The sequence below is a fragment of the Variimorphobacter sp. HTMS_6 genome (genome assembly GCF_059717775.1).
On the sequence record NZ_AP046094.1, the window covers coordinates 3560687 to 3676029 of the forward strand.

A 115343-nucleotide genomic window follows, 5' to 3' on the forward strand; every position below is an offset into this window, starting at 1 on the left:
GTGTATTTTCCTTTTTGGTCAATGGATTATAGAGATTCGGATTATTCGGTATGGAGCAGAGGAATGCGATTTGCGATAAGCTCAGCTCCGATACCCCTTTGTCAAAATATGCTCTTGACGCTGCCTGAATACCGTAATGCCCGTTCGCAAAATATATGGTATTCATATAGAACTCCATAATCTGGTCCTTATTGTAGAGCTTCTCCAACTCCTGAGCCACAAAGATTTCTTTAATCTTTCTGGTATAGGTAACATCCTGGGTAAGGAATACCCCTCTTGCCAGCTGCTGTGTTATGGTACTGGCACCCTGTGTGATATGACCTTTATTTTGAAGCAGTGTGACTGCCGCTCGGACATTTGCCAGGTAGTCAACGCCCTTATGTTCGAAGAAATTACGATCCTCTGTACACAGCATCGCATCAATTGCTTTAGTAGGTATATCATCATATTTGATGTAGTAAACATCCTTCTCCGACTTTAATCTGGAAATCAGATTTCCATCCGCATCGTAAACCATACTGGTTTGTGATGCTTTGAAGGTGTCAGCAGTGGATTCATCCACCATCTCCATTGCCTGATGCTGCATCTCCAATATTGTTTTACCATACTTTAAATAGAAGTATAGGATGCCGCTTAAGATAACAATCAACATCATTAATATAATGAATTGTATTGCAATCTTTATCTTATGTCCGGTTCTTTTTTTTCGTTTTTGATTTGTTGTTGTTGTAGTTTTGTTTTCCACGGTAATGCCTCCATAAAAATTCAGCTATTTGACAGGTCTACGAAATGAAACGGAATTCCCATCTCTTTCATAATCTCCTGTTCCCTGTTATGACAGGTAAACAATATCACCTGCTGTCTCTGTAATAGCATTTTGATTACTCCCTTCACCCTATGATTATCATATAAGGCAAAGCTATCATCTAGTAAAATCGGCAGTTCTTCCTGCGGAAGCAGTAGCTGCGATACCGCCAGACGAAGTGCGAAATATACCTGATCGATGGTTCCCGCGCTCAGGCGTTCCAGCTGAATATAGCTTTGATTCCATCCGACCTTTATCTCCAATTTTTCATTTACTTTAAGATCTGTATATTTCTCACCGGTTACCTCACTGATCACTTCCGATACAGCGTGGTTAAGTTGGTGTCCAAAGCTGTCATGAATATCGGCGGCCAGCTCCTGAATGGATTGTAGAGCGAGCTTTACTGCCTCAAGCTCTGTCATATTTTCCTTTTGCTTTTGTTTTAACTCTTTTAAGCGTTCTGTGTCTTTTAACAGTTTTTCTTCATTACCCTCTAGGGATCCAATCTCCCATCGGAGTTTTTCTAACGAAAATCTGCAGGCTTCTCTCCTTCTGTTCAGCTCTAACAGCTTGTCATTGCTCTCCTGTTTCTTGTGGCGAAGCAAATCCTGAAGCCGTTCCATTGCCAGAGGAGTGAGTTCATCCTCATGAATAAATAAATGCATGTATTTCATTATTATATCATATATTGAATCTCTGTCATCCTCCAATTCGTTCAGACGCTTATCCATCTCTTTGCACTGTTCTTTCGCACTCTCTAGAAGATACGACTTTCTCATCGCTTCCTCTTGTTTCCGAAATAGTTGCTCCGGGTGATTCACCCCATGCCTGTGCATAATTTGACGAAGTTCCTCACGAATTCGTTCCCTGTTTCTTCGATTAGATACAATTCTCTGGTCTGTGTCGTCCTTATCAGCATTATGTCCTCCGTTCAGAGCGAGTGTAGCAACCACAGCCGATATTACCAAGATAACAGCCATCACCAGTCCTGCAGGATGAAGTTTCGTAACCCCTGCTATAAATAATGCTATCAGAACAGCCGGTACTATGATCTCTAATCGGATACTTCTTCCCTTCTGTTTCAGACCATTGCTCTCCTTACCAACTTCCGACTCCTCTTCCTCCATGCTCTGACTTTGTAATAGAAGCTCCTGAAGTTTTGTGATGTCTTCCTGAGGAACCAATTCCTCTTCTAACAACAACTTCTGGCTCGATATCTTCTTCGTCAAATCATTACGTTCCTTCTTCAACATCTCCTCACGCTGAGTGAGTTCCTGATAGGAGCGATACTTTTCGAGGATGGCCGGTAGCTGCTCCATATTCTGTGCAATCGGTTCTTCCATTCGTTTGTATTCCGCCGCAATATCTAACTCTATTTGTTTTTCATCTCCGGCCAAATCTTTAAGCTGTCCGGATAATATATCCATCCTGTCCTCTTTTGCAACTCCTTCTGCAATCTCTGCTTCCAGATTCGCTATCAATTCCGGATTAATCCCGGCTTCCAGCAGCTTTCTCTGCTCATTCAACATGCTGACAGCCTTTTGCACATCTACCTCTTTGCTTTTTGTTATCGATAGATTTGTAATATAATTACGTACCTGTAATGCCAATTCACCATCCGTTGAAGCTTTCAGCTGTTCGATACTAACTGTATTCTTAAAAGTAGACTCCGTTAATCCCGGGATAACCTCACTGATATGCCCATCCTTTTGAACAACCTCCCTGCCGGTATCCAAATCGATTACTACAAATTGCTTATCATTCGCATGAAAGCTTCTTCGTATCTGATATCTCTTGTCTCCGATACAAATCTCCATACTTCCGCCAAATGCACCCGGATAGTCCCATGGAAGATACCTTGTATATTGGTCCTCTTTCGAAGAGGAACCTCTGCCCCTGAGCCGTTCTATCCCAAATAGCATTCCCTTTATAAAGGTGTGTATTGTGGATTTGCCGGCTTCGTTATCACCATATATTATATTTATTCCGGGCTTTAAATCCAGTTCCTTGTTATGAAACCGACCGAAATAACTCAACTTCAGTTTTGTAAATAGCATCTATCACCAAAACCTTTCATAAAAATTAGCGATGCATTCTATCTATTCTCTAGTTTTTTGCTCCAAGCAACGCTTCGATTCCATAATATAATGCTTTCGTCGCAATATCATCCTGTTTCGCATTCTCTCGTATCCTGCGGATGAACATACCAATCATGTTTTCCTCATTCTCGCGGTACAAAGCTTCAAAGTCATAATCCGGAACAGAACGATCCTCCACCTCAAGAACACACCCCATCTGCCGCAGTGCCTCTAGATTAAAATGAAGGTTTTCTTCCCTGATCCCTCGAATCGTAAAAGAGTAAATATGGGATGCACCATTTGAACGAATGACTTCCTTCGCCTGGTCTATAAGGGATCCATTGGTGGAATCCTTGTTAATCTCTAAAACAACTCTTTTATATTGGCGCACACTGGAAGAAATAAAAGTTGCACTAGTAACATTATTACCTTCGGTATCCTTCGTAATCTCACCGAGAATATAACCATGCTCACCAATTTCATTCTTATCCAGTGGCTCAAGAGAGCCACAATATGCCATCCTCTGATTAATCAACTCCGGTTTATGTATATGACCAAGCGCAATATAGTCTAACCCTGAATCCAGCAGTTTTTTTCGGTTAATCGGAATATTCCGCTCATCTCCACCATGAGCCAGGAGAATATGATAATAATCATTCTCCTCCGGTTTCACAGTGTCATATAGAGAGTCAGTAATATCCCTCGAACAAAAGCTCAAACCATATATCTGTGTACGGATATCCTCTAGCACCACATTCTCCATACGATCCGATAAAAACATATGCACCTTATCATTCCACTCGAAATCCCGGTAGTAGGAACGTGCCCCGATAAAGTCATGATTACCTGCCATCAAGATTACTTTTGAAGTTTCGAGCTTGGAAAACAGATAGTTTACTTCTTTTAATTCTCTCAGTAAAGGCTGTCTGTGAAATAGATCTCCTGCAATAAGCAATAGGTCAACCTTCTCTTCATTACAGCGATCAATGATATGTTCAAAGCTTCTCCAAATCTCTTTCTCCCTGTCACCACTCCAAGGCATATTCGAATCCGGTGCCGCACCCAGATGGATGTCTGCGGTATGTATAAACTTCATAAGCACCTCCGTATTATATTAACGATTTACAATGAATAAAATTTTCAAATGCAAATAAGATTATAGGCTCTCAACTTATTTTTATCTTATCATATCTCTTTGTCAAAACATGTCCAATGTGCAAATAATAATACAATAATACCACATTTTCTGAAAGTGGTCGAAATTAATTTAAAATTTTACAATAATTTCATAAATATGAAGAAAAACGGGCAATGCAAATATAGGAATATCCTTGCACGCCCGTTCCACTTATTCTGTTACTTCTTCCTTACTACTTGGTACTTCCTGATTACTCTGCGTCTCATCCCCCGGTGATATATTCCGAATCATTTCATAGGCTCCGGTGCTTGCAAGACCACTTGCCAATCCTCCAAGCAGAATTTGGGGAGAAAACGCCCAGCCACTGATCCATACATTCAATATCGTTCCGATGATCGCCATAATAAGCGGTATATATTTGTTAGGAATAAAAGCTATGCTGTGTTTTATTATGTATCCTAGGCATAAACAGATTGCTAAAACAACCACTACCACATATTTTGATAATATCTCCATTCAGCCTCTCCTTTCTATTATCCTCGTTCTCCATCCCATGCACACTAGTGCTCACTGTAAAAAGGGCTCACATAATTAATATCAGAAGTTTTGTGATTACTATAAGTTATGTTCCAAATGTCCTTCTCATTCTTATTAATGTTTTTACAAATTAGTTCGTGCGATAAAAACCCTATTTCTTAATGTAAACGCCAATATGCACTGATTAATGTTCTATATTAATTACGAAACATATTTTCCAAGCAACACGCTCTCGCTTGGATGAAGTACGTAGTGGTGCATAAGGTTGCAAACCACGCAATCTAAGCACCAACGACTTCATACAGTTGCTTACAAATATATGTTTCGTAATTCTTAAGGCATAATTAAGCTTGTGCATATTGACGACTGCAATTATTGAGAAGGGCTTTTGACCCCCTAATTAATTACTCCGCCACCGCTCTGATTAAGTTATTAATTCATAAATAAAACACAGTTTATCAATATTTTGAACACAAATCGCCTCTATAATAAGGTTATAAAGTTAAACAAATACAAACGTTACAAAAGTTAGTAGTGATTTACAGTTGAGTAAAGCCAGTTAATAACTTAATATAGATTTCATAAATTTCTCCCCTTAAAGCCAACTGCATAAGTTGGCTTTTCCTCCGTATTTATGAACAATTGTATGTAATTTTACATTATATTCCAGTATTGTGAACTGAATATTCATATAATATTCATTAATTGTATATAGTTTCTCCACATTTTCGGTATAAACTAAACTCATGATAAAAATTACACTTAAAGTGAAACCACAAATTTTTTCATAAAATCTCCCTACTTAAAGCCAACTAACTGGATAGTTGGCTTTTCCTCTATTAAAACTACATTTTCTTATTAAAGAGAATGTTTTCTATATATTTAAAATCCGGGGCAGTTGCAAATGATAAACTAATTTGCAACTGCCCCGGTACAATACTGCCGTATCTTATTTTATTAATCTCACACTTATTACATTAATTATAACTACAAAGTTTGTTTACAGGACTGTACCGTAACCTCTAAAACCCTTGAGAGAAATGGATACTTTTCTTTCATCATAGTAAAGGAATCCCCTTCTCTTAAGAATTTCGCACTTCCCTCGAGTAAAAATCCAGTTCCCATATATCGGTAACCCATTACCTCTTTAGAGCCTAATGTCAACTTAACATTGGGATTCGCATTAATATTATTTTCTGTCTTTATCATCCCTGCTGCTGGAATTAAGATTTTATTATCCTCTGTAGTTACCAGGTAGCTGTTCCAAGTATTCGCAACATGTGCTTCATTGGTAGAACATGATACAATAGATACTACTCCTTCGTGAGTTAACACCTCTAAAAACTTTTCATTAAACATATAAAATTCTCCTTTTATTGTCGACTTATATTATCGTGGATAGTTATTATCTATAATCAAAAATACAACATCCTTATGGATTTGTCAAGCATAAGGGATTAATTCATTAAAATAATCCGCTGATATAGATTAACGAAGTATCTTGAATGAGAACAAAGAATCGGTTATGATGAAATAAATATACATTTTAAAGGAGCTTATATTATGAAGTTTTCCGTTGGAGTTGAATACGCGTTACATTGCTTATTATATATGGTTAATCCGGATTCCCCGAAATCTTTAGGTATTCGGGAAATCGCAACATTCCAAGGAATATCGGAGACATATTTATCAAAAGTATTTGCAAAGCTTGGTAAGACCGGAATTATTAAATCTGTCCCCGGAGTAAAGGGGGGGTATGCGCTGGCACGAAGTGCGGAGGATATTACTTTTTGGGATGTAATAGAATCTGTGGAAGGACAAGAATCCTTCTTTCAATGTGCAGAGATCAGACAAAACAATATCTTGCTTGATAAAGAGAACCTGCCCGACACCCATACCAAATGTCCATGCTTAATTAAGGTGGTAATGACGGAAGCAGAAGCAGAAATGAAAAACTATCTCAAGAACAAAACTCTAGCCTGGTTATACAATGAGGTCTACCACAAAATCCTTCCGAACGAAGCAGAAGTGGACACTTTAGAGTGGTTTAAAAATTCCAGAAAGTAAATTTTGTACGGATAAATGTGCCTTTTTATAGGGACATGTGGGATAGTGTCATAAAACGATTAGCTTATTTCCGAGTGGGTTTTTGCATGCTAGTTCGTTTTGCGAGCTACCGACGTTTCAATCAGGTAGGAGCAAAACGTAATAAACGCATGCAGAAACTCCCGGAAATAGAGCTTGTTTTATGACTCTTCCCACATGTCCCTATAATCGGGATCAGATATTCGCAATTACTCATTGCAAAGTTCACTTACTCGCTATCGCCAATAGTGAATATTTGAATATCGCCTAGGTCGATTCCATACCATAAGTTTCCGGAGCTGTTTATATGAATTGTCTGATACCATTTATCATTTTTTAAGTTATCTTTTAGTTTATTATATTTAAACCCGGTAGTACCAAATCCCACAGCGGTAATTAATGTTCCTGCTAACAATAGGACGAAGCTTAATATTACTAATTTTTTTCGATAATTCTTAATTTTCATTGTACTTTACCCTCCTCCAAAGCATTCGTTTTAATTTTTTATTAAAATTCTTAGTCAATATAATAATTTTTCGATACAAGATGATTGTTGCGAATATGAATAAAGTTGAAATACCGATAGAGGCTATTCCTGCCCCTAATTGAATGATACCAACGGATACACTGTTTACCATAACAAAAGGGGATCCAATGATACCAACAATAGAAGCAGCGAAAAATCCTATACCACTTGCTCCGGTAGCGAATGGAATACACCAAAGAACTATATAGAAGGACAAAAGCAACAACACAGCAGATAGTAGCAAACTACCCCATAGCGGGAAACCAAGAATTAATAATACAATATTTAAAATCCTGCTACCAGTTCCCGGCATCGTTATCTTAATACTGTCATATCCCTCCATTAGTTCCTTTGCAATCGTCTTTGGATTACCGATTCTCTCAACTGCACTCTCTTCCGACATTCCGTTTTCCATATAATCACTAATCATTTCATCATAATAATTGATATGCTTTTCAATCTCTGAAGCTTTTAACTTATTTAGACTTATTTCCAGTTCCTTCAAAAATACTTGTTTATTCATAATTTTCATCTCCTTTTATAAAATAATAAATATTCATGACCTGCGCCCATTCCTTTAGGAATTCATCAATATAGTCTTTTCCTCGATCAGTGATCTTATAGTACTTTCTTAAACGGCTATTATGTTCAACCGAATATGTCTCCAGATAGGAACCTGTTTCTAATCTTTTTAATATCGGATACAGGGTTGATTCCGAAATCTCGATGCAAGTAGATATATCCTTAATAATCTGATATCCATAGGAATCTGATTTCTTCAAAACAGCTAGCACACAAAATTCCAACAAACCTTTTTTTAACTGTATATCCATGTTACACCTCCTTTTACATTATACTATACATTGCATAGTATAATGTGTCAAGTAGCATTTACCATTTTATGTATGCACCTACTTTATAATATTTTTTAGCACTTCACTGCTCACTATATATACACATAAATCGTCTAAGCCAAGGATTATACAAGCACAGAATTACGAATGAAGTGTCTTTCTCAATTATAAATTGATATTCTCTCAGCATTCATATTACTATAATTTATCATTAAATACTTCGTATTCATTCTTTCCAGATCCATTGAATAGATAAAAAAGCCCCAGAGATAAAATAATCTCCGGGGGCTATCTGTCGCATTATCAATCATATTATAACATTTCACTACATTGGACTTATATATAATTTATTCTTAAGTTTCTCTACCGTAGAGTGTGTAGCGGTAAACGTCATTAATTTCAAATCAGGACAATTTGATAACTGAAAGTTCAAATGTTCAAATTCCAACATCCCAAGTTCAGGGTCATTCTGAAGCTTTCGACAATCTGTAATCGTTTTTACATCATAGCGTGGCCACCATGTACGGAAAAATTCACTCTCTTGCTTAAATTGCTCAATCATTTCATTTAATCTCATATCCTGAGGGTAACGAGCACAATCCACCCTAAATCTTGCAATCATGCTTTTCGCCTGTTCTACCCAATCTGAATCCTCTTCTTTTCTAAGTGATCCCATTAAAAAATGATACAGCAAATTTAGTTTTGGTCTACAATCTACTGAATAGGAAGGAAACTGAAATATATATTCTGCTGAACGGTTCCAAATCAACACATCCCAATATTTACCTAATACATATGCAGGATGCGGTTCTAATGCAAAAACAGTTCTTTCTAATCCACTACTGATTTCCTTGTTTATTTCTGACTCTTCCTTCTCCTCGGCTTTCGATAACAGAAAAAGATAACGGCGTTCATCCTCGGACAATCTTAACACCGTTGCCAAACTTTCTAGCACTTGATGAGATGGGTGTACATCCTTCCCTTGCTCTATCGACGTATACCACGAGATACCTACATTAGCAAGCTGTGCAACCTCTTCACGACGAAGGCCTGGTGTGCGGCGGCGTCCGTATGAGGGCAATCCGACTTCCTCCGGTGTAAGGCGTTGTCTAGTTGCACGCAAGAATTCTCCTAATGAGTGCTGTAATGTGCTATCTTTCATTTCGTTCTTCTCCTTTTATCCTACCACTCTCAATCGTAGGATAAGCACAATGTGGTTAAGTTATTTTACCCCTGATATAATCATTACTATAACACAAAGTAACTAAGAAACATACTATTTCGATTGGAGTGAATTTAAATTATGAAAATATTTGTAACTGGTGCAACAGGTAAAGTCGGAAGTCGTTTGGTGCCATATCTATTAAAGAATGGCCATGATATACGTGTCCTTGTAAGAAACGAGGAGCAAGCTATCGCTTTAAAAGAGCAGGGAGCAGAAGTTGTCTTAGGAGACCTAATTGATAACGCGAACCTTACTGATGCCATACGCGGGGTTGATGCAATCGTGCATACAGCAGCTCAATTTAGGGGTGGTATTAGCGAAGAAGTAGCCAAAGCTATAAATTTGGATGCAACAATTACACTAGCCAATGCTGCACTGAAAGTTGGTGTTACAAGATTTGTTTTCACCAGCACCAGCAATGTATACCGTGGCTTGAACGAAAATAGACCATGCAAAGAAAATGATATTTTAATCCCTGCGAAAGAGATCTATCCTAAAACAAAAATCGCAGCAGAAGAAGCTTTGCTGAAATTATATCATGAACAAGGACTAGATATTCGTATCTTAAGATTGGCATTTGTTTATGGAGACCAAGATCCACACATCGAAGAAACTCTGCCATATATGCTTAACTGGAGCCCATTAAAGCAACTATCTTTAGCACATCATGAAGATGTCTGCCAAGCACTGATGCTGGCCGCTGTTACACCAGGTGTTGGCGGTCAAGTATACAACGTTGCAGATGATAACCCTATTACATTAGATGAACTATATAAGGTACATGGGGGATATGAGCAAGTTCCTACTCAAGATGGTTGGCTTATGACTAACCCCTGGGAACTGACCGTAGATACCTCTCGTATTAAAAAAGAACTGAACTTCCAACCAAAATATCCTTCTCTCCACAACGCAATTGATAAGGACGTACTGTAATTTCTCCATATCATACAGCTGCGTCATACGTGGTAGAAATGGTGAAATGGCGAAATAGTCGGCTTCGCTCATACAAAGGGATACAACAGTTATGGCGAAAAAACTGGTGGTTTTTGGTAAGAGCACACTTTTAATAATTATTGTTCGGTGTACTACTTGCATTTTCTCACCGTATGCGTTATAGTAGTAATCGCTGTAATCCCCTATTCAAGGGCATTCCAGCATTTACCTAGCGTCAGTTCGTAACCTTCCTGACGAAGGGATTGTCAAACATCCCTTAAACAAAACTAAAGGAGAATAAAAATGAATAAGAAAACATTATTTATCACTCAGGCAGCCGTAATTGCGGCTATCTACACGGTTCTTGTGTTGGTATTTAACTTTGCAAGCTTTGGCCCGATTCAGAGCCGAATTGCTGAGGCACTTACCATCCTTCCTTACTTTACCCCCGCTGCTATTCCCGGTGTCGCAATTGGTTGCTTCATAAGTGCTATACTTGGTGGTGCTTCTATTCCTGATATGATCTTTGGAACGCTTGCAACACTTGTCGCAGCATTTATATCCTATCGCTTAAGAGGCAATAAGTTTCTGGTTGCTATTCCGCCAATCGTATTAAATGCTCTCGTTGTTCCATGGGTGCTAAAGTATTCCTACGGCGCTCCGGATGCGGTTCCATTTATGATGCTAACTGTTGGAGTTGGTGAACTGATATCAGCAGGCATCTTAGGAATGATCTTATTATTTGCTCTGGAAAATGTAAAGAATATATTATTTCCGAACCGCTTAATCACAAAGTAGTATAAAGTCCCATAATCAGGGAAAACTTATCCTTGATTATGGGACTTTTTATGCTCATTTTCGGGTTGTTAATTCCATAATGCGGTTGGTCCCTCCCCTAGTACAAAATTGCTAATATTTTTCTTGATTTTGTAACTAGTTTTTGTTTACTTTGGTTGGTATCGGTGATAAGATACATATTGCCTATATAAAATACCCTTTTATTACTTATTTAAAACTTGTACCGCAATTTTCGGGTAAAATGGAGGTTCCGCTCAATGAATGAAAATTCAAATCAAAATGATAATAAAAAATGGGTTGAAGTGCCATCATTTGTGAATAACAAGAACATTAGAAACCAGCCAAGACCGCGCTCATCCAGCCGTCTCGGTGATTATGAAGATTCCGATACCTTAGTGAAGGATGTGAACTCTTCTTTAGCAAAGCAGGTGGAAAAAAATATGGATAGAACAAGAACTTCTCCAAACAAACGCAATCGAAAGAAAAAACGTAAGAAATCAAGAGTTTTAAAAGCTCTGTTTTATAGTTTACTCGCCATATCAGCCTTATGCTGTATATTGCTTTTTACAGACGGGGGAAATAAATTCTTAATTAATATGGCAAGCCGATATATCTACGGTAATTTCCACTATAACAAGTCTGAGGAAGCCAATGGTAATAAGGTAGATAAACCCTTTAAAGCAACCGATAAAATTGTAAATATTCTATTAATCGGTGTAGAGGAAATTGATAATGCCAGAAATACGGACTCAATGATTATTGCAACCATGAACACTGAAAAACATACGCTTAAGTTAACCTCAATTATGCGTGATTTATATGTGGACATTCCGGGTCATGATAAAAACAGATTAAATGCTGCCTATTCACTTGGTGGAATTGACTTACTCAGCTCTACCATTGAACAGAATTTAGGTGTTAAAATTGATGGTTATTGTTCGGTAAACTTTGATGCATTTGAGAAAATTGTTAATATCGTACATGGTGTTGAGATTACTTTGACTCCAGAAGAAGCAAAATACCTTAATACGACAAACTATATCTCTAACAAAAAGTATCGAAATGTGGTCCCTGGTAAACAAGTATTAAACGGTAATCAGGCTCTGGGATATTGCAGGGTACGTAAGAGATCTACTGCTACCGAAAGCAATGATTTTGGTAGAACACAGCGACATCGTATCGTGCTTAACGCAATTTTTGATAAAGTCAAGAGTAAAAACGTTGTAGAGATGGCTATTCTGATGAATAAAATCTTAAAGAGCTCGAATATTGGGACAAATATTACCCAGAAAGAATTCACCCGTTATCTTAACGAAGCGGTATCCTTAAAGGTAAAGAAGCTTGACACCTTCCGAGTACCGACAGATGATAATTATGCATTTGAAAAGGTAACCATCGGAAGCAGAAAAAACCGTGATGTTATCACCGCTAAGGATTGGGATAAACTACGACTAGATATAAAGAATTATATCGAAGGGACTCCAAGTACAGATTCTTCAACCGATAATAAAACCAGCACACAATAGAACAAACTATAAGGTAAGAGGGTCCTCTCTCTTACCTTTTTTAATTGAAAGGGCTGTTGTAAAAGAAATAATATTGTATAGGAATCGTGTTTTACTGCCATAACGCACTGTTTTCCAACTTTGCGTAAGGCAAATTACATTGTTCCTTAATCCAATTATTTCTTTTTTAACAGCCCTATTTTTATTACTATATTATCATGTTAAATTATAATATAATTCAATTATTTTATCCTATAACTCACAGTTACCTACTGTTCTAGGGAACGGAACCACATCACGGATATTGCTCATTCCTGTCAGATACATAACGCAGCGTTCAAAGCCAAGTCCGAAGCCTGCATGACGTGCAGAACCATATTTACGAAGGTCAAGATAAAAGTCATAATCCTCTTTGTTAAGCTTCATCTCATCCATTCTCTGAATCAGCTTATCATAATCGTCTTCTCTCTGGCTTCCGCCGATGATCTCACCGATACCCGGCACTAATAAATCCATTGCCGCAACTGTTTCATTGTCCTCATTCATTTTCATATAGAATGCTTTGATTTCCTTTGGATAATCTGTTACGAATACAGGCTTTTTAAATACCTGCTCTGTTAAGTAGCGCTCATGTTCCGTCTGTAGATCACAGCCCCAGCTTACCTTGTAATCAAAATTGTCATTGTTCTTCGTAAGAATATCTATTGCTTCTGTGTAAGTAACGTGACCAAAGTTTGAGCCCGCCACGTTCTGAAGTCTCTCTAATAATCCCTTGTCGATAAATTGATTAAAGAAATTCATCTCCTCGGGTGCATGTTCAAGAACATAGTTAATTACATATTTGAGCATTCCTTCTGCCAATGCCATATCATCCTTAAGATCTGCAAATGCAATCTCAGGTTCAATCATCCAAAACTCTGCAGCATGTCTAGTCGTGTTGGAATTTTCCGCACGGAAGGTTGGTCCAAAGGTATAGATATTCTTAAATGCCATCGCGTAAGTCTCACCATTAAGCTGACCACTAACGGTAAGATTAGTTCCTTTACCGAAGAAATCCTGTGACAAATCCACCTTTCCTTCCTTTGTTTTAGGGAGATTCTCAATGTCCAATGTAGTTACACGAAACATCTCTCCGGCTCCTTCACAATCGCTGCCTGTGATAATTGGAGTATGCACATATACAAAATCTCTATCTTGAAAATACTGATGAATGGCATAAGCAATCAGAGAGCGAACACGAAATACTGCCTGAAAGGTATTCGTTCTTGCTCTAAGGTGCGTCATCGTTCTTAAATATTCTAGCGTATGTCTCTTCTTTTGAAGAGGATAATCTGCAGTGGATGCACCCTCTAAAGTTACTTTATCTGCTTGAATCTCAAAAGGTTGCTTGGCCTGCGGAGTCGCTACCAATTCACCCTCAACTATAACAGCAGAACCAACATTTAATTTTGATACTGCACCAAAGTTCTCTAATGTGTCATGATATACAATTTGTAAAGGTTCAAAATAGGTTCCGTCATTCAATACAACAAATCCAAATGTCTTAGAATCTCTGACGCTCTTCACCCAACCACCAACTTGTATCTTCATACCGATATACTTCTCCTGATTGCGATATAATTCTCTTACGTCTAACATATCCATAATACTATACTCCTTAAGTTATGATTAGCATCGAAAGTATCTAGCTTATAACCGCATACTTTAACTACTTTCGATTAGATTTTTAAAAATAGTATTAACTAAAATAGTATTAACTAATATCTTTATTAGTATAACATAAGTTTATCATAATACAACTATTATCAAAGTTCTTGAGGGAATGAGATGTAAAGAATCTCATTTATTTGGTGAAAAATATACAACGGCTCATACAGACAAAACAAAGGGCTGTTGCAAATTGCTACAGCCCCATTATTGTAATGCTTTTAATACATCTTTTATCGTTCTGCTCTCACATTCAATATAGTGAATCGCCTCATTGATATCTCCCAGCATATGAGCATCTGAATCTGTTATGATATTACATTTCTTCAGATATGGATTTTTCTTACTTATCTCCTCAAGGTGGGACAAATTCGCAAGCTCCGCCGTTTTAAAATCCGCATCCGGCGAGATAAAGCCTAGATTAGATAGTAAGCTGTTCGAGTTTTTATCAATGTGAGCCGGAATATGCACTCCATGATATTGCTTCATCAGCTCACCCACTTCTTCAAATGATATCTCCGTTGCATTAATCAACAGATAAGGCTGTGTTCCGATAACATTATCCTCTTCATCCACAACCTCTTGTTTACCAAATACACGTTCCTCATTTGGTATCTTCATCAGCTTATCCGACACATATTCATCAAATCCAATCGCATCAGAAAGGTTTTCAAACAAACATAACACATGCACTTCTTCCATTGTACATAGCTCCATACCGGGAATTGCTAATATATTATACTGTTTGGCTAGCTCCAATACCGCAGGACAGTTTTTACATGAATTATGATCCGTTACTGCAATCACATCAAGATTTTTTAAGAATGCCATTCCAACGATATTGGATGGCAACATATCATCATCCCCACAGGGAGATAAACAGGAATGGATATGCAGATCATAGGATAGTTTATGCATTCAGTTGTTTGTAAACAAGTAAAGCCGCATCAAATATCGGTAATTCTGTTGCGAATACCGTTATTCCCTGCTCCTTTGCCTTGCTTAATGATGCATCATCCAGCTGGGCACTCTCTGCAAGTATGATGCATGAGGCATCCGCAAGAGTTGCGACCGCAAGAGTATTGATATTACCCATTACCGTCACCCATGCAGAGTCGGATGGCATCTTGCCCATTGCAATACTAAGTAGGTCACAACAGTAAGGGGAACAAATCTCCCTTTGAATATTCTCTCCTTCATTGACCACCTTGAACAGTTCTGCTTTAATTAAATCAGTTACTTTCATACTTTCCTCCATCTCACCAGTAGGATATAAAGCACCAAACGCTTTCCTCTCCCGTGAATTCTTTATGGTTTTATTATATCCAGTTTGGATAATTCATCCGATAATTTATGAATGTAATCCCTGAGAATATGGATACAATCTTGCTCATGAGCAACTCCTCTGACGATATCCTCGGCTAGCGCCTTACAGGTTGGTGCTCCGCAGGAGCCGCAATCCAGTCTCGGGAATTTATTACACAACTCATCCACTCTGGTCATATTCGCGATACTTTCCTTCATATCCTTACCCAGCTTAAATACAGGCTGGTACTTCACTTCATCATTCCAGAAGCTATCCGCATTGATACCGCTTGAGATATGGGAACAGGCAACCGGGAGATATTTTCGTAGACGAAGCAGTTTTACCTTTGCCAAATAAGGATTTTCCACGGTCAGAACACCACCTACACATCCTCCAGCGCAAGCATTTAATTCGATAAATTCAAGTTGATCGAACTTTTGATCCTCCAGATCCTCTAGAACCTTTATTACATTCTCTATTCCGTCCGCCGCCAGGTAATTATCGGTTAGTAAGCTTCCTGCCTCACCACCGGTACTTCCCCAACCAAGCCCAATTCGACCGGATATGCGAAGCTCCTGTGGATTATTCATACTTTTTTTCATGAGAGGAAGAAGGATTGGGTATACCTCCTTCATGGCTAATACACCGTCAATCTCACTATGATCAATTCCAATTGGTGATTTTACCGCTGTCATCTTGGCAGGACAGGGCGAGATAAAGATAATTCCAATCTTTTCTCTAGGCAACCCGGTCTCCTTCATCGCTTTTTCTCTGGCGATAGAGGCCGCCAGATCCACCGGCGCGCATATTGGTAATAAATGCTCGATCAGGTTTGGAAATCGAACCTGAATCAGTCTGACTACGGAAGGACATGCCGTACTGATAATCGGCCACTGCTCTTTATGCTCGGATACATACTTTCTTGAAATATCGGATACCAGCTCTGCAGCACCGCTAACCTCATATACATCATCAAAGCCCATCATCAGGAGTGCTGTAAGAACAATATTAATATCCTCCAAATGATTAAACTGACCATATAAGGAAGGTGCGGGCAACGCTACCGTATATTCATATTTTTTCATAATCTCCGGAGAATCATACGTAGCCTCCTTGGCGTGATGCGGACATATGCGAATACATTCCCCGCAATCAATACAAAACTCCTTCGTGATAACTGCTTTTCCGTTTCTAACTCGGATTGCTTGAGTCGGACACCTTTTAATACAATTGATACACCCCATGCAAAGATCTTCCTTCAGGTGTACTGAAGTGAAAAACTTATCCATTATCTTTCCCCCTGTAACTTTATTAATTACGGAGTTGTAACTACATACAGCTTCGTTATACCAATTATCTTTCCTTCTCTTTTAATATATTTAGGTAATGTAAAACTGAAACTTTGCATCCGATATATATCCTATGCTTCTTTCATTTTCATCCCGTAATACCTAAAACTATAATTGTATGTATGGAAGGTGCTATAAATGCAAGCATTTAAAGCACCCGTGCCTTGTGTCTATTCGTTCATTTTAACTTTCATTTTTACTGTAGTGCCAACTCCCACAGTTGACTCAATCAGGAATTCATCGGAGTATTTTTTCATATTTGGCAAGCCCATACCTGCCCCAAATCCCAATGATCTAATATTATCCGGTGCTGTTGAATATCCAGCTTGCATCGCTAATGCGATATCCTCGATTCCGGGACCACTATCTTTTAAAACCATTTCGATCTCTTCCGGTGATATAATTACCTCTATCTTACCGCCAGAAGCGTGAATAACCATATTAATTTCTCCTTCATACATCGCGATGGAGACTTTTCTGATAATATCCGGGTCAACACCCATTTTCTTTAATTTGCTCTTCACATTGCTTGAGGCTTCTCCTGCTCTCGTAAAATCGTCTGCAGGAACATGATAAGTCATAGTAATTGTATCACTCACGATAAGACGTTCCTCCCCGTAATCCTTTTTCGTAAAGTAAACCACATGCCGAAAACATTCTATGTCCGGTGGACATGATTGCAATCTCTTTCTCCTGTGCCATCTCAATCATTGCTTCGTCCGGCAGCTTACCCCTGACAAAAACGATGCAGATGATATCCATCATCTCACAAGTTCGGATAACCTGAAGGTTACATAAGCCGGTCATCAAAACTGATTGATCCTTCATAAATGCCAATACATCGCTCATCATGTCGGAGCCGCATGCCGTGTGTATTTCTCTGTCCTTCCACTCTTCGCCGACAATCATTTTTGCTCCTAAAATCTCTCTTATGTCGTCAATCGTCATTTAATTTAATTCCTCCCATTAGCTGAATTCATGCAATATTAATTAGTACCATCCTAATCAAACTCTTCTTTCGTAACTTTTTCTCTAAATGCTACCTGCAAATACTTCAAAGGAACTGGTCGGTACCTTTTTTGCCATAACCAAGGCTGCATTCGCATTATTAAGAAGCGTCTGAAATTGCTGTTCTCCACGATGAAGTGTAATTCCGATACTTACCGATACACTGTTCTTGGTATAGGAATAGGAGAATGCTTCATCAAATATCTTGCACAAATGTTCCGCTTCGGTAAATACCGCTTTATCCGATGGTATATCCTTCATATACACTATGAATTCACCCATACTTATTCTTCCGATGATATCTGAAGTACGAGTATGGTTCTTAAGTATATCTGCTATGTCCACAAGTACATTCTGTCCACCGGAGGCAGTTCTCAATTCATTAATTCCCTTGTAATTTTTAACCTCCACTAAAAACAATGCATTCAGTGACTCCACGCTTTGATTGGAGGCAGCTTCGTTGATCATCACCTCGGAGGATTCCTTGTTACATACATTAGTCAGCGAATCAAGGTGAGGCTTATATGCCTTTTTCTCTTTTACTTTCTCCTGTACTGCCGGTTTGGTAGGAGATAATTTACCCACAACCTTATACGGATTTCTATATTCATCAAATATGATGGATGCATAGCAGAGATACCACTTCGGAGTGCCATCCTTTGGCATTAGACGTACTTCAAATCTAACCTGTTTTCTTCCACTCATCATACTGTTATATATCGATACAACTGCCGGTAATTCCTCTGCATGTATCATCTTTGTTTTCTCAAGTCTATTTCTAAAGCCTGTTATATTGGGATCCTTTCCGAATATCTCACGAAAAATCTCGGAGAAGGATAATGTATCTGTTGCAATCTCATACTCAAAAAACAAGTCCTTCGACAATTCTGCAATTGCTCGGTTATAGTCGCCAGACTGCTCCAACTTTTTATATTTTGCCATTAAGGATGTAATGTCCATGGCAATACAGGAATATACCGGAACTGTTTTTGTCCCTGATTGATATGTCTCCTGCGTCCTGTTACCGGTAATCATCACCCATCTGAAGCTTCCATCTGGCTGAAGAGTACGAAAATTTATGTCAATCATGTTATCTTTACGGGCTTTTTGTACTGCGATCTGCTGAGTTATATAGATAATATCAGCTGAATATATCATACGCAAAAGAGGCGTCGGCAGATTAATAACAGACTTGTCCGTGACGCTCTTAATCAACGTGAAAAAAGTATCTGTGGCATATAAAATCGTCAGCATATCATCAAATGCTAACTTAGCTATACCACCCGGTGCAGATTGTAGCAATTTATCAAATTCTAATCCGTCTATCGCATTCATGTCGAAACCTTTCTTGTGTAAAAATAGTAATAGTAGAGATAGCATTATTATAACATACAAATTATTTGTCAGCAATTACAATATTGTTATGGCAGAAAAGGTAGTATATAATTATGCTTAAGTGCTGATTTTCTCGGCATTATAGCCTATGCATGTTGCATATTAGCAGCTATAAAAAGATCTGATAGTTGTTAATAATTTTTGTAGATTTTTTAACATACTTATGATATAATGTGACTGTTTGTGGCGACACAATTTATTTCAAGGAGGTTAAAGAATGGGATCGCAAAATAACGCAGTACCCTTTGCAGGAACAAAAGAGCAGGAAGCTGCACTTTTACAAGTCATTGCAGATAACAAAGATGACAAAGGTGCTCTGATGCCCATATTACAGAAGGCACAAGGAATATATGGCTATCTACCAATCGAAGTACAGACCATTATTTCTAACGAGCTAAACGTACCATTGGAAAAAGTATATGGTATCGTAACTTTTTATTCTCAATTCTCATTGAATCCAAAGGGCAAATACAACATTTCTGTTTGCTTAGGAACCGCTTGTTACGTAAAAGGCGCCGGAGATTTATTTGATAAGCTTAAGCTTGTCTTAGGTCTATCGGATGGCGGCTGTACCCCTGACGGAAAGTTCTCTTTAGAATCTTGCCGTTGTATCGGTGCATGCGGACTTGCGCCTGTATTAACAGTTAACGAAGATGTATACGGTAAATTAACTGTTGATGATGTAGAAGGCGTTATCGCAAAATATAACAACTAATTATGATGACAGAGCTATCTCTTAACGTATTAGACATCGCTAACAATTCAATCAGAGCAGAAGCTAAATTGATTGAAATCAGTGTACATATACAGAGAGAACTTGATCTTCTGACTATTACGATCGCTGATAATGGTTCTGGAATGACTCAGGAACAGTTACAGATGGTGGAGGATCCGTTTTTTACAACGAGAACCACGCGAAGAATCGGTCTAGGTGTTCCTTTTTTTAAAATGGCCGCTTTAAATACCGAAGGAAGTTTTAACATTGACTCCAAACCAGGGGTCGGAACTACGGTAACAGCAAGCTTTAAATTATCGCATATTGATCGTATGCCGTTAGGTGATATGAATAGCACTATTCATACGTTAATTACTTTGAATACTCAGACTGATTTCGTTTATACTTACCAGTTTGACGACAATCATTTTACACTGGATACTAGGCAATTTCGTGAAATTCTTAACGATGTACCCTTAAATTCCCCTGATGTCTCTGAATATATCAAAGAATACTTGACCGAAAACCAAAGAGAAACGGATGGTGGAGTTTCGGTTTAGAATAAACGAATTTGTTGTTTATAAACGGAGGGAATCTCTCCGACAGAACTTAGAAACTGAAAATTTATCAATGAAGGAGCATTCCTTCATACTAGGTAACATAATCTTATCGATTTAATAAGGAGGATTAAGCATGAAATCTCTAGAAGAGCTTAAAGCAATCAGAGAAAAGATGCAGGGTCAAATCGGCATTCGTAGCGAATCCAGTGATCAGACCCGTGTTGTCGTAGGTATGGCTACCTGCGGTATCGCAAGTGGTGCAAGACCAGTTCTTACTGCACTTTCCGACGCAGTTCAGACGAAAGGTCTTACTAACGTAGCTGTGACACAGACCGGTTGTATCGGTTTATGTCAATACGAACCAATTGTTGAAGTAATGGAACCAGGTAAAGATAAAGTAACTTATATAAAAATGACTCCTGAGAAAGCTCAAGAAGTTATTGAGCAGCATTTAATTCGTGGTCAGGTTGTCACAAAATATACAATTGCCGAGGTAATCGGCTAGTCCTAAGGAGGTCACACTATGTATCGTTCACACGTATTGGTTTGCGGTGGTACCGGATGTACTTCCTCAGGAAGTGTTAAAATCATCGAATCACTACAATCAGAAATTAAAAAGAATGGTCTCAGCACGGAAGTTGCTGTTGTACAGACTGGTTGTCACGGTCTTTGTGCATTAGGACCTATCGTTATTATCTACCCGGAAGCTACCTTTTATGCAATGGTAACAGATGAAGATGTTCCGGAGATCGTATCTGAGCATTTATTAAAAGGACGTATTGTAACTCGTCTCCTTTACAAGGAAATGATAGCTGAAGATGGTATCAAATCCTTAAATGATACAGATTTCTACAAGAAACAGCACAGAATTGCTCTTCGTAACTGTGGTGTTATTAATCCTGAAAACATTGATGAATATATCGGAACCAGCGGTTATGAAGCTCTTGGTAAAGTTTTAACTGAGTACTCTCCTGACCAGGTTATCCAGACAATCTTAGACAGTGGTCTTAGAGGTCGTGGCGGCGGCGGTTTCCCTACCGGTTTAAAATGGAAGCTTGCAAAAGCAAATGAAGCAGATCAAAAATATGTCTGTTGTAATGCAGACGAAGGTGACCCGGGCGCGTTCATGGATCGTTCCGTATTAGAGGGTGATCCTCACGTAGTTCTTGAGGCTATGGCTATTGCTGGTTATGCAATCGGCGCAACTCAGGGTTATGTTTATGTTCGTGCAGAGTACCCAATCGCTGTACAGCGTTTGGAAATCGCGATTAAGCAGGCTAGAGAATACGGCTTACTTGGTAAGAACATCTTTAACACCGGCTTTGATTTTGATGTTGATATCAGATTAGGTGCTGGTGCATTCGTATGTGGTGAAGAAACTGCTCTTATGACTTCTATCGAAGGAAATCGTGGTGAGCCTCGTCCTCGTCCTCCGTTCCCTGCACAGAAGGGTCTTTTCCAGAAACCTACTATCTTAAATAACGTTGAGACTTATGCGAACATTCCTCAGATTATCTTAAACGGTTCTGAATGGTTTGCTTCCATGGGTACAGAAAAATCTAAAGGTACTAAGGTATTTGCTCTTGGTGGTAAGATCAACAACACAGGTCTAGTTGAAATTCCGATGGGTACAACTCTTCGTGAAGTTATCGACGAAATCGGTGGTGGTGTTCCTAACGGCAAAAAGTTCAAAGCTGCTCAAACAGGTGGACCATCTGGCGGATGTATCCCTGCAGAACACTTTGACATTAAAATTGATTACGATAACTTAATCAGCATTGGTTCCATGATGGGATCCGGTGGTCTTATCGTTATGGATGAAGATAACTGTATGGTTGATATCGCAAAATTCTTCCTCGAGTTTACAGTAGAAGAATCCTGCGGTAAATGTACTCCTTGTCGTATCGGTACAAAACGTCTCTATGAAATGTTAGAGAAGATTACTGAAGGTCAAGGAACTATGGAAGACCTTAAGAAGATGGAAGAACTGTGCTACTACATTAAAGAGAATTCTCTTTGTGGTCTTGGCCAGACAGCTCCAAACCCTGTACTTTCCACATTACATTTCTTCAAAGATGAGTATCTTGCACACGTTGTAGACAAAAAATGTCCTGCAGGTGTTTGTAAGTCTCTTCTCTCAATCGTTATTGAAGAAGATAAATGTAAGGGATGTACATTATGTTCAAGAGTATGTCCTGTTAGCGCTATCCAGGGTAAAGTTAAAGAAGCTCACATTATCGATCAGAGCAAGTGTATCAAGTGTGGCGCTTGTATCGAAAAATGTAAGTTCGGCGCTATTGTTAAGAAATAATGTAAATGTAGGTTACTTTCGTATATATTTAGTTGCGTGATATCCACGCAGATGGAGGTTAGAAATGGAGACTGTTAATGTTAAAATAAATGGCATGTCAGTTGCAGCACCTAAGGGATCTACGATCTTAGAAGCTGCTAAACTTGCCTGCATCGACATTCCAACCCTTTGTTATTTAAAGGAAATCAATGAAATCGGTGCTTGCCGTATCTGTGTTGTTGAGGTAAAAGGTGCTAGAAGCCTTGTAGCTTCCTGTGTATACCCTATTGCAGACGGTATGGAAATTTGGACTAATACCCCTAAGGTACTTGATTCCCGTAAAAAAACTCTTGAGCTCATCTTATCAAATCATGATAGAAAATGTTTATCCTGTGTACGCAGTGGTGACTGTGAGCTTCAGAAACTTTGTAAAGATCTTAACGTAACTGCAGAAGGTCTTTATGATGGCGAACGTACTGAGTATGCAATCGATGGTTCCGCTGCTCATATGTACCGCGATAATAACAAATGTATCCTTTGCCGTCGTTGTTCCGCAGTATGTGAGCATACTCAGGGTATCGGCGTAATCGGTGCGAACGAGCGTGGTTTCAAAACCAATATTGCTTGTGCATTTGATATGGAATTAGGCGAAACAAGCTGTGTATCCTGTGGTCAGTGTATCGCTGTCTGTCCTACAGGCGCTCTTATGGAGAAGGATTTCACAGATGATGTTATCGCAGCAATTTCTGATCCTGATAAATTTGTAGTTGTTCAGACTGCTCCTGCAGTTCGTGCCGGACTTGGTGAAGATTTCGGTCTTCCTGTTGGTACCAACGTACAGGGTAAGATGGTTGCAGGTCTTCGTCGTCTTGGTTTTGACAAAGTATTTGATACTGATTGGGCTGCCGACCTTACTATCATGGAAGAAGCGACTGAGTTCCTTCACAGAGTTAAAAATGGTGGCACATTACCTTTAATCACTTCCTGTTCACCAGGCTGGGTTAAATACTGTGAGCACTACTATCCTGATATGTTAGATAATTTATCCTCATGTAAATCTCCTCAGCAGATGTTTGGTGCTATGTCCAAAACATACTTAGCAGAGAAGATGGGTGTTGATCCTGCAAAGATCGTAACTGTCAGCGTAATGCCTTGTACAGCTAAGAAATTCGAGATCGGCAGAGATGATCAGAGTGCAGCAGGAGCAGGTGTTGCCGATGTAGATATCTCCATCACAACCCGTGAGTTAGCAAGATTAATCAAACGTGTAGGTTTAGACTTCCACGCTCTTCCTGATGAGAACTTTGACGATCCTATGGGTAGCTCAACTGGCGCAGCTGTTATCTTCGGTGTAACCGGTGGTGTTATGGAAGCAGCTCTTAGAACAGCAGTTGAAACCTTAACAGGTGAAGAACTTGCAAGCCTTGACTTCAACGAAGTAAGAGGTACTCAGGGTGTTAAAGAGGCTACTTACAATGTAGCTGGTATGGATATCAATGTAGCGGTAGCTTCCGGACTTGCAAATGCAAAGATCCTTCTTGATAAGGTTCAATCCGGCGAAGCAAATTACCACTTCATCGAGATCATGGGATGTCCTGGTGGTTGTGTAAACGGTGGCGGTCAGCCTCAACAGCCGGCTTCTTTCAGAAACTTTAACGATATCAGAGAACTTCGTGCGAAAGCTATCTACGATATCGATAGAGCTTCCACCTTCAGAAAGTCTCATGAAAACCCTGCAATCAAGGCTCTCTACGATGAGTTCCTTGGCAAGCCAGGCAGCCACAAGGCACATGAACTTCTTCACACATCTTATGTTAAGAGAAGCGTAAATAAATAATAATTTATAGACAAAAGAAGCTGCAACCAACTTGCCATATGGCCAATACGGTTGCAGCTTCTTTTTTTGCTCATTTTTAATAGCGATTGATAAGTTTTTTACATATTATTACTTTCTTACTATGCATTGATTCTTCTATATGATAAAATTAGTATGTATTTTGGGTTTATATATTATTTATGGGAGGATTGGAATCTATATGAAATTATTAAAAAGGATAGTACTGCCTTTATTCATTATCTCTTTAGCCTTACTATGTATCAATCATACGCAGACCAAATTAATAGCTAATTCCACTATTTTTTTAGGTTATGTTATTGATTTCCAATACAAAGGCCAAACATTGAATTATGAGATTACGCATCTAGACCGAGTTAACGCCCCCGGAACAGTTCGCGTAGTTGGAATGAAAAGAAATGAAGCTCTGAATGATCTCTATATACCATCCACAATAACTTATTCCGGCTCAAATTATAAAGTAACAGAGATTGGTGATAATGCATTTGATTCTTGCGATTCCTTGAGCTTAATACAGCTTCCGGATTCCATCACAAGAATCGGAAATAAAGCCTTCTCTAGTGTTCCAATCACCGACATCAATACACCAAGGTCACTCACTCAAATCGGTAATTACGCATTCTCGGGTACAGCTTTAAAAATAATTAGCCTTCCAAGTGGTCTTAAAAAAATTGGAAAAGGAGCTTTTTGGGGATGCAGTTCTTTAAAATCCGTTACTATTCCAGAAGGAATCACATTAATTGATGATAGAACTTTTAGCGGTTGTAATACCTTAACCAGCGTAGAACTTCCAAATAGTATAACAGTCATTGAACGTGGTGCTTTCGGTAGTTGCAATAATCTTACCCAGATTAATGTTCCAACCGGTTTAGTACGAATTGATCAAAATTCATTCCCGGAAGATAGTAATTTACTATCGAAGTTCTCCTCCGATAAGGTTCAGATCAATCATACTTTTGATGATATTTATGATGATAATTCCACCTTTCATGGGCAATACCGAATATTAACCTCTCCAACTACCGACTCGATGGGTACAGTATCATGCAGTGGCCCCATCAATAGATATAGCAACCCTGCTACATTGACCATTCCCCGTACAATTCACGACCATAATAATACTTATCTGGTTACTGAGATAGGTGATGGAGCATTTTCAGAAATTCAAAATGTCACATCTGTAAAACTACCGGACAGCATTACCCGAATTGGCGACAATGCATTTCATATGACCGACGTGAAAACAATTAATATACCAAGTAGTGTTACATATATCGGTGCCTATGCATTTGAATATACCCCATTAAGTCTCATTACTATTCCAAATAGTGTGAATTCGATAGGCGATGGAGCATTTGCCTATAGTGGCTTGACTAAAATTACTCTTTCAAATCGTCTGACTGATTTGAGCGACTATCTATTTTACAACTGTGCACGACTAACGAATGTTCCTATTCCTAATTCGATTAAAAGGATTGGCAGATATACGTTTAGCGGAAGCAGTATAGATAGTATCAGCATACCCGAATCAGTAAACAAAATAGATGACGCTGCTTTCTCTGCATGTCATTTTTTACGCAATGTCACTATTCCTGATCATGTTACCGATTTGGCACCAGCTGTATTCTCCGTATGTGACCGTTTAGTAAGTGTCAAGCTCCCCAAATCATTACTTACTATTGAAAATGATGTATTTTCGGGGTGCTCTAGATTGCAATCAGCCCCTATTCCAGCTAAGGTAACCACAACTGGCAGATCAGCTTACAGTGACTGTACCTTATTAGAGGACGTTACTTTGCCCAGCACGCTAACTAAGATAGGCATTAAATCATTTTATAATTGTGGTAATTTAAACAAATTAGTGATTCCCAAAAACGTAACAACAATCGGGACAAAAGCTTTCAGCGGTATAAAACATATAATAACAGTTTATAAGGGATCTTATGGTGAATCTTATCTAAAGAAGAATCACCTCAATTATCAATATGTGGGTGCTAAGTCTAACAAGATACCGATAAGTAAAGTAGTGATGAAACAAAAGGATTTAACATATCATGTTGGTGATAAAGTAAAACTATCTGTATCTATATTGCCATCTAATACGACTGAAAGCAAAAAGGTGGTATGGTCAACTTCAAATCCTTACCAAGCAACTGTCGACAAGAAAGGCAATGTGACATTAAAGGAAGACGGATACGTTACAATAACCGCCACAGTCGGTAACAAGAAATGTGTTTGTGATTTCACTATTGCCCCTGCTACCCCAGTTATCAAAGCTGTTTCAAACGGATACAACAGCATTAAGCTCACATGGAAGCTTACTCCCGGTCTATCCTATCGAATATACCGGTCCACATCCCCTAGTGGATTATTTAAGCAAATTGCAGATGTGCAAAACGTGGGCTCTTATATTGATAAAAACCTTGATAATAGCTACACTTACTATTACAAGTGCAAAGCCTATACCTATCCTTCCCCTACAATCCTAACCAGCAAATATAGCAAAGTTGCGAGTGCATATCCAATCTTGTCAAAGCCTGATAAGATAGCTGCAACTGCACAACCAAATGGCGGTATCCAAATCACATGGAACAAATCAAATGGAGCAGATGGTTATATGGTATATAGATCAACCACCTCGAACGGTAAGTACACCCTGATTAAGGATGTGAAAGTATTGAAATACATTGATTCTACTACGCAAAAAGGAAAAACTTATTATTATAAAGTTGTTGCTTACAATTACATGCAAAAGAAAAAGGTGGTTTCAGCTTATACAAAATCCGTTAGTGTTAAATCAAAATAATCATGATAATTTTAATGGCACTTAATTATTAAGAAATAAGTAACCCATATAAAAAGAGGATGGAGCAACCATTGTTTTCTAACAGAATCAATCGTTGCTCCATCTTCCTTTTCTTTAAACATCATCTATGAGTTACTTTCATTTAATATTAACTTATACAACAAGAAATATTACAATAAAATAGATTACCATTAATATCAATCCTAACGGTACACCAAACTTCGCCCATTCACGGCTTTTGATATTAAGCTTCCCCGCCGATATGATATTAGGAATATTTCCCGGAATCAGCATGCCACCGCTGATTAATAACCCCATTAAAATCGCCTGTATCTGTGTTGCTGTCATATCCGGGCTGATCTCGGCTGCGGCTAAGGTAGCGTTATCAAGTACCGCAGAGGACATATTAATCCAATATAGGAATCCGCTATGTAGGTTTATTATATATTCATCAATCAATGGTTTAAACCCGGCTCCTAATAATTCCAAGGAGATAACAAAGAGAAACACCTTTCCTGCGCGAATAAATACTTCCTTTAAGGATTCAATTTGTAGAATATTCTCATCCTCTGTTAGTACATCTCCAGCTGTTTCATTTTCCATACCGCCATCTTTTCTGACAAGTAGCGCTCCAATTATGCCCAGCGCAATAATACACGGAATGGCATATACGCCTATGCTCTGTAGAAGGTAGAAGAAGTCAGCATCAAGTTTAGAAACCACTATCGTCGCTAATGGCTCACCCAGTGGAGTAAGCGCAGCTCCCAGACCTATAGAAAAGCAAGCCACTATTGTCAACTTTACCTTGTTTTCATGGCGCAGTGATAATGCATGAACAATCTCCACCAATATTAATGCAGCGATAATTGCAGTGATAACACTTGAGATTAGACCTAAAAATACAATAAGCAAGAATACAAAAAGCGATAGCGGTATTCTTACTGTTACATAATGAACCATCCTTTTTATATAACCAACTGATACTCGGAAGATCAGGCCAGCAATTAAAACTGCCGCTGTTATAAAATATAGAAGCTTATTTTCTAGTATCTCAACTCCTAACTCAGGGGATAAGGTTGCTGATATAATGGTTGCTGCAATACCCATTATAAATAAGAATAATTCAAGATTATGCTCTACCTTTTGGAAAACAAAGGGCAGAACAAAAATGCACCCTAATACTACGACCAAACCTACAATCATAACTACACCTCCAAATTTGATTAAAAGTTCTTGATTCTAAAGTAAATTAGCGTAACTCATATTACTGCTTATACAAAAAAAGGATAAGGGTATAGCTATCTCCCTCTCCTCACTGAAAGCAACATTCTTCATTCTCTTTTACTTCTTCCTCATTTTTCTAGCACTTAAATTATTGCCATTTTATCATATGACGTTAATTTATGCAAGATAGGTGCGTTTGATTAATCTACACTTATTCCCTATAAATACGTACTCAAAAAAGATTAGATTTTAATTAGAAACTATTCTTTTATTGATATAATATTAAAACTATTGTATCTTAATACATATAAATATAACGAAACACATCATAATGTTAGATAATTATAAAGAGGAATTAATCTTGCTTGCATCAAAACACCATTAATAAAGCATAAGCTATAACCAGCCTCAGAACGATATTTGTGCTTGTAATCACAACGATTATCGTATACCTGGAAGATAAAATTTTAGTTGGAGTTTCTTTCATAAAGATAGCTTTTTAAATGTCAGTTAATGATTATAACTTTATTCAGGAGGGAAAACATGGATTTATATTTAAAGAATATTACCAAAAGTTTTGATCATAAGGAGGTTCTAAAATCTGCTTCCTTTCATTTTGAAAAGGGAAAGATCTATGGTTTGCTCGGTAGAAATGGTGCAGGAAAAACCACATTATTTAATTGCTTAGCCGGTGAGCTTAAGATGGATCAAGGTGAAGTGATAATGAACATTAATGAAAACGAAAGGCCTCTTTCTACAGATGATATTGGTTATGTTTTCTCCTCAGCTATCCTGCCGGAGTTTTTAACCGGTTATGAATTTATTAAGTTCTTTATGGATATTAACAAGAATAAAATCCATTCAGATCAAACGATTAATGACTATTTTGACTTAATTAAAATCGACGACGATGACCGACATAAACTCATTAAGGACTACTCCCACGGAATGAAGAATAAGATTCAAATGTTAATGTTTATTATTGCAAAACCGCCGGTTATATTATTAGATGAACCTCTTACCTCTCTCGATGTGGTCGTAGCATTGGAGATCAAGAAGATCCTTAGAGAGATCAGAAAGGATCATATTATCATCTTCTCCACCCATATTCTTCAGCTGGCAACTGATTTATGTGATGAGATTGTAGCTTTAAGCGAAGGTGAGCTGGAGCTTTTAGATCACGAGTTATTACAATCCAGTGATTTTGAAGAAAAGCTTGTGAAACTGTTGAGTGAGGAGGGTACGCATGCTTGAGACACTAAGAAAGTCAATAATCATTAATTTTTCTATTTCCTTGAATTCCTTCATCTATTTTTTAAAAAGAGGAAAATTGACCGGATTAGTTTTTAAAAATTTACATTATGAGCATGCTGATCTGGCAGAAGTTTTAGTAGTGTTTGGTATCATATATAATATGCTAAATCAACTCTTTAAAAGTGCAGCGCTTTTATTGTTTAGTTTTGGTTTCCCATATCTTTTATTACTTGGTAGTGAGAATAAATTCGATAAGCAGTCTGTATATTGGCAATTGTTCTTTCTTTTTTACATTCTATTATCGCTATCCAAAAACTACATATTAACTCCTTCAAAGAAGAAATTTATATGTGTAAAGCTTATGAGAATGAATGCTAAGCAGTACGTTTTCGCTGACTTTTTCCCGTCTTTAATCTGGAGACAGCTTGTAGAGTTCCTTTTATTCTCCCTCGTTGCAAGCTTCTTTAATGTTAACGTATTACTTGCAATATTCTTAGTTCTCGGTAAAAACCTGTTTAGTATATTTGCAGAAGTAATCAATATTGTATTCTATGAAAAGACCGGTGATTTTCTACACAATAAGTCAGCATTAGTAATTATTTATTGTTTCGTGGTGATTGTAACCGGGTATGTCAGTGTAATCGCAAATATTATACTTGTAATTACTACACCTATGATTCTGATACTGGGATTATGCTTGTGGATCAGCGGCTTATACGCTATCTTCTTTATTGCACGCTATCCCCATTTTTCCATTGCATTAAACGATTCCAATCGTTTCGATAAACTTAATATCGATATGCAGGATATAAAAAGGAATGCGGAATTTTCCCGCGTCAAATTCAAGGATAAGGAGTTTTCTAAGGATGAGTTACAATATGATAAGGCGAATAAAAAAGAGGGCTTCCATTATATTAATGAAATCTTCTTTAAGCGACATAAGCGTATTCTAATAAAGCCAATTCAGACTCAGTCTATCATTATTGTTATTCTCTTTTTAATAGGCATTGTCTGTTCACTCTTAGTCCCTGACTTTAAATCTGCGTATGTTAAATCCGTGAAAACTATTTTTCCTGTATTTATCTTTGCTTTATATACACTATCAACAGGTCAAAAGGCTACAAAGGCGATGTTTTATAATTGTGATATCAGCCTTCTTCATTATGGATTTTATAAAACGAAGGAGGCAGTATTAGCTACCTTTACGATTCGTGCAAAACACTTAATTCTGGCTAATATTATCCCCGCTGGGATACTTGCCTCCGGGCTAGTTTTACTCGACCTGATATCCGGAGGGAATGGCAGCGAATTGATTCCGATCGGATTTATGATTATTGTACTATCAATCTTTTTTGTGGTTCATAATCTCTTTTTATACTATATCTTTCAACCCTATACTTCAGATTTAAATGTAAAAAATCCATTTTATAAATTTTTAAATTTCGTGACTTATATCCTCTGTTATCTCAGTCTTCAACTACGAAATATGTCCTCTGTCTTTTTGATCGTAGTCGTAACATTAACAATTATTTATAGCATATCTGCGTTGATAACGGTGTATAGAATTGCTCCAAAAACATTCTTAATCAAATAAAGCGATTCAATTCTACGTACAATGAGCCCTGTTGGGGAAACAGGGCTCATCAGTTGATGGGAACAATATATAAGGGAAATATATATAATGAGGGGCATTACATATATTGGTTTAGGCTAATTTTTTATTATGCGAAGTATCTGTCAAGAAGTCCCTTAAAGGCTTTACCGTGTCTAGCTTCATCCTTCGCCATCTCATGAACAGTATCATGAATCGCATCAAGATTAGCAGCTTTCGCACGAGTTGCAAGATCTTTCTTACCTGCACATGCTCCATTCTCGGCATCTACTCTTAACTGGAGATTTTTCTTGGTGCTATCTGTAACAACTTCACCTAAAAGTTCAGCAAACTTTGCTGCATGCTCTGCTTCTTCCCAAGCTGCTTTCTCATAGTAAGCGCCGATCTCAGCATATCCTTCTCTATAAGCAACTCTAGCCATTGCAAGATACATACCAACTTCTGTACACTCACCGGAGAAGTTATCTCTTAAGTCCTTAAGAATGTCTTCACTAACACCTTTTGCAACGCCAACAACATGCTCATCAGCCCAGAAGAGCCCTTCAGACTTCTCTGTAAACTTTTCCTTCGCTGCTTTACAAATTGGACATTGATCCGGTGCATTATCTCCTTCATGTACATATCCGCAAACTTGACATACAAACTTTTTCATATTATGTTCTCCTTTTAATCTCTCATTCATTCTTTTTAATAATAGTAACTATTACTGTTATTAGTATAATATAATACTTCTCAATATTTGTCAACACCATTCTTAAAATTTATTTAATTCTTGGTGAATCTTTTTTCATTTGATTTTCATATCGATACTACTTATTAGAACATTCTTGACACTGTCCATAGAAGAAGGTAACATGACCCTCGACCTTGCCAGGGAAATTTGATCCTGCAATTACATTGATATGATCAATCGGTTCCATAACAATATCCAATACTCTTTCACAGGTTCTACAGAGAAAGTGATAATGTAATTCAGCATTGCCGTCAAAGCGATCACATCCGTCCTGACAATTTATCTTAAGTATCTCGCCTTGCTCAGCTAATAGATTCAGATTACGATATACAGTACCTAAGCTGATATTAGGATAGGTCGTACGTATATTCATATAGACTGTATCCGCAGTGGGGTGCTCTTTGGTATTCATCAGGTAGTCTTTAATTGCTTCCCTTTGCCTGCTATACTTATTAACTGCCATATTAACCTCCAATTCTAATCAAAACAATTTACATAATAAACATTAATAATCATTACTATTATTATAATCACTCTTATATATTTCGTCAAGTAAATTTTTCCCTACCGAATACAACATAAAAGGCTGTAAGCATACATCCAACTTCGCGAGTATTGCTTACAGCCTAATTTATGTTAACTATTTACGATTAGCAGGCTCAATATTGATACTCTTGCCTTTAATTTTTGCTGATTTCATTACTTGTATTACTTCTGAAGCATGTTCTCTCGGCACTTCAACGAATGTATATTTGTCATACATATCGATTGAACCGATTAATTTACCAGGCATTCCTGTTTCTCCGGCTATAGCGCCCAAGATGTCACCCGGTCTTACTCTCTGATTTTTGCCCAGATTAACGAATAGTCTTACCATTCCGGCTTCAGCTCCTGTATCGCCAAAGTCCTCGTTTGACTTATCTTCATTCGCTTTCGTATTATCATCACCCATTAACATCTTTAAGAATGCAGCTGCGATATCAAGTGAAGTAAACTCTTCATCATTTACTCTCTCCTCAATAATATCAACCATCTTTCCTAAATCTTCATTTTGAATAATGTTTTTTAACTTATCTAGGATTTTATCCGCCTTAACCGCGGTCACATCATTAATGGATGGGATTGGCTGAGCTTTAATCTTCGTTTTACAATATCTCATGATATCACGTAATTTGTATGCTTCTCTACCAACTACAAGAGTAAATGCTCTACCCTCACGACCGGCACGTCCTGTACGACCAATTCGATGTACATAGTATTCATCATCCTGGGGAACATCGTAATTGAATACTGCTTCTACATCATCAACGTCGATACCTCTCGCTGCAACATCGGTTGCAACCAATATCTCTGTTCTTCCATTACGGAAAGCGTTCATTACGCGGTCTCTCTGCTGTTGTTTTAAATCACCATGAAGACCTTCCGCAAAATATCCTCTTCCCTGTAATGCAGAAGTCAGCTCATCAACCTGCTTCTTCGTATTACAGAACACCAAGGAAAGCTTCGGGTTGTACATATCGAGAAGTCTTGATAATACCTCTTCTTTATTCTTATTGGTAACTTCATAATAATATTGTTCGATCTTTGGTACAGTTAATTCTTTCTTTACCACACGAATCATCTCAGGGTTTTTCTGATATGTCCTCGCGATATCTGATATCGGTGTAGGCATGGTTGCGGAGAACATAATGGTCTGTCTTTCCTCAGGAACCTGACCAAGTATAGTCTCGATATCCTCGCGAAATCCCATGTTCAACATCTCATCCGCCTCATCAAGAATTACCATTTTTACGTTATCAAACTTAACGGTTTTTCTTCTCATATGATCCATAACACGTCCTGGTGTACCGATGATAATCTGTACTCCTGATTTCAAGGAACGGATCTGCTTGGAGATCTCCTGTCCGCCGTAAACCGGAAGTATCTTAATACCATGCATAAAGAGCGCAATCTTTCTTACTTCTTCCGCTACTTGAATTGCAAGCTCTCTGGTTGGACAAAGAACAACTGCCTGTAAATGTCTATCTTTAGTATCTATGCTCTGTAATAGTGGAATACCAAAAGCTGCAGTCTTACCGGTTCCTGTCTGAGCCTGGCCAACAACATCTTTCCCTCCTAAGATCACAGGGATTGCATTTGCCTGAATCGGTGACGGTTCCTCAAAGCCCATTTCTTCAATTGCTTTTAAAATATTCGGGTTTAACTCTAGTTCATCAAATCTTTTTAACTCCATATTTTAATTCCTTTCTTTGTATCTCTTATCTCATATATTTCCCATTCGTTATTCTTTCTATAAGCCCAACGATCTTTTATTCACGAATAAAACATCTTATCTATAATACATTCTGCAATACCTTGTCACTGCGAAAGTTCCCAAAAACAGCTCTTAGTCCGCCCGGACCAAGAGCTGAATTATCCAAATATAATGAAACAGATACTTTGCGTAGTATATCATTAGTACCATTTCTTTGTCAAGAAACATTTTTTACCCATTATAAATCTTATTTATTGTTTTTTGATCTGGAGTTCCCTGCAAACCCGGAACGTCCACCTCTTGCTCTGTCGCTCTTGCCCTTGTTCGCATGGAAGGGATCTTGCCGCATCGATGTACCCTTTTTCACTGTTTTGGTTTTACTCTTCTCAGATCTTTGTTGATCATTTTTACCGGAAGTTGGTTTTTTAAACGAAGTACTTACTTTTGGTTTGCCTTTTCCGTCAGTCTTAACCCATTGCTTCTCTTTTGCGAACTGTCTAGGTCTTATGAGACAATTCTTATCAAATCCGACCAGATCCATTCGATCCGCTTTCTTAAGTGCTTCAACGACCAAATCATAGTTCTTCGGATTACGATATTGAATCAATGCTCTTTGCATTGCTTTCTCATGAGGGGACTTCGGAACATAAACCTCTTTCATATTTCTTGGATCTAACCCTGTATAATACATACAGGTAGATATTGTGGAAGGTGTCGGATAAAAATCCTGTACCTGCTCCGGCATGTACCCAAGATCCCTAAGGTATTCCGCTAATTCTACTGCTTCCTTCAGCGAAGATCCCGGATGGGAGGAAATCAGATACGGTACTACGAACTGATTTTTTCCTACCTTTTGGTTCATCTGTTTATACTTTTGCTGAAATTGCTCAAATACTGCATTCTCGGGCTTGCCCATTAATGCTAGTACGTTATCACTGATATGCTCCGGTGCTACCTTTAACTGTCCGCTGATATGATGCTCGCAGAGCTCTTTCATAAAGGTCTCATCCTTATCTGCGATCAGATAGTCAAATCGGATACCGGATCTTATGAATACTTTTTTTACATTCGGTAAATTACGCAATTTACGCATTAGCTTAAGATAATCAGAATGATCGACCTTAAGGTTCTTACAAGGTTTTGGATATAGACACTGTTTGTTAATACACGCACCCTTCGTCAGTTGCTTCTCACAGGCAACATGACGGAAATTCGCTGTGGGTCCTCCGACATCATGAATATATCCCTTAAAGTCTTTATCCCAAATCAGATGATTTGCTTCTGCAACAATGGATTCATGACTTCTTGTCTGAAGAATTCTTCCCTGGTGGAAGGTCAATGCGCAATAATTACAACCTCCGTAACAACCTCGGTTACTTGTTAAGCTAAATTTCACTTCCTCGATGGCCGGAATTCCTCCTGCTTCCTCATAGGAAGGATGATAATCTCTCATATACGGTAAGGAGTATACTCTATCCATCTCCGTCTGAGTCAGTGGCATAGAAGGCGGGTTTTGAACTATATATTCATTCTCTTTATATGGTTCAATGAGTCGCTTTCCTGAATAGGGATCCGTGTTGCAATATTGAATATAAAAGCTTCTTGCAAATTCTTTTTTGCTATCCTGAATACTTTGAAAACTCGGGAGCTCAACTGCGTCATACACGGACTCTAAGCTTTTTGTCTTAAACACGGTTCCAGGAATAAAAGTAATATCCTTAACTTCGATTCCACTTGCCAATGCCTCCGCAATCTCTACAATGGAATGCTCGCCCATTCCATAAGATATGATATCAGCCTGAGAATCCAATAATATAGATCTCTTAACTTTATCACTCCAATAATCGTAATGGGCGAGTCTTCTTAAGCTTGCTTCTATTCCACCGATGATAATCGGTGTGTTTCTATATTGCTTCCGAATCAAATTACCGTAGACTGTTGTTGCATGATCGGGACGCTTTCCCATCACTCCACCCGGAGTATAGGCATCGGACTGACGTCTCTTCTTGGCCACACTATAGTGATTAACCATGGAATCCATGTTTCCTCCACTCACTAAAAAACCAAGTTTCGGCTCACCAAGTATGGTAATACTCGTACTGTCTTTCCAGTCGGGTTGAGCGATGAAGCCCACTTTATATCCATGACTCTCTAACACTCTACTGATAATGGATGGCCCAAAGGAGGGATGGTCTACATAAGCATCTCCCGTTACAAATACGAAATCGCATTGTTCCCAGCCCCTTTGTTCCATATCTTTTCTATTGATCGGTAAAAATTCTCTTTGCATGTGCTACTACTTTCTGTTTATTTTGCTTTTGGTGTCGCTGTTGGTGCAGGAGTAGGGGAAACTGTCTTTAATATACTACTCTCCATAATAAATCCATATGCTTTTTGTAATAATAAGCTACTCTTTATTTCTTTCTTGGACATCATCGCATAGATTTCTTTTTCAGATTTTCCATAAGATTTCATTAATTCTGCAACCTTATCTTTTACTTCTTGATCGGATACTTTCATTTTCTCAGTTTCAGCGATTGCTTTTAAAGCGATCTCCTGTTTAGCCTGAGTAGCAGAATAATCATCTACATATTTATCAAAAGCCTTTGCATCCATACCCATCTGTGAGATGTAGTCCTTTAACTCCATACCATACTGTTTTGCAGACTGCTCTGCTTGATAATTCAAATAATCTTTGTAATATTGCTGTAAATCTTTTGGAATATTGGAAAACTTGGAGTCAGCCACTATTTTATTAATAAGATTAGTTTCCATCTCGCTTTGTTTCGCGCTATCATTATCCGCTTCTAACTGTTTACGAATAGCTGCTCTAAAATCAGCAACCGATTTATACTCTGTATTATTCTTAATAAAATCGTCTGTTAAGGAAGGTGTAATCTGTTTTTCAATCTTATTGATGGTTACATTAAATACAACTGCTTGTCCTGCTAATTCAGCGCTGCTGTAATTTTTAGGGAAGGTAATGTTAAGCTTAACCTTCTCACCTACCTTGTGTCCTATTAAGCCTGATTCAAATCCCTCAATAAATTGACCGGAACCAATGGTTAAGTGAGCACCTTTGTCAGTGCCTCCCTGAAAAGCTTTTCCATCCTTTAAGCCTTCATAATCGATGTTAACGGTATCACCTTTTTCAACTACAGTTTTTCCTTTCACTTCTTCATACGCAGGAATACTTGCTAACTGTTGTTTCATACTATCTTCTACCTGTTTGTCGGTTACTGTTACTTTAGTGATCGTCACTTCTACATCTTTATATTTACCGAGTTTAACATATTTACTTGCTGTATAATCCTTTTTTTCAGGCAAAACCTTTGTGCTTGATTTATCTGTACTTGGGTTGTTTTTTAAATCACCTGCTGCTCCGCTTTTAGTGCAGCCCCCCGCCAATAAAAGTAGACTTAAGCCCATAACTAACAATACTTTCTTCTTCATTCTATTATCCTTTCCATTTTCCAATCGGCTCATGTATCAATTCACCGAAAAATTCTGAAGTACTATATTCCGTTATACCATATTTTTTAATAATTGAAAAGAAAAAAACAGTTTTTCACAAATTGTTCATCGGATTCTTATATTTTTTCAAACCGATCAACATCCACTACAAAGATTGTCGCGCCTCCCACATTTACCGCAACATTCATTGATGAATATTCTGCCAGTCCGACCGGGTTCGGGATAATCTGCTGCCTCGGTCCGCACTCTTTCTTAATAATGTCAATTACATTTTCAACATTATTCTCATCTGTGCCTATCATCAGCGTTGTATTACCTTCTCTCAGAAAACCTCCGGTGGATGCTAACTTTGTCACATAAAAGCCCTTTTTATTTAAAGCCTCCGTAACATATCCACTATCAACATTTCGTACAATTACGTAAATCATTTTCATAAAAACCCCTCCTTCAATATTTCTTATATGACTATCACTATACTTAAGAAATCAATTCGTAAAATGTACATTATCTATTTATCAATCTGTAAATCATGATTTTTCTTATCAATATTATAGTATAATGACCTCTTCTTGTCCATGTAATATATTCATTTTGAAAGAGTAAAACAAAAAGCACAATAGGTACTAAGTTTTATCACGTCCTTACCAAGTAATGTGTTTATATTACTTACCCTTAGGATACGGTTTTATACTTATATGCCTATTGTGCCTTCTCTATTCCCAGTTTACTATTCTTAACAATACATTTTTGTACCTATTGATAACTTTTAATAGCAGTACCACCTACCTAGTTATTCAATTATAACTTCTCTACGCCAAGGGTTACATTCTCACCGTTGATGCTCCAATCCTTGGTGTACCCTTTTACTTCATCAATGAGGACTTCCATGGCAAGAACTTCGGATTTGATTTCTTCGTTGTTGCGTACCATGATATCTTTGATTTTATCATTACCCTTCTGGGATACACGGATGTTATCCATCACTTCGAATCCGGCTTCCTTACGCATCGTCTGAATCTTGCTGATAATTTCTCTGACAAATCCTTCTTCGATTAACTCGGCAGTAAGATTTGTATCAAGTACTACCGTTACACCACGGTCGGAATCGGATACAAAGCCTTCCATCTGCGCAGCTTCGATTAACAGATCATCTTTCTCAAGAATCGCTTCTGCTCCATCAAGAGTAATTTTAAGCTGACCGGTTGCATTCAGTTCATCCATTGCCGCATTACCGTTTAAGCCAGCTAACACGCCTCGAAGTGCACCTACCTGCTTACCAAACTTCGGTCCGCACGTCTTAAGCTGTGGCTTAAAGCTGTAGGAGGTGAAGTCTCTTACATCATCTGTGAAGTTTACTGCTTTCACATTTAACTCATCTGCGATGATCTCTTTATAGAATTCAGAGAGTTCCTTCTCTGCTTTCACATACATGTTTCCAATCGGCTGACGGTTCTTGATGTTAGCTGCATTTCTGCATGCACGACCAAGTACAACGATATCTAATACTTCTTCCATATTTACTTCTAATTCGGTATCAATCCATGCTTCGTTATAAGTAGGATAATCGCATAAATGAATACTCTTAGGAGCTGTTTTATCAATATTTGCTACGAGGTTCTGATAGATATCCTCAGTCATAAACGGAATAAATGGTGCGGATAGCTTGGATACGGTAACCAGTGCAGTATATAAAGTCATATATGCATTGATCTTATCCTGAGGCATATCCTTAACCCAGAAGCGCTCACGACTTCTTCTTACATACCAGTTAGAGAGTTCATCCACGAAGTCTGCAAGTAATCTCGCGCCCTCTGTGATTCTGTAGTTATCAAGCTGCTCATCCACTGACTTCACTAATGTGTTAAGCTTGGAGAGAAGCCATTTATCCATAACCGGTAGCTTATCATATTCTAATTGATACTTGGTAGCATCAAAATTATCAATATTTGCATACAGCACAAAGAATGCATAGGTGTTCCATAAGGTTCCCATGAACTTTCTCTGTCCTTCGGTTACTGCTCCATGATGGAAACGGTTTGGTAACCATAATGCAGAGTTGATATAGAAATACCAACGAACCGCATCCGCACCATGTCTGTCAAGTGCATCAAATGGATCCACTGCATTTCCCTTAGATTTGGACATCTTCTGTCCATTCTCGTCCTGAACATGACCAAGAACAATAACATTCTTAAACGGTGCTCTTTCAAAGATTAAGGTTGAGATTGCAAGTAACGAGTAGAACCATCCTCTGGTCTGATCCACTGCCTCGCTGATGAAATCCGCAGGGAAATTATCATCAAAGATCTCTTTATTCTCAAATGGATAGTGCCACTGTGCAAATGGCATGGATCCAGAATCATACCAACAGTCAATAACCGGTTTAACACGGGTCATCTGCTTGCCGCACTCCGGACATTTAATTGTAACCGCATCAATAAATGGTCTGTGAAGCTCAATATCATCTGGACAATTATCTGACATGGATTTTAGCTCCTCGATGCTTCCGATACAATGGCGATGTCCATCTTCACATTCCCAGATTGGAAGTGGTGTTCCCCAATAACGATCACGGGAAAGACCCCAATCCTGTACATTCTTTAACCAGTCACCAAAACGTCCCTGACCGATGCTTTCCGGCATCCAGTTGATGGTATTATTATTCGCAATCAACTCATCCTTCACTGCAGTCATCTTAATAAACCAGGATTCTCTTGCATAGTAGATCAGAGGGGTGTCACAACGCCAGCAGAATGGATAACTATGCTCAAACTTCAACACTTTGAATAATAAGCCCTTCTGCGCCAACATCTTCATAACCGGTTCATCTGCAGTTTTACAGAATATTCCGGCAAAATCAGTTGCCTCCGGTTTGAATTCACCTTTTCCATCGATCAACTGAACAAATGGTAAGTCATAAATCTTACCTACACGGTTATCATCCTCACCAAAAGCAGGAGCGATATGAACAACACCGGTACCGTCGCTGAGTGTAACGTAATTATCACAGGTTACAAAATATGCTTTTCGATCAACCTTCGCATAGTCAAATAACGGCTCATATTCCTTGTATTCCAAGTCCTTGCCGACATAGGTTTCTACAACCTCATAATCTCCTTCAACTACATTAAGAAGCGCCTCTGCAAGAATATAATATTCTGTTCCTACCGCTACAGGAGCTTCATGCTCATGTCCATGATCATGACCACAACCACAGCTTCCATCCTTCTTTAACACATTGCCCTTTTCATCAACCTGAACTTTAACCTTCACATAGGTTTCGCCTGGGTTCACGCAGAGTGCTACGTTAGAAGGGAGTGTCCAAGGGGTTGTTGTCCAAGCTAGGATATACTCATCCTGAGTACCTTTCACTTTGAACTTTGCGATAGCGGATTTCTCTTTTACATCCTTATAGCCCTGAGCAACCTCATGACTAGAAAGTGGGGTTCCACATCTAGGGCAGTAAGGAACAATCTTAAATCCCTTGTACAGAAGACCTTTATCCCAGATCTGCTTTAGTGACCACCACTCAGATTCGATGTAATCATTATGATAGGTTACATAAGGGTCATCCATATCAGCCCAAAAACCAACTGTACCGGAGAAATCCTCCCACATGCCCTTATACTTCCATACACTCTCTTTGCATTTTTGTAAAAATGGCTCCAGACCATACTCTTCAATCTGCTCCTTGCCATCAATACCCAGAAGCTTTTCAACTTCAAGCTCAACCGGCAATCCGTGTGTATCCCAGCCAGCCTTACGAAGAACCTTATTACCTTTCATCGTTCTGTATCTAGGAATCATATCCTTGATAACTCTTGTTAATACATGGCCGATATGTGGCTTGCCATTCGCGGTCGGGGGACCGTCATAAAAGGTAAAGGTTTCGCCATCCTTACGTTCTTCAATACTTGATTCAAAGATATTGTTTTCTTGCCAGAATTTCAATACTTTTTTTTCTCTCTCGACAAAGTTCAAATCGGTAGATACCTTATCATACATGTTTCATTCCTCCTATTATTAAATAAAAAAAGCTCCCATCCGAAAAAGGATGAGAGCATAAGCTTTCACTTAACCACCTGTTTCACGTACTCCACCAAATATGGTTTTTATACATTATCTATATAACGGTAGATACCGGCTTAACCTACTTGGCAGGTAGTTCCTCGCCTTTGGGTCTAGCAACTAGGGAGTGATTTTCAGTCATTCGCTACTCATACCAGGCTCTCACTGCCCCCGGCTCGCTGCGATTTTTGCAAAATGCTTACTCTCTCCGTCAACGTTTTTAACAATTGATATAATCATTCATCCTCACAATTAAGGTTATGATGATCTGTTAGGAGATATTTTATAACATTCTTTGTAAAACTGCAACAAAAAATTTTGTATAATGCAATAAATCCGTACATGCGAAGAAAAGTACCCTCTCATCTGCTATTTTTCTATATAAAATTTCCCAAATTAATGATTGACAACTCTTTCCAAGTGATATATTATAGTTGCATGGTTAGTTACTTGACTAATTAACCGTATAACTATGATTTCATCTCTATTATAACCCATTACTTTTTTTATAAATCATGGTTTCTTAAAAACGTAAGGAGGTATCGCTGTGCAAATTAATATCAGCTCTGAAAAACCTATCTTTTTGCAAATAGCAGAGGGGATAGAAGACGCCATATTGTCCGGTGCTTTCCCGGAAGAAAGTCAGATTCCATCCATAACCGAGTTCTCGGTGAAGTACAAGATCAATCCGGCGACCGCATTAAAGGGAATTACCATGTTAGTTGATAACGGCATTATATTTAAGAAGCGTGGGCTTGGCATGTTTGTAGCCACTGGAGCATTAAAGCAGTTGCAAGACCAACGTAAAGAACAATTTTTTGACCATTATATTAGGAATCTCGTATCCGAAGCAAAGCGTCTTTATATATCGGAGGACGAGATAAAATCCATGATAGAAAGAGGGTTTAAGAATGAATAGCATCGAAGTAAAGAATATCAGTAAATATTACAATAAGGAATGTGCTTTACAGGATATTACGTTACAATTTAAGGAAAACAAGATCTACGGGCTGCTTGGTCGAAATGGCGCAGGAAAATCAACGCTACTTAACATAATCAGTAATCGAATCTTCTCCAGTAGTGGTTCCGTGTATATTGATGGGGAAAGCATTATTAACAATAACCAAGCTCTTAACAAACTTTTTTTAGTGAATGACAAAAATCAATATCCGAAACACATGAAGCTTAAGCGTATATATGAATGGACGAAACAATTTTATCCTGACTTTGATATGGATTACGCGCAACATTTGTCAAAAGAATTCTCTTTGGATATGAATAAGAGTGTAAAATCCCTATCAACCGGATACACTTCCGTCTTCAAGCTAATCTTGTCGTTATCTGTGAACACCCCATATCTTCTTTTAGATGAGCCAACATTAGGGCTGGATGCAAATCACAGAGACTTGTTCTACCGTTTGCTGATTGAAAAATACAGTGAAAATCCCTGCACTATAATTATCTCTACTCATCTGATTGATGAGATCACCAATGTAATAGAAGAGATTGTGATTATTGATCAAGGAAAGATTATAAAAAATGAATCCACAGAAGAGCTTCTATCACAGGGATACACCATATCCGGTCCTGCCGATGCGATTGATGATTATATCACCTGGAAAGAGGTACTCGGCATAGATACGCTTGGTGGTCTTAAGACAGCTTATATATTAGGAAAGGCAGAGGATGATATACCGAGTAATTTGGAGCTGTCTAAGCTGGATTTACAAAAGTTATTCATCCAGATGACGAATAAAGGGGAGGAATCAAAATGAAGATAAAAGAGGCATATCGTTATCAATGCAAAGACTTTTATAAAAATATTTTAGTATATTTAGGACTTGTTTTATTGCTATTTCTAGAAGCCCTCCAGGAGATTTACAAATATAAAATCTACCCTCCAACTAACGTTGACGGTAATATTGTAGAAAATATATACGCCGGGTTTTCAAACATTGAACTTATAGCAGGCGCAATCTTGTGTTTTGTGGGATACCGTTCTTTGAAAAATTGTTTTAGATTTCTCCTACAGAATGGAGTATCAAGAAAAGATCAAATAATAAGTCAGATTCTTTCTTCATTAACTCTGGTGTTTATTCTGTCCTTATTATGTGAAGTTCTGCTGTTCTTGGCAAAGCTTTGGGCAAGCCACATTACAACAAGTACTCGTGAAGTTGAATGGTCATCCCTTTTTGAGATTGCATATGAGAATATTCAATTGGACTTTATCTCCTTCCATATATATAATTATTTTTTTAACTTTTGCTTACTCCTAGCACTAATAGCATTCAGTTATATGGTAGCAGTAATTTATTACAATATTCATAGAATCCTAAGATATATAATAAGTATATCGGTGCTATCTTATTTTTTTATCTTCCCGAACATATCCATTACCCAGAGTTTACTAAGACCTTTGGAGGACATGAATAACTTTATTGTTTTTACATATCAAAGCAGCCCTTTCGGATTTATGTTGATGCTGTTGTTTATTACCACTATATGCTACATGATAAGTTACCTCCTTCTTCGAAGAACTTCACTAAAGGATTAATCTTTGGCCTTCAGCAATTCAAACGGCAACATCAATTCTTAACCCCTGCCGCTTTGACTCTGACTGAAGGCTTTTCTTTTTGTTGTAAACTACTCTAACAATTCGAATGAAATTCTTAACTTTTCACTTTTTCTTCATTCCCCCTTCAAGAATACTTGACTTATTTTAGAAAGTGGTATATGTTTTGATATGATAAAATGCTACTTACTTATATAGAAAAGCAGCCTCACTTTTTGTGTCAGGAGGATCTTATGGACAAACAGAACTTAACCTTATTGACTGATTTTTATGAATTGACAATGATGCAAGGTTACTATAATAACAACAATAATGAAACGGTTATCTTCGATGTGTTCTATCGTGAGAACCCTTCCGGTAGCGGTTATGCGATCTGTGCCGGATTGGATCAAGTGATTGACTATATTAACGAGTTAAAATTCACCGATGATGACATTGTATTTCTTCGTAACCAGAAGATCTTTAACGAGGGTTTTTTGGAATACCTGAAGAATTTCCGTTTTACCGGAGATATCTATGCGATTCCGGAAGGTACTGTGGTATTTCCAATGGAACCTCTGGTAAAAGTAATTGCACCTATTATGGAGGCTCAGTTAGTTGAGACCGCCTTATTAAATATTATTAATCACCAAAGCCTTATTGCAACCAAGGCCTCTCGCGTGGTATATGCTGCGGGTGGTCAACCGGTTATGGAATTCGGACTTCGAAGAGCACAGGGCCCGGATGCCGGTACACTGGGGGCAAGAGCGGCGGTAATCGGTGGTTGTATCGGTACAAGCAATGTTCTTGCAGCAAAATTATACGACGTTCCAGCTCTTGGCACTCATGCGCATAGCTGGATTATGAGCTTTGATGATGAATTAACAGCCTTCCGTAAATATGCGGAGCTTTATCCACAGAACACCACGTTATTGGTGGATACCTATGATACCTTACGTTCCGGTGTTCCGAATGCAATCCGTGTATTTAGGGAATTGAGTGACCTGGACAAAATGCCAGTAAAATATGGTATTCGACTGGACAGCGGCGACCTTGCTTATTTATCAAAAAAAGCAAGGAAGATGCTAGACGCTGCCGGTTTCCCGGAAGCAAGCATCACTGCCTCCAGCGATTTGGATGAATTTATTATTGATTCGCTAAAAACGCAGGGTGCAAAGATAGATTCCTGGGGGGTAGGCACTAAGCTGATTACTTCAAAGGATTGTCCTGCTTTCGGCGGAGTATATAAACTGGCCGCCATTGAACATGCCGGAGAATTCCAACCTAAGATTAAACTTTCTGAAAACCAATGGAAGATAACTAATCCGGGTAACAAGAAAATCTACCGTATCTATGAAAAAGAAAGCGGTAAGGTAAAAGCAGATTTGATCACGCTGGATGAGGAAATATTTACATCGGACAGACCCCTTCTGCTGTTTGACCCTGTTGCCACCTGGAAGAAAACAATTCTTGAAGAAGATTCCTATATTCTGAGAGAATTACTTGTTCCTGTCTTCCTATCGGGCAAGTGCGTATATACCTCCCCGACCGTTATGGAGATTCGTGATTATTGCATGAAGGAACTCGATACCATTTGGGATGAGGTTCGACGTCTGATTAATCCACATATCGTGTACGTTGATTTATCCTCAAAACTCTATAAGATAAAATCACAACTCATTGATAGCTTAACTGAAAAACCTCATACTAATTTACTGTAAATTTTTTCGAACTTTAGTAAACTTTTTATGAAACACTATCGTCTATTATATGATATAATGATTGAAGCGACCAAATTACACACTCAACAAATGAATACCATATATGGTAAATACCCTATCCTGATTCAATGTCATTTGTATAGTAATAATCAGATGACCTTGACGTCCCGGGTTTATTTATCAAGTATGTTTTTATACGAAAGGAGATACCCGTTTGAACAGAAAGGTATTAATACTCACAATTATTTCAGTTTTATCTCTTACCTTAGTCAGCGGTATCATTTATGTGGCTGTTTCTCGCACCATTCATTCCGATGCTAAGACTACAGACTCTTCTGACACCGCAGGTAATTCAATATCCCCGACAGTCTCATTGGATGATATTAATGAGGTTACACTAACTCCTCAGGAGCAGGAACAAACGGATAAAGAAATTAAAGATTTCGTTCCGGCTACTAAGATGGATTTGGATCCATCCAGCATCACTGTCTTTGTTAATAAAGAACATAGCTTACCAAAGACCTATAAGCCGGATAAATTAGTAAGACCGGATGTACATTTTAACACTACATATTCCGATGAAAAATCACTTATGCGCCCCGAAGCAGCAAAAGCATTGGAAAAATTATTTGCTGCCGCCGAAAAATCCGGCTATGATTTAACCGGAGTATCCGCATATCGTTCTTATAACAGACAGTACCAGATATTCCGCAATAATATCAAAACCCAGGGTAAAACGCATACCCTGATGTATTCCGCTGTACCGGGTACCAGTGAACATCAGACAGGATTATCTATTGATATATCCGCAGGGTCAAATAGTAATCAATTAAACGATGATTTTGCTTCTACCCCTGAGGGAATGTGGGTTGCTAAGAACGCTCACTTCTTCGGCTTTATCGTACGTTATCCTAAGGACAAGGCTTCAATTACCGGATACGCATATGAGCCATGGCATATTCGTTATGTTGGAAAAGCATTAGCATTCTATATGTATAAGAATGATTTATCGCTGGAGGAATATTATCACTATACTCCTGACCCGAACTTTGATTTTGAAACGGTCTATGCCAGCATGATTAATTATACTCCACCTACATATCATCGACCAGCAACACCAACACCGACTCCTGCTACAACGGTAACGGTTTCACCAACGATTACTTTACCACCGGATGATGGTGGTGATAATAATATAACCGATACTCCTAGTAAAGCACCTGTAACACCGACAATGAAACCGACCCTTACACCAACTCCTAAGGTAACCAAGGCTCCAACTCATACACCAACTCCAACGAAAGCGCCTACAACTCCAACAAGTCCCGGAGTTGATACCTCAGGATCTATCGACGGTGGTTCCGAATAGATGTTGCAACAGTAGAATAAACTAGTACAGATTATAAATCATTTAAAATCAGGAGGTTTTATGCGACTTATACTAACAGTCTTATTTTTATTAATATTTTTTATAATCAGCATCCCTTTATATTTGATCATGTGGATAATCGGAAGATTTAACCGTAGAGCTATGGTCGGCACTTCGCAAAAAATTGTTGTCGGAGCATTCCATATCATTAACTTTATCTGCGGTGTCAAAAAAACAGTAATCGGACGCGAAAACATTCCTAAGGATGAGGCTGTGTTATATATCGCAAATCATAGAGGATATTTTGATGTTCCAATTGCATACTCAACAGTTCCGACCCTTACAAGCTTTATGGCAAAGAAGGAAATCGGTAAAATCCCATTCCTTAGCTATTGGATGCGCTTCTTACAATGTCTATTCTTAGACCGCGATGATGTAAAGCAGGGATTAAAGACGATATTAAAAGGCATTGATTTAGTGAAGGATGGCTATAGCGTATATATCTCTCCGGAAGGAACCCGCAGCCAAGGGAATGATATGCTACCCTTCAAAGAAGGCAGCTTTAAAATTGCACAAAAAACCGGATGCGCTATCATTCCGGTTGCACTCTCTAACACTGATGAATTATTTGAAAAACATTCTCCATGGATTCATTCGGCACATGTGATTATTGAATACGGTAAGCCGATTTATCCAAAAGATCTGTCAAAAGAGGATCAGAAATTCCTTGGTTCTTATGTGCAAAATATCATTCGTGGAATGCTAATGAAAAACAATGAAATGATATAACGCTTTGATTTAAGTATCTTTGTATATTTTTCACTTTGCTATTTATTTTTTGATAAAAAGATGATACAATTATCGATGTTCCATATATGGACGGGTTTTAATCATTAGCATATTAATAAGGAGGTACCTAGCTCATGTATTGGTGGGTTATATTAATAATAGTTGCTGTTGTAATTATAGGTATATTAGTTGGTTTATATTTTTTCGCAAACCGACTTCAGAAAAAGCAAGAGGATTCACAAGCACAGATGCAGGCAGCCGCACAGACTGTATCCATCCTAGTAATTGATAAGAAGAAAATGAAGATGAAGGAAGCGAATCTTCCTAAGATGGTTCTTGACCAGACACCTCGATATATGCGTGGTTCCAAGATCCCGATTGTAAAAGCAAAGATTGGCCCAAAGGTTATGTCATTGATGTGTGACCCTAAGGTATTCGAATTAATTCCAATTAAAAAAGAAGTAAAGGCAGTTCTTAGTGGTATTTACATCATGGATGTAAAGGGATTAAGAGGCAATTTGGTTCAAAAACAAGCGAAGAAATCCATCTTTAAGAGAATCACTGGTTCTTTTAAAAAAGATAAATAATTAAAATTTAATCCTCTCACCATGATGTCACACTGTTAACATTGGTAAGAGGATTTTTATTTAACCGAAAATCCATCAATTATCAGTAAGTATACACATTTTATTCCATATGCCGCTTTCGGCAGAAATGAGGTAGTATGAAAAACCGTAATATTATTATTCTATTTATTGTAAGTGTCATAACCCTGATTGCGATCGGAGGGTTATTAGTATATGCATTCGAGTTGCAAAACCGAAAAGATTCAACCATTGCCTCGGATAATTCAGAGAATGGCAAGCCTACGAAAGCACCAACAAAAGATAATGCGACTCCCACCGGTGAGGGAAAAGCAACTTCTAAACCCACACCTTCTCCAACCCCTACCCTAAGTCCAGTGGTTCTTGGTTTTGCAGGTGATGTCAACTTTGATGAAAATAGTGATCCGGTAGCGAAATATGATTCCTCCGGTAAGGATATAACCGCTTGTTTTTCTGAGGATCTACTCAAAGAGATGCAGTCTGCAGATGTTATGATGCTAAATAATGAATTTTCCTACAGTACCAGAGGAACGAAGTCCGCTAATAAATCCTATACCTTTCGTGCTGATCCAGGTCGAGTTGACATTCTAAAGCAAATGGGCGTTGATATCGTATCATTGGCGAATAATCATGCACTAGACTATGGGCCGGATGCATTGCAGGATACCTTTGACACACTGGACAAAGCAAAAATCGATTATGTCGGCGCTGGTGAGAATATGAATCGTGCCAAAGCACCTATTTATCGTACCGTTGGAGGAAGAAAGATAGCTTTTCTCGCTGCCTCCCGAGTCATCTTCAAGGGTAGCTGGTACGCAACTGATAATAAGCTTGGTATGGTCGGAACCTATGATCCTGCTATGATAATTGAATCAATTAAAGATGCGAACGTCAACAGTGATTTTGTTGTAATCTTCGTGCATTGGGGCGTGGAACGCAACAACTTCCCAGAGGCATATCAGCGCGCGCTGGCACGTCAATACATTGATGCCGGTGCAGATGTCGTTATCGGCTGTCATCCACATGTGATGCAGGGTATAGAATATTACAAGGGAAAACCGATTGCTTATAGTCTCGGTAATTACTGGTTCAACTCTTCCACCAAACAGTCCGGTATGGCTAAGCTATATCTTGCACCCAATAATACAATAAAGTTCCAGCTTCTTCCCGTCATGAATAAGAATACCAAGACCTATCTTTTAACCGAACCGGGAGAAAAGAAAACCTATTACAACTTTATGAGATCCTTATCCACAAATGTTACTATCGATGAGGATGGCTATGTACACTAATCTTCCCAGGAATAATATCGAGGGGATGTTTATAAATAATTCTATCAAGGATTGATATTATTTGCCTCATACTGTATAGAATACAATTCTGTATCTTCCAAACAGTGTATAAGGTAATATAACTTTATACTTTTTTACACCTTTCCCTTTTAATACATGAATTTTATTAATGAATATTCTCATCAAAAAGCATGTGATTATCATCCACCAGATAGAAACTTTCTATTTGCGGATTATAATCACATGCTTTCTTAAATGCTATTTATATAAAATCAAACGAGTTAATATCTTATTGAATTAATATATTGTACTGCATCTACTTCGCTCTTATTATGATGTGCATAGTGTTCTCTGAAACCGGAGTGTTATTATTCGATAGGGTGTATTCAAGCAGTACCTCTATCTTCTCCTGTGTTTCGGAAACCTCAATTTTTTTTGTTGAGATATAGAGTGCCAAGTTACCATAGGGTGTTGGATAATTCATCTGAGAGATCTCGTTCTTATCAAAATACATCCAGGTATTAAATTCATCTTTTTTTCTATAAGTTACTTCAGAACCAGATATTTTTAACGTATTTCTAATTGTCTTTCCAGCCTCTTCATTTATCTCGTAATACTGAACATAATGCTTCCCATTTGTAAAATGATAGCTACCGGTTGTTTCTATTGTTACCTCATTATCTTCTATACTCTGTTGTTTTCCGATAATGCTGATTTCTACGTCCTTTGTCATCTTTGCCTCCATGTCTATAACTATTCACTTATTGTACTATTAACCTTCCCAAAGGACAAGTACTTATCCTATTTCATTATTTTCATATTCCCTTCATTGAAACCTAAGGATTATTTTAATCGTTTATGTATATATTACCATTATGTGGTAACAATCTAATTACATAACAAGTAGATCAGTGAAGTTACATCATAATAAATGGAGGATATCATGAAATCATATAAACGTATACATAGTAACCAAAGCGATAGCAGTAACAAATTAAATAAATTATTACTCATCGGAATCATCCTGTTCTGTGGCATAACCATGTGTGTTGTAAAATCGAGTGCTTTACATAACAAGGATGTTCAGCAGGGAATCGCAAAAGAGATCATCCGCTTCCACGTAATCGCAAACAGCGACAGTGCTTCTGACCAAGCACTCAAATTAAAGGTAAGGGACAAATTAGTGCAGAAGCTTTCCCCTCTGCTAGTCAAGGCCTCCTCAATTCAAGAGGCGCGTTCTATTATTACTAAAAACGAAGATATGATCCAGAAGGTTGCAACGGACACGATCCGGAAAAACGGATATGATTACTCAGTGGATGTTTCATTAGGTGATTGCTATTTCCCTCTAAAATTATATGGCCAATATTCCTTCCCACCCGGCAACTACGAAGCGCTCCGTGTTCGTATCGGTGAAGCAAAGGGCAAAAACTGGTGGTGTGTCATGTTCCCTCCGCTTTGCTTTGTTGATGATACCTACAGCGTAGTTGATAAACAAACCAACATGAAATTGCAGCATCTTCTGACCAAGGAGGAATATGATTCGTTGCTCTTAAAGAATGAACCGGTACACATTAAGTTCAAGCTATGGGAATCTTTCAAGAAGCTTTTCGATTAGTCACATTGTAAATATGCCATATTTATGATAAAATACCGTTAATCAAAAGTTACCGGAGGTCACCCATGAATTCTATATCAGTGAAAGCCTATGCAAAAATCAACCTAGGTTTAGATGTTTTAAGAAAGCGCCCTGACGGTTATCATGATGTTTGTATGATTATGCAATCTCTTGACGTACATGATACCATAACGATAGAAAAAACAAACTCTAATAAGATATTAATGAAAACAAATCTTTCTTATCTTCCCATTGATAAAGGTAATCTGGTATATAAAGCTGCCACCTTATTCTTTGAAAAAGCCAGAATAAAAGACGGATTGTTCATTAAACTGGAAAAGCATATTCCGGTAGCCGCAGGATTAGCAGGCGGTAGCTCTGATGCCGCCGCAACCTTAAAAGGGCTTAATTTACTCTATAACACCGGCTTTAGCCAGGAGGAACTTATGGAGATTGGAGTGAAAATAGGTGCAGATGTACCTTATTGTATTAAGTTGGGAACGGCTCTTTCTGAAGGAATTGGCGAAGTTCTTACCACACTACCACCTATACCCGAATGTCACGTAGTACTGGTCAAACCTGATATCAGTGTTTCTACCAAGTATGTTTACGAAAACCTTAAGTTAACCGATGACATTCCGCATCCGGATATTACGAACATGCGCATAGCTCTGGAGAACGGAGATCTCTCTGCTTTGACGAAAAATATGGATAACATACTACAGACTGTAACCGTAAATAATTATCCCATTATTAACGAGATAAAGAGCAAGATGTGTGAACTCGGTGCTTTAGTATCTCTCATGAGCGGTAGCGGCCCTACCGTATTCGGTATCTACAAGAGCAGGGAGCTTGCGCAGAACACTTATCAGTACTTCACAAAGCATAGACATTATGGGAAGCAAGTGTTTCTGACAAAACCCTACACTCCAGATAAATAAAAGGCTGTTGTAAAAATAAATAATTTTAATTAGGAGCAATGTTATTTGTCTCACACACTGTTTGGATGTACAGCATTCCTATTTTGTATTTCGTAGTCTTACATAAAAGTACGCCTTCGAAAATACATAATCATGAATGTTGTCTTCCAAACAGTGCATTATGACAATATAACATTATTCCTACGAATTATTTATTTTACAACAGCCCTTTTTTGATTACTGTTCATTATTATCCTTGCCGTCTCTCCAAGCCTCCAGCTTTGAAATTGCAGAATCATATGTCTGTTGGCATATATCAGGGAGCTCTCCTCCCCATGCTTTTGCAGCATCATCAAAGCCTTTCTTCACTGCTTCAATCAACTCATCCGCTTTCGAAGGATCTCCTCCTGCCAATGCTTTTGCAAAGGAAAAGATCCGATCTGAGGTTTGTTTCACACCCCAATAACCATCTTCTGATATATCCTGCTGTGCCTGTGCCTTGGTTTCCGGGTCTACATCTACTTTACCTTCTCGAAGTAAGGCATATATATCAGTCGAATCATCCACTGTTTGTCCCTGTTTTGTTATTAAACGCAACACCAATTCCCGTAAGCTTTGGTTGCGTCTGTCCGCCTCCGCTTTCAGGCGCTCAATTGTAGCCGTATCCTGTTTATAAACGGTGGTTTCTTCCGTTACCTGTCCGCTTTTTTCATAAACAGCAGCCACATCCTCTTGTTTTACTGCATCACTGCTTTTACCAGCTCTTCCATCCGACTTCGTCGCAGAACTGCTTCCATAGCTCTGAGATACATTCGTAATTCCATTTACACTCATATCTTATCCTCCTTGATTAGTAGTAAGACTACTTCTTCTACTCTCGATATACCGTCAGTTACAATGAGTATTTCGGATAAATAAGGAAATTTCTTAACCTTTTTCTGAAAGAATCATAAGTAGTGCAAAAAGAGGCCGCTCAGAAGTTTTTCATTCACAAGATCCCTCTTATGAATAAAACAACCTTCTCCGCAGCCTCTTTATAAAATTTCATTTCCTATTTATCATTTAGCTAGCTCTACAGAATTGTATCAACCATCTTCATAATAATCAGTTTGTCACCTTCATTGACTCTTGCATCAGCCAGATTATTAATATCCACGATACTATCCACAGTGGTTAGATATTTCTTTGCAATATTCCACAAAGTATCATCACTTTTCACCACATATCCGATAATTCCCGGCATTGATTGTAGCTTATCTAAATCAAGATCAGCCACTTCAATATCGGTGATAATCTCCTCTGTAATCATATCAAACACGATGGCATTCAGATTTATCGTAGCCTTAACCTCAATTTCATCTGCATCAAGCATCATCACACTTAACTGATCTATGTATGGTTTGATCTCATAATTGCTATCCGGCTTCATACCCTTTAATTCAATTACCTGGGTAAACGGTATTATTCCTTTTAGTAAATTCATCGGCTTACTATCATCCTCGGAGATATAGAGTATATTAACCTCTATCACACCTTCTACCTGAAGTTCCGTATCCTCTTGGGTGATATCGTCGATTTTTATATTTCCCTGTGCATGGCAAATTTGAAGAAGCCTCGGTTGATTTTCCGGTACACTTAAGCGGTCAGAAATTCTGTATTTGCTATTATTCTTGATAACAAGATTTTCATATATTGCATCACGCACTACAGGCCTAACATCCTTAGTCGGGCTGTATGCATCACATAAGATCTCCGGTTCTTCTGTCTTATACACCTTAATTCCCAGTTCCAGTATTACTTCTAAATCTATATTACGATCTTCACCATCTGCATCCGGCTTAATCTCTAAGTTCTTGCTTAGGATGCCGATTGTAATATCGTCAATCATATCCTCAGTGCATCCGGCACAATCGATTGTTCCGCTAAATGGAATGTCCGTTTCAAAATATTCGATCGGATTCTCTTCATCCGCACTGGTATACATAATGAATATCGGAAGCTCCCCTTTTATTGTGAATTTTTCATCAAGCAGCCTAATTTCTACGTTGCTCAGATTAATATCCTTAAAGAGTACCTGCGTGATGTTCCCCTTATTGCTTGGCAGATTTATCTCATCCTTAATACGAAATGTATCCTTTTTATTTACTGCTACGTCGGTAACTTCTATCTTTTTATTGATGCATTGAATGTCTTCCGGTCCTTCTACTCTGACTGCAGTTTCTTCATCATATAGATCCTCCACAACTACAAATAAGCGAATTATGGATTTTACGCTCAACTTTCTTGAGTTGATCAGTCCAGTAGATAAATCCTCCAAATCCCATTTTACAGTTGGATCATCATCAATGCAGGTTATATCCATATTGATTGTTTCATCAAATGGAATTTCTCCTGACATATTTTGAATCGGTCTTTGGTCACCTTCACTTAAATAGAGGACATTAAACGCCAGAACACCCTTTACAAGAAGTTTGCCGTTCATTGCTTTGATATCACTAATCTTGATTTCACCCTGCTCGGTTATAATCTGGTCTATATCCGGTTTTACATCCGGAACATTAAAATCGTCGTCCAATGTAAGTTGCAGGGCGCTCTTACATCTCAATTTATTCATATGAATATTCTTTTTAATCAAATCCACTTATATTCCCTCCTTAATTTGGACATATGACGGATGCCTCTGTCATATCTTATTCACGTCCAAAGGGAATTATGAATGGAAAATGTATTATAGAAAGCAAAAAAAGCTAAAGCCCCCCATATCTGGCTTTAGCTCTCTATTCATACAACGCAATTTCTCGCGAAGCGTGAAATTTGTTGCTTTAGGTCTAATCTCATCTGCAAAGAATCAACTCAACATCTTTTGTTAAAATATCAGTGTAACTATATGAGACAACCTTAACGGGTGTATCCTTTGATTCCTGAATCTTTACTAGGAATATACTTGGGTAAGTCTCTGATATAATTCCTTCTGATACGTCTACTTTGTGTCGTCCCCTGTTTATTCTAATCTTTACTCTCTTCCCTGTTTGGTTTATTACTGCATTTCTCACACAGTTTACATCATTTTGCTTCATCATTATTTTCTCCTTGCCAATATCCATAAATCCTATACGGAACAGGTCACCTTATTAGATCAATGAATACATCATAATAAATAAATCTGTTACAAATCACATGCGTCGCAACTATTATATCACTAATTCCAATTATCGTCAACAAATTTTCAGACAATTTGATGATTCACGACGATTTATTCCGAAAAATATGCACATGAATCGTAGAAATTTTTGTATACTTTAATGGAATATTTTCACTTTATCATATTCTTCCATATGTCAATTTACAAAAATGCACAAAGAACATGACCTTTTTTTGGGAATATCTAAGCAGTATTCCAAATTATTATAATACACAATATCTTGTTATTTAGCTCGGATTATTAACAAAATATAGTAACCTTGCTTATCTCTTCCACTATTTCACAGCAAATTTATTGATAATTTTAGGAGAGCAAGTAGCTTCCCTATGCCACATACTCTCCCAAATTATCGTCCATATTATTCAAATACAACTTTCTCATCTCGCCGTTCCAATTTCACAACTACATATGGATAGGTAAGACTTTGTGATACGGAAGCATCCTTGGATGGCCCAACCAAATTAGTATTAATGTAAATAGCATTTTTGGTAAGATACAATTCATCCACTGTAACACTATACCCTCCGGTACGTTGTTCACCATATCCAACCACAATGTAAAGGCTATCTTTATTCGTATAAGTCATTTTAAAAGGAACTGCTTTCTTCTCATCAATGAACTCTTTTAACTCACCCGGTACATCCGGATCTTCAACCACAGTAAATTCAAGATCCTTAAGTTTCTTTACATCGGTATTCACCGACTTACACCCTGTTAGTGCAGTGGACACTAATATTATTGTTAGAAGCAGAACTGCTAGAGCCGATCTCTTCATACAACCTCCATAAATAATTACTTATCTAATTCTATGAATTATTTGCTTAAAAAATTCAAGGTTACTCTCTACTAGTTTCTAAAGCCAAGCCTATTCGCATGAAACGGCTCGCCATGACCCGGATATATTGTAGTTACATGCTTTGACTTCAACTTTTGCACACTTTCATTTAACTGATTAAAATTGTCTGCATTCATCGCCGTGATAGGTTTTTTCGTATTACTAAACGTATCTCCAGCTATCAATATACCATCTTGCGATAATATACCAATTGATCCCGGTGTGTGTCCGGGTAAATGTACAACTTCACCCTCATATCCATACTGTAATAAACTTTCTCCATCCTCGATTAACACATTAGGGTAAAACGATTCGTAACTTTTCAATGTATTTTCAGATACTTTTTTAATTGTCTTCTTCATCACAAGAAAAAATAATTTTAGAATAAGTGATTTAAATTGGAAGCTGGAAAGCATCTTATCAACGGTAAGGTTTTGTGTGAGTTGCGTATCATCTTTATGCATAGCAATGATCGTTTGGTAATGATCTCTAAGGTATGCTGCATTCGTGGTATGGTCCACATCACCATGTGTTAATATAATGGCCTTCAGATTACCGGGATAACACCCTGCTTGTTCCAATTGATGCATCAATTCCTGCCTTCTGTTGTTATATCCTTTATCCATAATCAAGCTTCCGCCGGTATCAAATAATACATAGCTATTATTTCTTTTACAAAGATAACAATTCACTCCGCTCAAATCAATTCGAAACAGTTCCTGGTTCATCGCAGCTCTCCTTATCATGATTTTTATGATAGGCTCCATGAGTATCTTCATAAACCTTAAGATATAACGCATCAAACCTTTCCTTTTCTATATCAAAATACTTTCTCCAAGACTCTCCAAAACAGATGTAAGCATAATTAGGCATAAAGCTGGTGAAGAATTCGGCAATTCTCCTTTCTTGTATATCAATGTCCAATCCTTCTTTGCCTTCAACTTCCTTCGATATCATAGCATCAACAATATGGAACAAAATCGGTTTTTCCTTTCCCTTCTTAAGGGAATCTATTAGAATTACGCGAACGAGATCTGCATTTCGAATACCGAATTCATAGTACTTGTTTTTCATTTTATGTACCAGCTTTTCGCTTTTCTCGTGATGACTCTCTCCAACTCCTTCTTCAATTAATTCTAAATACTCATTCGTAAAGTTCTCAATCAATACCTGAAGAATCTCCTCTTTACTTTTAAAATGATAATATATCAAGGATTTTGTAACATTGGCTTCTTTGGCTATCTCATCGATACGAGAGCCCTCGTAGCTTTTTTCAGCAAATATTTTAATTGCAGTATTTAAAATCCTTTCTCTTGCATTGGGTATGTTCATCCTTATCACCTCTATGGTCTATTTTAGTACTGTATGTTCAGTCCTATATTTAATATAGAATATCGAAACCATTCTGTCAATATCTAGTTGGAATATACTCCCACTTAACGTATATTCAAAGTATAAATTCACCCCTTCACAGAACATCTTGATTTTGTAGAATAAAAAGGAGTGAGAACTCTTAACTTCACCTAAGTCTTACTAACTTGATGAAGTAAGTTGTACTCACTCTGATTTTTAATAAATTTTTATGGTTTATATCCTATATTACCGTCGCTACTAACTGATTATTCTCTACCTCAATTAAAATCGTATCCTGTGGACGAACCTGATCGCTAAGAATTAATCTCGCACTTAAGGTTTCTACATTCTTCTGTAAGTAACGCTTCAATGGTCTAGCTCCGTATGCCGGGTCATATGCGCTGTCCGCAATTAGATCCTTTGCTGACGGTGATAATTCAATCGTGATCTCCTTATCCTCTAATCGTTTGTTAAGATCTACAATCAACAGATCCATGATATCATTGATATTATCCTTGCTTAGCGGTTTAAATAGGATGATTTCATCTAGCCGATTGAGGAATTCCGGGCGAAAATGCGCTCTAAGCTCTGTCATAACCAGATCTTCAACCTCATTTTTAATCTCTCCTGATTCTTCAATTCCTTCTAATAAATACCTTGAACCGATGTTGGAAGTAAGAATAATAATTGTATTCTTAAAGTCCACTGTTCTTCCCTGGGAATCAGTGATACGTCCGTCATCCAGCACCTGAAGTAATACATTAAAAACATCAGGGTGGGCTTTCTCGATTTCATCAAATAATACGACGGTATAAGGCTTACGTCTAACTGCCTCCGTGAGCTGACCGCCTTCATCGTAACCGATGTATCCGGGAGGAGCACCGATTAATCTGGCTACGGAGTGCTTCTCCATATACTCACTCATATCAATACGCACCATATTGTGTTCATCATCGAATAAGTTTTCAGCCAATGCTTTCGCAAGCTCCGTCTTACCCACACCAGTGGGACCTAAAAACAGGAAGGAACCGATTGGTTTCGTAGGATCCTTAATGCCGGCTTTGGAACGAAGAATCGCATCGGATACTTTCTCCACTCCATCATCCTGACCTACCACTCTTGTATGAAGGGTATCACCAAGATGCAACGTCTTACTACGCTCCCCTTCGGTGAGCCGTGTGATTGGAATTCCTGTCCAACGGGATACAATCCTCGCAATCTCCTCCTCACTTACATTTTCGTGTACCAGAACCTGTTCTTCTGCTTTAAGACGTTCCTCTTCTGATTCCAGCTGACGCATCAGTTCAGGAAGCCTTCCGTATTTTAACTCTGCTGCCTTATTCAAATCATAGCTACGTTCTGCAAGTTCAATCTCATTATTTAAATTCTCCAGTTCTTCACGGAGCTTATGAACTTTCTCCATGGACGCCTTCTCCTTATCCCATGTAGCCTTTGCTGAGGAAAAAGACTCTCTAAGCTCTGCGAGTTCTCTCTGTAGTTCACTTAATCTGTCCGCACTCAGTCTGTCATTCTCCCTCTTAAGCGCTGCTTCCTCAATCTCCATCTGCATAATTCTACGCTGCATATCATCCAACTCAGTTGGCATGGAATCTAGTTCTGTCTTAATCAGCGCACATGCCTCGTCCACAAGGTCGATTGCTTTATCCGGAAGAAAACGATCCGAGATGTAGCGATTGGATAAGGTTGCTGCGCTGACTAGAGCGCCGTCGGTAATCTTAACTCCGTGGAATACCTCATATCGTTCCTTCAATCCACGCAGAATTGAGATTGTATCCTCCACCGTAGGCTCTTCCACCAGAACCGGTTGGAAACGGCGCTCCAGTGCTGCGTCCTTTTCAATGTTCTGACGATATTCATTCAAGGTAGTTGCACCAATACAGTGTAGCTCTCCTCTGGCCAACATTGGCTTGAGCATATTACCCATGTCCATCGAGCCTTCTGCCTTACCCGCTCCTACGATGGTATGGAGCTCATCAATGAATAGGATAATTTGACCCTCACTTTTCACCACTTCTTCCAGTACAGCCTTCAGTCGTTCCTCGAATTCTCCACGGTATTTTGCACCTGCAACCAAGGAACCCATATCCAGAGCAAATAGTTTCTTATTCTTTAAGGATTGCGGAACATCCCCTCTTACAATTCTTTGCGCCAATCCTTCTACTACAGCAGTTTTACCAACACCGGGTTCTCCGATTAGTACCGGATTGTTTTTTGTCTTTCTGGATAAGATTCTGATCACATTACGTATCTCACTGTCACGTCCAATCACAGGGTCGAGCTTTTGCTCCTTCGCACGTGCTACTAGGTCATACCCATATTTCTCAAGGGTATCATAGGTAGCTTCCGGATTATCATTCACTACCCTCTGATTCCCTCTAACGGACTGTAACGTTTTTAAAAAGTCGTCTCTGGTGATGTGAAATTCCTTTAGCAATTCCTTCACAGCCTTATTCGGCTGCTTGAGCATACTTAGGAATAAATGCTCCACCGATACATAGGAATCTCCCATCTGTTTCGCTTCATCTTCTGCGAGGATAAGAATTTTATTCAGGTCATTACTAATATAAACCTGTCCTCCGGAAACCTTTGCTCTCTTATTTAATAACCCTTTCACCTGTGCCAAAAACACCTCTGTTGAGATATCCATCTTCTCCAACAGCTTCTTTATTAAACTATCCTCCAATGAAATTAGGCTATAGAGCAGATGCTCTACATCTATTTCCTGATGACCATATTCATATGCCAGGCTCTCACACTGTTGTACCGCCTGCAATGAGTTTTGCGTAAACTTATTAATGTTCAAATCTACTCCTCCTTTATGAATTAATATTCATTTTTTCTAATCCTCTGTTTCATACATTATCAATCTGTACGAATTTAAGACTGATATAATTTATATTTATTTCTTAGATCTATCTTTTGTGATATCTGTTCTACAGATACTATAACACGTATATTTTATAGATTCAAGAGTGAGTTTCAAATTTTTACATCTTAACAAGATTTGCATAATTTATAGCACAATAATTATTTTACATATTTTTAAATCATTTTATAATCAAATTTGATATGGATTTCCTCAGGAATCAACATAGGAAAGAAGGTAGGATATGCAATTAGAAAAGTATCATGCATTGTGAAATGACTATCTTGTTCTAGATAGTAAAAATCACCCGAATCAATTGAATACGGAAATATAGATTTAATATTCTTATAAAATACATAAACAAGAACACACAGATAAGGGCTGCTGCAAATTAGATTATAATTTTTACAGCAACCCTTTTTTCAATAATTATAAATTATGATAATCCTAACCCTTTGCGCTTACCGATGATATGCGCTTCAATCATCTCAGCCACCTCAACAGGATTATCACCAAGTGCAACCTTACCTCCTGTCAATCCTTCCACATCTTCAGTTACTAACTTAATCAGATTCGGTGCTCCGGAGAGGAACGGCGTTGGTGACAAATGAGTGAATGCACCGTAAGCAACCGCAAAGATTCCATCAATTGTTGCCTTCTGTTCCATCCATTCCGGTGCTGTAACAGCAATCGGTAGTTGAGGTATATCCACATCCAAATGATCTGCAAGCGCAGTAACAAGCATAGAGATTCTACCGGTATCGGTACAGGTTCCAAAACTTAATACAGGTGGAATTTTTAAAAGCTCGCACACCTCTTTTAATCCTGCACCTGCCATATTTGCTGCCTCCAGACTACATAGCCCAGCTACCTCTAAACCATGATTACCACATCCGCCTGCCACAACTAGAATATCACGCTTTATTAACTCTTTTGTTAAATTGACCGTATTCCAATCATGCGGCCCATTCCGAAGTGTTGAACAATTTGCTAATGCTACCACACCTTTTAACTTTCCCGCAACGATTACATCTACCAGTGGATCCAATTTATTGCCTAATGCGCCGAGAACCGCTTCTGTGGAAAATCCTGCAATTGCCCTCTGCACTCTCTTCGGTACATGAGCCTTCACTTTGTTATGACGTTTTTTAAAGTTCTCTATTCCTAGTTCTATCAATCGTTCCGACATCTCATCCGCTTTATCCGGATGATAGGCCAACTTTTCCTGAATTCTAGGAACACCGATGATTGTACTAATCGCCACTAATGCCACCTGATATTTTTCAGCATAAGAATCAATTGCAGGTGGTGAACAGTTTTCCTCCATCGCTAACACATCCACCGCTCCGGTTGCTAACATAGGCTCAATTGCAAGCCAGTTCCCCATTAATCCAACAAAAACCTCATCCATCGGATAACGTTGAAGTAGCTCCTGACCGGTCTCAATAGAACCGATTACACGAATTCCCTTGGCACCTGCTGCCTTTCCTTTTTCCTGATATTTTGAATCATGAAGTTTTTCAATAGTTAATGCTCCAATCCAAGGCTGATGACCATTGAATACAATATTAATATAATCCGGGTCAAAGATACCAAGATCCGTATTCACCTCATGTGGCATCGGAGTTCCAAAGATAATATCCTGCACCATCTCAAGACCAATCTGTGAATTATAAATCGTTGCCAAACCAAGCCGTAATGCTTTTAACGCCAACGATGTATAATCACCATCCACGTTTGTAAGACAGCTTGCCACACAGTTTTGTTCTTCGTGAACAGTACCCGCCGGATACAGATGCAACTCTTTCCATACTGGTATTCTCTTTTTAGGAGCAAAGGCCTCAACCATTATATTCTTTTCATTCGCCCCAATGTTTTGTTGTGCTTCCAGAAGCTCCGCTAATTGAATCGCCAGCTGCTTTACATCCTGATTTGTGTTAATACCTACTTTTTCACACATCCACTTCAGTTTATTCTCATCTGTGATTTTAAATGGTGAGTTTCCTTCCCCGATAGATTTTAGAGTACGAAATGCTTCGTAAGCATGGTGGCTATAAGTTCCGGCTCCCAGTGTATTCTGAATTAACAGCTTTCTCATAGCATTTGCATCAGGGCCAATTCCGCATACCCCTTTATCAAATCCTTTTTCCACATTCCATCTACATGGACCATGGGAGCATAATTGGCAGCTTAAACCCTCAAGGCAGAATTTACAGCGAATTTTCTCCTGTTGAGCCCATCGATCAAATACATTGCTCATCCCATCTTCACGGATTCTTACTAGCATCTCTTCAACAGAGTCATGATAACTAACACGACCCTCTGGTTTTTCCAATATTTTTTCGGCCATATCAATATTCCTTCCTACAAATTCTAAAATTTCATGATTTAATTCCAAAATTTCATGACTTAGTATTCCAAACTTGCAGGAAAATATATTATTTATTTCAAATTTTTATAATGTGCTCTCGGCTATTAAAATTTTTACTAATTAACCCTTAGGCTTATTCCCAAATAATTTATCGATAAATTCCAGGTTAAAATTGGAGTTCTTGGGTTTATATATTAAATCATTGTGTTTAATTGTATTTTCCCCATAAGTATTAAAACTAAAAATGAGATGATCGGAGGAATCATAGCATTTCACCCCGTATTCCGATCCCTTGCCGGCACTATATCCCACAAGCTTATAGTGTTCTTGGTTAAATCGACCACAAAATTCCTGTATCTCAGTTTCTTTGTCAATAGTAACCTCTTGTGTTTGCCATTGAACTTTAATTTTTGCAATATGATCAGCAGATACCTTAAAGTTCCCCAGCCATAGATACAAAAAAGCAATGATAGCAGTAACAATAATTATAATAACAGCCCGTTTTATTATTTTCTTTTTCATATATTCTTCCCCCTATGCTATATACAAGCATCTCCGGTTTCTACCCAAGTCTATTATAATTCTGTTTCACTATTAGCCTTCGGTCTTTTCAGCATAATATGGTTATAACATACACGGGGTTGAAAACCGAATCCCGAATCTACCTGATCAAGAATACCGATCAATTCCCATCCCTCTTCTCCTAACTGATTTAGCTTATCCTCTAATTGCGTATCATCATCTACTTTAAGAATAGAATCCACGCCTAATACCTTATACTCCCACCTCATAATTATTCTCCTTACTTATACACATACTACAAAATATGGATATTGCTATTACTATTTTACATTATTTCACTTTCTCTTTCAATCCTTTACTAATCCTTTTAAGTATTAAATACTTTCCCAATTATAAAAGCACTGTTCACCACTTCCTTTTGCTTTTACACATGTCTCTGTAATATATGTATTGCTTCCTGCAATACTAAGTATTATAATGTTCAAGATACTATTTCCTCGGAAAGGGACGTGACTATGGCTAAGAAAAACAAGAATCAAGCAAAAAAAGAAATCAAAAAATACATCGATCTGCTCTATATGACTCCTTCACAAACGGGTGCAAAGGAGCTCTCAGAGCTTTTCAAAGAAAACAAGGAGCTCTCCGTGCAGTTATGGGAAGAGTTCAATGTCCTTGAATTAGAATTTAATAATGAAAACTCTGTGGATATTGAGAGTATTGATCCTCAGTTTAAGGATCCTTCGGATGCGTCTTTCATAAAAAACCGTAATATTCAGACTGTCTTTGCATTAAAGCTATGTGAAGAGGATCTTGATATTCTAGTCAAATATTTTGAAGCGGTTATTGTACAGTTTGGTGGCTTTTTATGTGCTGACAGTGATGATTTTAATCCCGTATATGTGGGATCTTCCAAGAAGTAAACAAATGCAACAGTAGTGTGTTCATCATAATCAATGTTATTTAAGTGCAAAGGATTGATGGTTTAATTTCCTAGCGGCTGAACCTGTCAGCAGCAATTATTGAAAGGTGTATATTTATATGGAATATTTTACTTCAAATCATACAAATACAAATCAAAAAAATGTAGATCACAAAAATCTAAATCACAAAAAAGCAGCTTTTCTGGCTGCTTTTCCATTAACCATCCCCGTATTGACAGGCTATCTTGTACTTGGGGCTGCTTACGGCATCCTAATGAATAGCAAGGGATTTCCGCTTATCTGGTCACTGTTAGCCAGTGTATTTATCTATGCCGGCTCCATGCAGTTTGTAACCGTAACCCTACTGGCTGCGGGCTTTGACCCAATCGGCGCTTTCCTTATGACGCTGGCGGTTAATGCAAGACATATGTTTTATGGAGTGTCTATGCTAAAACAATACCGTGGGTTAGGATTTGTGAAGCCTTATCTGATCTTCTCGTTAACGGATGAAACGTTCTCCATCGTCTGTTCCGCCAAGGTACCTGAAGATATCAGCACAAAGTGGTTTTATCTTTTTATATCACTGCTAAACCAAAGCTATTGGATAACAGGGACATTAATTGGTGGTTTCTTAGGAAGTATGCTTACTTTTAATACAAAGGGAATCGATTTTGTTCTCACTGCACTGTTTGTGGTTATTTTGATAAATCAGTGGAGGTCCGCTACAAATCATTTACCTGCAATCATCGGTATTGCTAGTGCAATCCTATGTCGTCTGGTATTCGGTGCAACTAATTTCATCATTCCCTCCATGCTCTGTATCCTTTTCTTCGTAACAATATTAAAATCACCTATGGAAAGGAGAAAATCGATATGAACTATACCGTGCCTCAATTGATCATCTTTTTCTCCGTGGTATCCTTAGGAACGGTTTTAACCAGAGTGCTTCCTTTTATACTATTTCCGGAAAACAGAGAAATACCCAAATACATAAAGTACCTTGCTGACATTTTACCTTTTACTATTATTGGCATGCTTGTGGTTTATTGCTTAAAGAATATCACGATATTGCACGCTCCTTTTGCCTTACCCGAGATTTTGTCCATTGCTTTAATTACAGTTCTCCATATATGGAAAAAGAACACCCTCCTCAGCATTGGAGGTGGTGCTCTTTTTTATATGATACTAGTTCAATATGTATTTATAAGTTGTTAGATAATTGATTCTATCGATAATTTATGATTTTTGTATAAATCCACATATTCTACGCCTATCTTTACGATCGGTCTTGCCAGGGACAGTCTGTTAATCATTACAACTTCTCCCTCTCTGCCGTCATTCAACCGAACGATATTATGTAGGTATGACTCAGCAATACGCTCCATAAAAATAAGCAAGAATCCGGGGTCATATTTTAAGAATCCATCCTTCTCAAAGCTTTCTACAACATCAAAAGGACAAATTGCTGTGCGGTATTCACGATTAGATGTCATCGCATCATATACATCCGCAATAGCTACGATTTTAGCAAAATCATCAATCTGCTCTGCAACAAAACCATTTGGATAACCACTGCCATCACATCTTTCATGATGCATCAGTGCAGCGAACTTAACACGGATATCCACCGGTTGATCTTTCAGTGCCTGGAAGCCTTTAAAGGTGTGAGTCTTGATAATCTCATATTCATCACTCGTTAATCTGCCTTTTTTAGACATGATTTCCTTCGGCATTAATATCTTTCCGATATCATGAAGCAAACCACATAGGGTGAGGGTTTTGGTATCTTCAGGGGAAAACTTTAACCAACCTGCAAATATATTACAGATTAAAGACACATTAAGACTATGTACAAAAGTCAGGTCATCATAATCCCTAATTCCATGGAGCATCTCCATTAAATGAGCTCCGTTACGGCTCTCTTTTAATATGCGATCCGTCTCTGATAGCATCTCCTCGACATTGATGTCCCCTTCGCCTTTAACAACTTTACTTAGGTTATCCTGTACATTCTCAATAGAGCTAACATAGGTTCTGTTGAATTTTTTAAATTCGGGAGTGCTACGAAGCATATCAATATATGATTCTGTGGGAACTTGCTTGATCCCTTTCTGAATTGCAACTGCCTGAATATTATAATATCTTAATCTGGTGATAATCTTATCATTTATCTCTGTTCCATTCGGAACGAGCAGTTGATCCATTGAATTATAGATATCGGATGCTGCTATCATACCAGGTTTTATTTGGTCAATTCCTATTCTTAAAATATCCACAATAAACTTCCTCCCAATACATATTACCTACCCATTTGAGTATAACTATAATTTGACAAAAACACAAGTGAAATTTGTCTAATTTAGGTCTCTCAGATCCAATAAAGTTGCCCTACATGGAGCCCCATCACTTCCTCCAAGCTTTAAAGGTGCAGCGCTGAGAAAATAATCTCCGGGTACGATTTCATCCAGCACTAATCCCTCCAAAAGAACAACCTCAGAACCCAAAAGTTCTAGGTGAACTTCCATTGGTCCATCCATTGGACCAACACTCTGTGGCTGAACACCAACCAGGAGGATTCCGTATTTGTTAAATAGTTTTGCTCTCTCCAACGTCACCACAGCGTCACCTTTAATCAAGAAACGTTTTTGACTATGGGCTAATATTTTCTCCAGTTCCTCCACAGTGATATCATCTGAGAACTCTGCTACAGTACATGGGCCAATACAGCGTGACAGATCCAGTTGTTCTACCGTCTTGCCGTTATCAATAAAATGATATGGTGCATCCAGATGTGTCGCATTATGTGCTCCCATAACAACATTTGTTAGGTTTACGACATCCCCTTTTGCGATTTTCAACACTCTGTCATAAGTGGGAGCAGGATCTCCCGGAAAAACCTTTCCCGAAAATAGTTCTTGTGATATATCATAAATCTTCATTAATTTTTCCTCCTCGTTACTATTAGTCTTGTTTATGTTACTTACGAAATATATTTTCAATCATTATCAAATCATTAATATGTGTATACTTACGATAATATCAAGCAATACGACTATTTTATTATCAGCTCAACCGGACAGTGGTCACTTCCTAATATGTCCTTATGAATGACACTATCCTCAATACGATCCTTTAATGCCTCAGAAGTCAAGAAGTAATCAATACGCCACCCTGCGTTCTTCTCACGAGCCTTAAACATATATGACCACCAAGTATACATATCTCTGGCCTCAGGATATTTATAACGGAACGTATCAACAAATCCACTACTTAACAGAGTTGTCATCTTCTCACGTTCTTCTTTTGTAAATCCAGCATTCTTGGTGTTGGTCTTAGGGTTTTTAAGATCGATCTCCTGATGAGCTACATTAAGATCACCGCATATTACCACCGGTTTTTTCTTATCTAGATTCATAACGTAATCCCTGAAGTCATCCTCCCATTCCATTCGGTAGTCAAGTCTGGCAAGCTCCCTCTGAGAGTTTGGAGTATATACGGTAACCAAATAGAAATCCTCAAACTCTAACGTGATAACTCTTCCCTCATCATTATGCTTGTCCATACAAAGATCATAACAAACACTAATTGGCTCCACTTTTGTAAATACTGCCGTTCCTGAATACCCTTTTTTCACTGCGGAATTAAAATATTGGCTGTATCCTTCAAAGGATACCTCCACCTGCTCCGGTTGTAGTTTTGTTTCCTGTAAACAGAACACATCAGCATTTACACTATAGAAGAAATCCGAAAAACCTTTATTTAAACAGGCTCTTAATCCATTCACATTCCATGATACCAGCTTCATGATATTTTCCTTTCGTATATGAGATATTGTTCTCTTGTTTCTTTTTTGCTATATATTATGTATAAATCTCTTTGTAAATATGATTTATATACATATATTCTTCATTACTCCAAGCATCTTTATTAATACTATATTGTACCATTCGATTATAAATTATATATCCATGATAACATCATATAGCACTTCTACTGTTTCAGCGATTCGATCTGCCTTATATTCTTCTAGCTCCTCACGGCTTCCAAATCCGTACAATACACCTACGCTTGCTAAACCTACCGCTTTCGCTCCTTCAATATCATGCAATCGATCACCTACCATTACCACTTCATCCAGCTCAGTGATATGATTCTTCTCTAAGGCATAACGTATTACCTCTTCCTTTGTGCTTCTCGATCCATCGAGGGATGAGCCGCAAACATCGGTAAAATACCCATCCAACCCAAAGTGTTCCACAACCTGACGAGCAAAAAACTCAGGCTTAGAAGTAGCTACAATCAAAGTTTTTCCGGCTGCCTTCAACTTCTCTAGACATTCTGCTATCCCTTCATAGGCTTCATTTTCAAAGATACCCTTTACAGAAAAGTATTCTCTGTATTTTTCTACAATATCATTAACTTGATCCTCTTTAATACCATGATATTCCCTAAAAGATACCCATAACGGCGGGCCGATATATTTACAAAGGTTGTCCAGATTATCTTCTATTATATCGTATGCCTTTAGAGCATACTGAACTGATTTTGTTATTCCAAGCTTAGGATTTGTTAATGTGCCATCCAAATCTAACAATACATATTTCATCCTAAAGCCTCCTTTCCGTTAAAAACATTCATTCAAGTCAGGGCTTTCTAACTTGCTTGATATTCTTTTCTACTTGTTTTCTGGGAATCATGATCTGATGTCCACAACCCAGGCATTTCAAACGAAAATCCATACCTACCCGGAGTATCTCCCATTCACTACTTCCGCAAGGATGTTGCTTTTTTAATTTGACGATTTCGCCTACATTTAAATCCATCGTATCCTCTCTCCCATGTCATTTTGTTATTAATCAATACCATCTTTTATTCATTTATTATATCACAAAATAACTTTTATTTAAATTTAAATTTCATCTTGCATATTGTTACGATATGTTGTAGTATTAAATTACGTTATATGTAGTATTAATTACTACATGATGAATTATTGATTCTACATTGTGTATAATCAGGCGAGAAACGTAAATAATTAATTTATCATAAAACTTAAAAGGAGCTGATTTTATGACAGTAAAAAATGTAACAGTAAAAGAACCGGGTAGTGCAATAACACACTTAATAGGTATGTTAATGGCGTTATTTGCAGCAACTCCTTTATTAATCAAGGCAGCGAGACAACCCGGAAGCGTCCATCTCATATCCTTGGGCGTATTTATACTAAGTATGATTCTATTATACACAGCCAGCACCGTTTACCATACGTTTGGCAAAACGATGACAATACACCAAAGATTGAAAAAATTCGATCATATGGCAATATACGTATTAATTGCTGGAACCTACACTCCAATATGTTTGATTGCACTCGGCAATAACATTGGTATTCCATTACTTCTATTGATTTGGGGTCTTGCAATTGTTGGTATTATTGTAACTGGTTTTTGGGTTCATTGTCCCAAATGGTTTTCCTCCGCTGTATATATTACTATGGGCTGGACCTGTGTATTGGCATTTACCCCATTAATCAGCACTCTGCCAAACGGAGCATTCGAATGGTTGCTTGCAGGCGGAATCATTTACACAGTAGGTGGTATCATCTATGCATTAAAGCTTCCTTTGTTCAATAACCGCCATAAGAACTTCGGAACTCATGAAATCTTTCACTTATTTGTTATGGGCGGTAGCTTTTGTCACTTTATGCTAATGTATTCCTATATTGCAGTAATGCCGTAAATTTAATTCAAATAATAATCGGGGCTTTTGTAAACATATACAAAAGCCCCGATTTATCATATCTATGTTAAGCAGCCGAATAAACAGGTAATTTACCAAGGTAATAAGCTGTTACACTCTTTATGAGGTATAAGGGATTCGGTTGCGAACGATTTAAGATATGTATCCAATCCCGACATCTCTAACTTACTACCTTTAATGTGATTAATATATTATACTCAATATATTCATGAATGTTCCTTGCCCCATTTTGTTTTATTGTATAAGAATATACAAATTATCGGATTACTAATCATTATGTTCCCATTCCAAAAATAAACCACTTAATCTGATATCTTATGCTGGCGCGGATGCATGTGCTTCACCGTTGCATTACCGAAACAAAGATATCAGATCAAATGGTTTTTGCATTAACTATAATATTCACCTGCGAATACTGAGTTATATATTTTTATATCGTCTTATAATCTCTTTAATAACTCTTCGCGCTGTGCTTCAAATCCTGGTTTGCCAAGAAGAGCGAACATATTCTTCTTATAGCTCTCAACACCCGGTTGATCAAACGGATTTACGCCGAGCATATATCCGCTTACACCGCATGCGAATTCAAAGAAGTAAAAGAGTTCACCAAGATAGAATTCGTTTTGTTCTGGTAATGATACAAGAAGATTCGGAACATTACCATCTGTATGTGCAAGTAAAGTACCTTTCATTGCGCTCTTATTCACGAAATCAACGCTCTTGCCTGCAAGATAATTCAAACCGTCAAGATCGATCTCTTCCTCTTCCAGAATAATCTCTGTTGCAGAATTTTCAATCGTAACAACTGTTTCAAACATGGTACGTTGTCCGTCCTGAATGAACTGACCCATAGAATGAAGATCGGTTGTAAAATCTACTGCTGCCGGGAAGATACCTTTTTGATCCTTGCCTTCGCTTTCACCATAAAGCTGTTTCCACCACTCTGATACAAAGTGAAGAGACGGCTCATAGTTTACAAGGATTTCGATCGATTTACCCTTACGAAGTAATATATTACGAACTGCTGCATATTTTAAGGAATCATTCTCCTCATAACTGCTATTCAAGCAATAATTTCTCATGCTTGCAGCACCTTCCATAAGCTTAGTAATATCCGCACCGCTTGCTGCGATTGGAAGAAGTCCTACTGCCGTTAATACAGAGAAACGTCCGCCCACATCATCAGGTACAACAAAGCTTTCATAACCTTCCTCTGTTGCAAGATTCTTTAAGGCCCCTCTTGCCTTATCCGTCGTTGCATAGATTCTCTTTGCCGCTTCTGCTTTACCATATTTCTCAATTAAGAGTTTTTTGAATACACGGAATGCAATCGCCGGTTCAGTGGTTGTACCGGATTTACTGATAATATTAATTGAAAAGTTTCTCTCCCCTATTACTTCAATCAAATGATTCATGTAATTGCTGCTGATGTTATTTCCACAGAAATAAATCTCCGGCGTCTTTCTGATTTCTTTTGACACTGAATTGTAGAAACTGTGTCTAAGGAATTCAATCGCAGCTCTGGCTCCCAAATAAGAACCGCCAATTCCGATAACGAGCAGTACTTCAGAATCACCCTGAATCTTTGCTGCCGCCTTCTGAATACGTGCAAACTCTTCCTTGTCATAGTCTACCGGGAGGTCAATCCATCCCAAAAAGTCGTTTCCTGCGCCTGTTTTATTAACAAGTTGATCTTTAGCCACTTCAACAGAAGCCTTAATCATACCGATCTCTTCGTTAGAAATAAATTTACTTGCCACAGAAAAATCAAATGTAACCTTATTAGCCATTATTTATACTTCCTTTCTTGCTTTGTACTTATATTCTAACAAAGGCAACCCTATTATTCAACGATTTTCTGTGACTGACCTTTTTATTCCTTACATTTTAACATCATCCGCATTCGTATAGCCCTTAAAGAGTGCTTTTTTATGTATATAATTAATTCGCTACGAGAAAAACTCCTTTAAAACATCTTCGATTAGTTTCTCCTCTTGTAACGTAGTGGTAAAAGTTTTTGCTTTACTAACGACGTTTTTCTCCGGTTTCTCTTTATCCGCAGCAATTTCTTCTAACCCACTTTGAAGAAGTTCCGTAGCCTCCTGATTATCCGCCACTACCTCTGCTTCACTAGGAGATTCCGGTTTTACTTTATCCTTTTCCTCCTGTTGCATTTTCAATTCATTTACATACTGCATCTCCTGAGCCTTCCGTTTGAGTTCAGCCCGTCTTGCTTCCAGCGCTTTTCGTTCTTCCTCCGCCTTTAGGCGCTCCTCTTCCCGACGCTTTGCTGCCATCTGCTTTCTTTCTTCCAGCTTTCTTTTTTCTTCTTCTTTTCTTTCTTGCTCTGCCTTCCGCATTTCTTCTTCGCGTTTCAATGCCTGCTGTTTTCTTTCTTCCTCTTTCTGTCGTCTAGCTTCTCTTCTTCGATTCAGTTCATCCTTCGTCTCCTGCTTAGCATTATCATCCGCATAATTGACATCCAGTACTTGCAGATACTCGCGACGATTCTGTTCCACTAGCTCCGGCGAACTTGCCTCTTGTTCCATGCGAACCTTACAAAAATTCTCTAAATAATCCAGCAAATTAATGCGAAATATTGTCTTTTTGTTCGACAAATTAATACTTTTATCCACAATTACTAATACCGCACTTGATGAGATACCCACAACTCCCGAGAACAAAATCGCAGCTTGTCCACAATTATAAATAACGCCGAAAACCGCTAAAATAGGCACTATTAGAAGATTTAGAAACAAGATTTGTCCACATAGATTCTCCCACGTGGATAATAAGGCTCCACAAAATCTATACCTCAGTACATTCTTATCCACAAAAGTATCCACATTATTCACACCTATCTTAAGACGATAGCAGGCCTCGAATTTCATCTTAATATAGCGAAGCATTTTATTCTTTGCTTTACTTAAATCTTCCGATTGTTTTACCAAATGCTTGTACACCATATTCACGATTAAACGGAGGAACAACCCCAATCCACACAAACCTGCATAGGTATAAAGTATAATATCTCTGTCGTATAAATATTGAACCATAAAATGCCCCTCTCTCTTTTCCATAATTTAACAGTTATTATATCTTACAATAATAACTTTGAAAAGAGAAAGGAGCAAAAATCGATAGACGCATTTCTATGCAATCCAACATTATATGATCCATAAGTGAAGCAATCTTTCAAGTATGACAGGTTTTGATAATAAATATTGTTGAAAAAATCTTCATACGGTTCCCCGTGGTAACTTACTTCTAATTTTTCGTGGTCTTTATCAATTCCGGATAATTGAAATAAGCATCAATATTATCATCCGCAATCTCTACCGTATAGCTCTTGGTATCGTAGCCATCCTTAATAAAGGTAAGCACATGCGAGCCAATTATTTTCTTATAGTTACAAGGTGCAACCCCAATAAAGCTACCATCAAAATATACGGACGCACCGGCTGGTGTCTGGACATAGATTTTATTTGTAGCATTCTCACTACCCGTGATCTGTGGATTTGGAGTAGGAGACGGTGTAACGGTTGGGGAATTATCCGTCTCAGTTGAAGTCGGATCCTCCTTCGTCGTTGCTACAGGCAACTTAATCTTAACTGTCTTCGTTTCAGAATTAACATTAACTACCCCTTCATAGGTATTATATCCACCTAATGAAACCTTAACTTTATGGTTACCATACTCTAGCTTAATTGCATTCTCATAGGTTGATAATTTACCATCTACAAACAAATCCGCTCCGTAAGGAGTAATTTGAAAGAATATTGATCCTGTTTCCGGTCCCACCGGCCCCATGTCATTTAACGATACATAGGTCACTTGACCTTTCTTCACCATTACACTCTTTGTAGCGCTATATAAACCATTTTCAACAGTTAGATTACTTTCTCCTTCTCTGGCAGTAATCTCTAACCCTGTTTCAATTTTTTGAGACTTCTGAGATCCCACCCTAATATTATTACCAAGATAGCCCTCATAATTTTCAAGCCTTATCGTACCATGACCCTTCGTGATAATGATGGACCATATCGTCTCACCATAACCCCATACGGTCAGTTCATCCTGCTTTGCCAGGGTATTTACAGATACAAATTCATCCCCATCTAAAACATTCAAACTCCCATTGTATTGGTACTTTTTATTCGCTATTGTCATTATTTGTTTTTGAAGATCAATGCCCATATTATTTGCTCTGACATATTCCCAAGCTTTCGTTGATAGATTCATACTAAGAAGCTTAGAACTCGAACTATCATAGGATGCATCCACCATAACTCCCAACGGAATCTGGCTCATGGAGATGATCTTATTGTACTTATCCGTAACATCCGTTCCACCGGTGTATGTCAGAGTTAATTCAACTCTGGTGTCTACATCCAGCAAGGTTATCAGTTGATTCTCGGAATCTATGTTTTTTACCACACAGAGAACCTTACCTTCATAATCCTGCTCTGAGCTGTCATCGTTTGACGATGTATTACCCCCATTTTGATAATTTGTACTCTGTGACGCCGCAATCATAGTTGCCAGAAGGATTAAAGTCAAAAACCCTAATCCAATTAGCAAACTTGTAATCGGCCTTTTATGATATTTTTTTCGTGGCTCCATTTATTATCCTCAATCGTATTCATAACTTTTGTATCTGTGGTTTATTATATCTTACCTAAATCCCTAATTCAATCCCGTAATCTATAGTATACTCTCCAATTTCTCCAGAAACATTTGTTTTTTTTCATTTTGCTCACCGATCGTATTCAGTTTCTGGGTATTTCTACCCGATATCCATGATTTTTTACCGTTATAATAAAAATTAGTGATCTTCCAAAATTTCTCCGGATAGAGGAGGAGCAGGTACAAGATATTCATTTCCTCCTTCGATATCGCTTTTACTCTATCATACGCTTCTATGATATTACTGCCGTACAGAATATCCCAATCGTTTTTTTCCATAACCTTACGAATGAATTGATATAAATCACAAATTTGCAATCCAATATAGCTTTTTTCAAAATTAGTGGTTGCGATCGGGTTCGACGCCCCTCCCAAATCTGCTACACTCAGTGATTGTTTATTAACCCACCCCGGTGGCACAAAACTTTTTGTCAAAGCATCCACCTTGTTTTTAAGCATAATAATATTGTGATATGTATAGTTACCATGACATACAGCGCCTTCTTTTATTGACTCCTTCATTAAAGCTTTATAGTTGGTTTTGGATAACCGCTGCGCAGCCACAACACCCTGTTCATAAAAGTTATCATAATAGTTCAGATAGAGTAGTTCAAATTCATTCTTCTGTTTTTTATCCCTTATATAGCCCTTAACCCTTTTTAATTCACGGTTTCTTTTATCAAAGGTATCCATCAAATCCGGAGATATATTATGCTCCATTTGTTCTTCTGTGAACTCGACCCCTTTGAGCACACTGTGTAATCTAGCTAAATTTGCAGCAGCAGTTTCTATCTGCGACAGCTCTTTTAAATTACATTCTTCACCCCAGAACCAGCTTTTCATGATATATTGGCACCCAGCGCTATCTTCACTAAGGATTTCATCCTCTATCGTCCTGACAAATAAGTCCGTATTCGGATAGCCATTCAGGAAGAGGTGTTCTTTGACCTTGTCTTCAAACAATGCCCTATTTTTGGAGCCCTCAAAGCTTTTATAAAGCTTCAACCCACAATCCGTCTCCAATAAAAAAGCACCCCTGGCTTTATATATGTTGTATATCTTAAGTCGATATCTTTTTAATGCTTCCTGGCTTCTATCCTCCACAGCTTACCCTCCCAACTAATGTGAAACCCGTCTACTAATATTATGATATGACTTGACGATTCATGAATATAAAAAAGCCTAAGATGAAAATAATGAAATTTTCTTCAAAGACTTTTCTAAATATATCATAGATTTATTGTTTAATTATTACGTAGTAAGTTAAGAATTGGTTTCAAACATCGGTCGCGCAAGTTCAAGCAATAAATCCTTACGGTTTAATTCCGGATGTTCTATTACCTCCTCTAAAAGTCGATTCAAGATCTCCCCCATGTACTTGCCCGGCTTTAAGCCTTCACCAATCAAATCGTTACCATTGATATTTAGCTCCTTCAGACTTACACATTCTTCCCGTTCCAGTATCTCTTGGTATAGACGTCTTGCTTCCTTCAGATTATCAAATTTTTCCTTCGTGAATTCAGGGTTTTTCGCAGAGGTATCCGCCCTGTTCACTTCAAATAGTAACTCCATATAGTTCTTGCCAATCTTTGAAGCAGCTTTCCTCATGCCTGCGGGAGTTAATGTAAATCGATAATCATGCCAGCGTATTAGATGCACTACGCCATCCAGTGTATCATTATCAAATTTTAATCTTTTTAATATTTTCTTTGCCGTTGTAGCACCTTTCTCCGGATGACCATAAAAATGATTCTGACCATCCTTACCTACCGTAATAGTACCCGGCTTCTCTATATCATGAAGCAACATCGTCCACTTAAGAATGCTCCGATGCGCTGGAGAAAATAACTCTTCTGACTGCTTCCCTGCAACACTTTCTACCGCATGAATCGTGTGTTCACCTACGCAAAAGATATGATGCTTATTCTTCTGCGGAGTGGTCATCATCAAATCAAACTCAGGTAAAATCACCCCTGTAATTCCTACCTCATAAAGAGTGTGAAGGCGATCCGGATGATCAGATATCAGTAATTTGGTTAATTCCACTCGAATACGTTCTGCACTGATATTATTCAATAACAATACCTTACTACGTATTGCCTCCATCGTCTTCTCTTCTATATCAAAACCCAACTGCGCCGAGAATCGTACTGCTCGAAGGATACGAAGAGCATCCTCATCAAAGCGTTCCACTGCACTACCAACACAGCGTATTAGCCCCTTATTCAGATCCTCCATTCCTCCGAACAAATCAATGAAGCCTTCCTTTTTATTATAAGCCATCGCATTAATGGTAAAATCTCTACGCTTTAAATCCTCCGTGAGACTGGAGGTGAACGAAACCTCCTTCGGGTGACGATTATCCTCATAGATCCCATCCAGTCGGTAGGTTGTCACTTCATAATGATCCTTATCCAAAAGCACAGTCACTGTACCATGCACTATTCCGGTATCTACCGTTCTACGGAATATCCTTTTCACCTCCATAGGTGTAGCAGAGGTAGTAATGTCCCAGTCCTCCGGTTCTCTACCAAGTAACATATCGCGCACACAGCCACCCACGGCATAAGCCTCATAGCCTTGGCTCATCAGCTCCTCTATGATTATATTCACTTTTTCGGGAATATGAAACTCCATTGACTGCCTCCTAAAATTAATTGGTATTTACGATTATAACAAAGCAGAGGACATTATTCAACAAAGATAGGTTCTTTGTTGGTGATTCTAGGGGCGGATAAGTGTCCCTATGTTCAGGGGATATGAGAACCACCAGAAAACAAACTCATTTTTCGGGAGTTTCTGTTCGCTTTACGGCTGTATCCTTTTCTCCATAAGCTTAAAAAAGCCCCTATCATCAAAGGTCACCTGCCCTGCATAGGTGAATCCTAGCTTTTCATATAAGCTAAGTGCAGCACGGTTTGCCGAAAAGGAGTCCAAACGGATAATTTGATATCCCTGCTGTCTAAGATAATCCTCCGATGACTTCATCATCGTTGTTCCTATCCCCTGCCCCTGATAATCCGGGTGAATACATAAGCGATGCACTACTGCAATCTTACCATCAGAGTATTGCCATTCACCATTACGGTATTCCTCATTTTGAAATTCATTCAATACTACACAGGCTTTTATTACATCATCCTCACTCAGAACATATAATTCTTCTTCTGCTATATCGTTTCGCAACACTTCTTCATTCGGATATCTCTCATCCCACTGAAATATATTCTGACCTCTCATCTTCTCAATTGCTTTTTTAAAAACCCGCACCACTTCTTGGAGTTCATGTTCTTTTGCTTTTCGAAATTTATTCATATGTAACCTACCCTCTATCCAATCTATTTATAATATAAATTATGCTATAAATCTGCAAAATATCAAGAGTATAGCATAGAAAAGTTTTCGCATACAAAGAGTATGTAACAAAGTTTAGAAAAAGCAGATCCTACCTCAGTTCGCAAGCATCTTACCTTTTATGATTTGAATTATCGCGTGACAATTAAAAAAGGGTAGATTATCCCGACTATACAATCGATAATCTACCCTTATTTTATATGCTTATTCTTTTAATAGTCTTCCTAGTGAAGGATGTATTTCTTTTAGCTTCTTAATATTTCTTCTTAATTTTTAGTATGCCTTACCCCAATAGGTCATTGCCTTAGCAGGTTTTCCACAGCACACGCAGGTGTCTGCGATATGTTCCTGTTCGAATGGCATACAACGTGAGGTAGCTCCTGTTTTATCCTTAATTTCAAGTTCACAAGCCTCATCCTGGCACCACATAGCCTTAATAAATCCCGGCTTCTCTGCTACCAATTTTTCGAATTCCTCCATATTGGTTGCGGTATACGTGTGTGTGTCACGATGTGTTCTTGCTCTTTCTAACATATCATTTTGCATGGTTTCTAGAACCTCGCCTGCCTTGGTAGCGATATCATCTAAGGACACAACGATCTTTTCTCTGGTATCTCTTCTAACAATAACAGCCTGATTAGAAGCGATATCTTTTGGACCAATCTCAATTCGAATTGGAACACCCCTCATCTCCTGCTCGCTGAACTTCCAGCCTGGGCTCTTATCGGAGTCATCTACCTTAACCTTGAAGGAGCTTAATGTATCCTTTAATTCATATGCTTTATCAAGTACACCTTCCTTGTTCTGATTAATCGGAATGATCATAATCTGAGTTGGTGCAATTCTTGGAGGTAAAACCAAACCGCTGTCATCACCATGTACCATGATAATCGCACCGATAATTCTGGTGGACATACCCCATGAAGTCTGATGAACATGCTGTAATGTATTATTCTTATCGGTATACGTAATGTCAAATGCTTTTGCAAATCCATCTCCAAAGTTATGGCTGGTACCGGATTGTAAAGCCTTACCATCATGCATTAATGCTTCAATTGTATAGGTTGCATGAGCTCCTGCAAACTTCTCTTTTTCAGACTTCTTACCCTTGATCATCGGAATCGCAAGTACATGCTCACAGAAGTCAGCATATACATTCAGCATTTGAATTGTTCTCTCTTCTGCATCTTCTGCTGTAGCATGTGCAGTATGTCCCTCCTGCCACAAGAATTCCATAGAACGAAGGAAAGGTCTGGTTGTTTTCTCCCAACGAACAACGGAGCACCACTGATTATAAAGCTTAGGTAAATCTCTGTGGGACTGAATAATTTTGGAGTAGAAATCACAGAACAAGGTCTCTGATGTAGGTCTAACGCACATTCTCTCCTGTAAAGCTTCGCCACCACCATGTGTTACCCAGGCAACCTCAGGTGCAAACCCCTCTACATGATCCTTTTCCTTCTGCAATAAGCTTTCCGGAATAAACATTGGCATATATACATTTTCCACTCCGGTTGCTTTAAAATCCGCATCCAGTTGTTTCTGGATATTCTCCCAAATCGCATATCCTTGGGGACGAAGAATCATACATCCCCTAATTGTAGAGTACTCTATCAACTCTGCCTTTTTTACTACATCGGTGTACCACTGTGCAAAATCCGCTTCCATGGAAGTAATCGATTCAACCAGTTTCTTATCCTGTGCCATAGCTATCTCTCCTTTATATAATTTAACTTCGTACAACAAAAAAAGCCCCTCAATCCCAACAGGGACCGAAAGACTCGGCGGTGCCACCCTAATTAGCTATTCTTTAAACAGCTCTCTCAACACCGTTAACGCCGGTTTTACGTTGCATTTCCCGGAATACTACTTCCTTCATACAATGCTCCAAGGCTGGTTCAATAACATCTTCATAAGAAGCTCTCACCTATGCTTCTCTCTCTGGAATGTGATTATTATCTACTGTTCCTCTTCATCGCTTAATTATAATAATATCTTTTCAATAGTGAATTAATTCTATGCCAGAAAATCGTCTTTGTCAAGCGGAAACCTTTGCATCCCTTTCATATAATCAATAAGCGACTTTCAATAGTATTAATTCATCTGAGTAGGTTTCATATTTAAAAGTCGCTTATTAATTGGATACAAAGAACCATTAAATCTTCAATCTTCATAAAACGTATGGTTTTCAATCTTTGCAATCTCCGTCTTGTCGTATATCACCTTATATACCGTTATAATAATCAGTAATCCGATGGGTCCTAAGAAAAATCCAGCGATTGAAAACAATTTTAGCCCAACATACATTGACATCAATGTAAACAAAGGTTTAATACCGATTCGATTGCCAATCAACTTCGGTTCTAGAATTTCACGTATCACCTGACATACCAGAAATGTTGTAAATAAAATTGCGGCAGATAGAATATTGCCGTTAATCAGTGAGATGATTGCCCACGGAATAAATACCATTGCACTTCCAAGTATCGGTAGTGCATCAAGAAATGCAATTCCGACCCCTAATAATACAGCATAGCGGCTACCCAAAATTGTTAACCCCAGCACACTAATCACTGCAACCACAGACATAATAATCAACTGACAACGAAGGAACGCCAGTCCCGCATCCGATAATTTCTCTGTCACCTTATGGATATCCTTATACAGTGTGTTACTGTCAAATTTATCATGAAAAGCCGGTAATTCTTTTACAATCAGTACTGCTGCAACCAGCACAATCAAAGTAATTCCTATCAATGTAATAAATTGAAATGTGAAGGAGATGCTGTGTTGCGTAATCTTTGGCATAATATTTGTCTTTACCATGTCAATGGTACTGGTAATGTTCTCATCCAAAACTTCTTTAAAAGTTCCCACATTCAGACCAACCATACCATCACAGTGTTTGCAGATCGCATCTAATTTCCCCGCTATAATGTCCAGATAAATCGGGATATTTTTTACCAGTTCAAATGCCTGACGTATTAGAACTTTAATTAATAGAAACAGCGCTGTGCCAAATACCCCAATCAATAAGATTAACGATAAGGCTCCTCCCACTAGCCGTGGAATTTTAAAGCGACGATTAAGAGTTTCTGCCACCGGCCTAATAATCCAAGCTAGAAAATAGGATATCAGAAAAGGGAATATCAACGGCAATAGATAACGAAACCCTAAATAAACACTCGCCGTAATCAACGCAACGGAAATAAACCATCTTGCAATATTTGATTTTTCCATCCAGGATTTCATGCACTTACCCCCTTTAGAATATTTCAAACATTTTATGAAATCATATCAGACAGAAATTCCTTCCTACCAATGAAAGCATTCTCTTAAATAACATTAAAATGCTTCTTTCATAATCATTAAAAAAGAGAATTCATCGTTAATTGAATTCTCTCTTATCAATATTGTTTGTAAAACCCTCTTTTATATCCACGGGGATAATTTCTAATTTTTTTGCTAATATTATCTTGTTTAGAGTAATTTTTGATTACCAAATCTGTAAATCGTCGGCAGCAAAGGATAAATTAATCAAATTCATTGAAATTAATACATGTATGCTCGCTTAAATAGTATGTTTGACGAGTAATTTACTTTATCACTTTGACCGGCGCATAGCATGCTTTTGCGAGGAATGCGGCTTTTGCTTCATTCATTCCTTCCAGTACCTCATAATCATCGGCTTTCTTTCTAACGGAAATCACCTTGTCAATCTCATATGAAAGTGCTTTATATTCTTCCACCAATGACTTTAAAATCTTTATATCTTCTTCAGTGATATCTTCTTCCTTCACTAATCGCTTTGGAGAAACCAACATCTTGTTTGTCTCGGTCATATTGTTTTGATAAAAAGCTTTTGCCTCGCGAATAATGATCTCTGCTATTTTATCCGGTGAGCAGTTCGTACTATCAATGATCAGATTGTAATTAGAGAAGTCCATATAATTCAAATCATAGATATCCTTATATCTTCTACATTCCGTAGCAGCACGTTCCGCAAGTAAGGCCTTCGCCTCCTCCATCGTGGTATACTTTTCCTCAGCACCCCTATGATCATTCATGACACGATCTGCTGCCACTTCAAGACTTACGGATACAAACACCTTAAAGGATTTTTCAACGAAATGCCATGCAAGACGGGAGTCAAATATAATATTCTTGTCCCTGTTTTCTCTAGAAATTCTGGCAGTTTCATCATCTATCATTTTATCATATTTTTTATCACTACACATCAACTGGTTCAATTCCAATGTTGTCATGTTCATCTGTCTTGCTAATTCTCTCTGAACTTTGCCCGTTGAATATACCTCAAATTGATAATTTTCATTTAGCAATTTACAAATAGTAGATTTGCCACTACCTAGATTGCCTGTAATCGTAATATGCATGATTAACCTCTCTCTTCAACTCACTCTATAAATAGTTTTACAGTATTATAGCCCAATCAAATAAAAAACACAACCATTAATCAAATGACATTATTTTCATGGGCTGAGATAGTGCTAAATCGTTTCTATATTCAATGGTTTCTTCTCCTTCAGAGAAGACAGAGGCATTAATATTTTGACACATTTTTATAAAACCATTCTTATTCCTTATTGTTCATCCTTATAAAAATCTTCTGATTCTGATTCTTCTTGTTCGTCATCATCGTTCGTAGGTTGTGGCTCTACATCCTCAACCTTCATAAATAATCCAATAAAAAATAGGATCACTCCCAGGATAAAGGATATAATTGCCAAACTCCCTCCAAATCCGCCCGGATCTAAAACATATCCACACATTGCCAATACCAAAAACCCTATTCCAGCTACCATCGTTTTAATTGATCTCATTATACTCCCCCTAATAAATATCTTTATATACAAATTTATTATAACATAGCCTGCTTTCTATAACTACCATAATCTGTCATATATAAACAAGGATTGCATATCTTCTATGCTGTAATCTTTATAATTAAATAAATAAATGGTTCACTGCCACTCTTTTCTTAGCAACAGTAAACCATCCTTTATATTTATAGATATTATCTTTTAATATATTTATCTTTTAATATATTAATCTTTTTATTATAGATATTTTTATTTTTATTATCGATGTTTTAATCTAATGTAATCAGATTTCCTTCCAAACGTTTCACATCCTCAATCTCATGTGTCACAACAATAACTGTTCTTCCCTTTGTGCTTTCTTTAATGTAATTGATTACCTTATATTTTAACTCTATGTCCAGTCCGCGGAAGGGTTCATCTAAAATCAACAAGTCACTTGGTGCAAGAATTGCCCGAAGGATTGCTACCCTACGACGCATCCCTCCGCTATAATCACGTACCGGCTTATTTATACTATCTATAACTCCCAGCTTCTTAAGTTCTTCTTGAATATATCTATCATTTATCCCTTTACCACATACAAGCTTTACATTCTTTATTCCGTCCCAATGCTCGATTAACCGATCCTCTTGAAACACTGCTGCCATCCTTAATCCTTGATTGCCCGCGAGTTCACCTTTATCCGGTTTTATTAGTCCCATAATTAGATTGAGTATGGTTGTCTTCCCTTTTCCGGAGGCACCCATTAAGCAGTTGATTTTTCCCTCTACAAAGGACATACTTACATTTTGCAAGACAGGTTTTCCATCAAATTGCATTGATACCTGCATTAACTCAATATTCATAATTGCTCCTCCAACCTATTATTCCTCAGGAAGTAATTCTTTGTTCATTTCCGCATCCTTGTGAATCAAACACAAAAGCAGCATAACTACTTTTTCAAACATTATACTAATTAGGATAATAACGATTGTCCAGGCAAATAACTCTTCCATCATTAGGTTAAGCTCCGATTCGTATAGTTGCTTTCCAATCGACCCAGCTGGCTTGCCGATAACTTCTGCCGCGATACCGGCTTTCCAGCAAAAGCCCATGCCGACAGAGATTGCTGAGATAAAATACGGAACTACGCTGGGTATATAAATCGCCCGGATTTTTTTACCGTGACTCAGACGAAAAACCTTAGCCATCTGCAACAGCTTCTGATCCGCGGATAATAACCCTTGTAAAATATTCGAATATATAAGTGGCATTACCATTAAGAAGGAGGTCAACACAGATAAGTTCTTTGATTGAATCCATACCAAAGCCATGATGATAAATGAAGCAACCGGCATAGCCTGTATGGTTTTCATCAAGGGCATAAATAACTCCTTGATAAATCGACTAAGATAAGAGCAAACCGCTAAGAGTGTACCCACAAAAAGGGCTAACAAAAACCCCGCTATGATACGGAGCGAGGAAAATAAGATCGTCTGCCAAAACGATGCAGTGACGATTAATTTGAATAATGATTGTAAAACAGAATAAGGGGAGGGTAACAAAATATTGCTCGCCAGTAATCTGCTAAAGCCTTCCCAAATTATGAACCAGAAGCTGATGGCAAAGAGTTTAAAACCAAAGCTTTTACACCATTGATTTTTAGACTTCTTCTTTGCCATCGCGATCAGCTCCTGTCTATATTATTATTGGGGAATAATAACCGTAATGTATGAATGCTTTCTAAGCATTACTGAATATAATAGAAGTTGTCATCCGGCAGCTTACCACCTACTGATTTAGGATTCTGCTTAAATAAAGCATTCAGATATCCGCTGACCTTCTTCTTCATGTCATCACCCTGAATCATGGTGATATTACAATATGGAATAGCTTTTTTCATAGGAGCGGCTTTAAATATGTCAAACTTTTCAACCAAAGCCGATGCCTCCTCTATATTTGAATTAACGAACGCAGCAGATTCCTTATACTCTTTCATAAAATCATCAAAGGCCTGCTGATTCTTCTCTAGAAATTTCTTATTCACAACAACTACTCCGGTTACAACCGAGCTTCCACCCTTGCTTGATTTATCCCATTCCTTTGCTACATCCAGTGCAATATGTACTTTCGGGTTTTTCATCATAACCGTGGTTACATATGGCTGCGGAAGCATTGCAATCGCATTCCCTGACTTCTCAAGTAAGGAAGCAACCTCTGTCGGTTCACTTTTATACTCAATCGTGACATCCTTCTCAGGATTAATACCATGTGAGGTTAGTAGATAGTTCAAGGTGTACTGTGGAGTTGTTCCAAGACCTGTAGAGTATATTGTTTTCCCTTTCAGATCCTCAATCGTTTTAATTGTATCCCCGGTTTCTACAATATAGAGAACTCCGAGCGTATTAATACCTACCATTTTAATTGCACCATTTGTTTTATTATATAAAACAGATGCAAGGTTACAGGGTACTGCCGCTATATCAATATCTCCTTTTACGATACCGACCGTAAGCTCCTCCGGAGCGCCGGCTATCTTAAAGTTATAATCATTAACTGTCTTACCGGAAGCAGCATTCTCCATAACTTTAACCATACCAATTGCGGTTGGCCCCTTTAAAGCCGCAATATTTATCTTAACTTTAACTTTTTGTCCTTCTGTTACAACTGGAGATTTCGTCACTGTAGTATCTGTTGATCTCGGTGCTGCTTTATTATCTGACTTCGTGTCTTTGGCGCAGGCTACAAATAACACCACGCTTATTAACATAAGTAAAATCAACAAGTTACGTTTCATGCTAATACTCCGTTCTATCCATCTTATATCACACTATTAAAATATAAACTTTGCTCTAATTTAAAATATGTCAAAAATTTACCATCAAGCTGTAAACAAGCAGTACATCATCTCTATATCATTTAAGTCTATCCAAATTATTCATTACTTTTTAGAGTAAACAGTCTTTACACTAACTCCTTTTATCATGCCTAGCTTACCTGCCAAAGTACTGATGATATCAGCTTCTGCATTCACAACTACGCTTATGATATTTATGTTCTTCTCTCTATAAGGGATTCCCATTCTGCCTATAATATACTGTCCGTAATCATGCAGCAGTCCATTTAATTTTTCAACAGCATCAACATCTTCAACAATGATGCCAATCAATGCAACTCTGGTTTCCAACTGTTTATCCTCCAAAAAATCCCTATGCCATACAGCATAGGGATTAACTTTAACCACTTAAAAATCATCTTATTACGGTTGATTCCGGTCTTAAGATTTGACTTAAAATGTTATCTCCTATGCCTTTTCCTCAGATATCCTTATGAATTGGCTAGGATAATTTTAACATCTTCTCTAATCTATGTCAATAGTCATACTAAACTGGTAGGGATAATATTTAATGCTCATACCACCCAACCACACCCGGTGTAAGGTTAATATTAATTTGTTTAATCTCCTGATATTCTTCTAATCCATGAACACCAAGATCACGACCGATACCACTCATCTTATAACCACCCCAAGGTGCTTCGTTATAGGTTGGATTATAACAGTTAATCCAAGTGATGCCTGCACGTATCTCTTTTATGACACGATAAGCACGTGTCAAATCAGAGGTAAATACTGCTCCTGCGAGTCCGTATATTGTATCATTTGCCTTTGCAACTGCTTCCTCTTCCGTCTCAAAGGTTTGTATCGTTACGACCGGTCCAAAGATTTCCTCTCTAACTATTTTCATATCCGCGGTGCAATCATCGAATATGGTAGGCTTTACAAAGTAACCTTTCGCACATTCTCCCTCCGTATATCGCTCACCGCCATATACTAAGTTAGCTCCTTCCTCGATTCCGCTTTGAATATAGCTTAGTACCTTTTCCATATCCTTCTTTGTAATTAACGGCCCTAAATCCGGATTGTCTCTACCATCTCCGATAGTCATGGCATGTGCTTTCTTAACCAATCGCTTTACGAATTCATCCTTAATGGACTTCTCAATAATAATTCTTGAGCCTGCAGAACATACCTCTCCCTGATTAAAGAAGATACCAATCATAGCCCATTCTACCGCTCCATCGAGATCAGCGTCTGCAAAAATGACATTCGGTGACTTTCCACCAAGCTCCAATCCAATCTTTTTCACATTCTCAGCAGCTGCAACCATCAGACTTTGGCCAACCTTTGTGCTTCCAGTAAAGGTAATCATATCTACATCTATGTTCTTACCCATTTCAGATCCAACCTCAGCATCACCTTGAAGAAGATTTACACATCCCTTTGGCAATCCCACCTCGTCAAATATCTCAAATAATTTAATCGTAGACAACGGTGCCTTCGGACTTGGCTTGAATACAATACTATTGCCGGCTGCCAATGCGGGAGCAAGCTTCCATACCGACATAAGGAACGGATAATTCCATGGAGTAATCTGTGCCACTACACCTACCGGCTCATGCACGGTATAGGTATGCATTTTCCCGAAATTCCCATTAACATCATATACACCACCATAAGGTGCTTTAATTAATCCAGCATAATACCGGAAGGTATGTACCCCGTCATCAATATCACCTTGTGCCTCACGAAGCGGTTTTCCATTGTCCAGCGTATCCAATAAGGTAAGCTCATCGATACGGGCTTCAATTGCATCCGCAATCTTTAATAAGATATCTCCACGCTGCTGGGAGTCCATATCCCTCCATTCGCGCGTTACATAAAAGGATTCTTTCGCTGCTGCAATTGCTCTTCTGGTATCCTCTACACTACTTTCAGAAACCAGCGCAATAACCTCCTCATTCGCCGGATTAATTACCTCAATCACTTTACCGGATGTTCCTTCTATCCATTCCCCGTTAATATAATTTTTAAATGTTTCCATGTAAATAGCCTCCTTCCATGATCTCCATGTTACTTTTACTGCATTAAATATGTATTAATTGAAAACCTTATACCAACCCCAAAGTCAATACGCTAAATTAAATGAATTCTTCTCGCTAAGATATGTATATTTCCGTCAATTTTTCCAGAATGCAGATTTATTATATTTATATTAAATATGCTCTGATACCAGTCCCTCTATGGATCATGCAAATAAATCAATCATGTTTATATCATTATTTACAATTATATTTAATTGTTTATACATTCAATAACCTTATACCATATATAAAGTTTTACTCTTCATGATATATCACTTGACAATTTTTTATTAGATTCTATACTTAACATAAGTATCTTTATTCATTTACTATAACAAAGAACAAAACCAGGTTAATAGCTATCTTCACCTCGAAAGAAAGGAGGAGCATTCTTGGAGCTGGATCAAATATCAATCGGAAAAATGGCTGAACTGAATCAAGTATCCGAACAGACCTTGCGTCTATACGATAAGATTGGTTTACTAAAGCCCCAGATCATTAATGAGAAGACTGGATACCGCTACTACACCATCGGTCAATCAGCCACTCTGGATATGATTCAATACTATAAGCATATGGGATTTTCTTTAAAGCAGATTCAAGAAGAAATCACGAATATTGATTCCATGCAGCAGAATTTGAAAAAGCGTTATAATGAAATCGAAGCCGAGATAAAGAGATTGGAGCTATGTAAGAAATCTATTCAAAGAACCATGGATAATTATAATCGTTATCTTACGATGCCCCGGGTAGGTGAAGTATTCTTAGAATATATTCCTCCTCGTAAAATTATCGTATATAATACCGGTTATAATATTCTCGATTATGACTATAAACATTATGAATATAACCTGCGATTATTAAAGAATCATCTACTGGAAATCGACTTCCCTATGTTGTATTTTTGTAACGCGGGTACCATAATTAGAAATTCATACCTTGCATCCTCCCATCTGTATAGTGATGAGATATTCTTATTAACCGATGAAGATAGCACAAAGTACCCTTCAATAGAAGAAATTCCTCCCGGTTCCTACTTATCGATGTGCTGCTCCGGTTTCTATAAAGAGAAGGAATATGCATCGATTCTTATGGCCGAAGTAAAACGTAGGAATTATCATATTGATGGAGATTATTTTTGTGAAGTAATCTCCGAATACCCTAGGGATACGGAACAGGGCCGTCAGTTTTATTATAAAATTCAGGTAAAAGTCGTTTAGAATGTTGCAACTTTATATTGCGATATGAAATAAAGTAACTATAAACGGATCAATTTAATTCAAAGGAGCCCTCATATGAAATACGTATGTCCACACTGTCATGAAGTTGTTACCTGCAAATGGTGGGAATCAAAAGCAAAATTACAATGTAAAAACTGCCATAAGTTTGTCTTTGAATCCGTAAAACAAAAATTAAGTTATGTAACCTTTGCCTCCGCACTGCTTGGTATCTTATCCATCGTATATATTATGGAAATGCTACGTACTGCCATATGGATCAAAATTCCCTTGTTGATCGTTGTTCTTGCCGTCCTAGCTCTTCTTGTTTCCACAATTGAAAGTATAATCTGCAAAGACCTTTCAGCAGGCGAAAAATAAAACGTTATATCGTGAAATATGTATGAATCGCATATTCAAAATAAAAGGGCTGTTACAAAACAAATAAATTAATGAAATGATGTTTTATGCCATAATGCACGGTTTCGAATACAAACTGTGTGAAGCAATATAACAATTATTCCGAATTAATTATTTGTTTTGTAACAGCCCTATTTATAAAAATTTTTACACCTTAAAGCGGTATCCTACACCCCAGATCGTTTCAATATATTGAGGTTTCGAGGTATTAAACTCAATTTTTTCACGAATTTTCTTTATATGAACCGTAACTGTGGCTATATCGCCCACCGATTCCATATCCCAGATATCACGGAAGAGCTCCTCTTTGGTATAAACATGATTTGGATGCTCTGCCAAGAAGGTTAGCAAATCAAATTCCTTCGTGGTAAATATCTTCTCTTCTCCATTTAAGAATACTCTTCTGGCTGTTTTATCAATCTTTAACCCTCTGATTTCAATCAATTCATTTTCTTTTACTCCTGAACCAATTAGTCTGTCATATCTAGCAAGATGTGCTTTCACTCGAGCTACCAATTCACTTGGACTAAATGGTTTTGTCATATAGTCATCAGCACCCAGCCCTAAACCTCTGATCTTATCGATATCATCCTTCTTTGCTGACACCATAATAACTGGTATGTTCTTCACTTCTCGAATCTTCTTGCAGATCTCAAAACCATCCATATTCGGGAGCATCAAATCAAGAATGACTAATTCGAACTCTTCGTTTAATGCTCGCTCAGCTCCAACATCACCCGTTGTTTCTACTTCAACCTCGAAGCCACTAAGCTCCAGATAATCTTTTTCCAGTTCCGCTATCGCAAGTTCATCTTCTACAATCAATATTCTGCTCATAATATCACTCCTTATCGTATTTATAGCTCTTCTTCGCTCTTAAAACTCTTCTTTAGGGTAAATATAATTGTGGTGCCCTCTCCCTGTTCACTCTTCGCCCATATCCTTCCGGAATGATCTTCAATAATCTTCTTTGAAATCGCAAGCCCCAGTCCGCTTCCGCCCTTCTTAGAATTTCTTGAAGCATCTGCACGGTAAAAGCGATCAAAGATATAAGGGATATCAGCTTGTGGGATCCCAATTCCGTTATCTTCAATTTCGATTTGAACAAAATTACCAAAATCATGAATGCGAATTTGTATAATACCTTTACTCTTATCAATATACTTCACCGCATTACCAATAATATTATTAATAACTCTTTTTAACTGTTCTGCATCCGCTACCACATAGGTCTGATCATTCAAGTCATTCTCATACTTAATCTCCATGTTCTTCACCTCAAGATCGAGGGCAAGGTCTTCGATACAGTCATCAAAGTATTCTTGAATATTGATCTCCTTAAAGGAGTATGGCACCGTATTACAGTCTATCTTAGCATAGAAAGCAAGCTCATCCACCAAAATGGACATGTCATTTGCTTTTGTAAAGATTGTCTTTAGATATTTCTCCTGCTTCTCCGGAGTTACCGCAACACCGTCCAGTAATCCTTCTGAATATCCCTTTATCGCAGTTAGCGGTGTTTTCAAATCATGCGATATATTACTAATTAACTCTTTGATATCCTCTTCATATTGAAGACGGCTTTCAATCTGTTCCTTCAGCCGGATTCTCATCTCTTCAAAATCTTCACAGAGTTGTCCGATTTCATCATTTGTCACCGTCTGAACCGAATATTCCAGATCTCCTTCTTTAATCTGATTCATACCGGCACGTAATCGATTAAGAGGTCTTAAAATGCTTCGATAAATCCAAAACATTAGCAATACCCCAGTGAATGTTATGATTACTAAAAAAGAGATAACACTTTGGGAAATAACCGCTTTGATTTGAGGGAACAGCATGTTCAAGTCAGTTATAACAAAGATCGTACCCTCTCCTCCATCAGAAAAATAAAAATCCTGAGATTTTACCAAAAAAGGGTGCTTGCTGCCGAGATACATACCACCGTCAACATCGGTATTATATACCCCGAATCGCTGCAGCTCGCCGGATATCATATTTAATTTATCCTGATTACCAGCAAATATAAATTTATTATTTTTACGAATTGCAACAAAGGAATATTTATAGCTCAGTTCCTTATTAATGTTTTGTATATACGACTCATCCTCCAGTTTCTCCGGAGTTTTCAGAGCTGCCAGCTTAATCTCATTATATGTCCCACGGGTAAGTAGATTCAATATTTGTATAGGTCTGGTCAATATCTGAATCGTATCCGCTTCAACATCATAGGACTGCTGAACGGAATTTGTCTGAAATCTTACGATGGTTCCTGCCGCCACAGAAAGCAGGATGATCGGAAGTGCAATCATTATAAAAAACGCAGTCAATAACCTGTCCTTTAATTTCAATGGATCCAACTCCTCAATTCTATATTCAATCAATCTAAAGGTATCATTTTATTAAGTATATCATGTCATTCTCATCTTTGCACAGAAAAAAACCATGACGTTTCTAAAGTTTTCATTAATTAATAGCAAATATAGCAAGAAAAAGTTCTAGCTAATTTAGAATATTTAATGTATAATGTCTCACAATTATTTACTAATTATAACCAAAGTTTTAATTTAGGAGGTAGCTCATATGAATCATAACGAAATCTTTGACTCGGAATATTGTAATGTAAGATATGTAGAAAAAGACAATGTAGTATATTTAACGTGGAAAAAGTTCTGCTGCTTTGATAATTACAGAATTCCAGCAACTTTTGCGCAAAACCTGTTGTCCCGTCATCCCGGAAGTAATTTTATCGTGGATGCCAGAAATGGCTTTGAAGATGATAAAGAAGATGTTGAATGGGGCTTTCAAACTTTACTTCCCGGTATGTCAAAAACCGATTGCCAGTATGTAATTTTTATTCTGAATGAAGTCAATGAGATAGAAGGGGAAATGGATATGTGGACCAAAGAATTCACGAAGTATTTTACAACCAAAAAGGTCAAAAGCTATGATGAGGCAGTACGTGTAATTAAATCGTAAAATAGGGATGTTGTAAAATAAATAATTCTATTAAGGAACAATGTTATTTGCCTCACACATAGGTTGGAAGAACATCATTCATTTTTTGTATTTCGCAGTCGTACATAAAAGTTCGCCTTCGAAATACAGAAATCATGAATATTGTCTTCCAAACAGTGCATTATGGCAATATAACATTATTCCTATAAATTATTATTTTGCAACATCCCTATATACACTAATAACTATTTTAAATAGCCCTTAAGAACTTCAATTTTATCTGCCTTTTCCCAAGGAAGATCAAGATCAAGTCTACCAAAGTGACCATAAGCAGCTGTTTGCTTATAGATCGGTCTTCTTAAATCGAGCATCTTGATAATACCTGCTGGACGAAGATCAAAATGTTTACGGATAATGGTAACGAATTCTTCATCCGTTAGCTTACCGGTTCCGAAGGTGTCAACCATGATTGAAGTTGGCTCAGCCACACCGATTGCATAGGATAATTGAATCTCAAGTCGATCTGCAAGACCTGCTGCTACCAGATTCTTTGCTACATAACGAGCTGCATATGCTGCGGAACGATCAACCTTGGTACAATCCTTACCGGAGAATGCACCGCCGCCGTGTCTTGCATATCCGCCGTACGTATCAACAATAATCTTTCTTCCTGTTACACCGCTATCACCGTTTGGTCCACCGATAACAAAGCGTCCTGTTGGATTGATAAAGAACTTTGTATTTTCATCCACTAACTCTTTCGGAAGGATTGGATCTAATACATATTGCTTTATGTCCTTGCGAAGTTGCTCTGTTGTCACTTCATCTCCATGTTGAGTGGAGAGAACAACTGCATTTAGATGAATCGGATTACCGTTTTCATCATATTCTACTGTAACCTGAGATTTACCGTCAGGACGAAGGTATTTTAATACACCGTCCTTTCTAATCTTGGTAAGCTGTCTGGTAAGTTTGTGTGCTAAGGATATCGGATAAGGCATGAATTCTTCTGTTTCATTCGTAGCATAGCCAAACATCATACCTTGATCGCCTGCGCCGATTTTAGATAACTCTTCATCCTCTGTAAGTTTCTCTTTTACTTCAAAAGCGGTATCCACACCTAAAGCAATGTCCTTTGATTGTTCATCAAGAGCGACGATAACACCGCAGGTGTTCGCGTCAAAACCATATTCGGAATGATCGTAACCGATCTCACGAATCGTATCTCTAACTGTTTTCTGAATATCAACATAACCTTGCGTGGTTACCTCGCCCATAACAAGTACAAGACCTGTTGTAATTGCTGTTTCACAAGCAACGCGGCTCATAGGATCCTGCGCTAATAAAGCATCTAATACTGCGTCTGAAACCTGATCGCAGATTTTATCCGGATGGCCTTCTGTTACTGATTCCGAAGTAAATAATCTTTTTTGCACCATAATATTAATCCTCCTTGTGCGTATTATCCCAAATGCGATGGATATAATAACAATAAATAAAAAAATAAGCCCGCGAAAGCGGACCTGACATTAAAGTAAATCAAATCCCCTTATTGTTCGATTACTCGCTCAGGTTGGCACCTTCCTTAGCAGGGGTTGCCGTGACTTCATAGAGCCTTACTCTCCGTCACTCTGAATAAGAGAAAAATATAATATTCAATTTAATTACTTTTATAGCATTAGAATATAACGGATTCACATATAAGTCAAGAAAATTATTATAAATTATTTAAAGCTTATTTCGTAAGTGTATTCAATATCCATTTTATCCATTTTTTTATACCAACTCAAGGTTCGCTTACCTACATCAAATTAAAAATCACTAGGTATTTTCTATATTCCCGCACATTACACATACATCGATACAACTGTATTTCCCACCAAAAAAATGTTATATATCGACAATATATTGTAAATAGTACTAATTTAGTACACATTTCCTTTTTATTGAATTGACTTTTATTGGCTAAATACATATACTTTACTTATATACATGACCCAAAGTTTTTATCTTACCTAATCGATAAATCCATGAAAGGAGACCCGTAAAACTACGGATTAGTGATCCTTATGAAAACAATCAAAGTTTTAGTGAATCAGGCTGTTCCAGGTATGATTATTTCATCTGATGTTTATACGAAGGATGGTCATTTAGTGATAGCTAAGGATACCCCATTAACGGATAAGATAATAACGCGATTGGTATTTTACTCAATCCTGGATGTTTCGGTGTATGATGCTGCAAATTCCGAAAAAACCTATATTGAACATGAAGCTTCTTCATATTATGAAAACATTAAAAAGAGTGAGGGCTTCCTCCGATTTCTACAGGCTTATAAGAATACTGTAGTTTCCTTTAAAGAAGCAATCGATCGTGTTATAAATGGTGAACAGGAAATTGAAACCGATAAGTTACTAAAAGATACTAAAAATATATTGAATAAATTCGACTCAAATATCGACCTATTCAATATGCTTCACTGCATCAGACAGTATGATGACACCACTTATATTCATAGCCTTAATGTAGCAATTATTTGTAACATCATAGGAAAATGGCTTGATTTCGATCAGGAAGATTTGGACGTAATTACTCTAAGTGGGTTATTACATGATGTTGGAAAATTAATGATTCCCTCTAAGATCATAAAAAAGCCCAGCAAGCTTACAGACGATGAGTATACACTCGTAAAGACTCATACCATTCGTGGTTATAATCTTTTAAAGAACAAGGATCTCGATCCCCGTATCAAGCGCGCTGCACTGATGCACCATGAAAGATGTGACGGTACCGGATATCCCTATGGATTTAACAACGATCAAATCGATTCCTTTGCTAAATTAGTATCAATCGCAGATGTTTATGATGCGATGACTTGTGCAAGGGTTTATAGAGGCCCTCTCTGTCCCTTCCAAGTGGTATCTATCTTTGAGAGTGAAGGATACTCAAAATATGATCCAAAGTATATCATGATCTTCCTAGAAGGCATCGTTCAAACTTATATCCATAATACTGTGAAGTTAAATAACGGAGTGGAGGGGGAGATTATATTCATCAATAAGATGGAGCTATCAAGACCTGTCGTTCGTTCCGGTAAGCAGTTTATTGATCTTACCAAGCAACGGGATCTCCAAATCGCGTCCGTAATTTAAAATAGAAAAAGAGGGATGTTGCAAAACATATAATGTTTTAAAGGAATAATGTTATATTGCCTCACACACTGTTTGGCAATATAACATTATTCCTTCAAATTAATTATTTTGCAATATCCCGTCTTTATTATTAGCTAATTTTTAATTTAAATTTTTTGATTGATTTAATATCATCAGAATCAACCTTTATCATATCGGCGCCCAGACTCTGCATCTTATATTCTAACTTCTCATAACCACGTTCTACATATTCTACGTCTTCAACAATAGTAAATCCGTCTGCAATCAATCCTGCAATAACAAGGGCAGCTCCACCTCTTAAGTCCGGAGCAGAAACTACTGCACCTGTAAGCTTACTTACTCCTTCTATGATAGCGGTATTACTTTCAACCTTAATGTTAGCACCCATACGGCTCAACTCATCTACATATTTGAAACGGTTCTCAAATATACTCTCCGTTACGATACTAGTACCCTTAGATAGCGCCAGTAATGTGGTCATCTGAGGCTGCATATCCGTTAAAAAACCGGGATAAACCAAAGTCTTAACATGTGTACTACCTAATGTATTCTTTGCACTTACTCTTACCGCATCATCAAATTCTTCAACCTCTGCACCAATTTCCAGCAACTTTGCAGTAAATGCTTCCAAATGCTTCGGTATAACGTTCTTTATCAATACATCTCCCTTTGTTGCTGCTGCAGCAAACATAAAGGTTCCTGCTTCAATCTGATCAGGAATAATGGAGTATTCACATCCATGCAGTTTTGATACACCCTTGATACGAATTACATCCGTACCAGCGCCTTTAATATTCGCACCCATGCTGTTGAGGAAGTTTGCTACATCAACTACATGAGGCTCTTTTGCCGCATTTTCCAATATCGTCTGTCCTTCTGCAAGACAAGCCGACATCATAACATTAATTGTAGAACCCACACTACAAACATCAAAATAAATATGTGCTCCGATTAAAGCATCTGCGTCTGCACAAATCGAACCATGTTCAATCTTAACAGTTGCGCCCAATGCTTCCCAGCCCTTAATATGTTGATCAAAAGGTCTACTGCCGATATTACAACCGCCCGGTAACACAACGGAAGCTCTTTTATATTTTCCAAGTAATGCACCCACTAAATAATATGACCCTCTGATTTTTCTAACATAATCAAAATCCACATCAAGTGAATGAATATTATTACCTGTTATGTTCACGGTATTAGAATTAATTCTTTCTACCTTAGCACCGATATCTTCTACGGCGCGTAATAATACATCTATGTCTCTTACATCCGGTATGTTTTCTATCTTAACTGTCTCATCTGTCATAACTGCTGCTGCTATAATACCAAGCGCTGCGTTCTTATAACCACTAACGGTTACTTCCCCACAAAGTGGTTTTCCACCTTTTATTATATATTGCTCCATTGCGCACCTCAATTTTTGAACTTATGTTTTTCGATTCGTATGTAAATTTTTCCATATTTTTACTTATGATTTAACATCAACTTAAATTATACCATAAAGTAATGTTTTGTAAATAATTTTTATCATTTTTATAGGCTTTATGGCCTCTTTTACCTGTTAAGCATCTGTTTTTATATATTATCCTAATCATTTTTTCACATTAAATACTATTTTACATGAAATGCAACAAATAAGCCATATGTTACTATAGGAAATTTTAAATCTTTTTACCAATTGCAGTTTTCTAATTCTACAGACGGACTATGGATAAACAAACATCCTGTAATATTGGATACTGATCAAGCAGTGATTTGCCTTCTTGATTATCTATTGTAAGTATCACTGCAAAATCCTCTTTCATCTGCTTTGAGAATTCGATTAAGTTAAAAATAGTTGTTTGACTTAACTCATTTGTATTCTCAACGACCAAACAACACCCTTTTAAAATCTCACGTTTAGTTGCAAGCTTTAGGCTATTTAATTTTTGTGAAGTGATTCTTGCGATTTTGGGAGACGACAAAAAGCCTGCTTTATTCATAAATAAAGCCAATGCTTTTGATAGATCATTCTTACCCTCTTGATCATTACCTATAACAACCGTCATAACCGGTTTTAATTCCTCGCGTAACAAATTATCCAGAGCTTCTAATATCTCTAGCTTGACTGTTTCTTCACTGAGAAAATCGCCGAAAATATCTTCCGGGTTAACTCCCGTGGTTTCTTTTATGTAGCAAAGAATAGAATCTTCTTCTATTTGCTCTTCCAGATCAATTACAAAAACCTGCTCCTCCTGAGTTGGTTTAAATTCTTCCTCCCCGGCCGTTTCCGGTTCCTGGTCCTGGACTAAGCCAACGTTTTCTTCTTCCGCTACTTCTGGTTCCTCATCCTGGGTTGATTCAATTTCTTCCTCCCCAACTACTTCAGGTTCCTGCTCATGGCTAACAATAATCTCTTCCCCTTCAGCGTCATACTTATCGGAAGCATCTTCTCTGAGAAACACTGTCTCCAGTGCAACAGCAACCTCCTCATACAATTGATCTGCTGCCTCTTGGCGCAGCTGGTCGGTATCTTCTTGTTCTTGTTCCACTACTGGGGTTACGTCCTGTGTATTCTCCTGAACAGTTCCTGCTCTTCGCTTTAACTCCTCCATAATCTTTTCCTTGCTGGTACCATTTGTAAAGTAGGAGCGGAGTAATTTCGCTTTCTCAACATATATGCCATCACAAAACCAAAGAATAATGTCAGAGCATTCCTTGACACACTCTTTTTCCATTCCGGCCTTATAATATAGCTTAGCGAGTTCATAAGCCCATTTTTCTGAGTACTCCATCTTCTTAAGCTTTTCTAGGCTTTGTATTAGCTGTTCGTAAGACGTCCCTTGTAATTTATCAATTTTATAGCGAAAGATATGGCTTTCAAAATCTTCCTGCGAATATTTTTCATATAATTCAAAATATCTTTCAGCCTCTGATACATCATCTCTTTTGATAGAAATGTCTATTAACTGAGCGATTGTTTTACGTGTTTTTGTCTTCTGATATATTCTGTAATATATCTCTTCCGCCTCATCATAGCGACCATTTTCTTTAAAAACCGATGCCATGAGGTTGAGATCCGACAAGTTTTTAACCTTCTTTAAATCTATTGTGTCAAGCACCTCTTGTGCGGATAGCAAATCGCCTTCTTGTACTTTTTTTCTGATTTCTTCTGTTTTCACTATGATTGCATAGCTACCCATCACTTAACCTCCTTTGTATATTGTTAACCCTTTTCATCGAATAACTGATAACATTTATACTATCATTAGAATGCAGTTAACACAAGAGTAAGCTTTTCAATTTGTGTAAATTATTGGTTCTTATAAAAATCAAGAGTAAACTCCAATTCAGGAGTCAATTCTATGTTCTCTTTTTGAAGTGTGCGGTACCTTCCTTCTATTTCACGTATCTTCTTAAGCTTGTCTCTATAAAAGCGGGTCATAGCCTCTTCAAAAACCGGCTGGCTCTTTATTTGTTCACGTAAGCTCTTCTCAAAAGGACAATAGGTGGACATAATTTCTCTAACAATTTTATTTAATTTTGATACCCCGTTTGACTCTAATAGAACCCAGTTTTCATAATCCAGCACAAATATTTCCCTGCTGTTATTACGCCCCTTTTGAATCTGCATCTTTATCTTCTGTTTCTTTTCTTCCGATAAGTCCTTATTTTTGCGATAAAACTGGATATAGTCAGAATACTCGGAGGTAAGAGACTTCTGCGCAATATTATTCCAAGCGGTTCCTTCAATTGTACGGCATAGTTCCCAACGAAAACGTCCTAATATACGTACGAGAATTGTTTTTAAAGAACCTTCCGCAAAAATCGGAAGCATAACGCGTCCTGCACTATCTCTTCTTTTACCCGCAATCTCCTGCCACATAACACCGTTGCTACCCACATTAGGCATTAAGATAATGTCTGGATATATCACCTTCGTTATATATTCCTTAAGAATCTTTTTCTCCTGATTCGAATAAACCACTTCACGTGCAAATACAGAGTAGTCAATCTTCATAAGCTCGTCGATAGTATTCATAACTTTTGATCTTGATAAGTAATATCTCATAATATCTCCCGGCCATTGTTCACTGTACAAAATCGGAACAAAGCTCGAAAGCTGACCGTTCGTTGTTCTATTATTATAACGGAACATATTCTGAATCTCATAAGACAACTTTTTCTCAGGATCTATCGCCCACCTAGCGACTTCCTTCTCATTTAATTGTCCTCTTTTCTTTTGATCCGCTAGCATCTCCGGATACTCAAGGTCGAATTCATTCTTGGAAGGTTCTCTTTTCCCCTCATAAATCATGGTGAGCCATTCCTTTATATCATACACATAACAATTTCCCTCACCGGGCTTTTCTTCCTCCAGGAAATAGAGTGTAAGCGCTTGATCATCTGTCAGAAGGCGTTCATCCGCAAACCCGTACTTCAAGAACATGTCAACCAATCGGGATACCTGCCCCTCCTTATAAGCCCTGAGGAATACAAGGTGGTATAGTTCATAAAAATGATCAATCAGATGCCTACGAAGAGAACGTACACTTTCATCGGTTGAGGTTTTATCCTTTAACTGCCCGAAACGGTTCATCACAAGCATCATATTCTCTGCTTTGGAATCATCAACGCCCGAATAAGCTAACAGCTTCGCAAAGGAATCTTTCAATTCACCAAGAGCTTTTTGCATGTCTTCCTTCGTATATTTTTCATCACTAGAGTTTTCAATGTCAGGATTCAGCTCACTAGTAAGTAGAATGTGATAACCTTCCTCCATCTTTTTACGATTCACTTTAAGCTTCTGATCCAAGGAACGTTCTGCAAATATCTCGGCTTTATTAATCTGTTCAATAATTCCATCCAAAATATCAATCAGCTGAACACCACCAATATTATTCCCGTGTGAAGAATATCCGGTAATCTGAGCGAACAAGCAGTTATCTGTATCATCTACCAAACATTCTGCCAGCTCCAAGAAGGTTTGAGACAAATTCTTCAGCTCTTCCAGTTGTTGATTTACGATAGAAGACTGCTCCTCTAACTGAAACAAAGTAACGGTATTACCATATGAGTAAAACAATTTAACTGCATCCATCGGCAAACTCTTACACGCACAGTAATAGTTAATTCTGTCGCCGATTAATTCCAACTGCCTTTCCGGTTGTGCTAAAGTTTCAAACCGTTCAAATACAGGAAGTTGTATTTTGTTTTTTCTAGCCGTTACCTGCAGATTTTGATAGGTGGTAGATATATTCTGATATAGTTCTGTAACATTCTCCAAAAGTCCCTGATATATCTGATCCAAATCATAGATAGTCTTATAAAAAGACGCCACCATAATTCCATGATAATCTTTATTCGCTGTTAAAATAGTTTCAATTTCATCCGGTTGTTTAACCGCGAATACAAATACAATTAAATCATCAAAAGCTGTATAGGTACTTTGATATTTCCCAAGATATAAATCATTAATTCCCAAAAAAGCACCTGATCCCATAAGAACTTTTGCCCCATCATTGTGCATGAGAACACGGCCCTTTATAATCATTGCAACATAGGAAACCGGTTCCCCCTCTATAAAAAGATTACTACCTTTTAAAAATTGGTTTACAGTATTAGGATTCATTTATGACACCGCCAATCGTTATTATTCTTACGTCAATATAATTCAATTATATAGTAATTTTGACGATTCAGAAATAGAAAACTGTCATATTTTTATAATTTAGTACAAAAGGCTTATAAATATGGATTAATATGAAGAAAGATGATTATAAAAAAAAGAAAATGCAAAAATGCATTTTCTAAGTATATTCTTTATTTTAAATTCCGCGCGCTCTGCTTCGAATGCTTACCATAAGCGTTACCCTTACAGTTAACTCGACTCAGGCATCCTCACGGCACACAGGAGCTTTTGTTTAGTGCTGCTTCATTCCTGACCTGACACGGTTCACAAATTCCTGTTGCGCAAGACCCAAGCGTCAACATCACTTATAAGGGGCAGCCCTACAGTAAAACACCCTAGGCAGAACATCACCCCTGCTGTAGCGGATTGCAGGTACAGGGCACCGCTATCTCCCCGGCTGCGCGGAAACTTTATGACGATTTTAGTGAAATCTTTTCATCAGCAAATGAGCTGTATTGCAAGTATATAATTTTTAATAGAGAATGTCAACCCTCTTGCTTTTCCAATTTATTACGAATCCGTAAATCCTTGAAAAATGATTGTAGCATGTCGGTACACTCCTGTTGCAAAACACCGATTTCCAGTTCGACCTGATGGTTAAATTCCTTCATCTGTAAGAGGTTTAAGATAGATCCTGCACATCCCGCTTTTGGATTCATCGTCCCGACAACAACCTTTTTTACTCTGGCTTGGACGATGGCACCGGAACACATCTGACAGGGTTCCAGAGTAACATACATTGTACAGTCCTCGAGCCTCCAATCGCCCATCGCTTTACTAGCCTTCTCAATAGCAATGATCTCTGCGTGGGCCAAGGTTGTCTTTTTTGTGTTTCGTTTATTATAACCACGGCCAATTATTTTATCCTGATAAACGATGACACAGCCGATTGGCACTTCACCTAATCGAATTGCTTTCTTTGCCTGTTTCAACGCTTCTTTCATATACTTCTCGTTAGACATAACTTCCCGGTTCCTTTTCAACTGGACTAGCTTCTCCATATTTGGTATAGTTATTCTATCATAACACGTAAGAGGTGACAATATGCAGTTATATGGCTTTAACAAGCTCACGCTTCTGGATTACCCTGGCCATCTTGCCGCTATTTTATTCACAGGTGGCTGCAATATGAGATGCCCATTTTGTCAAAATGCATCTTTAGTCACAAACCCCACAGCACAATCTCCAATACAGGAAGAGGAGGTATTTGACCTTCTTAAAAAAAGAAAAAACATTCTGGAGGGAGTATGCATCAGCGGGGGCGAACCTACGTTAAATCCTGATCTCCCAGACTTTATTAGTAAAATCAAGTCACTTGGATATAAGGTAAAGCTGGATACGAACGGTTATCATCCTACGATGTTAAAGGAGTTAATCAGTCATAATTTAATTGATTACATCGCCATGGATATTAAAAACTCAAAAGAAAAATACCCTCTTACCAGTGGAATACGCCATATAGACATGAATAAAATTGAAGAGAGCGTAGCTTATCTCTTATCTTCACCAGTGGATTATGAATTTAGAACAACCCTTGTAAAGGAGCTTCATAACGAGGATGATGTCCTCTCTATCGGTCAATGGATTAAGGGTGCGAAAGCCTATTATCTTCAATCCTATAAAGATTCGGGAGATATCCTTTCTCCGGGTTATCATTCACATTCGAAAGAGACGTTAACTCATTTTACATCACTGTTAACTCTATATATAAAACAAGTTGCGTTACGCGGAATTGATTAATAAAACAAGGAGCTTCCCATGACGATATCCCATGAAACCGACCGTCTTATTCTTAAGACACTAAAAAAGGATGATGCTGCTATGGTTCTATCCTTCTATGAGGATAACAAGTCCCATTTTGAACCATGGGAGCCTCTTCGCAATCCTAATTTCTATACCTTACCCTATCAAAGAACCTCCCTTACAATAGAGCATAATCTCATGTCAGAGGGAAAACATATCCGCTACTGGATCTTTCTAAAGGATAACCCACATGAGATTATTGGTAGCTTATGCTTTCAAAATCTTCTTAAGGAACCTTATCGTAGCTGCTGCCTGGGCTATAAGCTCAGTCACAGATATCTTCACCAGGGCTATGCATCGGAGGCTCTCACCAAAGGAATCGATCTCTTATTTCATGAACACCATATTCACCGAATCGAAGCATTCGTTATGCCGGAGAACAAACCCTCCCGTCACCTGTTACGGCACCTCGGTTTTCAAAACGAAGGGATCTCCTACTCCTATGCACGTGTTCAGGGTGTTTGGGTTGACCACTGCAGGTATGCATTAATTAACCCAAATGACTAGGCGATATCTATAATATTTAAGTGATTAACAAAGGGTAGGTTATTATAAAAGATTCAGGAAGTCACTTTATTCCGTCTCTGATGAAACGTTGCAATTCACTAAAGGTTTTTTCATATCGTATAGCAGGGCTAAAAAATGCAAACTCCTCGCTTCGCTCGTCAAACATGTTATTTTTTAGCCCTATACAATATTCAAATCCCTTAAGTGAATATCGCAACTTTTTCATATGAGCTGAATAAATGTAACTTCCTGAATCTTTTTCTGTACACACCGTTGGTTAAGCAATTATTTAATATTATGGAGATAATAAACTATACAACTTATATTTAATTAAAGTTAACCGGCAAGAACCAGTAGCCGAAATCACCTTGCTTTAATTCACGCTTTTTCATGGACTTGAAGTTTTCAAAACCAAACATTTTTGCCATAAACTGCTCCCGGTTATGAAAAATTCCCGGTACGCCGAGTATATAACGGCTTCCATACCGATTTTTCATCTTAGCAAAGATCAGATGATGATAGCAGTAATATCCATGCATCAGGAAACTGTTATTGCTATATGGCCATACTTCCTTCGGAAGTAAATTGATATCCTTTGGTTCTATTTTTACACACAATAGCACCTCGTTATCCTCAAACGGATATATTCTTGGATAATTACTAAAGATTTGTTGAGCCGTAAGCGGATCAGGAAGATTATCTTCTTGCTCATAAGTCTCCTCATTGTTCTCATCCTCTTCACAAGACAGTCCATTTTCTTCTCCACTGCTATTTACAGCGGATTCATCCATTGTATTCCCATCAAACACATACCCATCACTATATAGATTCTGTGTTTGATTCACTGCTGATTCATACACTTCATCCATTTCGTAATTATGATCCGTTATGTTATAGTTCTCTTCCTTGTTTTCATCTATAACCACTCCTTTTGGTGATTTATGTTCCTCAGTTGATATATCGATGGCCCGTTTCATCTCATCGGATAAATCCTTTTGCTCTTCTTGTAACTGAGCCGGCGAAACCATCGCCGCTGCATAGGATTCCTGTAGCCGCTCTATCATCTTTATGCCTCCTGGCAGTTTATACTTTGGAATTCTCAGCTCATCTTCTAAGGTAAGCTTACTAGTAAAAATCTGTGGTTCAGGTGCTAAGTTTATGGGAATCTGAACATTAACAGAATCAACTATAGGTATATCCTGTTGTTGATTCTCTGTCTGTATCCCCTGCTGCTCATTCTTATACTCAACGTTTGGTATTTGGGCCGGTTGGTAATAAGAAGGGGCCGACTCAACAGGAGTGATCGGTTCTAATACTACTTCAGGAGCCTTTATTACTTCCGGAGTCTTTATTACCTCTGGTGGTTTTATAGCTTCCGATTTCTTTTTTGATGTTGGCTCCTTCGAAGCAATGGTTCTCTCCTTCTTGGGCCTGAGTGCCGCCAAAACCTCCTCCGCAACAACTGGTTTATCGTCCCACTCTGTTGCAAAGAAAATATTATCATGCAAGAATAATAAGATACCTCCCATATCGGACAGCCGAAAGCCTGTACCCATAATATCGTTTTCTTCCGCTGTTAACTTACTATCCATAACCTGATTCTTTAATACGGCATCGCCCAGGTAGATTAACTCCAAATTGCCCTTACTTCTCTGTATTAAATAGGTGGGAAATATGCTGTCCAATTGACCGAGGAGCTGCATGTGAATTGTAAATTTACATAGTCCACCCTTTGCCTCCACCTTTGCAAAACCAACATTTTTTCGTTTTACTCCGTTCTCATATTGATACATATAAGATACCATTCGTTTATAATCTGCCAAATATATCACTCCCTCGCTTTCCAAGCTATACTACGTGTTTATATTCTATTCAATATATTCGTATTCCCTTCTCATTATTACAAAGGAGCGTATGGATTCATCGTTTTACAACGACGCTAATATATGTTAGAATCTGGTAATAAATATGGATGGGGGTTCTTACATGGTAATAAAAAGAGTAAAAAAATTAATCATCATATTTGGCATAATTCTTCTTTCCTTTTCAGTCATTATACTATTACTGTATTTATTTCTATATCCGTACCGAGGAAGTGTAAAATCGTGGGCTCCTAAGAATGTTACGCTTGATCAACGCTTTACGAAAAAAGAGGCTATCGAAGATTTAACGTACATGTTGAAGCGATATCATTCTGTAGATTATTTGTTTAAAGACGGTAATCCTACAGCATTCCAGTTACAGTATGATAAAGAGTGTCAATCCCTTCCCAAACATCCAAACACTTTGCAGATATGGCAAGCTGCCTCCAGAATTACGAATACATTAAAAAATGGTCATGACTCCGTATATGCAAACCTTGCTGAAGATAAATATTATAACGTATTTTATAAGATTAATAACGGTACCCTATTCCTATGTGACAAGGATAAACAATATGTAGTTAAGGATATTAACGGTACCCCTGCTGATAAAATCATCTCCAATGCCTCCAATCTACTCTCCTATGAAAACAATTATTATTTTAACTATAGAACCACCTCTTATCTTCAGTCAAAGTCCGGTGTTGCTTATCTGACAGGTAAGAATAAATCTGATTACGAAGTAACCTATCAAAAGGATAATCAGGTCATTAAGAAAGCAATTGAAATCTATCAGGCTACAAGTTCAGGAAGGGAAACCTCCGATTTTATTCACTATACAATAGATCCTGAATTTAATGTTGGAATCCTAACCCTGGATCAATGTAATTATAATGATCACTATAAAACGGTTTTAAAGGAATTCTTTACCGAAGTTAAAGACAAAAATATAAAGAATGTTGCCGTTGATTTAAGACAAAATGGTGGTGGAAACTCTATGGTAGCTTATGAATTTATAAAATACCTTAATGTTAAAAAAACAAGTGATTATACCTCCTACTATCGCTTAAAAATACTAAACGGTAAAAGCCCGAACGATTCCGTAAAAGGAAACATGAAGAAGGATCTCGTGTTTCATGGGTCAGTTTATGTATTAACCTCCACGAAAACCTTTAGCAGTGCGATGCAATTCTCTGTTCTGTTACAGGATAATAAATTAGCGAAAGTAATCGGTGAACCATGTGGGAACAAACCTTCCCAATACGGTGAAACAGTAACCTTTGCCATGCCACATTCTAAGTTATTCTTTAATTGTTCAATCAGCTATTTTGTAAGACCGGATAAAAAACGAAAGGATCAGGCATACCAAATACCTGATTATGAGATAGGTGCAGATCAAGCAGTAGAAAAGCTATATGATATTATTGGAGAAGGAAATTAACCGCAAAGTATAATTAAGCTTAAATCAGGTAATACAAAAAGGTGCTAACAATCAGATAGAATGCAATACACAAATAGCAATACACAACTGACAATAAACAGGATGAAATTAACAAGATTTAATAAACAAGATGCACTCACCAGATACTACTAACCTAGCGTAATAAAGGTTGCAACATTTAGAAGTCCCTTCCCTATGAGCATAAACATTTAGCTCCTGTGGATATTCTCTGTGCTGCAACCCTTTTATTATTCATTATGATTTATTATTGATATGAATGATTTCTTAAGAAAGTAGTGCATTTGTCAGCTCTGCGAACTGCCCTAAGGTCAATGCCTCTCCCCTAATATTTTCGGTTACTCCCATTTTTACTAAAGCCTGCTGGATCTCTTCCTTTGTAAAACTTAGGCCCGCTGCATTATTTAAACCGTTCACTAATGTTTTACGTCTCTGATTAAAGGATGCACGAATAATCTTAAAGAGTACCGCTTCATCCTTAACCTGTATTGGTGAATCAGTATGCAGTGCAAGATTAATCACGGCAGAGCCTACATTTGGGCGTGGCATAAAACAGTTTGGAGGAACATTTGCTGCAATGTAAGGTTTTGCATAATATTGTACTGCAAGGGACAATGCACCATAATCCTTACTTCCAGGCCCAGACTGCATTCGGTCCGCCACTTCCTTCTGAACCATAACAGTTATATTAATAAGTGGCAGGTGTCTCTCAAACAGATCCATGATAATCGGTGTTGTAATATAGTAAGGCAAATTCGCTACCACCTTTATCGGTTTTCCCCCATTACGTCCCTCCACCAGTGCGTTCAAATCAAGCTTTAGGATATCGTTATTTAGTACTGTGACATTATCATAGCTTGATAGGGTGTCCTCAAGGATCGGGATCAACATCTTATCTATCTCAACCGCCACTACTTCTCTTGCATGCTCACAAAGATACTGTGTCAGTGTCCCAATGCCAGGCCCAATCTCTAGAACAAAATCATCCTTCGTAATATCTGCTGCAAGGACTATCTTATCCAAAACATGTGTATCAATTAAAAAGTTCTGCCCGAACTTCTTTTGAAAATTAAAACGATATTTATTTAGTATCTCAATTGTGTTTTGGGGATTTCCCAAGTTAGCCATATATAGTCTCCATTCTTTTTATACACAAGTACAATATCCTTTTACATACTTATGTCTTTCTCCACTTTTCGGGTGTGATTATCCACTGAGGTCCTCGGTTTTCAGAGTTTTATCCACATTTTTATTCTTTTATACACAATCTTTCGGGAAAATCATCCTTACTCTTACCATTACTCTGAAATATGATAAAACTTCTTGGCATTTTCATTGGTAATTCGAACAACCGTATCATAATCCACCTGTTTGATTCTTGCTATCTCCTGCACAACATGGGTAAGATTTAGTGAGCTGTTTCTCTTTCCTCGAAACGGAACCGGGGAGAGATATGGGCAATCTGTCTCGAGTACCAACTGATCAAGTGGTGCAAACTCTACAACCTCTTTTAGCTTCTTCCCATTTGTAAATGTGATTACACCACCAATTCCAAGGTAGAAGCCCATATTAAGATATTGTCTCGCCTGTTCAACCCCATAGCCAAAACAATGGATAATTGCTCCTATGGTATCTGCTTTTGAAGCCTTCATCATCTCATACGAATCATTTGCTGCATCCCTGCTGTGAATCACCATAGGAAGCTTCAATTCGCGGGCCAGCTCCATCTGACGCTCGAACCATATTTTCTGAATCGCACGATCCGGGGTATCCCAATAATAATCCAATCCAATTTCACCAATTGCGACATTCTTAGGATGTTTTGCCTTCTCCTTCAACCATTCAAATCGCTCCTCATTCAGTTCTCCCGTTTCACTTGGGTGAATACCGACTGTGCAGTATACATATGGATAACCCTCCGCCAAACCAATTATCTGGTCAATTGACTGGATCGAAGAGCCCGCATTAACAACATATTCAATTCCATTTTTAGGAAGGCTCTTCAATAGCTCCTCCCTGTCTATATCAAATGCTTCATCATCATAATGTGCGTGTGTATCAAAAATCATATTCATTCCTCTTACTCTATCGTATATTGGTAACATCTTTGAACGACATAAATGCCTTCAAAATATATGGTATCCATTATACACTAGCTTAAACTTCATTTCAACACAGGAAAATTTGTGGATGGTGGCATAAAAATCGAAAAGATTGGCAACGATCTTCTCTTATTATTAAGTTGTTTTATAACGTCCCTTATATCGGGTCTTAGCTAATTCGGTATATTTTTTTACGAATTCCCCTTTCCCATCCGTATAGGCATCCCGATTATGTTCAAAAAGATTCTTTAGTTGCTTTTTTAGAACAACATACCGCTCGCTAATCTGAGGGTTTTCTATCAGATAATCTCTAAAATATAGTTCTCCCCAATCCTGCGAATAGCGTAAATGCAGATGATAAACTCTCTCTTCAAAACCGTGATTTGTATATCCTTTGCAATAGGACTGAGTAAAATATGGATCTTCTGAGGAGTTCATAAGAGTCCAGCCCATCGAGGTCAACTGTTTATTTATATCGCCCACATTAATGCAAGTCCTAACCTCCATCAGTATATCAATAATCGGTTTCGATATGATGCCGGGCACCGCAGTACTGCCTATATGATTCATTCTAATAATGCTTCCATCATTAAAACATTTCATTAATTTAACCTTCTCTTCTTCAAACCACACCGGGTACTCTTGATTGTATTCCTTAAGTATGATAGGGAAAAGCTCCCATAACTCTTCTAACGACATCTCTGATAATTCTTTTCCCATGGGATTTCCCTCCAATGCTATAGATTGTTTTATTCTTTGTACTTTATTTTAAAAGTTTTGGTAGTATTTTTAATCTCTTCTTCAGGGATTGCATTAATACCGCTACTTGTCTTCCTGCTAAGCTACATGTATAATATCATTATATTGGAATTTATTGTATGTGTAAAGACACTTGGATTTTACTTGCTGATATGAATTCTTATAGTTAATTATTTATCACGGGACATTTTGTAAATGGATTATTGGAATGCCTGTTTAAGTAATTACTTAATTAAAAAGAAGAGGTGAATATTATGTGTAAGTCAGATTGTGCAGTGGCATGTTTTAACAATGGGTACAATTGTTCTCAGGCCGTATTCTCTACATATTGCGAACAATTAGGTTTAGATGAAACGCATGCTTTAAGAATTGCCGGAAGCTTCGGTGGCGGTATGGGGCATATCGGAGAAACCTGCGGAGCTGTAACTGGAGCTATTATGCTTATAGGTTTAAAGCACGGCAAGGTTCAAAAAGATGATAATGAAGCCAGAGAAATAACATATAACTTAGTTCAGGAGTATACAAAACGTTTCAAATCAATTAATGGATCCGTAAAGTGTACTGATCTGCTTGGCCACGATATAAGTACGCCTGATGGGCTAATCGCTGCCAGAGAAGCAAACTTATGGAACACTGTTTGTTCTAAACTTGTAAAAGATTCAGCCTTAATTATAGAAGAATTACTTGAACTGAAATAATTGTGCCTGAGGGAACTATAACATGAAAACAAAAGATACATCCCAACCCTAATATGTTAAGATGTATCTTTTATTTAAAAGTAGAATCATTATACATACCATAGACAACAAAATTTCCAATAATATACTTACAACAACAAAAAATAGTAACATCGTAAGTGATAGAAACCAAGAAACATCTCCATCTAATTTACCTGGCTTCTACATCTTGGTTATTGATTTGGATTTTAGTACTACAAAAGGCTCATAGGATAAGTAATAAAGTATGATCCTATTATAACAGCTAAAACATTCACACCTAATAAAATTAATAAACATTTTAAATGCCAAACCTTGAAATATATCATAGGTATTAAAAGTATCAAGCTCATTATATTAATAATAAACGTAAGTGGTACTAACATCACATAAATAAAATAGCCTTCCATCATAAAATAGTCTGGGTAAAACCTTGCAGTTAATGCAAATATCCAATAAAAAACGGCAAATAATACTACTATGTAATGAACCTTAAACTTTGTAAGCAAATGTTGCATATTCATCTCAATCTCCTTTCTATATCGTATTATTTTCAACTCATCTTTTCTTTGTTTCATTTGCTTTTCTACCTTCGCATAATTTTCATTTTCTTTTTCGTATTATGTCCTGATGTTGATACTCTTTCCTTTTCATCTATGCACATGATATCATAGTCAAGTACCAATTTCCATCATATTCCATTAGAGCGTGCACTCGCTGGTCCCACAATAGAAAAAGGAATGCACTTTTTATGCATTCCTTTTTTATAAAATAATTTTAAACTATATAATGATGATTTGATTCTTGAACTTTATATTTCATCGAAAAACTATATTTTACTCACAAAAACTGTGAGTTCTCGAATAGTTTGAGAATTTCTTAACGGATTTACTAGGTTTTAGACACACACTTCTCAAATAGTTTGAGAGGAATTCTCATAAAGTTTGAGAGTTTCCTCATAATTCTCATAATGTTTGAGAGTTTTTCACCCTTTAAACATATTTAGTTTCAATGATGATAATTTACATTCCCCTATATTATGATTAAGTATTTGTGTTGATATTATCAGCTATTCTATTTCCCCATCAACAGAAATGATACCATCCTTCATCCTGTACTTAACATCGGCAGCTTTTGCGACATCAAGATCATGGGTTACAACGATGACACAATAACCGTCCTCATGTGCGAGTTTACTAAGTAATGCCATTATATTCTCCGTATTTGCAACATCCAAATTACCGGTAGGTTCGTCAGCAAGCAGGATTTTAGCGCCTGAGGCCAAACTTCTCGCTATCGCAACACGCTGCTGTTCTCCCCCCGACAAGTTCGAAGGAAAGCGCTTCACTTTATCTTGCGTAATGCCCACGCTAAGAAGCAACTGTTCCGCTCTCGGTTTTGCATCCCTAGGATGCATCCCTCCCAGCTCCATAGGATAACAAACATTTTCAATAACTGTAAAGAGTGGTAGTAGCTGAAATGACTGGAAGATCATCGAAATCATCTGGCTACGATAACGGTCAAGATTGATTTCTTTCAGGTTAGTTTCACTAATGAAAACATCCCCTTCGCTAGGATGGTCAAGCCCAGCCAACATGGAAAGAAGGGTTGATTTCCCTGAGCCACTAGGCCCCACTATCGTATAGAGCTTTCCTGTTTCAAAACTACAACTTACCTGATTCACCACTGGTGTATCGGAGTTTCGATATCGGTACGTTACTTTTTCCAGAGTTAGATTAGACATAATTAGTTCCCCCTATTCTTTTGACTGAAGTAAATCTAATACCTTCAGGTTAGATGTAATAATTCCGCTTATTAAGCTGCCAGCACAGCATCCTACAAAGAACATAGTAGCGACAAAATATAATTCCGTTAATATTCCACTTATCGCTGATGGACCATTGTAAAGCAAAAGTCCGAGTGCTCCTAGTATAAGCCCGACGATACAATACATTACCTGTTCTAATATTAAAATTGTGCAGGTCTTTCGCCTAGTAGTACCAAGTACTCTCAAGATAGCTACCTCTTTTGAAGTATGTAATATGATCAAACCGCAAACAAGGCCTTCTATTAACACCACCACCACTAAAACTACCGGCAAAAGTTTTTCAAAAAGGGATAGTGTTTTTAATAGATTGTCGATTTTACTAGTATCCATAATAAGAGAAAGGCTATTCGATGAATTTTCATTTGCCTTTATTCCAAACATCTCTTCCACACATTTACGGAATTCATTTATTCGTAGATTATCTTTAAGCGTAAACTCTGCACGGTCAGGAGCTTCCCCTTTCTTAAATATTCGAGCTGAGTCCAGTGTGTCAGGTGAAAAAACCGTATTTACATATTTGTCTGATTGAGTTGTAAAAGTTCCAACTATCGTATAGTCCAGTCCCTGACGCAATAGCTCCTTTTGTAGTTCATCACTACTTCGTTCCAATATTTTATCATCTGTTAATACCGTATCCGTGTGTTCACTTTTATACTTTTTAATATAATCTTGCTGAAGATCCTTTAATGTTCCGGTGATCGTAACATGAACCTTATCTCCAAGCTTTAGTTTGTATGCTTTCAACATCTTATCGCTGACAACGCACACTTCACCATATTTTTTCATGCTGGATTTATTATATCCATCGGCATAAGTTATGTTTATCTTTTCACCTGTATAAGTAGCTATATTATTTGTCATAACCCAGTCGGTATTCGAATAATTAAAGTCGGCATTTTTCTTATATTCGTAATATGGATTTGTTACATATCCTGTTTCCATAAGCTGATTTATATTAGAAAATGAAAATCCATTATTAAATTTCACCTTTATCTCTGTACTTTTACATAAAGTAATATAAGACTGACGCATCGCCTCGAATTGTCCGGCTGCTCCAAATAATAAAGTAATCAGTAATATTGATAAAATCGATTTTCCAGCCGATCTACGTATATGCTTCGCTATGTAACGTAATACAAATCCGCTATGCTTATTCTTCTTGTCTTAAGGTTGACATCCGCATCATTTGCTATAGTAGTATTAAAGACATGGGTCACTATTGTATTATCGATTGGAACAATCGTAACGGAATCGTCTTTATTAACCTGTATTACCTGTTCCCTTTGCACCAGCTTTTCACTTTGCACCGGCTTTTCACTTTGTACCGGCTTTTTACTATGATCCTTTTTACTATGAACCTTTTTACTCTGATTATCCTGTAGAAGCATAAGTGGAGGGATTGTGCTTATTCTCCATATTCGATACAATGCGATGATTAGCACAAGTAATATCTCACCCAGTATACAGAATGCAGCTACATTTATTGGTATTGAAGAGTTAACCGTATGATCCTTTATTTGTGAAAAAGTGTTGCTTTTCGCAATCGTATTTGTTGTATAAATCCACGCTATGCAACTACCCGTGAGCACAGCAGTTATACTTAACAACATGAAAGGCAGGATGAGAGCCTTAACCGATTCTTTCCTGGTGGTCCCTAGTGCTCGGAGTATTGCATACTCTTTTTTCTTCCTTCCGATAAAAAGATATACGATAAGCACCGTTGACGCAATTACTGCTACAGATATTGCAATGATAGCAATCAGTGATAATTTGATTGACATTTTGTATTTGTCAACGATATCAGGCCAGCCGCCATCGTTAAATATTATCTTAAGTCCCATATTCTTTAACGTGGGAGTTCCGTTTTTAATGATTTTTAGAAAAGGGAGTATATCCCATGCATTATCCACCGTAAAACTGACTTCGCTCGGTGAAAACTTATGATTGGCTAGCTCACTCTCACCTAGTGGAAGCAGTGATTTCGGAACAAACACTGTGTTGATTGAGTAGCTCCAGTTGGGCTTATTTGATTGTTCCGTTGTACTGTCCGTATCTAAATAGATACCGACAATTTCAAGTTCTTCTGGCTTATCCGGTCGAGAATACCTTTCACGTGTCCCCGCGATTGCTCCAATTCCTTTATATTGTTCGAATAGTTCAGTTCCAAGCTTTAAGGTTATTTTATCACCCACATTCAGTTTATTAGTGGAAGCGAAATCGCTGCTCACCACACAAACCTTAGCCCCTTTATCGCTGTCTTCCTTCGTCAGTTC

The 115343-nt window shown here is 37.8% G+C and carries 104 protein-coding genes, 1 other RNA gene, 1 riboswitch and 1 other annotated feature (2 of these 107 running past the window's edge); of the genes, 34 read left to right on the plus strand and 71 right to left on the minus strand.

Features of this window, described 5'->3' with window-relative positions:
- The 5 genes from AC6IWN_RS16065 to AC6IWN_RS16085 all read right to left on the minus strand — a co-directional run.
- On the minus strand, window positions 1-745 hold the start of the coding sequence (locus AC6IWN_RS16065; protein ID WP_497988706.1) for a transglycosylase domain-containing protein. Its footprint begins 1505 nt before the window's first position; only the first 745 of its 2250 coding nucleotides appear in the window; its start codon is at window positions 743-745; its stop codon lies off the left edge, out of view.
- Between the two features lie 20 nt (window positions 746-765).
- Window positions 766-2862 carry an ATP-binding protein gene (locus AC6IWN_RS16070; protein WP_497988708.1) on the minus strand — a complete coding sequence of 699 codons (2097 nt, stop codon included), beginning with the start codon at window positions 2860-2862 and terminating at the stop codon, window positions 766-768.
- A gap of 49 nt (window positions 2863-2911) precedes the next feature.
- Window positions 2912-3979, minus strand: a complete 1068-nt coding sequence (locus AC6IWN_RS16075; protein ID WP_497988709.1) for a metallophosphoesterase family protein — start codon at window positions 3977-3979, stop codon at window positions 2912-2914.
- 252 nt (window positions 3980-4231) lie between these two features.
- Window positions 4232-4537, minus strand: coding sequence for a phage holin family protein (locus tag AC6IWN_RS16080; protein ID WP_497988711.1), 306 nt, complete (start codon window positions 4535-4537; stop codon window positions 4232-4234).
- A 1008-nt stretch (window positions 4538-5545) separates the two neighbouring features.
- On the minus strand, window positions 5546-5917 hold the full coding sequence (locus AC6IWN_RS16085) for a pyridoxamine 5'-phosphate oxidase family protein (RefSeq protein ID WP_497988713.1): 372 nt from the start codon (window positions 5915-5917) through the stop codon (window positions 5546-5548).
- A 204-nt stretch (window positions 5918-6121) separates the two neighbouring features.
- Here AC6IWN_RS16085 and AC6IWN_RS16090 point away from each other — a divergent pair, with 204 nt between their 5' ends.
- Window positions 6122-6625: an Rrf2 family transcriptional regulator gene (locus tag AC6IWN_RS16090; RefSeq protein ID WP_497988715.1), complete on the plus strand. Its 504-nt coding sequence runs from the start codon at window positions 6122-6124 to the stop codon at window positions 6623-6625.
- Window positions 6626-6872: 247 nt separating this feature from the next.
- Here the strand turns inward: AC6IWN_RS16090 and AC6IWN_RS16095 are convergent, their stop codons facing one another.
- From AC6IWN_RS16095 to AC6IWN_RS16110, 4 genes are all read right to left on the minus strand, one after another.
- On the minus strand, window positions 6873-7109 hold the full coding sequence (locus AC6IWN_RS16095; protein WP_497988717.1) for a hypothetical protein: 237 nt from the start codon (window positions 7107-7109) through the stop codon (window positions 6873-6875).
- Window positions 7099-7692 (minus strand): DUF1700 domain-containing protein, encoded by a 594-nt coding sequence (locus AC6IWN_RS16100; RefSeq protein WP_497988719.1) that lies wholly within the window; start codon window positions 7690-7692, stop codon window positions 7099-7101. Before AC6IWN_RS16100 ends, AC6IWN_RS16095 begins: the two co-directional genes overlap by 11 nt.
- Complete coding sequence (locus AC6IWN_RS16105; protein WP_497988721.1) at window positions 7685-8002, minus strand: PadR family transcriptional regulator; 318 nt, start codon at window positions 8000-8002, stop codon at window positions 7685-7687. The genes AC6IWN_RS16100 and AC6IWN_RS16105 overlap by 8 nt, the downstream gene beginning before the upstream one ends.
- Before the next feature lie 346 nt (window positions 8003-8348).
- Window positions 8349-9185, minus strand: coding sequence for a helix-turn-helix transcriptional regulator (locus AC6IWN_RS16110; protein WP_497988723.1), 837 nt, complete (start codon window positions 9183-9185; stop codon window positions 8349-8351).
- Between the two features lie 141 nt (window positions 9186-9326).
- Between AC6IWN_RS16110 and AC6IWN_RS16115 the strand changes: the two genes are divergently transcribed.
- The 3 genes from AC6IWN_RS16115 to AC6IWN_RS16125 all read left to right on the plus strand — a co-directional run bounded on the left by AC6IWN_RS16115 (window position 9327) and on the right by AC6IWN_RS16125 (window position 12505).
- Window positions 9327-10181 carry an NAD-dependent epimerase/dehydratase family protein gene (locus AC6IWN_RS16115; RefSeq protein WP_497988725.1) on the plus strand — a complete coding sequence of 285 codons (855 nt, stop codon included), beginning with the start codon at window positions 9327-9329 and terminating at the stop codon, window positions 10179-10181.
- 303 nt (window positions 10182-10484) lie between these two features.
- Complete coding sequence (locus AC6IWN_RS16120; protein WP_497988727.1) at window positions 10485-10979, plus strand: QueT transporter family protein; 495 nt, start codon at window positions 10485-10487, stop codon at window positions 10977-10979.
- A gap of 257 nt (window positions 10980-11236) precedes the next feature.
- On the plus strand, window positions 11237-12505 hold the full coding sequence (locus tag AC6IWN_RS16125) for an LCP family protein (protein WP_497988728.1): 1269 nt from the start codon (window positions 11237-11239) through the stop codon (window positions 12503-12505).
- Between the two features lie 231 nt (window positions 12506-12736).
- On the opposite strand, the gene asnS is transcribed toward AC6IWN_RS16125, so the two are convergent.
- The 7 genes from asnS to AC6IWN_RS16160 form a co-directional block, all read right to left on the minus strand.
- Window positions 12737-14128, minus strand: coding sequence for an asparagine--tRNA ligase (gene asnS / locus AC6IWN_RS16130; protein WP_497988730.1), 1392 nt, complete (start codon window positions 14126-14128; stop codon window positions 12737-12739).
- 270 nt (window positions 14129-14398) lie between these two features.
- On the minus strand, window positions 14399-15109 hold the full coding sequence (locus AC6IWN_RS16135) for a PHP domain-containing protein (protein ID WP_497988732.1): 711 nt from the start codon (window positions 15107-15109) through the stop codon (window positions 14399-14401).
- A complete protein-coding gene (locus AC6IWN_RS16140; protein ID WP_497988734.1) occupies window positions 15102-15437 on the minus strand; it encodes a hypothetical protein in 336 nt (111 codons plus the stop codon). The genes AC6IWN_RS16135 and AC6IWN_RS16140 overlap by 8 nt, the downstream gene beginning before the upstream one ends.
- A 62-nt stretch (window positions 15438-15499) precedes the next feature.
- Complete coding sequence (locus AC6IWN_RS16145) at window positions 15500-16786, minus strand: [Fe-Fe] hydrogenase large subunit C-terminal domain-containing protein (protein WP_497988736.1); 1287 nt, start codon at window positions 16784-16786, stop codon at window positions 15500-15502.
- Window positions 16787-17016: 230 nt separating this feature from the next.
- Complete coding sequence (locus AC6IWN_RS16150; protein WP_497988738.1) at window positions 17017-17445, minus strand: ATP-binding protein; 429 nt, start codon at window positions 17443-17445, stop codon at window positions 17017-17019.
- A complete protein-coding gene (locus tag AC6IWN_RS16155; RefSeq protein WP_497988739.1) occupies window positions 17438-17794 on the minus strand; it encodes a DRTGG domain-containing protein in 357 nt (118 codons plus the stop codon). The genes AC6IWN_RS16150 and AC6IWN_RS16155 overlap by 8 nt, the downstream gene beginning before the upstream one ends.
- Window positions 17795-17878: 84 nt before the next feature.
- Window positions 17879-19189, minus strand: coding sequence for a diguanylate cyclase domain-containing protein (locus AC6IWN_RS16160; protein ID WP_497988741.1), 1311 nt, complete (start codon window positions 19187-19189; stop codon window positions 17879-17881).
- A 277-nt stretch (window positions 19190-19466) separates the two neighbouring features.
- Here AC6IWN_RS16160 and AC6IWN_RS16165 point away from each other — a divergent pair, with 277 nt between their 5' ends.
- The 6 genes from AC6IWN_RS16165 (at window position 19467) to AC6IWN_RS16190 (ending at window position 27475) form a co-directional block, all read left to right on the plus strand.
- Window positions 19467-19964, plus strand: coding sequence for an NADH-quinone oxidoreductase subunit NuoE family protein (locus AC6IWN_RS16165; RefSeq protein ID WP_497988743.1), 498 nt, complete (start codon window positions 19467-19469; stop codon window positions 19962-19964).
- Between the two features lie 2 nt (window positions 19965-19966).
- Complete coding sequence (locus tag AC6IWN_RS16170; RefSeq protein WP_497988745.1) at window positions 19967-20524, plus strand: ATP-binding protein; 558 nt, start codon at window positions 19967-19969, stop codon at window positions 20522-20524.
- 133 nt (window positions 20525-20657) lie between these two features.
- Window positions 20658-21029: a (2Fe-2S) ferredoxin domain-containing protein gene (locus tag AC6IWN_RS16175; protein WP_497988747.1), complete on the plus strand. Its 372-nt coding sequence runs from the start codon at window positions 20658-20660 to the stop codon at window positions 21027-21029.
- Between the two features lie 18 nt (window positions 21030-21047).
- Complete coding sequence (locus tag AC6IWN_RS16180; RefSeq protein WP_497988749.1) at window positions 21048-22835, plus strand: NADH-ubiquinone oxidoreductase-F iron-sulfur binding region domain-containing protein; 1788 nt, start codon at window positions 21048-21050, stop codon at window positions 22833-22835.
- A gap of 64 nt (window positions 22836-22899) precedes the next feature.
- Window positions 22900-24651 carry an NADH-dependent [FeFe] hydrogenase, group A6 gene (locus AC6IWN_RS16185; protein ID WP_497988751.1) on the plus strand — a complete coding sequence of 584 codons (1752 nt, stop codon included), beginning with the start codon at window positions 22900-22902 and terminating at the stop codon, window positions 24649-24651.
- 199 nt (window positions 24652-24850) lie between these two features.
- Entirely contained in the window at window positions 24851-27475 is a 2625-nt protein-coding gene (locus AC6IWN_RS16190; protein WP_497988752.1) for a leucine-rich repeat protein, read from the plus strand.
- A gap of 153 nt (window positions 27476-27628) precedes the next feature.
- Here the strand turns inward: AC6IWN_RS16190 and AC6IWN_RS16195 are convergent, their stop codons facing one another.
- Window positions 27629-28678, minus strand: a complete 1050-nt coding sequence (locus AC6IWN_RS16195; RefSeq protein WP_497988754.1) for a DUF1646 family protein — start codon at window positions 28676-28678, stop codon at window positions 27629-27631.
- Window positions 28679-29242: 564 nt separating this feature from the next.
- On the opposite strand from AC6IWN_RS16195, the gene AC6IWN_RS16200 reads away from it, so the two are divergent.
- Entirely contained in the window at window positions 29243-29953 is a 711-nt protein-coding gene (locus tag AC6IWN_RS16200) for an ABC transporter ATP-binding protein (RefSeq protein ID WP_497988756.1), read from the plus strand.
- Window positions 29946-31547 (plus strand): hypothetical protein, encoded by a 1602-nt coding sequence (locus AC6IWN_RS16205; RefSeq protein WP_497988758.1) that lies wholly within the window; start codon window positions 29946-29948, stop codon window positions 31545-31547. Before AC6IWN_RS16200 ends, AC6IWN_RS16205 begins: the two co-directional genes overlap by 8 nt.
- 127 nt (window positions 31548-31674) lie before the next feature.
- Here AC6IWN_RS16205 and AC6IWN_RS16210 read toward each other — a convergent pair whose 3' ends face one another.
- The 7 genes from AC6IWN_RS16210 to ileS form a co-directional block, all read right to left on the minus strand.
- Complete coding sequence (locus AC6IWN_RS16210; protein WP_497988760.1) at window positions 31675-32217, minus strand: NADH peroxidase; 543 nt, start codon at window positions 32215-32217, stop codon at window positions 31675-31677.
- Between the two features lie 157 nt (window positions 32218-32374).
- Window positions 32375-32761, minus strand: a complete 387-nt coding sequence (locus tag AC6IWN_RS16215) for a Fur family transcriptional regulator (RefSeq protein ID WP_497988761.1) — start codon at window positions 32759-32761, stop codon at window positions 32375-32377.
- A gap of 177 nt (window positions 32762-32938) precedes the next feature.
- Window positions 32939-34531 (minus strand): DEAD/DEAH box helicase, encoded by a 1593-nt coding sequence (locus AC6IWN_RS16220; RefSeq protein WP_497988763.1) that lies wholly within the window; start codon window positions 34529-34531, stop codon window positions 32939-32941.
- A 268-nt stretch (window positions 34532-34799) separates the two neighbouring features.
- Window positions 34800-36842, minus strand: a complete 2043-nt coding sequence (locus AC6IWN_RS16225; protein ID WP_497988764.1) for a YgiQ family radical SAM protein — start codon at window positions 36840-36842, stop codon at window positions 34800-34802.
- A 17-nt stretch (window positions 36843-36859) separates the two neighbouring features.
- The gene (gene tig, locus AC6IWN_RS16230) at window positions 36860-38005 is read right to left on the minus strand and encodes a trigger factor (RefSeq protein WP_497988766.1); all 1146 of its coding nucleotides are present in this window, start codon (window positions 38003-38005) and stop codon (window positions 36860-36862) included.
- A gap of 137 nt (window positions 38006-38142) precedes the next feature.
- Complete coding sequence (locus AC6IWN_RS16235) at window positions 38143-38460, minus strand: cyclic-di-AMP receptor (RefSeq protein ID WP_497988768.1); 318 nt, start codon at window positions 38458-38460, stop codon at window positions 38143-38145.
- A gap of 364 nt (window positions 38461-38824) precedes the next feature.
- Entirely contained in the window at window positions 38825-42031 is a 3207-nt protein-coding gene (ileS, locus tag AC6IWN_RS16240) for an isoleucine--tRNA ligase (protein WP_497988770.1), read from the minus strand.
- Window positions 42032-42641: 610 nt separating this feature from the next.
- On the opposite strand from ileS, the gene AC6IWN_RS16245 reads away from it, so the two are divergent.
- The 8 genes from AC6IWN_RS16245 (at window position 42642) to AC6IWN_RS16280 (ending at window position 50421) form a co-directional block, all read left to right on the plus strand.
- Window positions 42642-43013: a GntR family transcriptional regulator gene (locus tag AC6IWN_RS16245; protein WP_497988771.1), complete on the plus strand. Its 372-nt coding sequence runs from the start codon at window positions 42642-42644 to the stop codon at window positions 43011-43013.
- A complete protein-coding gene (locus tag AC6IWN_RS16250; protein WP_497988773.1) occupies window positions 43006-43869 on the plus strand; it encodes an ABC transporter ATP-binding protein in 864 nt (287 codons plus the stop codon). Before AC6IWN_RS16245 ends, AC6IWN_RS16250 begins: the two co-directional genes overlap by 8 nt.
- Window positions 43866-44648, plus strand: a complete 783-nt coding sequence (locus AC6IWN_RS16255; RefSeq protein ID WP_497988775.1) for a hypothetical protein — start codon at window positions 43866-43868, stop codon at window positions 44646-44648. The genes AC6IWN_RS16250 and AC6IWN_RS16255 overlap by 4 nt, the downstream gene beginning before the upstream one ends.
- 251 nt (window positions 44649-44899) lie before the next feature.
- On the plus strand, window positions 44900-46366 hold the full coding sequence (locus AC6IWN_RS16260; RefSeq protein WP_497988777.1) for a nicotinate phosphoribosyltransferase: 1467 nt from the start codon (window positions 44900-44902) through the stop codon (window positions 46364-46366).
- Window positions 46367-46580: 214 nt separating this feature from the next.
- Window positions 46581-47735 (plus strand): M15 family metallopeptidase, encoded by a 1155-nt coding sequence (locus tag AC6IWN_RS16265; protein WP_497988779.1) that lies wholly within the window; start codon window positions 46581-46583, stop codon window positions 47733-47735.
- A gap of 60 nt (window positions 47736-47795) precedes the next feature.
- Entirely contained in the window at window positions 47796-48524 is a 729-nt protein-coding gene (locus AC6IWN_RS16270; protein ID WP_497988781.1) for a lysophospholipid acyltransferase family protein, read from the plus strand.
- A gap of 134 nt (window positions 48525-48658) precedes the next feature.
- The gene (locus tag AC6IWN_RS16275; RefSeq protein ID WP_497988783.1) at window positions 48659-49111 is read left to right on the plus strand and encodes a hypothetical protein; all 453 of its coding nucleotides are present in this window, start codon (window positions 48659-48661) and stop codon (window positions 49109-49111) included.
- Window positions 49112-49248: 137 nt separating this feature from the next.
- Window positions 49249-50421 carry a CapA family protein gene (locus tag AC6IWN_RS16280; protein ID WP_497988784.1) on the plus strand — a complete coding sequence of 391 codons (1173 nt, stop codon included), beginning with the start codon at window positions 49249-49251 and terminating at the stop codon, window positions 50419-50421.
- Window positions 50422-50737: 316 nt separating this feature from the next.
- Here the strand turns inward: AC6IWN_RS16280 and AC6IWN_RS16285 are convergent, their stop codons facing one another.
- Window positions 50738-51154, minus strand: a complete 417-nt coding sequence (locus tag AC6IWN_RS16285) for a YwiB family protein (protein ID WP_497988786.1) — start codon at window positions 51152-51154, stop codon at window positions 50738-50740.
- Between the two features lie 210 nt (window positions 51155-51364).
- Here AC6IWN_RS16285 and spoIIR point away from each other — a divergent pair, with 210 nt between their 5' ends.
- Both spoIIR and ispE read left to right on the plus strand, forming a co-directional pair.
- On the plus strand, window positions 51365-52039 hold the full coding sequence (spoIIR, locus tag AC6IWN_RS16290) for a stage II sporulation protein R (protein ID WP_497988788.1): 675 nt from the start codon (window positions 51365-51367) through the stop codon (window positions 52037-52039).
- Window positions 52040-52104: 65 nt separating this feature from the next.
- Window positions 52105-52980, plus strand: a complete 876-nt coding sequence (ispE, locus tag AC6IWN_RS16295) for a 4-(cytidine 5'-diphospho)-2-C-methyl-D-erythritol kinase (protein ID WP_497988790.1) — start codon at window positions 52105-52107, stop codon at window positions 52978-52980.
- A gap of 216 nt (window positions 52981-53196) precedes the next feature.
- Here ispE and AC6IWN_RS16300 read toward each other — a convergent pair whose 3' ends face one another.
- From AC6IWN_RS16300 to AC6IWN_RS16345, 10 genes are all read right to left on the minus strand, one after another.
- A complete protein-coding gene (locus AC6IWN_RS16300) occupies window positions 53197-53793 on the minus strand; it encodes a hypothetical protein (RefSeq protein ID WP_497988792.1) in 597 nt (198 codons plus the stop codon).
- A gap of 238 nt (window positions 53794-54031) precedes the next feature.
- Entirely contained in the window at window positions 54032-55600 is a 1569-nt protein-coding gene (locus AC6IWN_RS16305; RefSeq protein WP_497988794.1) for a DUF3794 and LysM peptidoglycan-binding domain-containing protein, read from the minus strand.
- Window positions 55601-55793: 193 nt separating this feature from the next.
- Window positions 55794-56039 (minus strand): Veg family protein, encoded by a 246-nt coding sequence (locus tag AC6IWN_RS16310; RefSeq protein ID WP_497988796.1) that lies wholly within the window; start codon window positions 56037-56039, stop codon window positions 55794-55796.
- A 480-nt stretch (window positions 56040-56519) separates the two neighbouring features.
- Complete coding sequence (locus AC6IWN_RS16315) at window positions 56520-56936, minus strand: protease complex subunit PrcB family protein (protein ID WP_497988797.1); 417 nt, start codon at window positions 56934-56936, stop codon at window positions 56520-56522.
- A gap of 71 nt (window positions 56937-57007) precedes the next feature.
- Complete coding sequence (locus tag AC6IWN_RS16320; protein WP_497988799.1) at window positions 57008-57724, minus strand: MBL fold metallo-hydrolase; 717 nt, start codon at window positions 57722-57724, stop codon at window positions 57008-57010.
- Complete coding sequence (locus AC6IWN_RS16325; protein WP_497988801.1) at window positions 57699-58328, minus strand: TetR/AcrR family transcriptional regulator; 630 nt, start codon at window positions 58326-58328, stop codon at window positions 57699-57701. Before AC6IWN_RS16325 ends, AC6IWN_RS16320 begins: the two co-directional genes overlap by 26 nt.
- A gap of 262 nt (window positions 58329-58590) precedes the next feature.
- Window positions 58591-61173: an ATP-dependent chaperone ClpB gene (gene clpB / locus AC6IWN_RS16330; protein WP_497988803.1), complete on the minus strand. Its 2583-nt coding sequence runs from the start codon at window positions 61171-61173 to the stop codon at window positions 58591-58593.
- A gap of 499 nt (window positions 61174-61672) precedes the next feature.
- Entirely contained in the window at window positions 61673-63586 is a 1914-nt protein-coding gene (gene cooS, locus AC6IWN_RS16335; protein WP_497988805.1) for an anaerobic carbon-monoxide dehydrogenase catalytic subunit, read from the minus strand.
- A gap of 141 nt (window positions 63587-63727) precedes the next feature.
- Window positions 63728-64129: a hypothetical protein gene (locus AC6IWN_RS16340; RefSeq protein WP_497988806.1), complete on the minus strand. Its 402-nt coding sequence runs from the start codon at window positions 64127-64129 to the stop codon at window positions 63728-63730.
- A 53-nt stretch (window positions 64130-64182) separates the two neighbouring features.
- Window positions 64183-64398, minus strand: a complete 216-nt coding sequence (locus AC6IWN_RS16345) for a DUF4177 domain-containing protein (RefSeq protein ID WP_497988808.1) — start codon at window positions 64396-64398, stop codon at window positions 64183-64185.
- 246 nt (window positions 64399-64644) lie between these two features.
- Here AC6IWN_RS16345 and AC6IWN_RS16350 point away from each other — a divergent pair, with 246 nt between their 5' ends.
- The 3 genes from AC6IWN_RS16350 to AC6IWN_RS16360 all read left to right on the plus strand — a co-directional run bounded on the left by AC6IWN_RS16350 (window position 64645) and on the right by AC6IWN_RS16360 (window position 66264).
- Window positions 64645-65049 carry a hypothetical protein gene (locus AC6IWN_RS16350; protein WP_497988810.1) on the plus strand — a complete coding sequence of 135 codons (405 nt, stop codon included), beginning with the start codon at window positions 64645-64647 and terminating at the stop codon, window positions 65047-65049.
- A gap of 118 nt (window positions 65050-65167) precedes the next feature.
- Window positions 65168-65926 carry an AzlC family ABC transporter permease gene (locus tag AC6IWN_RS16355; RefSeq protein WP_497988812.1) on the plus strand — a complete coding sequence of 253 codons (759 nt, stop codon included), beginning with the start codon at window positions 65168-65170 and terminating at the stop codon, window positions 65924-65926.
- Window positions 65923-66264, plus strand: coding sequence for a branched-chain amino acid transporter permease (locus AC6IWN_RS16360; RefSeq protein ID WP_497988814.1), 342 nt, complete (start codon window positions 65923-65925; stop codon window positions 66262-66264). Before AC6IWN_RS16355 ends, AC6IWN_RS16360 begins: the two co-directional genes overlap by 4 nt.
- Here AC6IWN_RS16360 and AC6IWN_RS16365 read toward each other — a convergent pair.
- The 5 genes from AC6IWN_RS16365 to AC6IWN_RS16385 all read right to left on the minus strand — a co-directional run bounded on the left by AC6IWN_RS16365 (window position 66261) and on the right by AC6IWN_RS16385 (window position 69872).
- Window positions 66261-67325, minus strand: coding sequence for an HD-GYP domain-containing protein (locus AC6IWN_RS16365; RefSeq protein WP_497988816.1), 1065 nt, complete (start codon window positions 67323-67325; stop codon window positions 66261-66263). The two genes, AC6IWN_RS16360 and AC6IWN_RS16365, sit on opposite strands and share 4 nt — an antisense overlap.
- 78 nt (window positions 67326-67403) lie before the next feature.
- Window positions 67404-67988, minus strand: coding sequence for a cyclase family protein (locus tag AC6IWN_RS16370; RefSeq protein ID WP_497988818.1), 585 nt, complete (start codon window positions 67986-67988; stop codon window positions 67404-67406).
- 113 nt (window positions 67989-68101) lie between these two features.
- Window positions 68102-68854: an exodeoxyribonuclease III gene (locus AC6IWN_RS16375; RefSeq protein ID WP_497988819.1), complete on the minus strand. Its 753-nt coding sequence runs from the start codon at window positions 68852-68854 to the stop codon at window positions 68102-68104.
- A gap of 153 nt (window positions 68855-69007) precedes the next feature.
- Complete coding sequence (locus tag AC6IWN_RS16380) at window positions 69008-69655, minus strand: HAD family hydrolase (RefSeq protein ID WP_497988821.1); 648 nt, start codon at window positions 69653-69655, stop codon at window positions 69008-69010.
- A gap of 37 nt (window positions 69656-69692) precedes the next feature.
- Window positions 69693-69872 carry a DUF951 domain-containing protein gene (locus AC6IWN_RS16385; protein WP_497988823.1) on the minus strand — a complete coding sequence of 60 codons (180 nt, stop codon included), beginning with the start codon at window positions 69870-69872 and terminating at the stop codon, window positions 69693-69695.
- A 247-nt stretch (window positions 69873-70119) separates the two neighbouring features.
- On the opposite strand from AC6IWN_RS16385, the gene trhA reads away from it, so the two are divergent.
- Window positions 70120-70788, plus strand: coding sequence for a PAQR family membrane homeostasis protein TrhA (trhA, locus tag AC6IWN_RS16390; protein ID WP_497988825.1), 669 nt, complete (start codon window positions 70120-70122; stop codon window positions 70786-70788).
- Between the two features lie 461 nt (window positions 70789-71249).
- On the opposite strand, the gene AC6IWN_RS16395 is transcribed toward trhA, so the two are convergent.
- The 15 genes from AC6IWN_RS16395 to AC6IWN_RS16465 form a co-directional block, all read right to left on the minus strand.
- Complete coding sequence (locus tag AC6IWN_RS16395) at window positions 71250-72599, minus strand: glucose-6-phosphate isomerase (RefSeq protein ID WP_497988827.1); 1350 nt, start codon at window positions 72597-72599, stop codon at window positions 71250-71252.
- Between the two features lie 159 nt (window positions 72600-72758).
- Complete coding sequence (locus AC6IWN_RS16400; protein WP_497988828.1) at window positions 72759-73865, minus strand: hypothetical protein; 1107 nt, start codon at window positions 73863-73865, stop codon at window positions 72759-72761.
- Between the two features lie 211 nt (window positions 73866-74076).
- Window positions 74077-75432, minus strand: a complete 1356-nt coding sequence (locus tag AC6IWN_RS16405) for a PEGA domain-containing protein (RefSeq protein ID WP_497988829.1) — start codon at window positions 75430-75432, stop codon at window positions 74077-74079.
- Between the two features lie 81 nt (window positions 75433-75513).
- On the minus strand, window positions 75514-76599 hold the full coding sequence (locus tag AC6IWN_RS16410; RefSeq protein ID WP_497988831.1) for a hypothetical protein: 1086 nt from the start codon (window positions 76597-76599) through the stop codon (window positions 75514-75516).
- A 159-nt stretch (window positions 76600-76758) separates the two neighbouring features.
- Complete coding sequence (locus AC6IWN_RS16415; protein ID WP_497988833.1) at window positions 76759-78132, minus strand: CCA tRNA nucleotidyltransferase; 1374 nt, start codon at window positions 78130-78132, stop codon at window positions 76759-76761.
- A 171-nt stretch (window positions 78133-78303) separates the two neighbouring features.
- Window positions 78304-78810, minus strand: a complete 507-nt coding sequence (locus AC6IWN_RS16420) for a GNAT family N-acetyltransferase (protein WP_497988835.1) — start codon at window positions 78808-78810, stop codon at window positions 78304-78306.
- A gap of 312 nt (window positions 78811-79122) precedes the next feature.
- A complete protein-coding gene (gene proS / locus AC6IWN_RS16425; RefSeq protein WP_497988837.1) occupies window positions 79123-80556 on the minus strand; it encodes a proline--tRNA ligase in 1434 nt (477 codons plus the stop codon).
- Between the two features lie 57 nt (window positions 80557-80613).
- Window positions 80614-80834 (minus strand) — a binding site (T-box leader).
- Window positions 80835-81012: 178 nt separating this feature from the next.
- Window positions 81013-82101: a sporulation integral membrane protein YtvI gene (gene ytvI, locus AC6IWN_RS16430; RefSeq protein WP_497988838.1), complete on the minus strand. Its 1089-nt coding sequence runs from the start codon at window positions 82099-82101 to the stop codon at window positions 81013-81015.
- A 344-nt stretch (window positions 82102-82445) separates the two neighbouring features.
- Window positions 82446-83243 carry a cytidylate kinase family protein gene (locus AC6IWN_RS16435; RefSeq protein WP_497988840.1) on the minus strand — a complete coding sequence of 266 codons (798 nt, stop codon included), beginning with the start codon at window positions 83241-83243 and terminating at the stop codon, window positions 82446-82448.
- A 207-nt stretch (window positions 83244-83450) separates the two neighbouring features.
- A complete protein-coding gene (locus tag AC6IWN_RS16440; protein WP_497988842.1) occupies window positions 83451-83690 on the minus strand; it encodes a hypothetical protein in 240 nt (79 codons plus the stop codon).
- A gap of 269 nt (window positions 83691-83959) precedes the next feature.
- Window positions 83960-84535: an ATP-binding cassette domain-containing protein gene (locus AC6IWN_RS16445; protein WP_497988843.1), complete on the minus strand. Its 576-nt coding sequence runs from the start codon at window positions 84533-84535 to the stop codon at window positions 83960-83962.
- An 18-nt stretch (window positions 84536-84553) separates the two neighbouring features.
- Window positions 84554-85351 carry an ABC transporter permease gene (locus tag AC6IWN_RS16450; RefSeq protein ID WP_497988845.1) on the minus strand — a complete coding sequence of 266 codons (798 nt, stop codon included), beginning with the start codon at window positions 85349-85351 and terminating at the stop codon, window positions 84554-84556.
- 68 nt (window positions 85352-85419) lie between these two features.
- On the minus strand, window positions 85420-86466 hold the full coding sequence (locus tag AC6IWN_RS16455; protein ID WP_497988847.1) for an ABC transporter substrate-binding protein: 1047 nt from the start codon (window positions 86464-86466) through the stop codon (window positions 85420-85422).
- Window positions 86467-86610: 144 nt separating this feature from the next.
- Window positions 86611-86856: a TM1266 family iron-only hydrogenase system putative regulator gene (locus AC6IWN_RS16460; RefSeq protein ID WP_497992217.1), complete on the minus strand. Its 246-nt coding sequence runs from the start codon at window positions 86854-86856 to the stop codon at window positions 86611-86613.
- 217 nt (window positions 86857-87073) lie between these two features.
- A complete protein-coding gene (locus AC6IWN_RS16465) occupies window positions 87074-88552 on the minus strand; it encodes an aldehyde dehydrogenase family protein (protein ID WP_497988849.1) in 1479 nt (492 codons plus the stop codon).
- 432 nt (window positions 88553-88984) lie between these two features.
- Between AC6IWN_RS16465 and AC6IWN_RS16470 the strand changes: the two genes are divergently transcribed.
- Entirely contained in the window at window positions 88985-89812 is an 828-nt protein-coding gene (locus tag AC6IWN_RS16470; RefSeq protein ID WP_497988851.1) for a MerR family transcriptional regulator, read from the plus strand.
- Between the two features lie 75 nt (window positions 89813-89887).
- The gene (locus AC6IWN_RS16475; protein WP_497988853.1) at window positions 89888-90190 is read left to right on the plus strand and encodes a hypothetical protein; all 303 of its coding nucleotides are present in this window, start codon (window positions 89888-89890) and stop codon (window positions 90188-90190) included.
- A 186-nt stretch (window positions 90191-90376) separates the two neighbouring features.
- Here AC6IWN_RS16475 and AC6IWN_RS16480 read toward each other — a convergent pair whose 3' ends face one another.
- Window positions 90377-91066, minus strand: coding sequence for a response regulator transcription factor (locus tag AC6IWN_RS16480; RefSeq protein WP_497988855.1), 690 nt, complete (start codon window positions 91064-91066; stop codon window positions 90377-90379).
- 20 nt (window positions 91067-91086) lie between these two features.
- Window positions 91087-92580, minus strand: coding sequence for a sensor histidine kinase (locus AC6IWN_RS16485; RefSeq protein ID WP_497988856.1), 1494 nt, complete (start codon window positions 92578-92580; stop codon window positions 91087-91089).
- A 232-nt stretch (window positions 92581-92812) separates the two neighbouring features.
- On the opposite strand from AC6IWN_RS16485, the gene AC6IWN_RS16490 reads away from it, so the two are divergent.
- The gene (locus tag AC6IWN_RS16490) at window positions 92813-93208 is read left to right on the plus strand and encodes a hypothetical protein (RefSeq protein ID WP_497988858.1); all 396 of its coding nucleotides are present in this window, start codon (window positions 92813-92815) and stop codon (window positions 93206-93208) included.
- 224 nt (window positions 93209-93432) lie between these two features.
- On the opposite strand, the gene metK is transcribed toward AC6IWN_RS16490, so the two are convergent.
- Window positions 93433-94623: a methionine adenosyltransferase gene (gene metK / locus AC6IWN_RS16495; RefSeq protein WP_497992218.1), complete on the minus strand. Its 1191-nt coding sequence runs from the start codon at window positions 94621-94623 to the stop codon at window positions 93433-93435.
- 110 nt (window positions 94624-94733) lie between these two features.
- Window positions 94734-94829, minus strand: a riboswitch (SAM riboswitch).
- 427 nt (window positions 94830-95256) lie between these two features.
- Between metK and AC6IWN_RS16500 the strand changes: the two genes are divergently transcribed.
- A complete protein-coding gene (locus tag AC6IWN_RS16500) occupies window positions 95257-96339 on the plus strand; it encodes an HD-GYP domain-containing protein (RefSeq protein ID WP_497988860.1) in 1083 nt (360 codons plus the stop codon).
- A 130-nt stretch (window positions 96340-96469) separates the two neighbouring features.
- Here AC6IWN_RS16500 and murA read toward each other — a convergent pair whose 3' ends face one another.
- The 5 genes from murA to tadA all read right to left on the minus strand — a co-directional run bounded on the left by murA (window position 96470) and on the right by tadA (window position 102996).
- Entirely contained in the window at window positions 96470-97768 is a 1299-nt protein-coding gene (gene murA, locus AC6IWN_RS16505) for a UDP-N-acetylglucosamine 1-carboxyvinyltransferase (RefSeq protein ID WP_497988862.1), read from the minus strand.
- Between the two features lie 289 nt (window positions 97769-98057).
- Entirely contained in the window at window positions 98058-99545 is a 1488-nt protein-coding gene (locus tag AC6IWN_RS16510) for a hypothetical protein (RefSeq protein WP_497988864.1), read from the minus strand.
- Window positions 99546-99655: 110 nt separating this feature from the next.
- Window positions 99656-101974, minus strand: a complete 2319-nt coding sequence (locus AC6IWN_RS16515) for a DUF8509 domain-containing protein (protein WP_497988866.1) — start codon at window positions 101972-101974, stop codon at window positions 99656-99658.
- 203 nt (window positions 101975-102177) lie between these two features.
- Window positions 102178-102439, minus strand: an RNA gene (gene ffs, locus AC6IWN_RS16520) — signal recognition particle sRNA large type.
- 80 nt (window positions 102440-102519) lie between these two features.
- A complete protein-coding gene (gene tadA / locus AC6IWN_RS16525) occupies window positions 102520-102996 on the minus strand; it encodes a tRNA adenosine(34) deaminase TadA (protein ID WP_497988868.1) in 477 nt (158 codons plus the stop codon).
- 82 nt (window positions 102997-103078) lie between these two features.
- On the opposite strand from tadA, the gene AC6IWN_RS16530 reads away from it, so the two are divergent.
- Complete coding sequence (locus AC6IWN_RS16530; RefSeq protein WP_497988869.1) at window positions 103079-103774, plus strand: anaerobic ribonucleoside-triphosphate reductase activating protein; 696 nt, start codon at window positions 103079-103081, stop codon at window positions 103772-103774.
- A gap of 18 nt (window positions 103775-103792) precedes the next feature.
- Window positions 103793-104344 carry a GNAT family N-acetyltransferase gene (locus tag AC6IWN_RS16535; protein WP_497988871.1) on the plus strand — a complete coding sequence of 184 codons (552 nt, stop codon included), beginning with the start codon at window positions 103793-103795 and terminating at the stop codon, window positions 104342-104344.
- Between the two features lie 326 nt (window positions 104345-104670).
- Here the strand turns inward: AC6IWN_RS16535 and AC6IWN_RS16540 are convergent, their stop codons facing one another.
- Window positions 104671-106167, minus strand: coding sequence for a DUF6128 domain-containing protein (locus AC6IWN_RS16540; RefSeq protein ID WP_497988873.1), 1497 nt, complete (start codon window positions 106165-106167; stop codon window positions 104671-104673).
- Window positions 106168-106330: 163 nt separating this feature from the next.
- Here AC6IWN_RS16540 and AC6IWN_RS16545 point away from each other — a divergent pair, with 163 nt between their 5' ends.
- Complete coding sequence (locus AC6IWN_RS16545) at window positions 106331-107647, plus strand: S41 family peptidase (protein ID WP_497988875.1); 1317 nt, start codon at window positions 106331-106333, stop codon at window positions 107645-107647.
- 285 nt (window positions 107648-107932) lie between these two features.
- On the opposite strand, the gene rsmA is transcribed toward AC6IWN_RS16545, so the two are convergent.
- The 3 genes from rsmA to AC6IWN_RS16560 form a co-directional block, all read right to left on the minus strand.
- The gene (gene rsmA / locus AC6IWN_RS16550) at window positions 107933-108793 is read right to left on the minus strand and encodes a 16S rRNA (adenine(1518)-N(6)/adenine(1519)-N(6))-dimethyltransferase RsmA (RefSeq protein WP_497988877.1); all 861 of its coding nucleotides are present in this window, start codon (window positions 108791-108793) and stop codon (window positions 107933-107935) included.
- Between the two features lie 170 nt (window positions 108794-108963).
- Window positions 108964-109734 carry a TatD family hydrolase gene (locus AC6IWN_RS16555; RefSeq protein ID WP_497988879.1) on the minus strand — a complete coding sequence of 257 codons (771 nt, stop codon included), beginning with the start codon at window positions 109732-109734 and terminating at the stop codon, window positions 108964-108966.
- Window positions 109735-109902: 168 nt separating this feature from the next.
- Window positions 109903-110487, minus strand: coding sequence for a GrpB family protein (locus AC6IWN_RS16560; protein WP_497988880.1), 585 nt, complete (start codon window positions 110485-110487; stop codon window positions 109903-109905).
- Between the two features lie 293 nt (window positions 110488-110780).
- On the opposite strand from AC6IWN_RS16560, the gene AC6IWN_RS16565 reads away from it, so the two are divergent.
- Window positions 110781-111224 carry a C-GCAxxG-C-C family protein gene (locus tag AC6IWN_RS16565; RefSeq protein ID WP_497988882.1) on the plus strand — a complete coding sequence of 148 codons (444 nt, stop codon included), beginning with the start codon at window positions 110781-110783 and terminating at the stop codon, window positions 111222-111224.
- A 233-nt stretch (window positions 111225-111457) separates the two neighbouring features.
- On the opposite strand, the gene AC6IWN_RS16570 is transcribed toward AC6IWN_RS16565, so the two are convergent.
- From AC6IWN_RS16570 to AC6IWN_RS16585, 4 genes are all read right to left on the minus strand, one after another.
- A complete protein-coding gene (locus AC6IWN_RS16570; protein ID WP_497988884.1) occupies window positions 111458-111820 on the minus strand; it encodes a hypothetical protein in 363 nt (120 codons plus the stop codon).
- Window positions 111821-112311: 491 nt separating this feature from the next.
- Window positions 112312-112986, minus strand: coding sequence for an ABC transporter ATP-binding protein (locus AC6IWN_RS16575; protein ID WP_497988886.1), 675 nt, complete (start codon window positions 112984-112986; stop codon window positions 112312-112314).
- Window positions 112987-112998: 12 nt separating this feature from the next.
- Entirely contained in the window at window positions 112999-114057 is a 1059-nt protein-coding gene (locus AC6IWN_RS16580; RefSeq protein WP_497988888.1) for an FtsX-like permease family protein, read from the minus strand.
- A gap of 134 nt (window positions 114058-114191) precedes the next feature.
- On the minus strand, window positions 114192-115343 hold the 3' portion of the coding sequence (locus tag AC6IWN_RS16585; RefSeq protein WP_497988890.1) for an ABC transporter permease. Its footprint extends 948 nt past the window's final position; 1152 of the gene's 2100 nt are visible here — the last part of the coding sequence; its start codon lies beyond the right edge, outside the window — the gene reads right to left on this strand; it ends in the stop codon at window positions 114192-114194.

What these genes read in the sequence shown, in the direction of transcription:
- AC6IWN_RS16355 (WP_497988812.1), top strand. Translation starts at nt 65,168, where the DNA reads ATGGAATATTTTACTTCAAATCATACAAATACAAATCAAAAAAATGTA.
- AC6IWN_RS16455 (WP_497988847.1), bottom strand. Translation starts at nt 86,466, where the DNA reads ATGAAACGTAACTTGTTGATTTTACTTATGTTAATAAGCGTGGTGTTA.
- AC6IWN_RS16220 (WP_497988763.1), bottom strand. Translation starts at nt 34,531, where the DNA reads ATGGAGTTAAAAAGATTTGATGAACTAGAGTTAAACCCGAATATTTTA.
- AC6IWN_RS16260 (WP_497988777.1), top strand. Translation starts at nt 44,900, where the DNA reads ATGGACAAACAGAACTTAACCTTATTGACTGATTTTTATGAATTGACA.
- AC6IWN_RS16325 (WP_497988801.1), bottom strand. Translation starts at nt 58,328, where the DNA reads ATGAACATACCCAATGCAAGAGAAAGGATTTTAAATACTGCAATTAAA.
- AC6IWN_RS16140 (WP_497988734.1), bottom strand. Translation starts at nt 15,437, where the DNA reads ATGAAAGTAACTGATTTAATTAAAGCAGAACTGTTCAAGGTGGTCAAT.
- AC6IWN_RS16315 (WP_497988797.1), bottom strand. Translation starts at nt 56,936, where the DNA reads ATGAAGAGATCGGCTCTAGCAGTTCTGCTTCTAACAATAATATTAGTG.
- AC6IWN_RS16445 (WP_497988843.1), bottom strand. Translation starts at nt 84,535, where the DNA reads ATGAATATTGAGTTAATGCAGGTATCAATGCAATTTGATGGAAAACCT.
- AC6IWN_RS16350 (WP_497988810.1), top strand. Translation starts at nt 64,645, where the DNA reads ATGGCTAAGAAAAACAAGAATCAAGCAAAAAAAGAAATCAAAAAATAC.
- AC6IWN_RS16370 (WP_497988818.1), bottom strand. Translation starts at nt 67,988, where the DNA reads ATGAAGATTTATGATATATCACAAGAACTATTTTCGGGAAAGGTTTTT.
- AC6IWN_RS16340 (WP_497988806.1), bottom strand. Translation starts at nt 64,129, where the DNA reads ATGAAAAAGAAAATAATAAAACGGGCTGTTATTATAATTATTGTTACT.
- AC6IWN_RS16380 (WP_497988821.1), bottom strand. Translation starts at nt 69,655, where the DNA reads ATGAAATATGTATTGTTAGATTTGGATGGCACATTAACAAATCCTAAG.
- AC6IWN_RS16560 (WP_497988880.1), bottom strand. Translation starts at nt 110,487, where the DNA reads ATGGGAAAAGAATTATCAGAGATGTCGTTAGAAGAGTTATGGGAGCTT.
- cooS (WP_497988805.1), bottom strand. Translation starts at nt 63,586, where the DNA reads ATGGCCGAAAAAATATTGGAAAAACCAGAGGGTCGTGTTAGTTATCAT.
- AC6IWN_RS16565 (WP_497988882.1), top strand. Translation starts at nt 110,781, where the DNA reads ATGTGTAAGTCAGATTGTGCAGTGGCATGTTTTAACAATGGGTACAAT.
- AC6IWN_RS16435 (WP_497988840.1), bottom strand. Translation starts at nt 83,243, where the DNA reads ATGCATATTACGATTACAGGCAATCTAGGTAGTGGCAAATCTACTATT.
- AC6IWN_RS16575 (WP_497988886.1), bottom strand. Translation starts at nt 112,986, where the DNA reads ATGTCTAATCTAACTCTGGAAAAAGTAACGTACCGATATCGAAACTCC.
- AC6IWN_RS16275 (WP_497988783.1), top strand. Translation starts at nt 48,659, where the DNA reads ATGTATTGGTGGGTTATATTAATAATAGTTGCTGTTGTAATTATAGGT.
- AC6IWN_RS16450 (WP_497988845.1), bottom strand. Translation starts at nt 85,351, where the DNA reads ATGGCAAAGAAGAAGTCTAAAAATCAATGGTGTAAAAGCTTTGGTTTT.
- AC6IWN_RS16205 (WP_497988758.1), top strand. Translation starts at nt 29,946, where the DNA reads ATGCTTGAGACACTAAGAAAGTCAATAATCATTAATTTTTCTATTTCC.
- AC6IWN_RS16415 (WP_497988833.1), bottom strand. Translation starts at nt 78,132, where the DNA reads ATGGAGTTTCATATTCCCGAAAAAGTGAATATAATCATAGAGGAGCTG.
- AC6IWN_RS16400 (WP_497988828.1), bottom strand. Translation starts at nt 73,865, where the DNA reads ATGGTTCAATATTTATACGACAGAGATATTATACTTTATACCTATGCA.
- AC6IWN_RS16490 (WP_497988858.1), top strand. Translation starts at nt 92,813, where the DNA reads ATGAATCATAACGAAATCTTTGACTCGGAATATTGTAATGTAAGATAT.
- AC6IWN_RS16280 (WP_497988784.1), top strand. Translation starts at nt 49,249, where the DNA reads ATGAAAAACCGTAATATTATTATTCTATTTATTGTAAGTGTCATAACC.
- AC6IWN_RS16500 (WP_497988860.1), top strand. Translation starts at nt 95,257, where the DNA reads ATGAAAACAATCAAAGTTTTAGTGAATCAGGCTGTTCCAGGTATGATT.
- AC6IWN_RS16115 (WP_497988725.1), top strand. Translation starts at nt 9,327, where the DNA reads ATGAAAATATTTGTAACTGGTGCAACAGGTAAAGTCGGAAGTCGTTTG.
- AC6IWN_RS16225 (WP_497988764.1), bottom strand. Translation starts at nt 36,842, where the DNA reads ATGCAAAGAGAATTTTTACCGATCAATAGAAAAGATATGGAACAAAGG.
- AC6IWN_RS16255 (WP_497988775.1), top strand. Translation starts at nt 43,866, where the DNA reads ATGAAGATAAAAGAGGCATATCGTTATCAATGCAAAGACTTTTATAAA.
- AC6IWN_RS16475 (WP_497988853.1), top strand. Translation starts at nt 89,888, where the DNA reads ATGAAATACGTATGTCCACACTGTCATGAAGTTGTTACCTGCAAATGG.
- ispE (WP_497988790.1), top strand. Translation starts at nt 52,105, where the DNA reads ATGAATTCTATATCAGTGAAAGCCTATGCAAAAATCAACCTAGGTTTA.
- AC6IWN_RS16360 (WP_497988814.1), top strand. Translation starts at nt 65,923, where the DNA reads ATGAACTATACCGTGCCTCAATTGATCATCTTTTTCTCCGTGGTATCC.
- AC6IWN_RS16345 (WP_497988808.1), bottom strand. Translation starts at nt 64,398, where the DNA reads ATGAGGTGGGAGTATAAGGTATTAGGCGTGGATTCTATTCTTAAAGTA.
- spoIIR (WP_497988788.1), top strand. Translation starts at nt 51,365, where the DNA reads ATGAAATCATATAAACGTATACATAGTAACCAAAGCGATAGCAGTAAC.
- AC6IWN_RS16195 (WP_497988754.1), bottom strand. Translation starts at nt 28,678, where the DNA reads ATGATTGTAGGTTTGGTCGTAGTATTAGGGTGCATTTTTGTTCTGCCC.
- AC6IWN_RS16155 (WP_497988739.1), bottom strand. Translation starts at nt 17,794, where the DNA reads ATGACGATTGACGACATAAGAGAGATTTTAGGAGCAAAAATGATTGTC.
- AC6IWN_RS16160 (WP_497988741.1), bottom strand. Translation starts at nt 19,189, where the DNA reads ATGAATGCGATAGACGGATTAGAATTTGATAAATTGCTACAATCTGCA.
- AC6IWN_RS16250 (WP_497988773.1), top strand. Translation starts at nt 43,006, where the DNA reads ATGAATAGCATCGAAGTAAAGAATATCAGTAAATATTACAATAAGGAA.
- tig (WP_497988766.1), bottom strand. Translation starts at nt 38,005, where the DNA reads ATGAAGAAGAAAGTATTGTTAGTTATGGGCTTAAGTCTACTTTTATTG.
- ileS (WP_497988770.1), bottom strand. Translation starts at nt 42,031, where the DNA reads ATGTATGATAAGGTATCTACCGATTTGAACTTTGTCGAGAGAGAAAAA.
- AC6IWN_RS16110 (WP_497988723.1), bottom strand. Translation starts at nt 9,185, where the DNA reads ATGAAAGATAGCACATTACAGCACTCATTAGGAGAATTCTTGCGTGCA.
- AC6IWN_RS16215 (WP_497988761.1), bottom strand. Translation starts at nt 32,761, where the DNA reads ATGGCAGTTAATAAGTATAGCAGGCAAAGGGAAGCAATTAAAGACTAC.
- ytvI (WP_497988838.1), bottom strand. Translation starts at nt 82,101, where the DNA reads ATGAAATCCTGGATGGAAAAATCAAATATTGCAAGATGGTTTATTTCC.
- AC6IWN_RS16375 (WP_497988819.1), bottom strand. Translation starts at nt 68,854, where the DNA reads ATGAAGCTGGTATCATGGAATGTGAATGGATTAAGAGCCTGTTTAAAT.
- AC6IWN_RS16510 (WP_497988864.1), bottom strand. Translation starts at nt 99,545, where the DNA reads ATGGGTAGCTATGCAATCATAGTGAAAACAGAAGAAATCAGAAAAAAA.
- AC6IWN_RS16210 (WP_497988760.1), bottom strand. Translation starts at nt 32,217, where the DNA reads ATGAAAAAGTTTGTATGTCAAGTTTGCGGATATGTACATGAAGGAGAT.
- AC6IWN_RS16090 (WP_497988715.1), top strand. Translation starts at nt 6,122, where the DNA reads ATGAAGTTTTCCGTTGGAGTTGAATACGCGTTACATTGCTTATTATAT.
- AC6IWN_RS16100 (WP_497988719.1), bottom strand. Translation starts at nt 7,692, where the DNA reads ATGAATAAACAAGTATTTTTGAAGGAACTGGAAATAAGTCTAAATAAG.
- AC6IWN_RS16175 (WP_497988747.1), top strand. Translation starts at nt 20,658, where the DNA reads ATGAAATCTCTAGAAGAGCTTAAAGCAATCAGAGAAAAGATGCAGGGT.
- AC6IWN_RS16385 (WP_497988823.1), bottom strand. Translation starts at nt 69,872, where the DNA reads ATGGATTTAAATGTAGGCGAAATCGTCAAATTAAAAAAGCAACATCCT.
- AC6IWN_RS16070 (WP_497988708.1), bottom strand. Translation starts at nt 2,862, where the DNA reads ATGCTATTTACAAAACTGAAGTTGAGTTATTTCGGTCGGTTTCATAAC.
- AC6IWN_RS16135 (WP_497988732.1), bottom strand. Translation starts at nt 15,109, where the DNA reads ATGCATAAACTATCCTATGATCTGCATATCCATTCCTGTTTATCTCCC.
- AC6IWN_RS16395 (WP_497988827.1), bottom strand. Translation starts at nt 72,599, where the DNA reads ATGGCTAATAAGGTTACATTTGATTTTTCTGTGGCAAGTAAATTTATT.
- AC6IWN_RS16405 (WP_497988829.1), bottom strand. Translation starts at nt 75,432, where the DNA reads ATGGAGCCACGAAAAAAATATCATAAAAGGCCGATTACAAGTTTGCTA.
- asnS (WP_497988730.1), bottom strand. Translation starts at nt 14,128, where the DNA reads ATGGATATGTTAGACGTAAGAGAATTATATCGCAATCAGGAGAAGTAT.
- AC6IWN_RS16285 (WP_497988786.1), bottom strand. Translation starts at nt 51,154, where the DNA reads ATGACAAAGGACGTAGAAATCAGCATTATCGGAAAACAACAGAGTATA.
- AC6IWN_RS16440 (WP_497988842.1), bottom strand. Translation starts at nt 83,690, where the DNA reads ATGAGATCAATTAAAACGATGGTAGCTGGAATAGGGTTTTTGGTATTG.
- AC6IWN_RS16120 (WP_497988727.1), top strand. Translation starts at nt 10,485, where the DNA reads ATGAATAAGAAAACATTATTTATCACTCAGGCAGCCGTAATTGCGGCT.
- AC6IWN_RS16270 (WP_497988781.1), top strand. Translation starts at nt 47,796, where the DNA reads ATGCGACTTATACTAACAGTCTTATTTTTATTAATATTTTTTATAATC.
- AC6IWN_RS16075 (WP_497988709.1), bottom strand. Translation starts at nt 3,979, where the DNA reads ATGAAGTTTATACATACCGCAGACATCCATCTGGGTGCGGCACCGGAT.
- AC6IWN_RS16570 (WP_497988884.1), bottom strand. Translation starts at nt 111,820, where the DNA reads ATGAAACAAAGAAAAGATGAGTTGAAAATAATACGATATAGAAAGGAG.
- AC6IWN_RS16095 (WP_497988717.1), bottom strand. Translation starts at nt 7,109, where the DNA reads ATGAAAATTAAGAATTATCGAAAAAAATTAGTAATATTAAGCTTCGTC.
- AC6IWN_RS16145 (WP_497988736.1), bottom strand. Translation starts at nt 16,786, where the DNA reads ATGGATAAGTTTTTCACTTCAGTACACCTGAAGGAAGATCTTTGCATG.
- AC6IWN_RS16080 (WP_497988711.1), bottom strand. Translation starts at nt 4,537, where the DNA reads ATGGAGATATTATCAAAATATGTGGTAGTGGTTGTTTTAGCAATCTGT.
- trhA (WP_497988825.1), top strand. Translation starts at nt 70,120, where the DNA reads ATGACAGTAAAAAATGTAACAGTAAAAGAACCGGGTAGTGCAATAACA.
- AC6IWN_RS16165 (WP_497988743.1), top strand. Translation starts at nt 19,467, where the DNA reads ATGGGATCGCAAAATAACGCAGTACCCTTTGCAGGAACAAAAGAGCAG.
- AC6IWN_RS16185 (WP_497988751.1), top strand. Translation starts at nt 22,900, where the DNA reads ATGGAGACTGTTAATGTTAAAATAAATGGCATGTCAGTTGCAGCACCT.
- AC6IWN_RS16190 (WP_497988752.1), top strand. Translation starts at nt 24,851, where the DNA reads ATGAAATTATTAAAAAGGATAGTACTGCCTTTATTCATTATCTCTTTA.
- AC6IWN_RS16105 (WP_497988721.1), bottom strand. Translation starts at nt 8,002, where the DNA reads ATGGATATACAGTTAAAAAAAGGTTTGTTGGAATTTTGTGTGCTAGCT.
- AC6IWN_RS16555 (WP_497988879.1), bottom strand. Translation starts at nt 109,734, where the DNA reads ATGATTTTTGATACACACGCACATTATGATGATGAAGCATTTGATATA.
- AC6IWN_RS16320 (WP_497988799.1), bottom strand. Translation starts at nt 57,724, where the DNA reads ATGAACCAGGAACTGTTTCGAATTGATTTGAGCGGAGTGAATTGTTAT.
- AC6IWN_RS16480 (WP_497988855.1), bottom strand. Translation starts at nt 91,066, where the DNA reads ATGAGCAGAATATTGATTGTAGAAGATGAACTTGCGATAGCGGAACTG.
- AC6IWN_RS16310 (WP_497988796.1), bottom strand. Translation starts at nt 56,039, where the DNA reads ATGATGAAGCAAAATGATGTAAACTGTGTGAGAAATGCAGTAATAAAC.
- AC6IWN_RS16530 (WP_497988869.1), top strand. Translation starts at nt 103,079, where the DNA reads ATGCAGTTATATGGCTTTAACAAGCTCACGCTTCTGGATTACCCTGGC.
- AC6IWN_RS16085 (WP_497988713.1), bottom strand. Translation starts at nt 5,917, where the DNA reads ATGTTTAATGAAAAGTTTTTAGAGGTGTTAACTCACGAAGGAGTAGTA.
- AC6IWN_RS16170 (WP_497988745.1), top strand. Translation starts at nt 19,967, where the DNA reads ATGATGACAGAGCTATCTCTTAACGTATTAGACATCGCTAACAATTCA.
- AC6IWN_RS16200 (WP_497988756.1), top strand. Translation starts at nt 29,243, where the DNA reads ATGGATTTATATTTAAAGAATATTACCAAAAGTTTTGATCATAAGGAG.
- AC6IWN_RS16545 (WP_497988875.1), top strand. Translation starts at nt 106,331, where the DNA reads ATGGTAATAAAAAGAGTAAAAAAATTAATCATCATATTTGGCATAATT.
- rsmA (WP_497988877.1), bottom strand. Translation starts at nt 108,793, where the DNA reads ATGGCTAACTTGGGAAATCCCCAAAACACAATTGAGATACTAAATAAA.
- AC6IWN_RS16180 (WP_497988749.1), top strand. Translation starts at nt 21,048, where the DNA reads ATGTATCGTTCACACGTATTGGTTTGCGGTGGTACCGGATGTACTTCC.
- AC6IWN_RS16515 (WP_497988866.1), bottom strand. Translation starts at nt 101,974, where the DNA reads ATGAATCCTAATACTGTAAACCAATTTTTAAAAGGTAGTAATCTTTTT.
- tadA (WP_497988868.1), bottom strand. Translation starts at nt 102,996, where the DNA reads ATGTCTAACGAGAAGTATATGAAAGAAGCGTTGAAACAGGCAAAGAAA.
- AC6IWN_RS16235 (WP_497988768.1), bottom strand. Translation starts at nt 38,460, where the DNA reads ATGAAAATGATTTACGTAATTGTACGAAATGTTGATAGTGGATATGTT.
- murA (WP_497988862.1), bottom strand. Translation starts at nt 97,768, where the DNA reads ATGGAGCAATATATAATAAAAGGTGGAAAACCACTTTGTGGGGAAGTA.
- AC6IWN_RS16465 (WP_497988849.1), bottom strand. Translation starts at nt 88,552, where the DNA reads ATGGAAACATTTAAAAATTATATTAACGGGGAATGGATAGAAGGAACA.
- AC6IWN_RS16125 (WP_497988728.1), top strand. Translation starts at nt 11,237, where the DNA reads ATGAATGAAAATTCAAATCAAAATGATAATAAAAAATGGGTTGAAGTG.
- AC6IWN_RS16535 (WP_497988871.1), top strand. Translation starts at nt 103,793, where the DNA reads ATGACGATATCCCATGAAACCGACCGTCTTATTCTTAAGACACTAAAA.
- proS (WP_497988837.1), bottom strand. Translation starts at nt 80,556, where the DNA reads ATGGCACAGGATAAGAAACTGGTTGAATCGATTACTTCCATGGAAGCG.
- AC6IWN_RS16300 (WP_497988792.1), bottom strand. Translation starts at nt 53,793, where the DNA reads ATGAGTGTAAATGGAATTACGAATGTATCTCAGAGCTATGGAAGCAGT.
- AC6IWN_RS16420 (WP_497988835.1), bottom strand. Translation starts at nt 78,810, where the DNA reads ATGAATAAATTTCGAAAAGCAAAAGAACATGAACTCCAAGAAGTGGTG.